At 63.7% G+C, this 85,474-nt stretch carries 83 protein-coding genes and 2 pseudogenes (1 of these 85 only partly in view); 39 read left to right on the top strand and 46 right to left on the bottom strand.

What is annotated here, in order from left to right:
• Positions 1–258 (top strand): annotated as a pseudogene (locus SNE35_RS31710) (type II toxin-antitoxin system HipA family toxin); the annotation flags it as partial.
• 101 nt (positions 259–359) lie between these two features.
• Here SNE35_RS31710 and SNE35_RS31705 read toward each other — a convergent pair.
• From SNE35_RS31705 to SNE35_RS31695, 3 genes are read right to left on the bottom strand one after another with little or no spacing between them, the layout of a single operon-like run.
• Complete coding sequence (locus SNE35_RS31705; protein ID WP_320427073.1) at positions 360–1,124, bottom strand: PP2C family serine/threonine-protein phosphatase; 765 nt, start codon at positions 1,122–1,124, stop codon at positions 360–362.
• Between the two features lie 10 nt (positions 1,125–1,134).
• On the bottom strand, positions 1,135–1,809 hold the full coding sequence (locus SNE35_RS31700) for a VWA domain-containing protein (RefSeq protein ID WP_320427072.1): 675 nt from the start codon (positions 1,807–1,809) through the stop codon (positions 1,135–1,137).
• Between the two features lie 42 nt (positions 1,810–1,851).
• The gene (locus SNE35_RS31695) at positions 1,852–3,762 is read right to left on the bottom strand and encodes a hypothetical protein (protein WP_320427071.1); all 1,911 of its coding nucleotides are present in this window, start codon (positions 3,760–3,762) and stop codon (positions 1,852–1,854) included.
• Positions 3,763–4,113: 351 nt separating this feature from the next.
• Here SNE35_RS31695 and SNE35_RS31690 point away from each other — a divergent pair, with 351 nt between their 5' ends.
• Positions 4,114–4,527 (top strand): hypothetical protein, encoded by a 414-nt coding sequence (locus SNE35_RS31690; protein ID WP_320427070.1) that lies wholly within the window; start codon positions 4,114–4,116, stop codon positions 4,525–4,527.
• 151 nt (positions 4,528–4,678) lie between these two features.
• A complete protein-coding gene (locus SNE35_RS31685) occupies positions 4,679–4,900 on the top strand; it encodes a helix-turn-helix transcriptional regulator (RefSeq protein WP_320427069.1) in 222 nt (73 codons plus the stop codon).
• Between the two features lie 50 nt (positions 4,901–4,950).
• On the opposite strand, the gene SNE35_RS31680 is transcribed toward SNE35_RS31685, so the two are convergent.
• A complete protein-coding gene (locus SNE35_RS31680; protein ID WP_320427068.1) occupies positions 4,951–5,976 on the bottom strand; it encodes a hypothetical protein in 1,026 nt (341 codons plus the stop codon).
• Between the two features lie 310 nt (positions 5,977–6,286).
• Between SNE35_RS31680 and SNE35_RS31675 the strand changes: the two genes are divergently transcribed.
• The 4 genes from SNE35_RS31675 to SNE35_RS31660 all read left to right on the top strand — a co-directional run bounded on the left by SNE35_RS31675 (position 6,287) and on the right by SNE35_RS31660 (position 11,063).
• Positions 6,287–6,418, top strand: a complete 132-nt coding sequence (locus tag SNE35_RS31675) for a rubrivinodin family lasso peptide (protein WP_320427067.1) — start codon at positions 6,287–6,289, stop codon at positions 6,416–6,418.
• A gap of 136 nt (positions 6,419–6,554) precedes the next feature.
• On the top strand, positions 6,555–7,322 hold the full coding sequence (locus SNE35_RS31670; protein WP_320427066.1) for a lasso peptide biosynthesis B2 protein: 768 nt from the start codon (positions 6,555–6,557) through the stop codon (positions 7,320–7,322).
• A gap of 38 nt (positions 7,323–7,360) precedes the next feature.
• The gene (locus tag SNE35_RS31665; protein ID WP_320427065.1) at positions 7,361–9,172 is read left to right on the top strand and encodes an asparagine synthase C-terminal domain-containing protein; all 1,812 of its coding nucleotides are present in this window, start codon (positions 7,361–7,363) and stop codon (positions 9,170–9,172) included.
• A gap of 34 nt (positions 9,173–9,206) precedes the next feature.
• The gene (locus SNE35_RS31660; RefSeq protein WP_320427064.1) at positions 9,207–11,063 is read left to right on the top strand and encodes an ABC transporter ATP-binding protein; all 1,857 of its coding nucleotides are present in this window, start codon (positions 9,207–9,209) and stop codon (positions 11,061–11,063) included.
• Between the two features lie 105 nt (positions 11,064–11,168).
• Here SNE35_RS31660 and SNE35_RS31655 read toward each other — a convergent pair whose 3' ends face one another.
• From SNE35_RS31655 to SNE35_RS31630, 7 genes are all read right to left on the bottom strand, one after another.
• The gene (locus tag SNE35_RS31655; protein ID WP_320427063.1) at positions 11,169–11,348 is read right to left on the bottom strand and encodes a hypothetical protein; all 180 of its coding nucleotides are present in this window, start codon (positions 11,346–11,348) and stop codon (positions 11,169–11,171) included.
• A 667-nt stretch (positions 11,349–12,015) separates the two neighbouring features.
• Positions 12,016–12,402, bottom strand: coding sequence for a DUF6283 family protein (locus tag SNE35_RS31650; RefSeq protein WP_320427062.1), 387 nt, complete (start codon positions 12,400–12,402; stop codon positions 12,016–12,018).
• A gap of 42 nt (positions 12,403–12,444) precedes the next feature.
• Positions 12,445–12,750: an HNH endonuclease gene (locus SNE35_RS32175; protein ID WP_431312814.1), complete on the bottom strand. Its 306-nt coding sequence runs from the start codon at positions 12,748–12,750 to the stop codon at positions 12,445–12,447.
• 627 nt (positions 12,751–13,377) lie between these two features.
• Complete coding sequence (locus SNE35_RS31645; protein ID WP_320427061.1) at positions 13,378–13,902, bottom strand: hypothetical protein; 525 nt, start codon at positions 13,900–13,902, stop codon at positions 13,378–13,380.
• 435 nt (positions 13,903–14,337) lie between these two features.
• A complete protein-coding gene (locus SNE35_RS31640; RefSeq protein WP_320427060.1) occupies positions 14,338–14,643 on the bottom strand; it encodes a hypothetical protein in 306 nt (101 codons plus the stop codon).
• Positions 14,644–14,653: 10 nt separating this feature from the next.
• A complete protein-coding gene (locus tag SNE35_RS31635) occupies positions 14,654–15,439 on the bottom strand; it encodes a DNA methyltransferase (protein ID WP_320427059.1) in 786 nt (261 codons plus the stop codon).
• Positions 15,440–16,041: 602 nt separating this feature from the next.
• Positions 16,042–18,063, bottom strand: coding sequence for a ParB/RepB/Spo0J family partition protein (locus SNE35_RS31630; protein WP_320427058.1), 2,022 nt, complete (start codon positions 18,061–18,063; stop codon positions 16,042–16,044).
• Between the two features lie 656 nt (positions 18,064–18,719).
• Here SNE35_RS31630 and SNE35_RS31625 point away from each other — a divergent pair.
• The 3 genes from SNE35_RS31625 to SNE35_RS31615 all read left to right on the top strand — a co-directional run bounded on the left by SNE35_RS31625 (position 18,720) and on the right by SNE35_RS31615 (position 20,382).
• Entirely contained in the window at positions 18,720–18,929 is a 210-nt protein-coding gene (locus SNE35_RS31625; protein WP_320427057.1) for a hypothetical protein, read from the top strand.
• Positions 18,930–19,087: 158 nt separating this feature from the next.
• Positions 19,088–19,897: a S1/P1 nuclease gene (locus SNE35_RS31620; protein ID WP_320427056.1), complete on the top strand. Its 810-nt coding sequence runs from the start codon at positions 19,088–19,090 to the stop codon at positions 19,895–19,897.
• Positions 19,898–20,022: 125 nt separating this feature from the next.
• Entirely contained in the window at positions 20,023–20,382 is a 360-nt protein-coding gene (locus SNE35_RS31615; RefSeq protein ID WP_320427055.1) for a hypothetical protein, read from the top strand.
• A gap of 415 nt (positions 20,383–20,797) precedes the next feature.
• On the opposite strand, the gene SNE35_RS32050 is transcribed toward SNE35_RS31615, so the two are convergent.
• Positions 20,798–21,088: a hypothetical protein gene (locus tag SNE35_RS32050; protein WP_348539334.1), complete on the bottom strand. Its 291-nt coding sequence runs from the start codon at positions 21,086–21,088 to the stop codon at positions 20,798–20,800.
• Between the two features lie 281 nt (positions 21,089–21,369).
• On the opposite strand from SNE35_RS32050, the gene SNE35_RS31605 reads away from it, so the two are divergent.
• From SNE35_RS31605 to SNE35_RS31595, 3 genes are all read left to right on the top strand, one after another.
• Entirely contained in the window at positions 21,370–22,764 is a 1,395-nt protein-coding gene (locus SNE35_RS31605; RefSeq protein ID WP_320427054.1) for a nitrilase-related carbon-nitrogen hydrolase, read from the top strand.
• Positions 22,765–23,391: 627 nt separating this feature from the next.
• Positions 23,392–23,979 (top strand): MliC family protein, encoded by a 588-nt coding sequence (locus SNE35_RS31600; protein WP_320427053.1) that lies wholly within the window; start codon positions 23,392–23,394, stop codon positions 23,977–23,979.
• 325 nt (positions 23,980–24,304) lie between these two features.
• Positions 24,305–24,745, top strand: coding sequence for a carboxymuconolactone decarboxylase family protein (locus SNE35_RS31595; RefSeq protein WP_320427052.1), 441 nt, complete (start codon positions 24,305–24,307; stop codon positions 24,743–24,745).
• Positions 24,746–25,360: 615 nt separating this feature from the next.
• Here the strand turns inward: SNE35_RS31595 and SNE35_RS31590 are convergent.
• From SNE35_RS31590 to SNE35_RS31570, 5 genes are all read right to left on the bottom strand, one after another.
• Entirely contained in the window at positions 25,361–27,424 is a 2,064-nt protein-coding gene (locus SNE35_RS31590; RefSeq protein ID WP_320427051.1) for a putative bifunctional diguanylate cyclase/phosphodiesterase, read from the bottom strand.
• Positions 27,425–27,426: 2 nt separating this feature from the next.
• Positions 27,427–29,004 carry a methyl-accepting chemotaxis protein gene (locus SNE35_RS31585; protein ID WP_320427050.1) on the bottom strand — a complete coding sequence of 526 codons (1,578 nt, stop codon included), beginning with the start codon at positions 29,002–29,004 and terminating at the stop codon, positions 27,427–27,429.
• 134 nt (positions 29,005–29,138) lie between these two features.
• A complete protein-coding gene (locus tag SNE35_RS31580) occupies positions 29,139–29,525 on the bottom strand; it encodes a SirB2 family protein (RefSeq protein WP_320427049.1) in 387 nt (128 codons plus the stop codon).
• A 35-nt stretch (positions 29,526–29,560) separates the two neighbouring features.
• Complete coding sequence (locus tag SNE35_RS31575; protein ID WP_320427048.1) at positions 29,561–29,821, bottom strand: cupin; 261 nt, start codon at positions 29,819–29,821, stop codon at positions 29,561–29,563.
• A 181-nt stretch (positions 29,822–30,002) separates the two neighbouring features.
• The gene (locus SNE35_RS31570) at positions 30,003–30,503 is read right to left on the bottom strand and encodes a hypothetical protein (protein WP_320427047.1); all 501 of its coding nucleotides are present in this window, start codon (positions 30,501–30,503) and stop codon (positions 30,003–30,005) included.
• Between the two features lie 278 nt (positions 30,504–30,781).
• Between SNE35_RS31570 and SNE35_RS31565 the strand changes: the two genes are divergently transcribed.
• On the top strand, positions 30,782–31,312 hold the full coding sequence (locus SNE35_RS31565) for an acyloxyacyl hydrolase (RefSeq protein ID WP_320427046.1): 531 nt from the start codon (positions 30,782–30,784) through the stop codon (positions 31,310–31,312).
• Positions 31,313–31,325: 13 nt separating this feature from the next.
• On the opposite strand, the gene SNE35_RS31560 is transcribed toward SNE35_RS31565, so the two are convergent.
• A complete protein-coding gene (locus tag SNE35_RS31560) occupies positions 31,326–32,315 on the bottom strand; it encodes an SLAC1 family transporter (protein WP_320427076.1) in 990 nt (329 codons plus the stop codon).
• A gap of 1,102 nt (positions 32,316–33,417) precedes the next feature.
• Here SNE35_RS31560 and SNE35_RS31555 point away from each other — a divergent pair.
• On the top strand, positions 33,418–34,389 hold the full coding sequence (locus tag SNE35_RS31555) for a LysR family transcriptional regulator (RefSeq protein WP_320427045.1): 972 nt from the start codon (positions 33,418–33,420) through the stop codon (positions 34,387–34,389).
• 200 nt (positions 34,390–34,589) lie between these two features.
• Positions 34,590–34,823 carry a hypothetical protein gene (locus SNE35_RS31550; protein ID WP_320427044.1) on the top strand — a complete coding sequence of 78 codons (234 nt, stop codon included), beginning with the start codon at positions 34,590–34,592 and terminating at the stop codon, positions 34,821–34,823.
• A 1,183-nt stretch (positions 34,824–36,006) separates the two neighbouring features.
• Here SNE35_RS31550 and SNE35_RS31545 read toward each other — a convergent pair.
• Positions 36,007–37,437, bottom strand: a complete 1,431-nt coding sequence (locus tag SNE35_RS31545; protein ID WP_320427043.1) for a tetratricopeptide repeat protein — start codon at positions 37,435–37,437, stop codon at positions 36,007–36,009.
• A gap of 110 nt (positions 37,438–37,547) precedes the next feature.
• Here SNE35_RS31545 and SNE35_RS31540 point away from each other — a divergent pair, with 110 nt between their 5' ends.
• The 3 genes from SNE35_RS31540 (at position 37,548) to SNE35_RS31530 (ending at position 40,259) form a co-directional block, all read left to right on the top strand.
• Positions 37,548–38,321 (top strand): PEP-CTERM sorting domain-containing protein, encoded by a 774-nt coding sequence (locus tag SNE35_RS31540; RefSeq protein WP_320427042.1) that lies wholly within the window; start codon positions 37,548–37,550, stop codon positions 38,319–38,321.
• Positions 38,322–38,512: 191 nt separating this feature from the next.
• Complete coding sequence (locus tag SNE35_RS31535) at positions 38,513–39,376, top strand: PEP-CTERM sorting domain-containing protein (protein ID WP_320427041.1); 864 nt, start codon at positions 38,513–38,515, stop codon at positions 39,374–39,376.
• A 13-nt stretch (positions 39,377–39,389) separates the two neighbouring features.
• Positions 39,390–40,259 carry a PEP-CTERM sorting domain-containing protein gene (locus SNE35_RS31530; protein WP_320427040.1) on the top strand — a complete coding sequence of 290 codons (870 nt, stop codon included), beginning with the start codon at positions 39,390–39,392 and terminating at the stop codon, positions 40,257–40,259.
• 118 nt (positions 40,260–40,377) lie between these two features.
• On the opposite strand, the gene pdxR is transcribed toward SNE35_RS31530, so the two are convergent.
• Both pdxR and SNE35_RS31520 read right to left on the bottom strand, forming a co-directional pair.
• Positions 40,378–41,823 carry a MocR-like pyridoxine biosynthesis transcription factor PdxR gene (gene pdxR, locus SNE35_RS31525; RefSeq protein WP_320427039.1) on the bottom strand — a complete coding sequence of 482 codons (1,446 nt, stop codon included), beginning with the start codon at positions 41,821–41,823 and terminating at the stop codon, positions 40,378–40,380.
• A 286-nt stretch (positions 41,824–42,109) separates the two neighbouring features.
• Complete coding sequence (locus tag SNE35_RS31520; RefSeq protein WP_320427038.1) at positions 42,110–43,012, bottom strand: LysR family transcriptional regulator; 903 nt, start codon at positions 43,010–43,012, stop codon at positions 42,110–42,112.
• 128 nt (positions 43,013–43,140) lie between these two features.
• Between SNE35_RS31520 and SNE35_RS31515 the strand changes: the two genes are divergently transcribed.
• The 8 genes from SNE35_RS31515 (at position 43,141) to SNE35_RS31485 (ending at position 51,048) form a co-directional block, all read left to right on the top strand.
• On the top strand, positions 43,141–43,578 hold the full coding sequence (locus SNE35_RS31515; protein WP_320427037.1) for a carboxymuconolactone decarboxylase family protein: 438 nt from the start codon (positions 43,141–43,143) through the stop codon (positions 43,576–43,578).
• A gap of 26 nt (positions 43,579–43,604) precedes the next feature.
• Entirely contained in the window at positions 43,605–45,029 is a 1,425-nt protein-coding gene (locus SNE35_RS31510; protein WP_320427036.1) for an efflux transporter outer membrane subunit, read from the top strand.
• 25 nt (positions 45,030–45,054) lie between these two features.
• Positions 45,055–46,179: an HlyD family secretion protein gene (locus SNE35_RS31505; RefSeq protein WP_320427035.1), complete on the top strand. Its 1,125-nt coding sequence runs from the start codon at positions 45,055–45,057 to the stop codon at positions 46,177–46,179.
• Positions 46,180–46,202: 23 nt separating this feature from the next.
• Positions 46,203–47,750: an MFS transporter gene (locus SNE35_RS31500; RefSeq protein ID WP_320427034.1), complete on the top strand. Its 1,548-nt coding sequence runs from the start codon at positions 46,203–46,205 to the stop codon at positions 47,748–47,750.
• A 50-nt stretch (positions 47,751–47,800) separates the two neighbouring features.
• Entirely contained in the window at positions 47,801–48,202 is a 402-nt protein-coding gene (locus SNE35_RS31495; RefSeq protein ID WP_320427033.1) for a MarR family transcriptional regulator, read from the top strand.
• A gap of 112 nt (positions 48,203–48,314) precedes the next feature.
• A complete protein-coding gene (ubiA, locus tag SNE35_RS31490; RefSeq protein WP_320427032.1) occupies positions 48,315–49,217 on the top strand; it encodes a 4-hydroxybenzoate octaprenyltransferase in 903 nt (300 codons plus the stop codon).
• 188 nt (positions 49,218–49,405) lie between these two features.
• Entirely contained in the window at positions 49,406–50,596 is a 1,191-nt protein-coding gene (locus SNE35_RS32170; protein ID WP_431312812.1) for a serine/threonine protein kinase, read from the top strand.
• Positions 50,527–51,048 carry a MarR family winged helix-turn-helix transcriptional regulator gene (locus tag SNE35_RS31485; RefSeq protein WP_320427031.1) on the top strand — a complete coding sequence of 174 codons (522 nt, stop codon included), beginning with the start codon at positions 50,527–50,529 and terminating at the stop codon, positions 51,046–51,048. The genes SNE35_RS32170 and SNE35_RS31485 overlap by 70 nt, the downstream gene beginning before the upstream one ends.
• 103 nt (positions 51,049–51,151) lie before the next feature.
• Here SNE35_RS31485 and SNE35_RS31480 read toward each other — a convergent pair whose 3' ends face one another.
• Positions 51,152–51,484, bottom strand: a complete 333-nt coding sequence (locus SNE35_RS31480; RefSeq protein ID WP_320427030.1) for a cupin domain-containing protein — start codon at positions 51,482–51,484, stop codon at positions 51,152–51,154.
• Between the two features lie 133 nt (positions 51,485–51,617).
• Positions 51,618–52,802: an NO-inducible flavohemoprotein gene (gene hmpA / locus SNE35_RS31475; protein WP_320427029.1), complete on the bottom strand. Its 1,185-nt coding sequence runs from the start codon at positions 52,800–52,802 to the stop codon at positions 51,618–51,620.
• Between the two features lie 168 nt (positions 52,803–52,970).
• On the opposite strand from hmpA, the gene norR reads away from it, so the two are divergent.
• Positions 52,971–54,521 (top strand): nitric oxide reductase transcriptional regulator NorR, encoded by a 1,551-nt coding sequence (gene norR, locus SNE35_RS31470; protein WP_320427028.1) that lies wholly within the window; start codon positions 52,971–52,973, stop codon positions 54,519–54,521.
• Positions 54,522–54,539: 18 nt separating this feature from the next.
• On the opposite strand, the gene SNE35_RS31465 is transcribed toward norR, so the two are convergent.
• From SNE35_RS31465 to SNE35_RS31445, 5 genes are all read right to left on the bottom strand, one after another.
• The gene (locus SNE35_RS31465; protein WP_320427027.1) at positions 54,540–54,950 is read right to left on the bottom strand and encodes a hemerythrin domain-containing protein; all 411 of its coding nucleotides are present in this window, start codon (positions 54,948–54,950) and stop codon (positions 54,540–54,542) included.
• 90 nt (positions 54,951–55,040) lie between these two features.
• Complete coding sequence (locus SNE35_RS31460; RefSeq protein ID WP_320427026.1) at positions 55,041–55,595, bottom strand: hypothetical protein; 555 nt, start codon at positions 55,593–55,595, stop codon at positions 55,041–55,043.
• A complete protein-coding gene (locus tag SNE35_RS31455) occupies positions 55,580–55,840 on the bottom strand; it encodes a hypothetical protein (protein ID WP_320427025.1) in 261 nt (86 codons plus the stop codon). Before SNE35_RS31455 ends, SNE35_RS31460 begins: the two co-directional genes overlap by 16 nt.
• A 66-nt stretch (positions 55,841–55,906) precedes the next feature.
• On the bottom strand, positions 55,907–56,395 hold the full coding sequence (locus tag SNE35_RS31450) for a hypothetical protein (RefSeq protein WP_320427024.1): 489 nt from the start codon (positions 56,393–56,395) through the stop codon (positions 55,907–55,909).
• A 211-nt stretch (positions 56,396–56,606) separates the two neighbouring features.
• A complete protein-coding gene (locus SNE35_RS31445) occupies positions 56,607–56,861 on the bottom strand; it encodes a hexameric tyrosine-coordinated heme protein (RefSeq protein ID WP_320427023.1) in 255 nt (84 codons plus the stop codon).
• Positions 56,862–57,052: 191 nt separating this feature from the next.
• Here SNE35_RS31445 and SNE35_RS31440 point away from each other — a divergent pair, with 191 nt between their 5' ends.
• Entirely contained in the window at positions 57,053–58,153 is a 1,101-nt protein-coding gene (locus SNE35_RS31440) for a catalase family peroxidase (RefSeq protein ID WP_320427022.1), read from the top strand.
• Positions 58,154–58,248: 95 nt separating this feature from the next.
• Here the strand turns inward: SNE35_RS31440 and SNE35_RS31435 are convergent, their stop codons facing one another.
• The 12 genes from SNE35_RS31435 to SNE35_RS31380 form a co-directional block, all read right to left on the bottom strand.
• Positions 58,249–58,722, bottom strand: coding sequence for a putative quinol monooxygenase (locus tag SNE35_RS31435; protein ID WP_320427021.1), 474 nt, complete (start codon positions 58,720–58,722; stop codon positions 58,249–58,251).
• A gap of 130 nt (positions 58,723–58,852) precedes the next feature.
• On the bottom strand, positions 58,853–59,332 hold the full coding sequence (locus SNE35_RS31430) for a hypothetical protein (RefSeq protein ID WP_320427020.1): 480 nt from the start codon (positions 59,330–59,332) through the stop codon (positions 58,853–58,855).
• An 89-nt stretch (positions 59,333–59,421) separates the two neighbouring features.
• Entirely contained in the window at positions 59,422–60,087 is a 666-nt protein-coding gene (locus tag SNE35_RS31425) for an SCO family protein (RefSeq protein WP_320427019.1), read from the bottom strand.
• Positions 60,080–60,673 carry a c-type cytochrome gene (locus SNE35_RS31420; protein WP_320427018.1) on the bottom strand — a complete coding sequence of 198 codons (594 nt, stop codon included), beginning with the start codon at positions 60,671–60,673 and terminating at the stop codon, positions 60,080–60,082. Before SNE35_RS31420 ends, SNE35_RS31425 begins: the two co-directional genes overlap by 8 nt.
• A complete protein-coding gene (locus SNE35_RS31415; protein ID WP_320427017.1) occupies positions 60,670–61,260 on the bottom strand; it encodes a cbb3-type cytochrome c oxidase subunit II in 591 nt (196 codons plus the stop codon). The genes SNE35_RS31420 and SNE35_RS31415 overlap by 4 nt, the downstream gene beginning before the upstream one ends.
• The gene (locus SNE35_RS31410; protein ID WP_320427016.1) at positions 61,260–62,879 is read right to left on the bottom strand and encodes a cbb3-type cytochrome c oxidase subunit I; all 1,620 of its coding nucleotides are present in this window, start codon (positions 62,877–62,879) and stop codon (positions 61,260–61,262) included. Before SNE35_RS31410 ends, SNE35_RS31415 begins: the two co-directional genes overlap by 1 nt.
• 12 nt (positions 62,880–62,891) lie before the next feature.
• Complete coding sequence (locus SNE35_RS31405; RefSeq protein ID WP_320427015.1) at positions 62,892–64,091, bottom strand: NnrS family protein; 1,200 nt, start codon at positions 64,089–64,091, stop codon at positions 62,892–62,894.
• A complete protein-coding gene (locus tag SNE35_RS31400) occupies positions 64,088–65,764 on the bottom strand; it encodes an FAD-dependent oxidoreductase (RefSeq protein WP_320427014.1) in 1,677 nt (558 codons plus the stop codon). The genes SNE35_RS31405 and SNE35_RS31400 overlap by 4 nt, the downstream gene beginning before the upstream one ends.
• 7 nt (positions 65,765–65,771) lie before the next feature.
• Positions 65,772–65,969 (bottom strand): hypothetical protein, encoded by a 198-nt coding sequence (locus SNE35_RS31395; protein WP_320427013.1) that lies wholly within the window; start codon positions 65,967–65,969, stop codon positions 65,772–65,774.
• On the bottom strand, positions 65,945–66,184 hold the full coding sequence (locus SNE35_RS31390) for a hypothetical protein (protein WP_320427012.1): 240 nt from the start codon (positions 66,182–66,184) through the stop codon (positions 65,945–65,947). The genes SNE35_RS31395 and SNE35_RS31390 overlap by 25 nt, the downstream gene beginning before the upstream one ends.
• Before the next feature lie 2 nt (positions 66,185–66,186).
• A complete protein-coding gene (nuoF, locus tag SNE35_RS31385) occupies positions 66,187–67,524 on the bottom strand; it encodes an NADH-quinone oxidoreductase subunit NuoF (RefSeq protein WP_320427011.1) in 1,338 nt (445 codons plus the stop codon).
• Between the two features lie 45 nt (positions 67,525–67,569).
• A complete protein-coding gene (locus SNE35_RS31380; protein ID WP_320427010.1) occupies positions 67,570–68,295 on the bottom strand; it encodes a response regulator transcription factor in 726 nt (241 codons plus the stop codon).
• A gap of 238 nt (positions 68,296–68,533) precedes the next feature.
• Here SNE35_RS31380 and SNE35_RS31375 point away from each other — a divergent pair, with 238 nt between their 5' ends.
• The 6 genes from SNE35_RS31375 (at position 68,534) to SNE35_RS31350 (ending at position 74,969) form a co-directional block, all read left to right on the top strand.
• Positions 68,534–69,967 (top strand): efflux transporter outer membrane subunit, encoded by a 1,434-nt coding sequence (locus SNE35_RS31375; RefSeq protein WP_320427009.1) that lies wholly within the window; start codon positions 68,534–68,536, stop codon positions 69,965–69,967.
• A gap of 164 nt (positions 69,968–70,131) precedes the next feature.
• Complete coding sequence (locus SNE35_RS31370; protein WP_431312811.1) at positions 70,132–71,421, top strand: HlyD family efflux transporter periplasmic adaptor subunit; 1,290 nt, start codon at positions 70,132–70,134, stop codon at positions 71,419–71,421.
• 88 nt (positions 71,422–71,509) lie between these two features.
• Positions 71,510–71,932 (top strand): cupin domain-containing protein, encoded by a 423-nt coding sequence (locus tag SNE35_RS31365; protein ID WP_320427007.1) that lies wholly within the window; start codon positions 71,510–71,512, stop codon positions 71,930–71,932.
• 10 nt (positions 71,933–71,942) lie between these two features.
• A complete protein-coding gene (locus SNE35_RS31360; protein ID WP_320427006.1) occupies positions 71,943–73,526 on the top strand; it encodes an MFS transporter in 1,584 nt (527 codons plus the stop codon).
• A gap of 105 nt (positions 73,527–73,631) precedes the next feature.
• Positions 73,632–74,450 (top strand): hypothetical protein, encoded by an 819-nt coding sequence (locus tag SNE35_RS31355; RefSeq protein ID WP_320427005.1) that lies wholly within the window; start codon positions 73,632–73,634, stop codon positions 74,448–74,450.
• A gap of 33 nt (positions 74,451–74,483) precedes the next feature.
• Positions 74,484–74,969, top strand: a complete 486-nt coding sequence (locus tag SNE35_RS31350) for a hypothetical protein (protein WP_320427004.1) — start codon at positions 74,484–74,486, stop codon at positions 74,967–74,969.
• A 36-nt stretch (positions 74,970–75,005) separates the two neighbouring features.
• On the opposite strand, the gene wrbA is transcribed toward SNE35_RS31350, so the two are convergent.
• Together wrbA and SNE35_RS31340 are read right to left on the bottom strand one after the other, a co-directional pair.
• Positions 75,006–75,608 (bottom strand): NAD(P)H:quinone oxidoreductase, encoded by a 603-nt coding sequence (gene wrbA, locus SNE35_RS31345; RefSeq protein WP_320427003.1) that lies wholly within the window; start codon positions 75,606–75,608, stop codon positions 75,006–75,008.
• 161 nt (positions 75,609–75,769) lie between these two features.
• Positions 75,770–77,224 (bottom strand): catalase, encoded by a 1,455-nt coding sequence (locus SNE35_RS31340; RefSeq protein WP_320427002.1) that lies wholly within the window; start codon positions 77,222–77,224, stop codon positions 75,770–75,772.
• A 60-nt stretch (positions 77,225–77,284) separates the two neighbouring features.
• On the opposite strand from SNE35_RS31340, the gene SNE35_RS31335 reads away from it, so the two are divergent.
• Positions 77,285–78,163, top strand: coding sequence for an energy transducer TonB family protein (locus tag SNE35_RS31335; RefSeq protein ID WP_320427001.1), 879 nt, complete (start codon positions 77,285–77,287; stop codon positions 78,161–78,163).
• A gap of 408 nt (positions 78,164–78,571) precedes the next feature.
• Here SNE35_RS31335 and SNE35_RS31330 read toward each other — a convergent pair.
• Both SNE35_RS31330 and SNE35_RS31325 read right to left on the bottom strand, forming a co-directional pair.
• Positions 78,572–78,691 (bottom strand): annotated as a pseudogene (locus tag SNE35_RS31330) (AAA family ATPase); the annotation flags it as partial.
• Between the two features lie 17 nt (positions 78,692–78,708).
• The gene (locus SNE35_RS31325; protein WP_320426999.1) at positions 78,709–79,275 is read right to left on the bottom strand and encodes a sterol desaturase family protein; all 567 of its coding nucleotides are present in this window, start codon (positions 79,273–79,275) and stop codon (positions 78,709–78,711) included.
• A gap of 336 nt (positions 79,276–79,611) precedes the next feature.
• On the opposite strand from SNE35_RS31325, the gene SNE35_RS31320 reads away from it, so the two are divergent.
• Complete coding sequence (locus SNE35_RS31320; RefSeq protein WP_320426998.1) at positions 79,612–80,586, top strand: helix-turn-helix transcriptional regulator; 975 nt, start codon at positions 79,612–79,614, stop codon at positions 80,584–80,586.
• Here the strand turns inward: SNE35_RS31320 and SNE35_RS31315 are convergent.
• A complete protein-coding gene (locus SNE35_RS31315; RefSeq protein WP_320426997.1) occupies positions 80,504–81,517 on the bottom strand; it encodes an AraC-like ligand-binding domain-containing protein in 1,014 nt (337 codons plus the stop codon). The two genes, SNE35_RS31320 and SNE35_RS31315, sit on opposite strands and share 83 nt — an antisense overlap.
• Before the next feature lie 211 nt (positions 81,518–81,728).
• Here SNE35_RS31315 and SNE35_RS31310 point away from each other — a divergent pair, with 211 nt between their 5' ends.
• On the top strand, positions 81,729–82,712 hold the full coding sequence (locus SNE35_RS31310) for an AraC family transcriptional regulator (RefSeq protein WP_320426996.1): 984 nt from the start codon (positions 81,729–81,731) through the stop codon (positions 82,710–82,712).
• A gap of 232 nt (positions 82,713–82,944) precedes the next feature.
• Here SNE35_RS31310 and SNE35_RS31305 read toward each other — a convergent pair whose 3' ends face one another.
• Complete coding sequence (locus tag SNE35_RS31305) at positions 82,945–83,235, bottom strand: cupin domain-containing protein (protein ID WP_320426995.1); 291 nt, start codon at positions 83,233–83,235, stop codon at positions 82,945–82,947.
• Positions 83,236–83,627: 392 nt separating this feature from the next.
• Between SNE35_RS31305 and SNE35_RS31300 the strand changes: the two genes are divergently transcribed.
• On the top strand, positions 83,628–85,474 hold the 5' portion of the coding sequence (locus SNE35_RS31300; RefSeq protein WP_320426994.1) for a PAS domain-containing protein. Its footprint extends 1,195 nt past the window's final position; only the first 1,847 of its 3,042 coding nucleotides appear in the window; it begins with the start codon at positions 83,628–83,630; its stop codon lies off the right edge, out of view.

Raw genomic sequence — 85,474 nt, 5'->3', positions numbered from 1 at the left:
AGCGTGAGAGGAAAGTCCGCGCACTCGCAACTGGACTACGTGAAACCACGCCACTGGGCCCTAGAAGCGCGACGCAGCGGAGTGCCGGATATGTTGCGCGCGATGGTCTGGCTTGCAACCACGGTACCGGACGCAATCCAACAGGTGGAAAGGGAGCTTCCAGAAGACTTCCCGATGCATATCTGGGACTCGATCACCACCGGCTTTCACAAGGCCGCGGAGGCCTTCCTCAACGGCATCCAGAACGAAGAGGACTAGAACCCCAGGCGGGACGAGGAAAAACACAGATCCTCGATGCCCGCGAGTCACTTCAATGCACTTTCGGTCGGTCGAGCCAGCCGATCTCTCGGACCTGCCCGTCAGCCGGCATGCGGCGTGCTGAGCAGCGCCAACGCGCAGTCATCGGCCGACCTCTTGGTGAAGTTCTGGGCCATGTTGTCCGCCAAAATGCTCGCAATCACCGATCGCCTCTTGTCGCGGGTCCATCCCAGCAACTTGCTCACAGCAGCGCCCGGTGTACCGGCACGCTTGTCGTAGAGACTTTCGGCGCAGCCGTCGCTCATCAGCGCAAAACCCGCCAGACGCGGCGGCTCGGTCCCGTGGTACAGCCGGATCTTGCTTTGGGCAGTCGAGTCGGTGACGAAGTACGTCGTGTTCGCGTACTCGCCGTTGTCAGGGTGGGACAGGATGTGCGCGACGCCATCGTTTTCGACGCGAACTATGACCCCGTCCCCAAGATGGACTGCCACATAACTGTCGCCCTTGTGCGCCACGCACAGCAGCGTCGACGCCAGTGCGTCCAGCCCGCATTCGAGGCGGTTGGCCTGTCGCTTGAGGGCTCGCATGAGCTTCTCGTGAATGAATGCGCGCGCGGCCTCGGGGTCCCTCGCACAGAGTTCATACAGTTCGTCGAAATCACCAGTCAACATGCGCAGCGCCGCCCGAACCACTGCTTCGGCCCCGAACTGGGACTGCGCACGCGACCCAGCACCGTCAGCCACGGCAACGGCCGCCATGTCCCGCTTGCGGACGAAACCCACGGCATCCTGACAGGGAATCTGTGCAGCGATGTGGGACCGGCCGGTCGCACAGGCTCCGGCGACCTTGTAGGTAAACAGACTCATCGGCGGGGATTTAGACTTGCCCCCAAGCGGCGATTCCTGCCGTGTCGAGCGCCACGTTTTCACCTGGCGTGGACTGCGAGACGCGGGACACGCTGCGGCTCAGCCACTCGAAGAATTGCTTGAAGTTCAGGCCGCGCAAACGCAGCGGTGGGCGCGTGGGCGAGAGTTCAGCCAGCTTACTCATGTTGGCGCTGTCACCAATGCCGATCGGGAAGACCGTGAGCTTCTTGGCCGCTACCAGATCTCGGATGCGCGCGGCCGCCCCCGAGATGCTGTCCGTCGGCTCGCCATCGGTCATAACCACCAGCCAGGGCTGGAAGTAGTCGACCCCGGCGCGTTGGTAGTCCTGCTTGCGCGTCTCGAGCAGGTCCAGTCCCATGATGACGCCTTCGCCCATCGGCGTCGTGCCGTTGGCCTGTAAATTCGGCACGTTCTGTCGGTCGATGGCCATGAAGTCGACCACCTTCTCCACGTTCGCGCCAAAAGTGACGACAGCGATCTCAGCCGCGAACTGCGCAACGTCGTCCGCGCGGATGGCGTTAAAGAACATCTGGACGCCCTCGTTGAGCTCAGAGATCGGTGAGCCGTTCATCGAAGAGCTCACGTCAAGCACCAAGCAGATCGGCACGCGGGCGGTCGGGTTTTCGACCAGGTCTTCTTGTCGCAGGATGTATTGTTCGTCCATGGTGGTTCTCCTCGATTGAGCGATAGATGAGCGCCGAAGCGCCTACTTGAACAGTTGGCTGAGCAGCCGGCCGACGACATCGATGAATGTCGGCCCAGGGGTGGGCGCCGGGCGGTACGACCCGGAGCGCGTTGGCGGTGACGGGGGCGGTAGTGCGGCCGGCCGGTGAGGAACCGGCTGCGGCGCTGTGGACCGCCAGGCAGGAGCCGTTGAGGCCGGCTTGGCACGGGGCGCCGGTGCGCCGACGGCCTCCTGAGCGGCCTTGTGGCTATCCCGTGCCAGCCGCACCAGGCGCATCCGGTGCTGGCAATCCGGGCACCAGGGCGATTTTCCTGCGGCCGAGAGTTTGTCGACGTAGCGCTTCGAGTTCGTGAACGGCTGCTCGCACTTCCCGCAGGGCACCTCCACCGGATCGTGAATCGGGAAATGCAGCGGGAACATCTCGTTCGAGATGGACTGACGCTGCAAGCGATCGCGATAGTTCAGCAGCAGGTCAGTCCATTGGCCCACGCTAGTCCGCCGGTTCTCCCTGAAGGTTGCGTAGAAGGCTTGACGCAGCGGATTCGGCAAATGAGCCCAGATGTACTGCCACGATCCCTGGGGAGCGTCTTCACCGGACACGTCGGCCGCCGTCGAGCCTCCTTGCGTGAAATAGCGGTAGGGGAAGTTCCTGGACTTGATGTTCTCGCCCGGCGAGCCGCCCCCCTGCTGCGAGTAGGGCGCTTTGCCAGGAAACAGGATCATGAAGATCATGGTGGCCACGGCGAACAGCTCGTGGTCGAGGGTACGTAGGAATTCGGGGTAGTTCCTCCCCTGGATTTCCGGCGCAGTGAAGTTCACGGTGCCCACTGGGCAGGGGAAGGACTCGATCTGGAAACTGTCGGTGTCGACCATCCATACAGCCGTGCTGTCGGCGGTGACCAGCAGGTTCATCGGATTGATGTCACCGATGAGGACGTTGTGCCGGTGCAGGAACTCGACGTGGTCAATGAACGTGCCGGCGACATTGACCAGATCCAACCGCGTCCAGTCGGGAAAGACCTTCGAAAGGCGGGGCGGGACGCACACTGTTGACTGCATGGTCTGCCCCGTGGCGCGCGGCATCACATAACCGACGAACTCGCCGGCTGCATTGCTCACGGTATGCGTCGGCCAGCAGACGCCGGGACGCTCGATGCGCCGGCTCACCATCAGCTCGATCTTGCGCTGCTTAAGGTGGGTCAGCTTCTCGCGGTGGTAGACCTTGCAGACTTGCGTACCGCCAAGCACCTCATAGATGATGCCCTCGCCTCCGGCGCTGATCTGTCGGCCCAGGGCTACCGCGGTGCCACTCGCGAACCGGACCACATCGCCAGCGACGGGCAACTGCGAGACCTTAACCTGTGTCTCGACTTCGCGGATCGGCTCGCGGCAGACGGCGAAAGGCTTGACGGCCGCCGCCGTGGCAAGCCGCGGTCCAGGCGGTACCGCCGGCGCGCCCTGCGCTGATGTTCTAGGCGGCCCGGTCCACATGACGGCCTGGGCACCGGCGGCCCGGGCGGATTTCCACAGTTGATCGTCGCGAGTCAGCAGGACCATGTCGTAGTCCCGAGCCACTTCGATCAGATCAGCGCCACCCCCAGGGGGCGAGCGGAACATGGGTCGCTCCAGCACGTGGATCGGCACATCGCCACAAGAGCGACGCACCAGCACGTCCTGCCCCTGCAGCAGCCCCCCAGCCGGGAAGCTCTGCAGCCGCACCGCCGGCGCGCTGCGCAACTGCTGCGTCAATGCCTGGGCTGAGGCCTGAAGGGCCCCACCTCTCTTGGCGATTCCGTCGATCTGCGCCAGCACTGCGCTGGTGACAATCACCAGACCCGGCCGCTTATGGATGCGCCGCATCACGTCCGGATCGGTCAAGAGCACAGTGCCATCGACCAGCACCCGCTCGGCCGGTTTTCCTCTCTGATCCATCACTGTCGTTGTTCTGCGTCCCTGTTATTCCAGAATTTTTAACACCTCTATAAGTGTCGAACTCCGACATGAACGGCTGCGAAGCGCCAAACCCGGTAACAGGTCACAAATTGCGGGAACTGGCGTGGTAGGTGCAGCACCGCAATATCGATCGCGTATCGCCGCGTTGTTGCTCGGCTATGCCTGCAAGGCGCATGCGGACCTGCCCTGGATCTGAAGTCGGCGAGGATGCGGTCCAAGTCGAGTCGCCCTTCTTCGCAGATGAGCTGCCTTTCTGATCACGGAACCGTTCGCCGGGTGCGACATCTGCAGCTGAACTATCCTCTGGACGTCCGTCACTAAAGAGATTCGATGAAGACCGTTTCTCGCCAGCCGCATTGGCTGTTCTTGGCCGCTTTTGCCTTGTGCCTCAGCGCCGTCGTCGGCGGATCGGCCCTCGGGGCTTACCTGAAAGACGGCGGGGTGATCGTCCTGACGTGCTTCGCTGCCGGCGGCGTCGTCGCCCTATCGCTCTGGTGGTGGACGATGGACGAAGCCGGGAAAGGCGCGGTACACACGCTGGTGCGCCTATCATTGGCCATCATCGGCGGCCTGGCCTTCTACGCCAATCTGACCTACGGGCTCTGGGCTGCGAAGGTGCCGCTCAAGCTGCGCATCATCGACGAGGGTCGGATGGCCGAACACTTCTGGCTCGGGCCGGCAACGCTCGTGTACGCCGTGTTCTGCTGGCTCGTCCTTCGATACAGAGCGCGCGACGGCAAGTAGACGAGGCTCGTCGCCGCGCGATCCCCAGCGACCATCCGCACGCCCGCATCGACGAACCACGGCGACGGTGCGCCGTGCAAGATTTGAGTCGAATTTCATCGCGATCTCAACGCGTTCGCTGGATAGAGTGGACCCACAGGAGGATCCTCCCATGCAAGCCCAGCCGTACCCCAGCACAGACGTGGAGCCAGCACCCGACGACATCCTGCGCTTGCCCGCCGTCCGCCGCACGACGAGTCTGGGCAGATCGACCATCTACCGCCTGATCGCGCTGAAGATGTTCCCTGGCCAGGTTCGTCTCGGCCCGCGAGCTGTTGGATGGAGGCGCTCCGACGTCGACTTCTGGAAAGCCTCTCGGCCCAAGGCTCATTGATCGGCACAGGACATCGCCGTCACGATGACGCCAATGCAACCGCCAACGGTTCAACGACGCTCGGCCGCACCGGACGGAGTCGCAGCACTGCGTCGAAGCGCCGCGACTTCCTCCGCGATGCGCTGCGGTGCGGCACGCAGGATCAGGCGATCGGCAGGGTGGGCTTTGCAGCGCGTCATCCGCTCGCTGAGCGTCGCCTTGGCCTTGCCGAAGTAGCGCGCCACCGTCGCAGCCGAACAAAGACGATGCGCGACCGCAAGACCTGCCACCAATGCGCGCCCTCTTGCGGCCAGGGCGTCGTTGCCGACATGAAGGTCGATCTCTTCGGACGGACTGATCTTCGTCGATACCCACTTCGCGAGCAGCGCGAGAGCGCCCTCGACTCCATAGCCACCTCCGGCCGCAATGAGCAGCGCTGCGGCCGCCTCGACCTTTCTCGCCGCTGCCTGCCCCGAGCCGTCATCGCCGATCGCAAGCTTCAGGCCCTTGGCCATTTCCCAAGCGCGCCATGTCTCCACCGAGGGTGGCTTCGCGAGCCACTTGGTCAGCGATTTGCGGCCGGCCTTCGTTGCATCGCCGAAGTAGCTCAACATTGGCTCTGTCTCGAAATCCCTGGACGGCTTCAGCCCCAACACGTAGCGCAGGGCGGCGTTCGGGTAGTAATTCCGCTTCGGGCTGGCACCAGTGAAGACGGGCCGCCAGGCGAACATTCGTATCTCCTGGCGCACCGCATCGTCGGAGTCCAATCGCTGCGCGCTGTAGGGTCCGGCAAGCACAGGACTACGCAGAGGCTGGACACGCCTCACCCAGCGGGACACCACGGTGCCGAACGACCGGGCAACTCCCGCGACAGAGTCGCCAACGCGCAACTGGGAAATGGCGTGAATCTCCGCGGGCAGCACGATGAAGTCAATCAGCACCCGCCCCCGTCGCTCATGCGCGGCGATCAGACGCGTCTGTATTCGCTGGACGATTGCCGGATGGCAAAACAGATCGCGGCCCACCGCTGCTTGCCAGCATAGGCTCCACGTCTCCGTCTCTTTCGCATCCCTGGTGACGGCAATTTGATTGCTCATTCAATTAAGACGCTCCAGCCGCAGAAAACCTCAGCCGGTGGCATGTAACAGCGCCGCGACTGTTCGACCCTCGCACAAACGCAGATATCGGCGGTCACAAGGGGCATCGGCCGAACGAAGCAAGCCGCTCTCGAAATTTCTGCAGTCCGGCGGAGGCAAGACGCTCTCTCTGCCGCGGCCGCGCTGTCGACCGAACGCCTTCACATCGCTCTCCAAAAGCCTCGACGTCAGGTAGAAGTCGGCAGTACCGTGGCCGAGCCCGAAAGCAATTCCGCTCAGGGCAATCCAACGTCAACTGAAGGAGATCGTGATGAACGAGACCACTCGTACCGACCTGGAACAGGATGTCGTCGACCTGGGCGACGCCAAGGAGATGACCCTGGGCGTGCCGGGCACGCCCAACCTCGAAGAGCACGCCGGCATTCCGTGGAACTACGAATGACGACGTGATCGTGGCGCGCACCCCGCTGGCGTCGTGCGCGCCATTCAAGCCGTCTCGCTGCAATACCAAGCCACCATGATGCATCGACGCCCAGAAGCTGACGTGCCGTAGATCAAGACATTGCGCCGGAGAAGTCATGCAGCCCGCCATCACGTCATCACCCCTCTATCTCGCATCGCACGTTCGAGCTCGGGAATGCGGAAGGCAGGTTGTTCTGCTGGACCTGCGGAAGAATCGATATGTCGGCGTTGGCCCGGCAGTTTCCTCAGCGTTGTCCCGATGCGTCCACGGCTGGCCATCAGTTACCGCGCTCGCAGGCGTGAATGTGTCGTCGACGGTGCCGATGGATATCAGGTCGACGATCCGCCGATTCGAGTCCGAAGGCTTGCTCAGCCCCACATCGCCTCAGTGTGCCCTCATTGATTCGACCGCGATCGCCATCGGGGACGCGCAAGCGTCACTGGACTTCGAGGACCTTTCTACCGAGGTCGAGGCAAGCGCGCGCCGCGTCATGCATTTCTTGCGGGGTTCCGCATTGACCGCATGGAAGCTACGTTATCAGTCGCTGGAGACCATCGCCCGCGCAGTGTCCGAACGTCGGCGGCGGATCGGTGCTCACGACAGCTCACCGCTCCCCAAATCTGCAGCCCCGACCGCTGCGATTCGCTCCGGCGCCATCGCCTACGAGCGGCTGCGCCCCTACCTGCTCACCGCTCGCGAGCGATGCCTGTTCGACTCCATGTCCATGCTTGAGTTCCTCGCCGCCGAAGGCCTGTTCCCGCACCTGATCATCGGCGTCAAAACGGCACCATTTGGTGCGCACGCGTGGGTGCAATGCGGCCCGATGGTCCTCAACGACCAACACGCACGCGTTCGCCAGTTCAGACCGATTCTGGTCGCATAGCGCCAGCGTGTGCGCGATCTCAACCCGCTGGCCAGACCATGTTCAGATACGTCGCCTTCGCCTGGGACGCCTCGAGACCCGAAGTCTCGGCGTTCGCCGAGCAACTCGGCCGCACCTTGCAACAGCAGGCCGGCTGGAGCGCCACGTTACAACGCGCCGGCCTTCTGGTTCTCGTCCACGGTGAGACGCCTGGCGTCAACCAAGCCTATGCGCTGCAGGGCGGCCAAGGCGTCGTGCTGGGCAAAGTATTCAGGCGACGAGACCTGGTCGCTTCACCATCGGCCGACCAGCAAAGCGACTCCATCACGAGCAGGGAGGCGAACCGCATTCTCGCCGCCGGTGGGCAGGTCCTCGTGGACGAATTCTGGGGACGATATGTCGCGTTCCTCCAAGCAGCCGACGGATCTACGGACGTGGTCCGCGATCCCAGCGGAACCCTCCCATGCCACTTGCTCCGACACGAAGGCCTGGCGATCGTCTTCTCGTGGCTCGAGGACGTCCTTCAGCTCCTCAACGACAGAGCGCCATGGAGGTGGACCCCGAGGGTAGACCAGGATGCAATTGCCAATCAGCTTCGGGAGGGCGCGATCACTGGCAGGCAGGCGTGCCTGGAAGGCCTTACCCATCTGATCGCCGGCGAACGCCTCAACCTGCACTCGGGAGCAAGGGCAACCCTTTGGGACGGCACGGCCTTCGCCCGCTCTCCGCTGAAATGCGACATCCAGGAGGCCGCAGACCGATTGCGAGACTTGGTGCGGGCCTGCACTGCTACGTGGGCAAGATGTTGCGCAACGATACTGATGCGGCTCTCGGGCGGTGTCGATTCTTCGATCCTGCTAACCTGCCTCGCGCCGACGCGAGTCGCTGCAGACGTGATCGGACTCAACTACTTCTCGGAAGGGTCCAACAGCGACGAGCGCCACTATGCCCGTCTGGTCGCCATGAAGGTGGGGCGGGACCTGCTGGAGCAGCAACGCGACCCAGGCTTTCGAATCGAACGTGTGCTTCAGGTGGCGCGCATGCCGGATCCCATGCCTTACATCGGTTCGATGAACGCAGGAACCGATGCAAGGCTCGCCGCCAGCTACGGCGCCCGCAGCATGTTCACCGGCGGCGGCGGCGACTCGCTGTTCTATGAGTTCCCCGCGTGGTGGCCGGCCGCGGACTATTTCCACAATGAAGGCCTGAATGCAGGATTCGTCTCAGCGGCGACGGATGCCGCGCGCCTCGGGAGACTGTCAGTATGGCGAACCATTGCTTTGGCGTTGACCCGGACCCGGGGGCCCAACATCGGCGAGAAGACCACCACGGCCCACACGGCGCTGCTCGCGCCCGATCTTCGCAACAAAGCCGCTGTACCTCAGCGCCTGCTCCATCCCGCCGTGCAGCAGGCCGCAGGGCTGCCGCTGGGCAAGTACATGCAGACGATCGCGCTCCTACACCCGATCGGCTACTACGATCCCTTCGAACAGGCCAACGCGCCCGAGACCGTCAACCCCCTGCTGTCGCAACCGCTGGTCGAGTATTGCCTTCAGCTGCCGACCTATCAATTGATCCAAGGCGGTCGCGGACGAGCGCTTGCTCGCCGCGCATTTGCTAAGGATCTGCCACAACAGATCGTCAATCGGCGTTCCAAAGGCGGCATGGAAGACCACGCCAAGGCCGTGCTTGAGTCCAATCTCGACCTCATTCGCGAACTGCTACTGGATGGACAGCTTGCCGCCCGCGGTCTGATCGATCGCCCCAAAGTTGGAGAACTACTGTCGGGTCGGCCCACAACGCTCCCCAGTGCGACCAGCCAGATTCACTCCCTGGTGGCCATCGAGGCATGGCTGACCCGTTGGGTTTGACGCCAAGACTTCCCTCAACCCCCTTCGATGGGCCATGCAGCAGCAGTCGAGCCACCCACGCGCAGCCCAGCTGATGCTCGATTGCATCGATGGACCGATCGCCAGGCGACTGATCGCCACGAACCTGTTGGCCATTGCCGGGGGTCTGATCGCCGGCGTTGCCCCCGTTGGCCTCAAGGGACTGATCGACGCGGCCAAAGACGAAGCCAATACGTCAAGGACCACCTCGATGGCGGTATACGCGGTGGCCTATCTGGCCAGCCTCGCACTTGGCCGCTTCCTGGGCGAGGTTCGCCCGATGCTCGCAAGTGCGACGGAACAACGCTTGTATGGACGTCTGCGACAGCGCTTCTTCCATCACACCTTGCACTTGCCGTTCGGATTCCATTTGAACGAACGTGCTGGGGCCACCGTTCACGCCCTCAACCAAGGCATCACCGGCTGCCAGATCATTGTCTACAGTGTCCTCAACAGCATCGTTCCAGTCGTGATCGAGGTTGTGACGGTGACGGCCGTGCTTCTGTCGCTCGATCAGCCGCTGCTCACGTCGATTTTTGCTGCGACGGCCGTCGCCTACGTGGCTGTCGCGACTACCCGAACTCGGGCCTTGACCCAGGCAGCACAGCGTGTGTCCGCCGCCAGCGCCGACGTCAGCAGCGCGATCGCCGAAGGCCTGACCAACATTGAGCCCGTCAAATGTTTCGGCGTTGAATCACGTCTTGTCGACGAACTCGCCGGGTCCACATCCTTGCTTGAGCAGCGTTGGTCGACGCTATATCGGCGACGTCTGCGCAGCGGCTTCGCGCTCCTCACCGTCTTCGTGGCTTCGATGTGCGCTTCTCTCGTCACGGCGATCTACGGCTTGCGAGAGGGGTCGCTCACGATCGGCGGCTTTGTCCTCGCGAACATGTATATGGTGCAGCTGCTGCGCCCGCTTGACATGCTCGCAGCTGCGACACGTGACGTGTCACAAGCCTTGGCGTTCATCGGCCCGATGCTGGCGATCCTACAGACCCCGCAGGAAGTGTTCTGTGTGAAGTCTGCGGATGCGATCAAGAGCGGCGACGAGGCCGTACCGACGCGAGCGCCGGCCGCTAGTGATTTCGCGAGCTCCGCGGATTCGTCCCTTCCGCCGTCGCCGCAGAGGTCCAAGGCGCCGCGGATCCAGTTCTGCGACGTCCGGATCGCGCTCGGCAACAGCGACGCCGTACTCTCCGAGCTGAACCTGGACATCCCCGCGGGACGAACCGTCGCCATCGTCGGCGCCAGCGGCTGCGGAAAGTCGACGATGGCGCGACTGCTGCTGCGGCTGTGGAAGCCAGAGCGCGGCACCATCTTCTGGAACGATCAGCCGATCGAGGACTTGCCACTGGCAACGCTCCGAGAGATGGTCGCCATCGTGCCGCAGGACACGGTGCTCTTCAACGCCACGATCGCGATGAACATTGCTATTGGCCGGCCGGGGGCAACGTCCCAGCAAATTGAGCGCGCAGCGCGACTGGCACAACTGCACGACCTCGTGAGCACGCTCCCCCGCGGGTACGCCACGGTCGTCGGGGAACGCGGCATGAAGCTCTCAGGCGGCCAGCGACAACGCATCGCCATCGCCAGGGCGGTCCTCCGAGATCCCTTGGTCTTCGTGTTCGACGAGGCCACATCCATGCTTGACAGTCCGACCGAGCAGGAAATCCTGCACGACCTCCGCAAAATCGCGACGGGGCGAACCACGATCATGATTGCGCATCGGCTGTCGACGTTACGGCACGCTGACAAGATCGTCGTGCTGGCAGGCGGGGGAGTTGCTGAACAGGGCGACCATGACACACTGCTGACTCGCGACGGCCTGTATGCCTCGATGTGGCGGGCACAGCGGCTGGAGACGATCACATGACGACGGAGAAGGACCTGGCCCGCTACCTCACGTCCTGCAAGAGCCATTGCCCTGCCCTGTCTTGCCCAAGCTCGCCCGGCCGACTGCCTGCCCACCGCCGTCAGATCAGGGGTGGCCAGCGGCGACAGCGCAGCGCGGCTTGGCATCGTCCACACGCTTCATTTCCTTCATTTCTTCCCAACGGACGTACTGTTCCTTCAGACTCGCTTCTGTTTCTGCGGGGATCACCACCTCGCTGCGCTTTTCGCCCTTCAGCCAGAATCGGTGCCAGTCCGTCCCGCCCAAGGTCGGCGGCTTAGTGAGGGGGTCGCGGTGGGACGACCGGCGCACGGGCTGCATCCTCTTCGGCGCCCAGCGTCGCAGCCGATGTGCCAGCTCGCCTGGCGCAGCTGCTGCAGCGACAAGCGCCGCAGGGCCACTCGCGGCGGCGGCTCCGCGATCGGCGTGCCAGGCAAGCGCAGCGGCTGGCGCGATGGTCGAGCCGCCACGAGCACGACACGGGGCCGGCTGTTGGCCTGCAGGCCCGGTGTTCAGCGGCCCGGCTCCGGGCATGGCGGGCGAGTGGGATGGCGATCTGGCCAGCACCGCGCGCAGCGCAGCGATCCAGCTGGGCAGTTCGCCAAGCGGCCCCGCATGCGCAGCATGGAGAACGAGGGCCGCGCTTCCCGGAAGCGGGAGGGCCGCCACCGCGAAAGGGATCGACAGGGCGGAGGGGTACTCCCCGCCAAGTCCCCTTCAGGGGAGGAGCGCACAGCGACCCCGCAAGAGCCCGGTCGGGCCCTCAGGGCCCGATTCGCCCGCACTCGTCCGCACTCGTCCGCATCGACCCGCAGCGTGCGTCGCGCAGGCAGCGACGCGCCGGTCAGCCCCCCGCCCCTTCCCGGAAGCCAGCCGGAAAGCTCAGTTCAGTGTGGGAGCGACCTCACAGGAACGCCAGGCTCGATGGCCCCGCTCAGTCCACACCCAGGTCCACGGGCGCCGCTCCATCCCGCATCGCCGCGACCAGGGTGTCCTCGAAACACGCATGCTGCTCGCCACGAAGCCGCAGATTCATCGAGTTCTCACAGGACATCATCCGAAGGCGCAAGGGAATGTTGTTGCCACGCCCGAGCTGGTGGCTCAACCATCCGACGCAGTGGGCGTCGTCGGTCTCATGGCAGGCCATAGCCTGCAAGGGCTGCCCGACCTGGCTCAGATCACCGGGCTTGGCGATCGTGCGCGCCAGCTCCTGATGCTTCGCAACGTTGTAGCCGTTCGGGATGTCGTGCGGATCGACATCGACCCGCCAGGGGCACTTCTTGCATTGCGCCGTGCGCTTCAGCTTCCAGGTTGAGGACAAGGGAACTCCAGACCAGTCGAAATCGCCCCGACGAAACCGCGATCAAGCGACCGGCTCTCCCGTGGGGACGCAGGGCCGGCAATCATAAAGTTCGGCCGCGCTCACCCAGCGGTCGTGCCACCCGCCGCGAGCCACCCGGCGCCGAACCTCGGCACGATAGGTGTCGGCAGACGGCGGCCATCGGCGCGCATGCCGCGTCCGGTTGCAACGCCAGCACGCGGCGACCACGTTGCTGGCGACGTCCGTGCCGCCATCGCACCTGGCGATGAGGTGCTCGGCGGTGCACTGCAAGAAGGCCGCGGCGCGGCGGGATGGAACGGGCAGCTCGTGGGGCGACGTCCGCCACATGCGGACACGGCAGTACCAGCAGCAGCCGCCCTGCTGGACAAAGGCGCGATGGCGCTTCGATCGAAGAGAAGACATGAGAACCTCCAAGGTGTTGGAAGTCCTCGCACTGCATCAAGATCAACCGCACAAGGACTTCCGGTGATGGAAAGTCCCCGCTTCTGAGAGCCAGCGATTGCGGGCGCCGTCCTTTATCGGTATCGGCGGTGCCGGCCTAGAGCGGACACGGCGGGCATGGACTCCCGCCCATGCGCGAGACGATTCTGCGACAGCCTGGACGATCGATCAAGCTGGCAACGCGAGTCGACGAAGGCCTGCGGCTCGCCTGCTGTGGCAGGCGCTTGACGGATTGCTAATCGGCGCGTCACTCAACGCGGCGTCCAGCAGCGCCATGGCGCCGCATCGCCACTGAGCGCGTAAGCCGTGCATCGTCCGAACCGGAGCCTTCGGTTTCTTCTTTCGCTGAACTTGTAACCCAGCCGTCGCCCTGGCACTCTAGACTGCGGCCTCTTCCTGCGCGCTTCTCCTTCGTGCCCTGAAGCGCATGCACATCGTCCGCAGGCCAGATCGACTTGGCCGCGCGATTGCCACTGCGGTCGTGTTACCGCTTAGAGAAAGCCGAGCCCGTGCCTAGATCGGCGGCGGCCGCCGCCGTGCCGGCACCGACGCGCTGGTCGGCCAGGCCCGCGCCGTGTCCGTCCGCCCCGACCAGTACGCATCGAACTCGGGCGTGCCAGGCGACAGTTGCTTCTTGAAATCCTGGCGCGCCACGAAGCCCGGATCGGCCAGGGCCAGATCCCTCCACGCCCACAAGGAGCGCTTCGCCAATTCGTCGGCATCCAAGGCGCCACCCGCCTTCAGCGCCGCGCGGGCATACGCCGCGCGCCACGCAAGCTCCGTCCGGTGCTCGGAGCCCGCCGGTGGCATCACCTCCACGTAGACCGCGCTCCAGTGCTCGCTGTCCGCCTTCACCGGCACCTGATCATGAGCGGCCCAGAAGGCAGCGCTCATCGCCTCGTACCAATGGTTCTCCGCATCGCTGAACACCGCGCCGGGCGGCACCCAGTGATGATGCCCGCCGGCTGCCTCGAAGGCCAGGCGCGCCTCCAGCACCTTGGCCGGGCCACCGAAGAACTCGTCGAACGTGTGTTTCACGACCTCGATCGCGAGGGCTAGTTTGCGACCCCGCCAGGGCGACGCATGAATGGTGACGAAGTAATCCTCCAACATGGCGATCACTGTAAAGCTCGCAGCCAACCTCCGCATCGACAGACGAGATACCCCCTCGCGGGCGCTCCGACCGCCCCTGCCCGGCGCACCCAACGCCAACAGATTCTGCGGCCCGGCATCGGGCGTGGCGTAGGTCGGAGAGGCGGTATGGGCATGCGAACGCACGCCCGCCGCAGCTGGCGCAAGCGCAGCGACGCGGCCGGCGATCTCCGGCCAGGGAACGGGCCGTCACATGCACAGGCGCCCGCACGGGCACGTGCCCTCGCGCATCAATGTGCCATTTCAGCGGCTCAGCTGGCAGGCGACTGCGCCGCCGGCGCGAAGCGCGAGCCGACCCGCCTCAGCAGGCCGGCCCGGACATCACGGCTTCGCCACCGGATCCTGCTTCTCCTCCAACTCGTCCGCGATCCGCGCGGCAGAGGCGCCCAGGTTCAGCGTCCCGCGGGCCAGCTGCATCAACGTGGCGTCGTCCAGCACGCCCAGCAGTCGCGCCTGCCGGCGACGCAGCGCGCCCAGCGCCGCCGCCCGCCAGTCGTAGCCCCGCAGCGCCCTCAGCGCGGCCGGATTGCCCCGGCTGTAGCCCTCCAGATAGGGCCGCAGCGCGCCCTCGCGGCAGGCCCCAGCCCCAGCTCCAACTCCCGCCTCGCACGAATGTTCGTTGTTCATCGCCATCTCCTCAGCGTGCGGTGGCGACCGACATGCCGCGCGGCTCGCGCGCCGCGGAGCGGCCAAGCGAAGCGCGAGGAGCAGGTACGGCGGAAGACCGCGGGCCCTGCACTCGCGGATCGAACTCTTCTCCCAGCAGGGACCACAGCATCGCGTCCCGGTACCCCTGCAGGCGGCGCTCGGCCACCGCGTGCATCGCCGGGTCGATCTCCATGCCAACGAAGTACCGGCCGACCGACTGCGCGGCGACCAACGAGGACCCGGAGCCGGTGAACGGATCCAACACCAGCCCGCCCAAGCGGCAGAAGGTCTGGATCAACGGCGTCAGCACGCTCAGCGGCTTCTGCGTCGGGTGCAGCTTGTTGCCCGAGTAGGTCCAGTCGATCACGTCCCCGATCGGCTCGGCCGGTGCGGGCGGCTCACCCTTGGCTAGCAGGTAGGCGCTCTCATGCTGATAACGCATCAGCCGCGTCGTGCTGGTGTAGCGCTTCGGAAAGGTGATGTGCCCGGCCACCCGCAGACCCACGCGCCGCCAGGCGCGAAAGAACAGGTCCGTGCGCGACCAGCCGTAGAAGGAAACGCACAACGTGTCCGGCCGCATCACGCGGAACACCTCGGCGAAGGCCGGCTCCAGCCAGTCCGCCTCGCGATCGCCCGCGAGGCTGCGCCCCGACCGGTCCCGGTAGTTCACCAGATAGGGCGGATCGGTCAACACGAAGTCCACGCAGTCCGGCGGAAGCTCCGCCAGCAGACGGCAGCAATCGCCCAGCAACACACGATTCAAGGGAAGGGACATGACAGTCTCCCAGTAGCGCCGCAAGCGGCGCTCACCCCCGTGGCGAGCGGCCGGCGCTCCCCCAGCGGCGGGAGAAGAGCGCACGGCGGAGCGGGCGTCGCAAGGGCGGCGATGGCGGGGACCGTGGAATAAATAGCGCAGCGGCTTTATGCCGCGAAAGCCCCGGCCAAGGACGGGCAAGGCTGACCAGCCGGGACGCCCGGGGCAAGCTCACCAGCGCCCCAGGGCGGCACGGCGCAGGCAACCGGCTCAAGACCAGAGACAGGCCGCAGGCCCCAACCACCCGTTCGCCGCACTGCGGCGCAAGATGCGCCGTGGGCTCTTCCGGTGGCGCAAGACCTGACCCCTAACCTCCAAGGACTCGCGACGTCCAACGTCGCGCCGGCCGGTAGCCTGCGCGCCAGCGCACTGGCGACGCGCCCAGAAAATCACGCCGCCGTGCCGCAGCCGAAGAGATCGTGCCAGCAGCGCCCTGCCCCCCGCGCTTTCTGGAGACCAGGGACGGGCCGCTGCCGGATGTTGATCAGGTGCCGCAGCGCATCGGCGAGTCACCGGATGCAAGGCCCGCCAGACGGCGCGTCCTCGCACCCGGAATCACTGGATCAGCGCTGCAGGATGGCCGGCAGCCAGCCCTTGTCCTGCAGCAGGCTCTCGGCCTTGCCGACGGCCTCGACCTTCTTCAGCTTCGCCAGGGCCTGGGCTTCGCCCGCCATGCCAGCCTGGGCCACCGCGTCAGCGATCTGCTGCTTCGAAACCTTGGACAGGAAGCCCGCACCGGTTGGCGTCCACCATTGCCGCATGTCCAGCTCCACGGCCTGGGCCAGGACGTCCGAGCAGTGCGGCTTGCCGTTGCTGCTGATGGCGTCGAGCGACAACACCGCGCACAGCGTGAGCAGCCCTTGCAAGGTGTCGCCGTCCATTGCCAATAGGCAGGGCAGCAGGTCAGCGGCCTCGGCGGGCAGCAGCTTGCGCGCCTGCTCCAGCGCCTGGGTCACCACGCCTTCGGCGCGGCTGCCCTCCAGGTCAGGAGCCCAGGTGTGCAGAGGCCCCTCGCAGTCGTCCGCCCGCAGGTGCAGCGGGCTGCGGCTCTCGTAGTAGGAGCCATGCCCATACACCAGGGCCGCCAGCAGCGGATGCAGGAGCGCCGCCGTGGCCTCGTGAGGACGGCCGAGCAGCACGGCCTGCAGCGCACGGGTCCGGTGCGAGGTCAGTTGCCTGCACAGGCGCTCGGACAAGCCCGAGGCCTTCGATTCGCCCGTGCCATCCTGCGCCGCCTCGCCGCCCTCGCCGCCATCATCTCCATGTGCAGCCTGCGCCTTGCTCGCTGCTCGACGTGCGGCGGCGAGATCGTCCTTGCGCAGTTTCCGCACCTGGACCGGCTTGCCCCGCTCGTCCACGTAGATCACAACACCGACCAGTGACCGGATCTCTGCCGGAACCTCCCGGCGGCTGTCGAGCAACTCGTTGCGTTGCGCGGTCAGCGCGGAACAGCGGGCCTCCAGCACCTGGATCTCGCCACCTCCGTCTGACTCGCGGTCCTCGCCGTCGTCCTCAGCTTCCTCGACGTCGGAGTCGTAGCACGCGTCCAACTGTTCCTGCGCCGACGACAGTTCCACATCGAGCTGCCGAAGCGCCTCGGCCTCGTCCACGGTCGGAACACGCAGCGCCGTCGGGGCCTCGGCGAAGCGTTCGCGCTCCAGGTAGCCGAAGACCGTGAATGTCTCGACCCAAGGCGCGCCCTTGCTCCTGGCCTTGGCGGCCAGCGCTTCCAGCTTCTCGCCGGCCAGCCGCATCATCAGCGTGGGATCCTGGACGTACTCCGGCTGGTTGCCAACTTCGGCGAACAGGTCCTGCAGCACCACGCCGCCCGCCGCCTGGTACGCCTTCATCCCGACGAACTTGACGACGGCGACGGAGATGCCCGCGCCGCCGATCAACGCGCGGAGGGCCCGGGGCGATCGGTTGTGCGCGGGCGTGCCTTTCCATGCGGCCTCCTGCACGGCGTGGTCATCCGTCAGCGCCAGCGCCATCAGCTGATCGAGCGTGATCCCCTCCTGGCGGAACAGGTCGAAGAGAACCGGCGACACACCGGCCAGCTTCAGGCGCCGCTGGACCGTCAGCGGAGACAGATGGAAGCAGACCGCCAACTCCTCGACGCCTGCACCGTCCCGCACCATGTCCGCGAACGCCTGGATCGTGTCGGCCGCACTCATCGCCCGGCGTCCCGAGTTCTCGGCCGCACTGACCGCCGTCGCCCGTTCGGCAGGGAAGACTGAGCAGAGGATTTCCTCGTCCAGCGAGATGCGCCCGCGCACGACCAGCCGCAACAGCGCGCGAAGCCTGCGCCCGCCAGCGATCACGCCGTGGGTGTACACCTGACCCTTGTCGCGGCTCCGGCTCTTGCCCTTGCCGCGCGTTTTCGGCTGAGCCTCGTAGATCAGCTTGTCGTAGGCGACGACCGACAGGTTCTGCAGCAGGCCCTGGGCATCGATCAGATCGGCCAGTTCCTCGATCTCTTCCTCGCTCGGCGGATCGTGCCGCACATTGCGCTCGTCGAGCCGCAGCGCGCCCAGCCGGATGTACTGCGGCACGCCCTCGCCTTCCTGCGCCCGCAGGGCAACCATTGCTCTTTGGTGAGGCTCGGGGGGGGGCGGGGGGAACGCCCGCCTTGCGGCTGCTGGCTTGTGAATGAAGTGTCCTTGCGCTCATGATGACCCCTTTCGTGGGTGGTGGTGGAAATTGCTCTCTGGAGCCGGCTCGGCGCCGGAAGAGCGCAAGGACGAAGCAGCGCAAGGGATCGCGCACAGGCCGCAGCCCGGCGCGCAGCGCAGGGACCGGGCGCGCACGAAGGCATCGCCGGCCCTTGCGCTGGGGCGGCCATGCGCTAGGTGTCGAAGAGAGCCGGAACCAGCGAGCGGTTTCCACCCCCGAAAGAGGGGCGCAAGGACGGGGTTTTCAGGAACGGGCCAGCAGCGGGCGGCCCCGCCCCACGGGCCGCCGCTCACGCCGCGCAGCGGCGCCGATCGGGTGTTGGGCCGGCAGGCCTGCCGGCCGCGGTCAGGATGCGGAGGGCTGCACCGCAGTCCTCGCGCAGCGAGGATGAGCGCTCCCGCGCGAACCCGCAGAACCCTGGTGCGAATGCGGAGCAGGAGCCGCCGCACAAAGGGAATTTGGATACTTGGTGAATCGCGGGTGAGCAAGAGCGAACAACCGAGTGCACCAGCGCACAGCTCTGTCGCCACCGTTCGATCGACCGCACCAGGCTCCGCGACAATGCCCCATGACCGAGATCATCTTGACTACCGCAGAGAGGGCCAGCCTCTACTTCATCCCACCCACAGTCGGCGGAAAAATCGTTCCCGAGGAGGTCCAGCAACGCCTGCAGGACAACGGCCTGATCACAGCCCCGCATGCCGACGGCCGGCGCCGACTAACGCAGTTGGGCGACAAGGTCCGGCTCGGATCCATCGAGGTGACCATCACGGACTGATCGAGAAGCGACGGACAGCACAACAGCCGCCAGCGTCAGTCGCGCACGAACGCAAGATGCCGCGACCCGATCCCCACGGCCCCAGAGCGCACCGCCGCGCCGCGGGCAGTGGCGGCCGCGCCTAGGATGGCGCGATGACCTACCCACAAGCACTCTTGATGAAAGCTTTCCGCCGCAAGCCATCCGGCCTCCCACATCGGGCGGCCGTCGCCGCCATGACCGCACTGGGTCTCCTGGCCAGCGCTTCGAACGCCCTGGCCTGGGGAGCAGACGGCCACCGACTGGTCGCCGAGATCGCCGAGTCGCTCCTGACCCCGCAGGCGCGCGCCGAAATCGATCGCCTGCTGAAGCTCGAAGAAGGCGCAACGCTCGTTTCGATCTCCACGTGGCCAGACGAAGTCCGTTCGCCGACGACGGCATCGTGGCACTACGTGAACTTCCCCCGAGATGGCAACTGCAGCTACGACGCATCCCGCGATTGCGCGAACGGCGCTTGCGTCGTGGGCGCCATCGAACGCCAGACCGCCATCCTCAAGTCGGACGCGGCCGACGAAAAGAGGCTTCTCGCGCTGAAGTACGTGACCCACTTCGTGGGCGACGTGCATCAACCCCTGCACGCAGGGTATGCCGACGACAAGGGCGGCAACACCTACCAGGTGCAATTCGCCGGGCGCGGCACGAACCTGCATTCGGTCTGGGACTCCGGCCTGATCCGGAACTGGCCGGGCGGACTCGAGGCGCTGCGGGCGGCGGTGCGAGCCAAAACAGGCGACCCGAAGGACGCGTTCGCACCGGACCGATGGGCAGAACAGTCCTGCCGCGTCGTCGCGGCGCCGGAGTTCTATCCCGAAGGGCACGTGCTCGACGGGGCCTATGCGACCCGTTGGGACCCGCTGGTCGTGGATCAGCTCGCCGCGGCCTCGCGCCGCTTGGCGACCGTCCTCAACACGCTGCCCGGCAGAAACTAGCGGTCAAGCCTCAACATTCACGGCGCCCCGGATCGACGCATCATTGAGCACCTGGATCGCGTCAGCGACATCGACCGATGCGATTGACCTTGCTGCGGCGGGTCGCTGATCAGGGAGAAAAGTCCATGGGCCATGCGATCGACCAACAGGTGGACGTGCCCGCGCCGGGCACAAGCGACACGGGTTGGTCCCGTCACCCCGTGAGGCTGGTAGCTGTCGCTGCGATCGCGACCCTTACCCTCCTCGTCGTCGGCGAGTCCGAGTGGTGGAACAAGGCACCGAAGAGCAGCTCTCCGGCCTTCCTCGTGTCGGCTGCGCCGAGCGGTGCCAAGAACCTGGTGGACCTGCGAGACGCGTGCGGCAATTCGATCCAAGTGGCCCCGGCGACCAACAGCGAAGCGCTCGTCCGGTGCGGCGCCTGGTGGCCGGCACGCACCGTCTGGCGCGTGCCGAGTTACTACGTGACGCCGACGCTTCCGGGCTAGGCGTCTGCCTTGATCGCCACCAACACGACTACTTCGACGCTGGCGTCGGGAAACTCGTTGAACAGGATCGGCCTGTTCGCCAGGCGAATCGTCGCGCGCAGCGCGGCGAAGTGAGCGAGCCTTCCGCGGGCACCAGAACGGACGTCTTGACGATTCGAGAAGGGCAAGACCACCCGAAACGAGGGGAGCCGATGCGCCTGAACAGCTCATTCCCCCTAGACTGCAAGTGCCCTGAGGGGCCCTGCTTTTCCTCCCTGAGCAGGAGTCTCAACGTGATGACAGCGTCGAGACTTTGTGCGGCTCAGCCTCTCGGCTGGGCCGCTTTTTTAATGAAGCTCCGGCTGTTCAGACCGCCTCCGCGCTACGGGATTCGTCAACCGCACGAAGGCATACCGCAGCTCGTTCGAGCTCCGATTCAGGATTTGGAGCGCGCCGCCAACGAATCCATCGGACTGCGCAAGCCGTCGCCGCCTACCTTTGGCACATGGGTGTGGGTCATGATCGTGGCGACATCGGCATAGACGAGCAAGTCCTGCGCCGTACGGATGCGCGACCGACGCAATGGATACCTTGTGATCTTGTAGGCGTTGAGGCCACCGCCGCAACTTACGGCCTGTCGACGTTCTATGCAGTTCGTCGGATTGCCTGCGCGACCGATCGCAAGCTGCTGGCGCATCGGGGGTGTCAGGCCCGAAAGTGCCGCCACCGTCAGACCTCTGCCACGAAAGTGCCCCGTGACAAAAGCAACCACCTTCCGCCTCGCCTCCTGCGCCGCCACCACGGCAGTCACCGCAAGCCTGCCGGTAGGTGTGGCCGCCCTCTCCCACGCCAGCGCCCGTTCCGCCACCATACCCGCACCGGCCGGGGTTGCTGCTCAGGCGTGAAGCGGCCGTCAACCGCGCACGCCGCTTTGGGTGCCGTTCGAGCTCGACCTCGCCCATTCGCCACTGCACTACATACCAAGTTGATTGACCTGGAGGAGAAGACATGCGCGAGTGGGTCTGCGCGGCTCTGAGTGCCGTCCTGTTCTATTTCTCGCAAGGCTTAGCCGACGCCTGGCTGCTCACCTGGATTGCACCCGCTCCTCTGTTGTGGCTGGCCTTCGGCAACACGCCGGCTTGGCGTTTGGCCCTGGCGAGTTTCGTCGCCTATCTCGCGGGCCAGATCTACATCCCGCAGTGCTACGGCGATGCACCACCCTTGGCGATTGCGATCATTTTTGGTCTGCGCCCGATCCTGTTCCCTTTCGCCATCCTGTTCGCCCGTCTCGTGCAGCGAGGCTGCGGCTCCTTCGCCGCCCTCCTCGCGTTCCCTGCCTGCTGGACCGCCGCGGACTACGTCGTGAGCCTGCTGTCGCGGCACGGTACCTATGGATCGATCGCCTACAGCGAGATGTCAGCGCCCCTGGTCCTCCAGAGCGCGTCCCTGTTCGGGATGTACAGCGTCACCTTCATCCTCTGCTTGTTTGCCAGCGCGCTGGCGCTTGCTGCACGGGGCGGCCGGACCGCATTCGCGGCGGCGGGCGCAGGGGTTGCGCTGTGCGCCGTTGATATTACGTTCGGAGCCGCAAGGCTGCTCGAACCGCAGTCGAGCGTCGTTCGCGTCGCCGCCCTGGCCGAGACGCGTTTCGCCGACCAGGATGATGTCTTGGGTCTGAACGTGGATGCATCCACTGCGTTGGCTTCGGCTGCCCGGGAGCTCGGCGGGCGCGGCGCCAAGCTGTTGGTGGCGCCGGAGGAGAGCTTGGCGACCAGACGCGCATGGCGCCAGGAGGTCTTCGCACCCCTGCAGACGACATCGGCACAGACGGGGGCCAAGATCGTGGCAGGATTCCACGAGCGTGCACCGTTCGGCGATATCGCCACGGCTTTCTCGCCCGATGGAAGCTGGCGCGTTTACGCCAAGCGTCACCTGCTGCAGCCGATAGAGTCTCAATTCACTCCGGGGGACGCACCCGGCGTCCTGGGTGGAGGTATGGCCATGGAGATCTGCAAAGACATGGATTTCCCGGAGACGATCCGTCAGGACGCGCGGACCGGACTAACGCTGGTGGCGGTTCCCGCCTGGGATTTCGGCACGGACGCCTGGCTGCACGCCCGGCCTGCGATCATGCGCGGCGTCGAGAACGGCTTCGCCGTGGTGCGCGCGGCCAATAATGGCCTCTTGACCGCTAGCGATGCTCAGGGGCGGCTGATCGCGAGGAAGGCCGTAGACACTGATCAATTGGTCTGGATCCAAGCCGATCTTTCCCTCGGACCGGGTCCCACGCTCTACACCCGGATAGGCGATGTCTTTCCCTGGACGTGCCTAGCCCTGACGTTCGTGCTGGCCGCGGCCTGTCGCGTCGGACTGAAGTCTCGGTCCGCGAAGGCGAAGATATGAAACTGGCAAACTCAGCTGCGTTCGTCCCGGGTCTGATCGCTTGCACGTTAAACGCATGGGACTGTGCAACGGACATTGCAGCGGTCCGGCACCGAGATTGCATTGCATCGTATGCGGCTGGCCAGCCTCGTCGGAACGAGGGTCCGCTACTTCTGTCTGGGATTCAGGTCTGATACGGGCCTGCCTCAGCCGCCTCGTTGTGCTGCGGGCCGCGGTTCGCGCCAATGCCTGCGATTCGAACCACACTTCCTATCGGGAAGCTTGGGCAGAAGCTTCCTGTCGGATCGTCTCGGTGCCGTGCATTCATCCCGAGGATCACGTGCTCGGCGAGGTCAACGCCACGCGCATGGATTCTCCGGTCGTGGTCCAACTGACAGTCACGGCGCGCGATTTGTCCACCGTGCTCAACACGTCGCTTCGTGGCAACTAGCCAGCGGCGCATGTGAGGCGTCGGTCGCGACAGCAACGCGGCGACCGGTGACGCGTTTACCGCGCCTTCGGCGCCGATTCGGCAGCGCGGAAGGAACATTCTTCCCTTGCGAGCGAACTCTCCCTCGCAATCTAGCCGTCCGCCCTCTACATTGCCGACTACGCTCCACGCCCTCGGTGAGGATGATGAAGGCCCCCATGCAGCTGCTTGTTCTATCCCTCGGCATCGTCCTGATGTTCTCATCGAGAACCGCTCTCGCGGGCGACACGGCGGCGGACTGTTCCGCGACACAGGGCTTGCAAGCCCTCGTGTGCGGCGATCCGGAGCTCGCAGACGACGAACGCATGCTTGTCGACGCCTTCGCCAGCGCCCAGCGGAAGGCAGGCGAGGGATTGGCTGCCCTGAAAAGCGAACAGCGTACCTGGAGCGCCACACGCGAGCGCTGCCTATCCGATGCCCTGCCGTGGGAATGCGTACGCGACCACACCGTCAGGCGCACCGCGGCACTGCAGGCACGCTTTCGGCTCGTCGATGCATCCGGCCAGGCGACATTCGTCTGCGATTCAGCGACCCGTGATCTGCTAAAACTGGAGTTCTTCCCCACGGGGTCCTTCACCGAAACCGCAATCGCAAGGCGCGGTGGCATGGACGTCGTGTTGTGGCTCGCGCCCAGTGCAAGCGGCTCGCGCTACGTCGCCCCCGGGATCCAGGTCTGGCTGGCGCATGGCGAGGCGCTGGTTCGCTGGGGAAAGGGTTCGGCCCAGCGCGTTTGTCGGACCCCATAAGCCGCCAGCGGACGGAACTCTGCGTTGGCTGGCCTTTCAGCCTCTTGGCCGCATGAGCTGAGCACCGTATGCCACCGATGACGCGCGTGTCGCGTCGAACGATCATGACCTTGCAGAGCGATCCACCCACGCTACAGCCCAAGTCACTCCAAGTTCCCACGCTGCCTTCACCTACTCGATGAGAGTCCTTGACACAACAGCGGCGAGGCAAGTGGCTCCACGAAGCTTCGTCAAATTGGCATCCCAGCTCGCCTGAGCGCGGACTAAATTATTGGCACCGGCTGCGTCGCAGCAGCGATTCATAACCAACGCCGTAGATTTCAATTTGCAAACCCGTCTCGACTTTCGCGAAGCCTCACCCGAAGCCGTCAAGGCGCTCATCGCGCTTGAGGTGGCCAGTTCCAGCCTGGGCCTCGACGCTGACCTACTGAATCTCATCAAGCTGCGGGCATCGCAGGTGAATGGCTGTGCATTCTGTATCGATCTTCACAGCGCCGACCTGCGCAAGAGTAGCGAAGGCGAACGCCGCATCGCCGGCACGGTTGCATGGCGGGAGACGCCATTCTTCAGCGACCGCGAGCGCGCCGCACTGGCGTGGACGGAAGCCGTGACGCTGGTCGCCAGCACGCACGTCCCTGACGACGTCTATCTCGAGGTCTCCAAGCACTTCGAACCGGCCGAATTGGTGGAACTCACTTTGGCGATTTCAACCATCAATGCGTGGAATCGGATGGCCGTGAGCTTCCGCAAGATGCCCGCGGCGTGACCCCTCGCCGGCGGCAAGGCTCGCAGACACAATGCAGGCGCAGACCTGAACCGTTGCCCGACGGAAAGATCGGGATGAGAGCTCCCCCGATCCGGCCATCGGCTCGCGCGACTGGCGAAAGTCCCTGAGCGGCCCATCACCCGATAGCGGTACCGCACGGAGAGGTCTTTGGCCCAGGCTTCTTTCGATGCGGAGCGGCGCACCGGCATGGACGGGCAAACAAGGAAGGACAAAAGACGGTGGAGGAGACAAACACCGACCGTCACTATTTGTCTCGCCGCAGGAGCCGCGGCAGTACGTCGGAACAGCTACTTGCGACCTTCGGCTCCCACTCTATGTTCCCTCCTTCATGGGAGTCGAATTCGCCCGGCCCTACGCTGGGCATTTTTTTTATCGGTCTTGCGGCTCCAGGAGCGGCCAGTAAATTGCTGCATCGCGGCATTCCGACGGATCAGGATCTGTCCTCGCAACCCGACAAGGCAACTCCCGTCATGAAGGACGCCTCCTGGATCAGAAGCTGTGGCGGACGCCAGCGACGAACTCTGCCAAACTGCGGTTGCCCGTATCGGTCAGGTCCTTTGAGACGGCGCCCGCTGCGCGGTCCAGGGGGCTAGCTCAATGCGGCGGGCCGCTCAGCAATGTCGCGTCGTGTCGGGCCAAATGGGAAAGGCGCTCGCGCAGCAGGAACTCCTGTGCCATCACAGCAGGAACGGGGCGACCGTAAAGGTAGCCCTGGATGGCGTCACATCCGAGTTGCACAAGCTGATGCATCTGCTCTTCGGTCTCGACACCCTCGGCGATGACACGCAAGTTCAACTGATGGCCAAGCGTGATCATCGCTCGTACGATGTTTTCGGCATTGCGTTTGGCCGCCGCATCGTCGCCACGCGACAGTTCGCGAACGAATGACTGGTCGATCTTGAGCTTGTCTAGCGGAAAGCGCTGCAGATAGGCCAGGCTGGAATAGCCGGTGCCGAAGTCGTCGATCGCCAGTGCCAGGCCCATGCCACGCAGGCGCTGCAAGAGCTGCAGCACCTGGTCGGGGTTGTGCATGGCTGCACTTTCGGTGAGTTCGAGCTCGATGTGCGTGGGGTTAACCTCAGATCTGCGCAGGGACTGCTCGATGGACTCGATGAACTGAGTCTTGCGGAACTGCCGCATCGACAGATTCACGGCCACCGTCACGGGCAGTCCCTGGTGCATGTTCGGCTCGTTCCATCGCCGGGCCTGGCGACAAGCCTCTTCCAAGATCCAATCGCCGATCGGGATGATCAGTCCGCTTTCCTCGGCAATAGGGATGAAGTCGGCCGGCGAGACCAGCCGGCCCGACCGCCGCCAGCGAACGAGCGCCTCGAAGCCCGAAAGTCGCCCGGTCGGAAGATCGAGCTGAGGCTGGTAGAACAGCTCGAGTTCCTCCCGCTCGAGGGCGTGCCGGAGATCGGTTTCCATATCCAGCCGCGCAAGCGACAGCGTCTGCAGCATCGACGAATACCCGACCACACTGCCGCCGCCGATGCGCATCGCCGACTGCAACGCCGCTCCGGCACGTCGTAGCAAGGGCTCGCCTTGCGCCTCGCCGCTGTCCTCGCAGGCATAGCCCAGGGTCAGGTCGATGAAAACCTCATGGCCATCGAGTATGAACGCCTCGGCCATCTGCCGCCGGAGCTGCTCGACCGCATAGTCGGCGCAACTCTCCAGCGAATCCCGCTCGAAGAGCAAGGCCACCGTCGGACCATCCAGGCTAAAGGCCTGACCCTCGAAATCCGCAGCGACCTTGATCAGTCGCTGAGCCAGTGCCTGCAATAGTTCGTCGCCGCGCGCATGCCCCAGCCCGCCGACGATGCGATCAAAGCGGTCGACCAGTCCGAGCACCAGTACCTTGCCGCTGCTGCCGCGGGCGCCGAGCCGGTGCTCCAGAGCGCGTCGGTGAGCAAGGCCGGTCAGCGGATCGTGCGCGGCCTGGAACGCGAGTCGCCCCTCGGAATTGAAGCGGGCGCGAGCGTGGTAAAGCATGAAACCCGAGGTGAGCACGGTCAGGCCAGCGAAGCCGAAGATGAGCAGAGTTATCTTGTCGATAGCGGCAACGGTGCGGTCACTTCCCCTGTACAGGTTGGTCTCGAGCTCGCGCCTTGTGACGGACAACTCCTCCTGCAGCGCCTTCACCACGGCGTTGAGTTGCATCAGGATCTCGCGCGGGTGCGCCGTCCGCCGCAAGGCCTCACGGTCCACCCGCTTGAACTCATCGGCGAGCTGCGCCAGCTCGACGACGTTGCCATTAACAGGTGCCAGTTGGCCGGTGGCATTCAGCGGCACCACCAGTTGCTCGAAGAGGCGGATGAGCTGTAGGCGTGCCTGCATCTCTCCAACGAGAAAGTCATCGCGGTCGATGGATCCGGCAAAGTAGTTGTTGAGAATGAGCTGATGCCTCAGCAAAGCGGCTTCCAGGTCGGCGAGTTGGCGCAGCTCCGGCACCTGTTCTCGCAGCAGCGGTGTCGCGCTGCGCCGGATGTCTGCGCTGGACCAAGCCATCACCAAGGAAAGGATGATGCCGATCGTGATCAGCGAGCCGAGCAGCGAGTACACCAGCCGCCGATAGCGGCGACTTACCACCGGCAGCGTGCCGTGGGAGCCAATCGGATCCGCTGCGTGCGGGATCGCGACAGACCGAATCGGTTGCACGTTCAGCCCTTCATGCGGGAACCTGCCGGCGTCGTCCGGAAAACCGACACGGCCTGGCTGAGACTTCGGGCCTGACCGAGCAATTCAACAGCTGTCGTGGAACCTTGCACCACAAGCGACGCATTCTGCTGGGTCGCATCGTCCAACTGCGCAACGACCTCACCGACCTGCTGGATGCTATCGGACTGCAAGGCACTCGCCGTGCTGATCTCCCTGAGCAAATGATGCACATGCCGAACTTCGGCAACGATGCGGTCCATGGTCTGGCCCGCTTGTAGCACGGCGGATTCGCCGGACTCGACAACGGCGGCCTCATGCGCGACCAGGCGGCGGATCTGCCCCGCAGCGTCGGCACTGCGCTTGGCGAGGACGCGGACCTCCGCCGCTACGACGGCGAAGCCACGTCCGAGCTGTCCCGCTCGCGCCGCCTCTACCGAGGCGTTGAGCGCCAGCAGATTGGTCTGAAAGGCCAGCGCATCGATGGAGCCCAGGATGTCGTTGATGCGGCTGGCTCCGGTGGAGATCTCACCCATCTCAACGACCACGCGCTGCATGGCAGAACCACCAGCCTCCGCCACCGATGAGGCAGAGGCGGCCAGTTGAGCGGCCTGACCTGCGGCGAGCGCATTGCGCTGGACCATCGACGTCAGTTGCTCCATCGTAGCGGCCGTCTCCTGAAGGTTGACGGCCTGACGCTCAGTGCGTTCGCTGAGGTGTGCATTCCCGTCTGCCAGTTGCTCGGATTGCGTCGCGATGGCCTCCGAGCTGCTGCGCACGGCCTGCACCAGATCCTGCAGCTCGTCCGTCATCGTCTGGAGCGCGAGCAACAGACGGCCGGTCTCGTCCGATTGGGTCTCGATCTCGAGCCGCCTGAGATCTCCACGTGCGACCTGCTCGGCAATGCCCACCGCGCGCTCGATCGGTCGGGTAATCGACAGGCTGATCAGCGATGCAAGCACCAGCGATGCCACGACCGCGACAAGCAGCAGCACATAGAACAGCCACCGGGTTGCGCTGTGGATTCGCTCGCCCTCCTCGACCACCTCATGCAGATACTTGAACTGAGTGACCTTCAGTGCTTCCAGCGAGGTCATGTAGCGCAGTTGGGCATCCCGCACCGGACCGATCAGGTACTCCGTCGCGGCAACACGGCGGTCCTTGTCCCGCACCATTTCTGCAAGGCGCGCATGCAGGGGCAGATAGGCGTCAAAGCCCTGTCGCAGCGCTACGAGGCTGCGCTTGGCTTCAGCGGAGTTGTCCTTGGCGGACTCCAGCTGCGCCAGCGTGCCCTCGAACTCGCGGCGCTGTTGATCGGCCTCTCCGAGCACCTCGCCCACTTTGGCTTCGTCCGTAAACAGTAGCGCGTTGCGCAGATCCCGTGCCACGAGGTTGGCGCGCTCGTCCAGAACGGAGATCCGTGTGAGGGTCGGCAAGACCGAGGCGTCTACCCGACTCAGACTTGTGTTGATTGCCTCCAGTCGCTGTAGGGCGATCACGATGCAACAGGCCGTAATCCCTGTCAGTATGAAGAACGCGGAGTTCAGACGAGATCGGATGGACATTCGGCCGAGCATGGTCATGGCAGATGCACCGAGGTGAATTGCGAGTGGGTCGAAGTATGGAAAGCGGCTTCGTGGACGACTTGAAGGAAGGAACCGCGAATGGACGGAATGTGGCGCGATCTCGCATTTGACCCACGAGGTCGTAGCTCGCGTCACCAGGCCAGAAATCCCTGCGGATTCTTGGTGATAGCCACCGAGGCCATCCACGCGACCGTGACCAGGGCACCTGCGAAGGCTCCTTTGCGCAGCATTCTGGGCAATCCCCGCCGCAAGGTGATGCCGCCCAGTCCGATGTATGCCAGCAGAGCCAGCAACTTCACCAGCAGCCAAGTCTCGCGCAGCTGCTCGCCATCACGCAGCCCTATCAGCACCAGGGCGGATGCGAAAAGAACGGTGTCGATGAGGTGGGGCAAGGAGCGCGCGATGCGACCATGTACCCAGGCCGCCCCGCTCAGCGACGCTGCGCCACGGACCGCGAACCCCGCCACCGACACCAGGACCGCGCTCTGATGGACCAGCCTGACGGTCTCGTAGTCCATTCATCGGCCCCTGTTCACACGGTCGAACAATTGCATCACGCGTCTCTTCGCCAGGGCTGACACATTGTCCGCAGCGCCGATGCATCGGCGATTGCGTCAATCGCATGCGCATCGTCCCGCACCAGATGAATGAGCCCGCCCGGTCCGATCAGGTGAGTACCGTCGTGAGTGTGAACCACTAGGATTTCCTCGATACGCAGGCTCGTCATCTCGCCATCCACCCGGCGCTCAGGGAGCCGTTGTTCCGCGCACGCCACCAAGCGGATCAGCCCCAGCTGCTTTGCCTGAAGAATCACGTACGTCTTCGTTATGGCGATCCGGTCGCCACGCCGGTTGACTAGGATCGGATTTCAAGTGGGTGTGGGAGCAATGGCACAAACAGCCTCTGTGCAATGTCTAGGCGAGAGCTGTTGATGACGGCGTCCGCGTGGACACGCCTCTACCTCGGAATTGCGGAGAACGCGGCACATGCTTCGCTCATTCGCCGAGATGCTTGCCCCTTGCCGCCTGCACGACAGCATTCGAATCGTGCGATATGCGACGCGCCGGAGAGTCATATTCCAGCACCGCATTCGGCATCACGAACCATTCCAGGATTGCCCAATCGTCGAGCGTCCCCTCGAACTGGGCACGAACTTCCCTCATCGCTGAAATGGGCTCAAGGCTGGGCCGCTCGAACTGGAACAGCGGCACCATGATCTCGGTGCACCAGTTCACGCTCAGCACGCGCCGATGGACGATCCAATGTGCCAGAAGCGGCACGGGCTGCCCGAACCGGGTCAGAAGCAGCTTGCTGAATGCCTCTGCACGCAGCAGCCCGCCGACGGGCACCGTGGCGTCCACCACAGCCTGTCGGCGCTCGGCCAGTTCCCGTCGCGACGCCACGCCAGCTGGTGGACTCGAGTAAGCGTGTAGGACCGAGGTGGACAAGCCAGCAAAGCCGGCGCCCTGCTCTTGATCGACGGAAGAGAGCTTCATGGCGACTCAGCGTACCAAGGTAGCCTTCCCGGCGCTTGCAACGAATCGCCTCGACTGGCTCGGTCTTGATACTGAATGATGATCTCAGGTAGTAAAAATAGCTCTCATTGCCATCACTTCCACCTTCATCTATCCCATGACTGCCCGCAAGTCAGCCGCAGTGGGAACGCGAAAGTCTCACTACAGACAGATGCCAGCGATCCCGACGAATCGCATCCTGACGTGCCAACTGCTCGCACGTCCAGATGAAAGTCCGATACATATCCCAACTCCTGCACATGACCATCTGCGCGGCGTTCGGCCTCACGTCGCCTCTGGCTTGCGCCGAACAACCCTCACAACGGATTGAGGGCGCATTTCTGCAGGTCGGCGAAGCCTCTCACACCCTGTCGGTCACCGCAGGGATCTACTGGAAGTTATCGTGGCATACCGACTGGCATGGAACGTCTCTTGAAACCTATGTGGAGACATCGCTCGGACGATGGCATATTCGCGAGGACGGCGCGACGCACAGCCCCTGGATCAGCCAGGTAGGCGTCACGCCGGTGCTGCGCGTCAACTTCGGTGGCGAGAGCCAAGCATGGTTTTCCGAGTTGGGCATAGGCGCCAATGTCCTCGCCCCGCTATTCAGAGAAAACGATCGACGCTTCAGCACGACTTTCAACTTCGGTGATCACGTTGCCATAGGACGACATCTCGACGAGGAGAACGATCTGGTCCTCAGGCTACAGCACTATTCAAACGGCGGCATCAAGCATCCGAATCCTGGAGTGAACTTCCTCCAGCTCCGCTGGATGCGCCGCTTTTAGCAAACTGGCAAGATCAGTCTACCGGTCGGCGCTGGCGCAGCAAGGCGACTGCTCGCACCACCATGTCGAAAGCGGAGCGCAGTAGCAGTGAGCCGACCACCAGATTGGCAAAGCCAAAAGTCAGAAGGCCCACGGTACGTGCCGGATCGCTCCCGAGCAATATCAGTTTGCAGCCGCAGACGGCAGATGACGCCACGCCGAATGTGTAGGACCAATAGGCAGATGAATAGCTCTCGGCGAGTAGCCAGCGATACAGCCGCAGGCCGACCATCATCTGGAACAGCGAATAGCCCCACAGCATCAGAATGATGGCCGGAGGGATGTCGGGCTTCAGGAGCAGGAGAGCAGTCCCGCCCACCACGGGTGGGGCGAACTGAATCCCTACGGTTGGCATTGCGGACCGTGAATGAGCTGCGTGCCAAATGCGCTGTAGAACCAAAGACTCCATGCTCAGCCAGGCGAATACCCCCGCACCAAAGAACAGCCAGCCCCAGTCCGGGAGGCCATAGCTACCCAGGAAGCCGGCACCGGTGAAATTCCCAGCCACGGACGGCAGGTACAAGGTCGGCGCGATGTCGCCGGACTGGAGGCCACCGCGCCACATGGTGCCCGTGTGCCAGAGCGAGAAACAAAGATGCCAAGCCAAGCCCGCAACTCCGATCCAGGCGCCGACATGCGGCGCGTCGGCACGAGCTGAGATTGCAATCAGGAGCGTCGAGATACCTACCAATGCCGGTGTCCCGCCAGTGATCGGATGCCTCAGTTCCTCGAGCACGGCTGGCCAATCCCGGAGTGCCTGAAACCCATACTGTAGAAGCAGGCCAACCCATGTGGTCACCGCCAGCACCAGCAGGGCCGTGCCGATCTCGAATGGCAACAGCCAGATCCTTGCGGCGAGCCTCCATGCCATTCCCAGGCCGCAGATGCCCAGTACGCTCCCGAACAGAGAGGCCGCAGCATATCGACCAGTTGCGCGTCTGCCGGCGTCAGATATTTTGTTCATAGGATTTCGACGATGCCCTTCGACACGCCGCACAGTCCGGTGAGCAACAGAGGTCTTGCCGCGCCAGCGAGTCTCATCACGCGCAGCAATCACGGCTCTCTGGTGAGGCTAGCGGTCCAAGGACTCGCAACCATCCGCACCAAGTCGCAGCTTCAGCTGGCACCTTTGACAGAGGCACATCCGTGAGGGCGCGGCTCCCTCAGTCCACTGGCCACACTGCACACTACTTTGGATAGAGGTCGCCAGTTCAAGAGCCAGGCACCATGACGGAACCTCCGCATCCCGTCCTGTAGTTCCAGATGTGCCCTTCGGCCTCGAGCGAAATCTGTCAAGAACGAAAACCCAGGACTTCCCCACGCGGGAATTTGCGCTGCTAGTTCTTGCCGGGTCAGCCACAGAGGACAAGGTTCGCGCATAGCAGTTCACCAAGCATGAGTCCCAAATCTGCAAAGCCAGGGCTGCGCAAGGTCTATCTCGGACCCGCAGCGGTCCGCTGTGAAGTCTGTGGCACCAGCCTGAGCAGGGAGTCGGCCATCGCACCGGAGGCTACGAGCGATAGGGTCTTTCTCTGTGGTACTAGCTGTTATGAGACTTGGCGGACCACAACCTCGGTGTCCCGTCGCCTGGCAGCGGATGGCGACGACCTTGAGTTCAAGGAATGCTAGCGCCGCTCTCTGCTCAGCTCGCTCGACTCCGCGCGATTCATACCCGATGCGCAGCAAATTCCCGAGCAAGACTTATGCGGTCTGCTCATCGTCAACCCTCGCTGTGCTCGGTGGAATCGCCAACTACATGCCTGCGGAACATACCTCCTAAGAGATAGAAATCCTGCGTCATCAGGCGCACGCATCGAAAGTCGCTCCTGCCTATAGTCTCTCCGTCGGCGCCCTCTCCCCGCCTGTCCCGCCCTCCCTCGGGCGCCGAATTGACCCGGCCGCGTGCCGGGTCCTTTTTCTCGGCGGCGTGGCGCCGAATCGTGTCGCACGTGCACGGCAGGCTACCTGCGGGAATTGCGCAGATGCGTCGTGCAATGGAAAGCACGGGCACAACGTTGACTCCGCAGGGCTCGAACTCGAGCACGCCGGCGTAGAAGGGCAGATTCATGGACAAACTGGGAGCGATGGAGGCATTCGTGCGAGTCGTGAAGGCAGGCAACTTCAGTCGGGCCGCGGACTCGATGGGCATCGCCAAGGCATCGCTGACCCGACAGGTCCAGATGCTTGAGGCAGAGGTACGCACCCCTCTCCTGAATCGCACGTCGCGCCGCATGTCGATGACCGAAGCCGGGGTCGCCTACTACGAGCGGGCGGTCCAGATCCTCGCGGACGTCGAGGAACTGGAGGGCAACATCCTCGACGATGTCAAGGCGTCGTCCAGAGGACGGCTGCGTGTCGATGTCGGAGCCACGGTGGGGCACTTCATGATCATCCCGGCACTGCCCAAGTTCCATCGCAGGTACCCTGATATCGTTATCGACCTGGGTGTTTCCGATCGACCGATCGATCTGATTGGCGACAACGTCGACTGCGTCATCCGCGGCGGCGAAGTCACCGACCAATCTGCCGTCGCCCGTGCACTTGGCCAGCTCAGCATGATGGTCGCCGTGTCACCCGACTACGCCAGGGATCACGGTCTGCCGACCGACCCTGGTGATCTCGAACAGAACCATCGAGTGGTCAACTATTTCTCCCATCGCACCGGCAGAACGAGCGCATGGCGGCTCATTCGTGACGGCGTCACCACAGAACTGAGCGCGAAGCACGTTCTGGCCGTCAACGACTCGACATCGAACATCCTTGCCGGGCTGAACGGCCTAGGAGTGATCAGGACAACGACGGTCGCTGCAAGGAACTACCTCCGCGCGGGGCGGTTGCTACGAATCATGCCTGAGTGGACCGTCCCACCGCTGCCGCTGCACATCATGTACCCGCCGAACCGACGGCACGGCGCGCGGCTGAGAGTCTTCATCGACTGGGTGATCGACTTGTTCCACCGGAACGAAGAAGCGCTCATACCGTCTGCAATGTCTTCGGCAGACGGCAGAGACGCGGTGGACGCCAAGACGTTGGGCTGACATCGATCGAAGCAGTCTCCGTCGTCAATCATCTGAAGCGAATGTGTCCTGCTCTATTTCAGAATCAGGAACGATGCTTCCCATACGGGCCAGTGTTTTCCCGGAGATTGAACCTCTACAGTACGACTAACGGACATGGCAACCAACAAGACCTGATGACACGAACCAATCGGCCCAGGTCCTATCGGAAGGATGTCATCATGAACAAGACGTCTATCGTTTTCGCTGTAGCCCTTCTTTCCGCCGGCATCATGATCGGCTGCACTGCACTTGCTGCCGACCGCGGCGCCAAGACCGGTCCGCAAATGCAAGTGAGACCTGTCCAGGCGCAAGAGAGCGGCGAAATGGCGGTGCTGAACAGCGAGGCCCCCCAAGCCTTCCAGCGCTTCGCAGCTAGTCGTGCCGGTCACAAGACGGAGGCTATGGGGGAGTAGGCCTAAACCGAACCGACGTCGAAACGCCAGCCAAGCGTTACGGCGGCAATGCCGAGAAGGCATTGCCTCGACCGCTGCGTCGCAATTCTCTGCACTAGTTCATTTCACTCGTCCTCATGCCGTCTCGGGCAAGAAACCGGTTGACAGCCTGCCGTACTAGCGAGACGCGCAATCGGCGAGTGACTCATCAGCGCAAGCACCCAGGCTCCCTGCATGCCCGCCCAGAAGGTCACTCAAAGCGGCGCAAGGCATCGGACGGCTCCCAGCAAACGCCCACTTTGACGCCGCGCCAGCTTCGTTTTCGCGTTCATGGTTAAGGTCATGAGCCCCACCGATCGGCGAGGAGCGAGCATTGCCTTCGTCGGGCTAGGATCAGACTGACGCAGGCATGCTGCCTTATCCACGCGCGATGCCAATGCCGAAACCGCGACGCCCTCTCAAGCTAGACGCGGCTGTCATGGATCTGTCGGGGGCCTCTTCTTCGTCAGGCTCAAAGTAGTGGCCGGAGCGGGGGCTGTAGCCCTCTCACTCCGGCCATCTCCCCGAGCAAACGACCTGCGCCATCTGTTGCCTCCCAGTGCAGTTCTCTCAGGCCTGCACGGGGTGCGGTACTCAACGGGATGAACAAGCGCAGAGAATTCCGTCCTCAATAGCCTGGCTCGTCGATTCCTAATTCAAGAATCAGGCTTGGTCGGGGTACACGCGACTACCCCTGCTGATATCGCTCAATACGAACATCCGATAAATTCAGCTCCGCCAAGGTTCATTTCGTGACATGACTGCGAACCGGCCATTGAGGAGCGCCTCACAACGTACGATATTGCCAAGTAAGGTTATGCGCGAGCAACTCGCGAAAGCCCCAATCGATATGAATTAGGAACGACGTTAAACCGCTTTCCGTCAACGCCGGACAGAAATACCAAGGAAAGCATAAATCGCTATAAATTTCAGATGACAACGAGCCATCCGTCAATCAATATTTCAATGAAAGCCGCGGACAGGCTTAAGCCTTCACCACCTTGATAGGTAAACCGGATTTGCTCGCACAATGCAATCAGTACCGACAATCTAGATGGTCAATGGTCACTCAAGGTTGCCAATTGAGGAAAATTTTGTGGAGCCACTTTGCTCGAACGAGGCCTTGCAAGCAGATGGGCCAAGCGCTGAATGCACATAACGGGTATCACTTCCCTTTTGAAGCATCAGATGCAACGCTCGTAAAGGGCATTGGTTCAGCTCCCCTGACTTCCGAAAAAGGGGGCCTGTCCGATCGAACGGCTACCAATTGACAGCGAGGATGAGCACGATGCCGGGGTGCCCCTTGTTCGCCCAACCGTCTCTCGCGAGGTCCGGTCTCAAAGTCAGACTCGCCGAAGACGAGCGTGATGAGGCGGCGGCCTGCTGGATGTTCGTACAGCCAATGGGCATGCGCTGGATCGCGCAGGACAATACCCAGGATCCCGCAGCGCTCTTCCGCGGCGGCCTCGAGCAACGCGGCAGCGCGGTCGTATTCACCGATGGCAGCAAGTGGAGCCGCATACAGGGCTCGCTGGCCCGTATCCATCGATGAACAGAGCAGAACGGTTTCGACGATGTCCAGAGTCGCCTCTCTTCTGCCGAGCCGCGACTGTACGAAGGCCAGCACGGACCAAGCGAACGGCGGCGCATCCGTCCCCTCGGTCATTCGCCTCGCGATGGTCTCAAGTTCGGGTCTCGGCTCTGCCATTGCCTCGATTGCCAAGGCGAAGGCCTGCAAGACCGGAGTAGAAGGATGATCTGACTGCGCCGCGCGGACCTCGGCGACCGCGTCACCAGGGCGCCCGCCCTGAATCAGAGCCCTCGCGAGGTTCATACGAGCGTGTAGGGTGTGCGGCGATAGGTTTAGCACCCTGCGCAGCACCTGCACGGCCTCTTCGCACCGATCCATGCACAGCAAGTGCCGGCCGAATGCCAGGAGGACATCGACGCTCTCGGGCTCGCGAGCCAATGCACGATTGAAGTGCACCTCAGCCTCGCGAAACCTCCATGCCAGGTCGAGCAAAACACCTCGGCATGCATGGGCACCTGGAAAGTCGCTCAGCCCGTCAACGCACATGTCCAGGATCTGCATGCCTTCGGCAACGGCTGGCCTCGTCTGGACCTGGCCCCAGAGAATGGCCACCGCCAAGGCCTCAACCAGCACCACCCTCGCGTCCAGGAGACGCGGCGACTGCGCGCATAGCGTCCGGGTCAATTCAATGCAGCGAGAGATCGTGGCCGGCGTGCGCTGAATCAGGAGTTGACGGGCGTGTGCCAGCGCATCCGTGTCTTGGCGCGACGGCCGCCTCGCTTGCGCTGCGGCTCCGGACATAACGAGGCGATAGCCTGTCCCGTACTCGGAGGCTACCTTGGCCCCATGCGGCGATAACACCTTTCGAATGCGGCTAATACTGCGAGCCAAGCCCTCGTCAGTCATCTCGCCGCCACTCCATGCCGTCGCGGCGAAGTCGGACTTGCTGACGACCTTTTCTCCGCTTTGTAAAAGCTGCGCCAAAACCGCTCTCTCTTTCGGGGCAAGTTTTAAATAGCGCCCATCCTGCAACCTGGGAAAACCCGACTCATCCAGCTCCAACATTTGGGACACGACTTTCTAGTTTCTTTTGACAGTCAAGATTCGATCAAGATTCGTTTCGATCGACAACCTAGCATCGACCCTCCTCATATTCGATCTCACATGGAGTATTGATGCGCGCCCGGTCTTCGACAGTTCTCGCCATAGGTCTGCTATTCGCACTTGGTTCACAAGCCTCCGATCACAACTCGATCGTTGATTTCTCTTCCGGCACCCAGGGTTGGGAGGGGTCATGGGATGGCATCTACTCCAATATCGATGCCTCAATGGGCAATGCCGCCCCGGCTTACCACACTCATTTTTCGACGTATGGCCTCACCTACGTCAACAGCAGCAATCCCGACTTCATCGGCGACTTCACGAGGTCCAATTCAATAACCTTCAGCCTCGACATCAACGTCCTGTCGATGGCTCAATCCGACTCGGAATTCGGCGGAAACGCCGACCGCGATCTGGTCATTGAGCTCCGCGACCACAACGCGGCCTTGCCAGGCTGGTCCTTTTCATCGGTCTGGATCGATCTGGGCAAGCTCAATGCTGGCAGCGGATGGCAGCACATGCAGGCCACGATCTCCGACACGCATTCCAAGACCTACATCGACGGATGGTCTGGCAACGGCAGCGTGGACGCCTCCGGCAATCCGACTCTCCCTCCCGGAGTCACCTTTGCAGACATTCTGAAAAGCGTGGATCAGATCGCCATCACTACGTTCGTGCCTGGCTACGGCTACACCCCGGTCGACTTTGACGCTGCTATCGACAACGTCGCTGTTTCCGCCTCGGCCGTGCCCGAGCCGGACAGCGTTCTTCTCCACGTTTGTGGACTTGCTGTGCTGGCAGGTGCTGCAGTGCGGCCGCGCAAGGCTCCGCCAAACGCGACAGCCTAGTCTGCCGGACACCGCGCGCTATGTCCGGCAACAAGCGCGCCCGATTCAGACGCGATTCAGCCGAACGCCAAGGCGAGGCGCTCCAGGGGCCGCCTCGTCCATCTCACTTACGCCCCAACTCCCATCTCAATCGCTGCCGCGGGCGCCAATCCGTCGTCGTTGCTGCAGCTCTTCATGAAAGGAAACGAGCCGTGCCTCTCCCATTCTCGAACTTCACAATTGGACTTGCGCTGGCATTCGCAAGCAGCCTGGCGCTGGCCACCTCTACTGGGGCCGGTGCCGTCACCGCCGTCAGCTACACGCTGATCGATCTGGACCCCAACGACGGCGTCGCGCCATCGATCAGCTTTGCCGCTTCCACCAGCGCCTATGCCGGTCCCTACGTCTACGGCTACGTACGCGCCGCGACAGCCGAAGAGGACACCTATCGCGAATTCACCCACGTGGGCGCCACGCCCTCCGGGAACGTCAGCGGCAGCGTCACGACTGACGTGTCGAGCGCGAGCAGCTCAGCGACCGGAGCCACCGGCATCGGCTTCTCCGCGCTGGCTGTCAGCGGTTCGGCGATGAGCGGCATCGACTTCAGCGGCGTGTACTACGCCACGACCAATGCGCCCACCGCGCTGTTCACCTTGTCCGCGAACACCGAGGTGATCTTCACCGTCACCGGCTGGCTGACCGGCAAGACGACACAAGGCGGTGACCCCGACATCGGCAACGTCGAGAACGGTGGCGCCGTACTGCAGCTGGAGACCAGCGGCCCGACATCGACAGGCAGCACGGCCTTTGACCGTGAGTCCGCCGCGGCTGTTGCCTGGTACTCCATAGGTGCTGACGGGAGCGCGAGCGGCGAATCGCAGTCGTGGCAGGGCCAATTGGTGAGCAGTTACAGCAACAGCAGCACTCTCGAAGCTGACGGCCGCTTCACCGCCGTCCTGTCCGTCGGCGGCACCTCGATCCCCGTGGCCGCCGTTCCGGAGCCTGCCAGCGGTGCGCTGATCCTGACCGGCCTTGCCGCCGTCGGCGGAGCCGTACGCCGCCGTCGCCTCCTCTAAATCAAGGAACCTCATGAAGACACTCCGCTACACAGCAGCGCTTGCCCTGAGCCTGACCGTAGTCGCTGGCCCTTGCCGCGCTGATAGCTCGGCCTCGGGTACTCTCGGCAACGTCCATATCACGCTGACCGACCTCGACCCCAATGACGGCATCAACCCCTCTCTCACGATCAACTTCGGCAGCCAGCCCTTCCTCAACAGCGCCATTGGCAGCTACGGTCCCGACTTCGAGCAGGATGCCTTCTCGCACCTGGGAAAGAACGCATCGAGCACTGTTAATGACAGCCTCCAAGCCCCTCTCTCCACGTCGAGCGCCACGATGGTCGGCGCCAATACAGTAGCTGGGATCACCTCGATGCTCGTGTCAGGTTCGGCCAGCAGCAACAGTCTCGGCTACGGCGAGTTTGGGGCGCTGGCCGCCAACTACACGTCCACGAACTTCACGCTGTCGCCGCACACAGCAATCACCATTACCGTGGACGCTACACTGAATGTGCAGACCACAATCGGGTACGACCCGGTGAGCGGCACTGGCGAATTCGCATCGAGCCACGCCCTTCTGGTGCTCGACGGTCATGACATCGACGGCATCTTGATTCGCTCCCAGGCCTACCAGCCCCTATACGTGGATGCGGCGATGGACGCCTACGGCAATTTCACTGGTGCGCAACAGAGCTGGGCCGGTACCTTGAGCGTCACCTACAGCAACACGTCTTCGCAGGATTTGCTTGGCGCGTTCTACGGCGAACTGGACGCCGGTGGCAGTTCCATCGCAACGCCGGTGCCGGAACCGGACAGCTATGCGTTGCTAGCCGCTGGACTGGGCGTCATGGTCTGGATGACCCGCCGGCGGAAGGCTCAATCCTTGAAGCGGAACGCCTGAGCGTCGCGCGGCTTCATCGCCTGCTCGCCCTCTACATCAGCATCCGCCTGCGCTGGCATAGCGGGGCGGGTGCGCCGAAACATTGATCAGGGCGCAGCCGCACTCGCACAGAGCAGCCTCAGGCCGACGTGCCGTCCAACTGTCGGAGCACTTGTCCGACTCGCGAGAGAGCCGGGGCAATATCGGCAGTTGCGATGGCGCCGAAGCCGAACATCAGACCTTGTCTCGGCCGTCCTGCCATGTAGAAGACATCCAATGGGTAGATGCCAACTTCAACGCGCCGGGCCCAGTGAATAAGCTTGGCGACGTCGAGGGCGCGCTTGGCCAAGGCTGCCATATGAAAGCCCGCCTGAATGGGGATCAATTCAAAGGCGGATGAAAGTTCCCGGTTGACGCTCGCGATGAGTTCCTGGCGCCGCTGAGCGTAGACATTGTGAGCGCGCCGAAGATGCCGCTGAAGGTCCCCGTCGTTCATGAATTTTGCGAGAGCCCATTGAACAGACGGCGCCGTATGCCAGTCAGTCAAGTGCTTGGCGTTTCCCAGCGCCTCGACGATCCGCCCAGGAGCAACGACGAAACCGAGGCGAAGCTCCGGACTCAACGCCTTCGAAAAAGTCCCCACAAAGGCAACGAGTCCGCTGCCGTCCATGCCTTGAAGCGAATCGGTAGGACTGCCCTCGAATCGGAACTCGCTGTCGTAGTCGTCTTCAATGATGATGGCGCCGAGTTCAGTGGCCCGCGAGATCAGCGCTTTGCGTCTGGCAACGCTCATTGGCATGCCGAGGGGAAACTGATGCGATGGCGTGGTGTAAATGAGTCGGGTCTGCTCTGGAATCAGGTCGACACGAATTCCCTCGCTATCCACTTCGATGCCAACGACATTCGCGCCTTGCGCTTCGAACAGATGCCGGGCCGGCGGGTACCCGGGCTCCTCGACGGCAATGACATCCCCTGGGCGAACAAGCACGCGAGCAATCAAGTCAAGCGCCTGCTGCGCTCCATTTGTGATGATGACATCGCTCGCTGAACAACGGACGCCCCGTGCAACCGCAACGTGGCGGGCCACAGCTTCACGCAGTTCCGGCAATCCTTCGGCCTGGCCATACAGCGCCCTGCCCCTGGCGCCCTGACGGCAGGCGTGCATGACGCAGCGCCGCCAGACCTCATGTGGAAAAAGGGAGTTGTCAGGTGCACCGCCGATGAACTCGTATCGCGAACCACCGGCGGGAAGTGGATGACGTAGAGGGAGAAGCAGATTTCGCCAACGATCTGCGACCGGCGCACCCGCTAGCTTGGGAGCGATCGGCCTGGCGATAGGCTGAACCGGCTGCTGGCGAACGTATGAGCCGGAGCCGTGTCGTGCTTCTACCAGGTCATCGTGCGACAGACGTTGATAGGCCTCGCTGACGGTCTTGCGTGAGACGCCCAGACTTTCCGCGAGCACTCTCGAAGGCGGCAATTGGGTTCCAGCGGTGAGGTCTCCCTGGCGGATGAGCTTGCGCAGGCACCTCTCTATCTGTCCGGTGAGATCCTTTCTTCCTTCGAGAACGATGTTTATTTCCATTGATTGGGGCTGTGTGCTTGTTGCGAGAGATTTTGATTCGAGCTCTGGCTTGTCTATGAACGCCAGAGTCACGCATTCCAAACTGCGATCAGCATCGAGGGGCCAGTCTGAACCCCTCGTGGTCACAGGTCGGCAAGTGCGACGTACCGCGATGTCCGATGTTGGCTGGATCCAGGCTCCCACTCAGCGTCTCGGTCCACTCTTCCCCGGGGACCTTGAATCGCTGAGCCAGAGAATACTTTGCCTCGCCACAGCGCAGCAAGCTCGCGCAGATCTCGTGGCGCCCTCACGCCATGGCTGTCGGCACGTGCACAGCGAGATGGTCTATCAGCGCCCGCACCGACGGCAGCATCCCGCGGCGACTGACAAAGACCAGATGGATGGCCTGATCAGGCGTAGCCCATTCCTTCGCAACACGCAACAACGCCCCGTTTTCCAGCCCTCGCCATGCGATTCGCAATGGCAACAGTGCGATGCCGACGCCGCCGACTGCAGCTTCGTACTGGACGGTGAAATCGGAGCAAAGCAGGCGCGGACGGTGCGCCTGCTTGACGCTGTGGCCATTAGACGAATTGCCCAGGGTCCAGATCTGCTCGCGGCCATCCTCCTCTGCACCGATCGTGTCGTGCCCTGCAAGATCTGCCGGCGTACGGATCGGCGGCCGGGCGGCGACATAGCTCGGACTGGCAACCAGAACCATATGCCCGGAGGCAATACGTCGGGCAACAAGGGCTGGATCTTCAAGACCGCTGTCGAACACGCGAAGCGCCACGTCGATGCGCTCCTCGATCAGGTTCACGACGCGGTCGGTCGATTGGATCTCGACCCGCACCTTCGGATGCTGGCGCATGAAATCAGCCACGACGCGTGCGAGATAGAACTGAGCGATGGCCACCGGGCAGGTCATGCGCACGGTGCCGGCGGGCGAAGCACGCAATTGCTCCAATGCCTGCGTGGCGGCCTCCGCCTCGACCATCATCGCGGCACAGTGCTCATAGAAGGCCTGCCCAGCCTCAGTTAGCGAGAGCCGGCGCGTGCTCCGCTGGAACAGCCGCACGCCCATCCGCTCCTCCAGCAAGGAGATGCGGCGGCTGAGCTTCGATTTGGTGATGTGGGTGATGCGCTCGGCGGCACTGAAACCGCCATGCTCGACGATCAGGGCGAAATAGCGCAGGTCGTTCAGGTCCATGTTCATTGTCCTAAATTTAGAACAATTCATCGCAACATTGGAGGCTTATCAATGATTGGCGACGAAATTATCGTTACTCCTGTCCGAAACAAGCTCCGAATCCGGAGCGCCTCACAGGAGTCAACGTCATGGAACCTCGTCTCAATTTCTACAAGGCCAGCCCCGATGCGATGAAGGCGCTGGGCACGCTGGAGCAGCACATCGCCAAATGCGGTCTGGAGAAGCAACTGGTCGAACTGGTCCGGCTGCGCGCATCACAGATCAACGGTTGTGCGTACTGCGTGGACCTGCACGCCGCCGACGCGCTGAAGGCTGACGAAGCGCCGCGCCGACTGGCGACCCTGTCGGTCTGGCAAGAGACCCCCTTCTTCAACGACCGAGAGCGCGCCGCCCTTGCATGGACCGAGGCCGTGACCCTGGTCTCGGAAACCCATGTGCCAGACGCCGTGTGGGAACAGATCCGCCCGCACTTCACGCCCGAAGAGATCGTCGACCTGACCTTGCTGGTCTCGACCATCAACGCCTGGAACCGTTTCGCCATCGCCTTCCGCAAGCTGCCGGCTTGATGGGCCATCGCCGGAGACCGCCAATCATGAAGCTCAATGCATTGATTCTTGCCTTCGGTACCGGCCTGCTGACGGCCTGTGCGAGCACCGGCGGTCTCTCGACCCACGGCAAGCTGATGGACGTCCAGCAATTGGCCTCGGCACAAAGCCTCTCGGTCGTGGCACTATCCCCCGCAGCGTGGCCCACCGAGCAGTGGTGGGAGGTGTTCGGCGATCCTCAGCTCGACCAGCTGATCCGTCAGGCGCTGAAGGAACAGCCCAGCCTGCGCATTGCCGCGGCGCGCGTGCGCCAAGCGCATGCGGTCACCGGCATCATCGGCGCTTCGCTGTCACCGCAGGCCAATGCCAGCCTCAAGAGCACCGAACAGCACTTCAGCGCAACCAGCATCTATCCGAAGACGCTGGCGGGCCAGGTCAACTCAATCAACGACGCCTCGCTGGGCGTCAGTTACGAACTGGACTTCTGGGGTCGTAATCATGCTGCCCTCGATGCAGCTCTGGACCGGGCTCATGCCACCGAAGTCGACGCCCAGGCAGCCCGCCTGGTGCTGACCACGAGCCTCGCCCGTGCGTATCTGCGCCTGGACACCGCCTACGCACAGCGCGACCTGGCTGAACGGACCTTGCACCAGCGTGAACAGATCCTGGACCTGGTACGCAAACGCGTAGCCGCCAAGCTGGATTCAAGTCTCGAACTGACCCAGGCCGAGGGCGCGCTACCGGTTGCGCGCGAACAGATCGCAGCGATCGCCGAAAGCATTGCCCTGACCAACAACCAGATCGCCGCACTGGCGGGCCAAGGGCCCGATGCTGGCCTCTCGATCACCCGCCCCCACCTGTCGCCCAGTCCTGCACTGGCCCTGCCCACGAATGTACCGGCCGAGTTGCTAGGCCGCCGCCCCGATCTGGTGGCCGAACGCTGGCGGGTCGAGGCGACGACCCAGGACATCAAGGTCGCCCGCGCTGGTTTCTATCCGAACATCACCCTCAGCGCCTTTGCCGGCGTCCAGAGCATCGGCCTCGGCGACTTCCTCACGGCTGGCAGCCGCATGCTAGGCGTCGGCCCGGCGATCTCGCTGCCGGTTTTCGACGGCGGCCGCCTTCGCGCCAACCTGGACCTCCGGCAAGGCGACTATGACGTCGCAGTCGAGACCTACAACGCCACGCTGATCGCTGCCTTGCACGACGTTGTGACCCAACTCGTCTCGATGAAATGGCTGGCCGACGAACGCAGGGAACAAGACCAGGGCCTGGCCCTGGCCGAGCAGTCCTATCAGCTTGCGCGCAACCGCTTCCAGAACGGCCTCGCCAACTATCTGCAGGTCCTGTCGGCCGAGGCCATGGTGCTGAACCAGCAGCACCAGCAGATCGAGTCGGAAGGCCGCCAGCGAGAGCTGCAACTCAACCTGATCCGCGCGCTCGGTGGCGGTTACGCACCGTCCGCATCCTGAACCCTGAAAGCCCAAGGAGACCGACATGACCCCATCCATGATTTCCCGGAATGTGATGTTGGCTACCGGCGTGCTGGCCCTCGCCGGCGCCGCGTATACCTGCATCAACTATGACGTAGCTGGCAGCGAATCGACCGAGGACGCGTTTGTCAACGGCAACGTCGTCGCCGTAACCGCGCAGGTCGGCGGCGTCGTCACCTCGCTCGCGGCCGACACAACCGACCATGTGTCGGCCGGCATGCCACTCGTCGTACTAGACGACGTCGACGCCAGGCTGGCGCTCGATCGTGCAAAGGCGCAACTGGCCAAGAGCGTTCGACTGGCGCGCGCCCAGGTGGCAGCAGCCGGTCAGAACGGCGCCAACGTCGATCTTCGACGCGTCGATCTGAGTCGCGCCAAGGCAGACCTCTCGCGCCGACGCGAGTTGCTCGCCAGCGGCGCCATCTCGGGCGAAGAGGTGCAGCACGCCGAAGAAGCAGCACGCGTGGCCGAGGCCGCCCTCGACGCTGCACGCCAGCAGTGGGCCGGCAGTCAGGCGCTGGTCGACCGCATCTCGCTCGACAAGAACCCCGAGGTGATGACCGCCGCCGCCCAGGTGCGCGACGCCTATATCGCGGCCTATCGCACCTCGGTACCCGCACCCGTGAGCGGTGTGGTCACCAAGCGCAATGTGCAACTCGGCCAGAAGATCACCCCGGGCGCGGCTCTGATGTCGGTCGTGCCGCTCGATCACTTGTGGGTCGACGCGAACTTCAAGGAATCGCAGCTGGCCCATATTCGCCCCGGTCAGCCGGTCAAGCTCAGCGCCGATCTTTATGGCCGCAGCGTCAGTTACTCGGGCATCGTGGTGGGACAAGACGCCGGCACGGGCAGCGCCTTCGCCTTGCTGCCAGCGCAGAACGCGACCGGCAACTGGATCAAGGTCGTGCAGCGCGTGCCGATCCGTGTTGCGCTGGATCCCAAGCAGCTCGCCGAACATCCGCTGCAACTGGGGCTCTCGATGCGGGTCAGCGTCGATACGCGCCGACAAGAGGCGCCCCGCCTCGCCTCGCACCAATCGGAGCATCACGGCGACCAGACCGATGTGCTCGCCACACCGCTCGCCGGCGCCGATGCAATCGTCAACGACGTCATTGCAGCGAACCGTTGAATCTCGGGATCGGGAGTCAAGCCATGAACAGCAGCAGCACACCGTCGACCCCGCAGCCGAATCCCTTGCTCTACGGCATCATCTTCCTGTTGTCGCTGGTCGAGTTCCTGCAGTCCGGCATGACCGCCTTCGCTGCCGCGCCCATCATGGGCGAGGTGAGCATCGGCCCAGAGGAGTTCAGCCTCATCGCGGCCGTGTACGCCAGCTTCGCGGTGTTCTCAATTTCGATGCAGCGCTGGTTCGTCGAGCGCATCGGCGGGCGCAGCTTCATTCAGCTCTCGGCGCTCGTGTCGGTAGCCGGTTCGCTGACCAGTGCGTGCAGTCATGACTTCGTCGGCTTGCTGATCGGGCGCGCACTCATGGCCTTGGGTGGCGGCTCCTTCTTCACAGCCTCCCGCATGATCATCCATCACACACTCGCGGGGCCGAAGCGGTTTGTCGGCATCCGCAGCCTGGCCATGGGTGTGGCACTGGGTGTCGCGGCGGCGCCATGGCTAGCGTCGGTTGCCGTGTCGAACGACAGCTGGGCGGCGATGTACGTCCTGACGGCAACGCTCTCTGGCGCGATTTTCCTGATGGCCAGCTTCTGCCTCCCCAAAGCGCCCATCAACAGATCGCCGAGCAATTCCGATCTGAGTCCCTGGCATCAAGTGCTACTGCTGGCATCCATCTTCATGGTGCTCTATGCCTTGCAGCGCTTCTACTATGACTTCTATGGAAACGTGATCCTGTGCGGCCTCGTGTTCATCGGCGGACTCACCGGCGTGTGGATCTATCTCCATCGCCAGCATGTCCACGCGAAGCCACTGCTGCGTATCCGCGGCACACTGCGGCCGCGCTTTCTCTTCGGACTCGGCCTGTTCCTCTTCGCCTACCTGATGCTCGGCGCCAACAACTATGAGATTCCCTCGATGCTGCAAGGCACTCTGGGCTATGGCTGGGCCACCGTCGGCCGAATCGAAGCGCTGGGCTTTTTCGTGACAATGCTGACCTGGTGGGTGATGGAGCGCGTGCTGCCACGACATCCGGCACCTCGCAAATTCCTCGTCGTCGGATTCGCTGCGCTGGCAGCTTTTGGCGGCCTGCTGATGCGGATCACGCCGAATGCAAACCTGTGGATCGACGTCCTGCCGGCATTGGCCTGCAACAGCATTTTTCTGCTGACCGTGCTGCCCGTCAACGCCATGCAAGCCTTTCGCGAGATGGAGCATGACGAAGCTGTGCTCTCGAACGCCCAGCAACTGAAGAACATGATGGCTCAGGTCGGCATCGCGCTCGGAGTCGCGCTGGCCACCATCGGCCAACAGTGGCGGGTGGCCGTGCACTACTCGGTCTTGTCCCAACAGCTCGCGGTCCACAACCCCGCCTATGTCGAGACGATTCAACGCCTGCAGGACTACCTGTCCTCGATGCTGGCGCCCAGCGAAGCCGGCAAGCTCGCCGTCGCCCAGGCATCGCAAATGCTTGCTCAACAGTCAGCGATGCTGGCCAACCTTGACCATTTCAGCGTGATTGCTGGCCTGGGCCTGCTGGGCATCGCGGTGGTCATGACACAGCGTGTCTTTCGCTGAAACCTGAGATGCCTATCGTGAACTCTGACCTCTCAACTCCAGATGCTGTCATGTCCAAGCGTCATTGCCCCGACGACGACGCCAGCGTCCAGGCCGGCGCGGGCCGCCCCCATCTTGCATACGCCGTTCTGTTGCAGAAGGCGCTGCATGAGGTATCCGTCACATACAACCAGTTTCTGGTCATGGCGAGCCTCTACGAGCGCGCGGGTTACCGGGGAACACCGTCGGAACTGTCGCTCGATGTCGGCCGGACGCGAAGCAATGTCACCTTGATCTGCAATCAACTCGAAGATTGCGGTTGGGTCGTTCGCCGACACGGCTTAGTGAATCGTCGCCGTGTGGACATCACGCTGACGGAAGCGGGCAGCAGCATCATCCGGGATCTATTGTTCAAGCTAAGGCCGGACGCGGTACCCGCCACCGACTCCGCGCTGGAAAACGGCAACGCCTAAGGCACAGGATGGGTACAACAGGATCCGATGAAGTGCGTCGCGTAGATTCTGCGCAGGCGAACTCGCCCGACTGGCTTGTCGACACACGACCTCCGCAGACACAATTCGAGCCATGAATGGAAGCACCCGCCGCAAGCTTTCCCTGTACCTCAATCTCATCCGCCTCGATCGTCCGATTGGGTGGTTGCTGCTGATCTGGCCGACCCTTGCCTCACTCTGGATGGCGGCCGAAGGTTGGCCGGGCTGGCACCTGCTGACCGTGTTCGCCTTGGGTACCGTGCTCATGCGCAGTGCCGGCTGCTGCATCAATGATGTTGCCGATCGTAATTTCGACCGATACGTGAAGCGAACGGCCGGCCGGCCAGTCACCACGGGCGCGCTCGCGGTAAGGGAGGCATTGCTCGTCGGTGCCTTGCTCGCACTGATGGCATTCCTTCTGGTCCTGACCACAAACGAGTTGACCGTACAACTCGCCATCGCTGCCCTAGCCATCGCGCTGGTCTATCCGTTCTCCAAGCGCTTCATCTCGGTTCCGCAAGCCGTATTGGGCATTGCGTTCAGCTTCGGAATTCCAATGGCCTTTGCTGCAACGCTCGATCGCGAGACACAACATGTGCGCATGACCTTGGCAGCGATCCCGGACGTCGCATGGGTGCTGATGGCCTCGAATCTGTTCTACGTTCTCGCCTATGACACCGTCTATGCGATGGTCGATCGCGATGATGACATCCATGTCGGCATCCAGACGTCCGCGCTCACACTGGGTCGCTTCGACGTGCAGAGCGTGATGGCCTTCTACGGAATCTATCTGCTGGGCTGGACCTTGATCGGCCTGCACCTGGGTATGGGCAACTACTTTCGCCTGGGAGCCGCCATCGCCGCGTTGCAGATCGCGTGGCAAAACCTCCTGGTGAGAACGCGCACGCGGGAGGACTGTTTCAAGGCGTTCCGGATGAGCCACTGGATCGGCTTCTCGGTATTTCTCGGCACCGCCGTGGATCTAGCATTGCGATAGATCGCAGCGACGTTCTGGAATCGCACGGCTGCGGCGCGGGTAAGTGTGTCAGTTGACATCCGGAGCTGTCACGACGCCCAACCCGGATGCCAAGCGCTTTGCTTCAATTGAGGGCTGTCGAGATCGGAGATCCGTGACCCAAGCCCAGTTCACCGCGACCGGCCATCTCTTGAGCGAAGATAGCCAGCTTGCCGTCTGGCGCAAACCGCCTAGCCGGGATCGGAAGGCCCACTTGCTCGTCGTCGCCGCCGCTCCGTCGGGCCGCGGAGATTCGACGCCTGCTGCTGGCCGAATACCAGCAGCGAGAGCGGATCGATCCGGCCTGGGGCTGCCAAGCTCTGGCCATCGACCTCGGCGCCGATCGAGCCACGCTGACACTGCAAGATCCGGGAGGTGATCTGCTTAAGCAAGCTCTGAGCAAGCGGCTAGGCATCGAGGAAGGCCTGCGCCTGGCAATCGGACTGGCCGTCGCCCTGCGCGGACTGCACTCCAAAGGCCTGATTCACCAGTGGCTTCGCCCGGATCGGATACTCATCGATTCGTTGAGCGGTCAAGCCTGGTTCATCACTTGCGCCCTCGTAGCGCCGTCGTCCGAATCAACATGCGACCTGCCGGGCGCGGCCCATACGACATGGTCCTACCTCGCGCCCGAGCAATGTGGCGGCGCCGGAACGGTAGATGGGCGCAGCGATCTCTACGGTCTTGGGGTCATCCTTTATCGCCTATTGACCGGCAAGCTGCCCTTCCCTGCCGACAGCCTGCAGCAACCGCTCCACGCCCAATGGGCTCGCCTGCCGCCTGCTCCCGCGGACATGCGGCCCCAGCTGCCGCGAGTGCTCTCGCGCCTTGTGATGACGATGCTGGCGAAGGCGCCCGGCGATCGCTACCAGAGCGCTGCCGCGGTCGAAGGCGATCTACGCCGGTGCCTGGCGGCATGGCAGGATAGCGGAGAAATCGTAGATTTCGAGCTGTGTGTCGAAGACGCGGGTAGCAGGCTTCGGCCTGTCCAAGCCTTTCATGGCCGAGAGAGCGAATTGAGTGCCCTGCGCAGCGCGCATCGGCGGGTGGCGCAAGGGGGCGGCTGCGAACTGGTCCTGCTCCGCGGTAGGCGATGTGCGCTCCCCGCAATTCATCGTCACCGAGCGCGGTGTCGGGTACGCATTCAAGGCCGCGGTCGAGGCGGTGTACACCTGACTGGGTACTGCCGAACAGGAAGGAACGCTCTTTCCTTCGATGGAGGCGCTGTCTGCAAACACGGCCTACATTGCACGCATGGTCACCGGCATGACTCGAAGTGGATCCGACGTCGATGGACAGACGGGCTAAGGAACAGCAGCAGGGCTCACATGAGCACGGCGCAGGATCACAAGCCTCGGTAGACGCGATTCTTGCCGTTGCACGCGGCTTGCGCGTGTGTCAGATCCAGATGGTGGCGGTCTTGAATGCCGTTCTTCGGCATTCGGACATCACCATCATGCAGTTCTTGGTCCTCAGCAGCCTCAAGGACAGACCGCTCTGCCAAGCTACCCCTTCCGAGCTGGCGCGGGAAAATGGCGAGACGGCCAGCAACATGACTCGCATCTGCAACACCCTGGTCGCGAAAGATTGGGCGAAACGTGTTCGCAGCTCCGCGGACCGCCGGGAGGTGAATGTTTCATTGACCGACGCTGGGATACACGCTGTCGAGGAGCTCGCGGTCCGCGCTTGCTCGAGGGGCTTGTGCCTACCCACAACGATTGACATCAAAGAAGTTGCCGAGATCTCCCAGGCCCTGGTGCGCCTGGAGGTCGTGTTGACTCAGGACAGCGCGAAGCTCGTTGCCACCGGCTGACTACCGCCCGCTCGGGCCCGAGGCACCTGCAAACGCAGGCACCATGCTAGCCGCAGTCAACACACCCGGCGCGGCGCGGACATCTCACTGATATCGGCATCGGTCATAGCTTCGGCAAGCAGATCGTCAGCAACGCAGAAGCGTCTTCGACCGCCGACAAGGCATGCGGCTCGTTACAGGCGAGATGCACAATATCCCCGGCTTCGAGGCTCAGATGGGTGGTGGACGTCTCGAAGTCGATGCGGCCCTCCAGGCAGAGGACTGTGATTTCACCGGCGACCTGGTGCATCGGCAGGCCCTTGCCAGCGTGCAGCACGATGCGCACAAGCTCAAGCTGCTCGGCCTTGATCAAGGCTGTCGTTCTCGCGTCGCCGAGCCCTTTTCCCAACGGCTTGACGACGAAACGTTCGCCGGACTTGTGGTGGGCTTGCGCCATTGAAACTCCTTCACAGGGCCTCGAACAGGCCGGCCCTTCTGGCCTTGAGCGTATGTCTGCGGATGGGCCAGTCGCTTACACCTGCTTCCGCGGGCTTGCCCGTACCTGCAGACGCATGAGCGGGCTCGCGCGGTCAGGTCGTCTTGAGCGGCTCCATCGGTCCGAAGAACTCGTAGCGGAGTTGATGGGTGGGGATTCCCAGCGCCAAGCCGCTGGCATAGACCGATTGCATGAATGGCTTGGGGCCAAGAAAATAGAGGTCGACGTCCCGATCCTCCGGCAAATGCTGAGCCAGCAGGGCTTCAGTGACAAAGCCTGTCGTGTGTGGCTCGTCATCGGTGCGCGGCGTGTCGTAGACAAAGATGGGCTGCACATTGGAATGTGTGGCTGCAAGTCGCTGAACACGTTCGCGGAAAGCATGCACCCCCCCGTGTCGCGCCGCGTGGATGAAGTGCACCGGCCGGCCGGTAGGCGCGGCAACCTCCAGCATGCTCATCGCCGGCGTGATCCCGACACCGCCTGTGACCAGCACCAGTGGCCGCGGCGCCTCTTGGTCCAGCACGAAGTCGCCACTGGGCGCATTGGCCTTCAGCGCAGTACCGACGACCGCTTGGTCGTGCAGCCAGTTCGATGCCCGGCCGCCCGTCTCTCGCTTGACGCTGATGCGGTACCAGGGCTTGCCCGGCGCGTCGGAGAGCGAATAGTGGCGCCGCATTTCCCGCCCCTCGATCTCAAGCACGAGGGTCAGATACTGCCCCGGGCTGAAACGTTGCAGCGGCAGCCCATCGATCGGCTCCAGGTAGAAAGACGTGATCAGTTCGCTCTCGCGGTCCTTGCGCGCGACACGCAGTGGCCGCGAGCCGCGCCAGCCACCGTCCGATGCCGCATTCGCTGACTGAACCTGTTCCTCGGCATCGATCAGCAGCTTCGCAAGTCCTGCGTAGGCTTCGCCCCATGCCGCGATGATCTCGTCGGTGGCGGCAGTGCCCAGCACTTCACGGATCGCCTGCAGCAAGCAACGGCCCACCACCGGATAGTGCTCGGGCTGTACGCCCAGGGCCACGTGCTTCTGCACGATACGCGGCAGAGCTGGCGCCAAGGCGTCGAGTTGGTCGATATGGCTGGCATAGGCCAGCACCGCGCCCGCTAGCGCCCGGGCCTGATTTCCACTGGCCTGGTGGGCTTCGTTGAAAAATGCCTTTAGCTCAGGGTAGTCGCACAGCATCAGCGCGTAGAAGTGCGACGTGATCGTTTCGCCCCGCTCTTTGAGCACGGGAACGGTGGCCTTGACGAGGGCGATGGTTGTGGCTGAAAACACGTAGGGTCCTTTGGTCGAGTGAAGTGTTTGTGCTTTGCACCTTCTGTTTTCAACATCCGTGCCAGCACCCAGCTCGGCGCAAGTGCTTGATTCCTAACGGCCCCATTCGAAGCGTTGTCTTGTTGAGGACAGAGAACACGCTGTCGTCACGACAACTAAAGTGTCCAAATGACTACCGCGGCGCTTGAATCCTCCATCGATCACCTTCCCATCGCCGAGGACCACTTTCACGCGATGCTCGCTGCCGTGCGCAAACTGCTGGCGTGCGACGCCGCGGTGCTGCTGCGGCTGGATGACACCGCACTGGTGCCGGTTGCGGTCGATGGCCTGAGCGATGAAGCGATGGGCCGACGCTTTGTGATCGAGGCTCATCCTCGTCTTGCTCGCTTGATGGCCAGCCCGCAGGGCCTGCGCTTCGAAGCCGACTGCGGCTTGCCCGACCCGTACGATGGGCTGGTGGCTGACCAGCGCGAACTGCTCGCCGTCCATGACTGCATGGGCGCGCCTCTGCATCATCACGGGCGCATATGGGGTCTTATCACCTTCGATGCCCTGAGCCCGCATGCCTTCGATATCGTGACCGAGTCTCAGAAGCACGCGGTCGTCGGCCTGCTCGAAGCGAGCATTGCCGCAGCCGAGGCGATGCGCGCCATGGAAGAACGCGCGAGCCGCGAGCAGGTTTTGGCCCGCGAGCTGCGTGAGGGTCATCGCCCGCGAGAATTGCTGAGCAAGAGCGTGGCGATGCAGGCAATGATCCAGGACATCGACACCGTCGCCCCGTCCGACCTTACCGTGCTGATCCTCGGAGAGACGGGCGTCGGCAAGGAACTCGTCGCGCAGCGCGTGCATGCGAGTTCGGCCAGGCGCGACGCAGCCCTCGTGCAGATCAACTGCGCGGCGCTCCCGGAGACGCTGGCGGACAGTGAGCTCTTCGGGCACCGGCGCGGCGCCTTCACCGGAGCGGTGCAGGACCGCGTTGGAAAATTCGAACTGGCGGACGGCGGCACCCTCTTCCTCGACGAGGTCGGCGAGTTGCCCTTGTCGGTACAAGCCAAGCTGCTGCGGGTACTTCAAAGCGGCGAACTGCAGCGGCCAGGCAGCGACCGCCTGTTGCATGTGGACGTGCGAGTGCTCGCCGCGACCAATCGTGACCTGCGGCGCGAAGTCGCCGAAGGTCGCTTTCGGGCCGACCTTTATCACCGCCTGTCCGTCTTCCCCTTGCATGTGCCGCCGTTGCGCGAACGCGAACGGGACGTGTTGGTGCTCGCCGGCGGCTTTCTGGAGAAAAACCAGCATCGACTCGGCGTGCGCAATCTTCGTCTGTCGCCAGCCGCAAGCGCAGCGCTGCTCGCGCACGACTGGCCCGGCAATGTGCGCGAGCTCGAGCACCTCGTCAGTCGCGCGGCCCTGCGCGCCATACAGGGTCCCGGTCGCTCCGCGCGCTGGGTCGCCATCGAACCCATGCACCTGGGGCTCGAGGGCCCCACTGCAGTCGCTGCAACAGTCACAGGCATGCCCGATGCGACGCAGGCCGAGTTTCGGGCGCAGAGCGGCCTCAATCTCCGCGACGCCACCGCGGCGTTCCAGCGCGACTGGATAGCCGCAGCCTTGGTGCGCCACCAGGGCTCGATGCCGCAGACAGCGAAAGCGGCAGGAATGGATCGCAGCAATTTCCACAGATTGGCGCGCAGGCTCGGAGTGGGTACGCCGTCGAAGTAGCGGACCGGTTCGCAATACTCAGAGGCGTTCGGCTAGCGGATAGAGTTCGCGGTTCTCCTGCTGCATGCGCCGATGGATCCGATCGAGGATTGCGACCGCTTCCATGCGCATCGTGATGACATCGGCACTGACGCGCTGTTCGGTGTTCCACCGGCGAGCGAAGGTCGCGAAGTCCGCTGCGATCGGACCCATCTCCTGCTGGAAGCGGGTCGCCGTCTGCGCTACCTGGACCGATGAACTCCTCTTCAATGCGGGATAGAGCACCTGATCCTCGATGGCTAGGTGGAGCTTGATCGTCGAGCTGATCGCAACGATCTTCTGCGCAATGGCGCCGGGCTGCGTCTTGACGTCGCCCAGCACCATCTGCTTGAGATCCGTGACGAGACGCATGATCTCGACGTGGTCGGTCTTGTACTTGTCGATGTTCATGTCAAGGGGCGCAGGCAGGGGCATCCGAATCGCCTCGGACGGGGGGCCGGGCGCCAGGCCCGGGGGCGAACTCGCTGATTTGCAGGCCAGTCATTCCAGTTGCCGTTGATTGATCACCGTGCGGTGTTCGCGTAGCCCGGATGGCTGCGCATGGACGCGAACCACGTCGATCGAGTAGCGGCCGATCCGTGCGTCGCGCTCGACAGACCGGCCCAGTTTGCGCAGCAGATCGCGCCATTCCACGTCGTGCCCGTGGCCCGCTTTCGTCGCGATCGACGAATTTCGCGTGCGAGCGACCTGCGTCCTGATGCAACTCGTGCCAAGACACGGGACAGGGTCGGGCACCTTGACTTCAGCCCAGATCGTCGTACGGCCCTTGGCACACTCCGCCACCCAGCGCCCCTCGAAGTCGAGCCGTGCAGCGTCCGAGTCTTCGCAGGTAGCTAAGTCTTCACGCAGCAGAAACGAAAACCGCGCCTCAATCCGGCCTTCATCAGCATCGAAGCGCTTCAGCATCCGGGTCAAGGCGACGTTGAGCGCCGCGGCGTTGTGCAGGCCCGGCAGTTCGTCGAGCCAGTCGATGAACCGCAACATGGCGCGGACTTCGTCTGGAGCGGGCATGGCGGAGTTCACAGTGGCTTGCATTGACGATTCGTCGGCGACAGAACGCAGGACATAACGCGTGGCGCCCCGTAGGCCCAACCCATCAGGGTGCGTGCAAGGAAGTAGTTGTTGCGCGCCGGTTCGCTGAGCGAGTCCAGCGCGACGCACCCTTTGGCGTCGCATGGGAAGGAAAGAGAACGCCCCGCAGCTCGCAAGGTGGGAAAGAAGAGCTCGAAGAACAACTGGTCGGCCACGGACGATGTGTCGTGCATGATGATCCGCTCCATTCGTGATAACTCGCCTCGCTTCGGCCCGGTTCGCGGTCCGCCGCACCCGGCTTCGGACAGCGTGGTTTAGTCACCGCCAGCGATGAACGAGTCGGCACGTGCCGCGTCGTGAACTCCGCGCGCGTCCAGGCTGACGCAAGCTGCCGGGCTTTTGCCACGCAGCCAAACATTCGGCTCGCCGAACCAGCGGGCAATCTCCCAATCGTCATAGACAGGTGCCAGCGTTGCCAGCACGCTCTGCATGCCCTCACGCAGGGCCATGTCCTCCGGCCGAAACTGGAACATCGGTACCATCACCTGCGACCGCCACATGATGTGGACGATCTCTCGTCTGACGATCGCCCGGGCAAGCCAGGAGAGTGGCTGGTCCCGGTAGTCGCGCAGCAGCAGGACGACACCATCCCCTGTGAGCACGCCGCCACTGGCACGCAGACTCATCAGCAGTACTGTGAAGCTGGCCTCGCTCACGTAGGGTCGCGGACCGCGGAACAGCTGTGGCACGGACCGGACCTCCCTGGCTGCGGCATTGGTCATCGACGCTGCTGAGGCCTGCATCTCAGAACCCTCCAAACAGCCAGAGCAGGCGTCGCAGATGGCGTGACATGGTCGTCGTCGGGATCACCGTCGGCCTGCCGTGATCTCGCTTCTGGCGTGACGCTGTAGCCTTGCTTGACGGGGTCGCCAGGCGCGGCCGAGCATTTTTCGAGGTAGCTTCGAGCAGCCGCATGGCGGCCTCCTTGGTCGATGGTGCTTCGATGAACAGCGCTCAGTCTTGCGCCGTCGCGGGCCCGCCGCGCCAGTAGTTGTTGGCCGCAGCGATGGTGGCGAACTCGGTCGCAGTGACCAGGCTGATCTGGATCAGCAGGCTCGCGTCTTTCGCATACACCGCGCGCAGCTGCTCGCGGACTTCCGCGTCCGGCTGCGTGGCCTTGACCACCAGTCGAGCCATCTTCATCGCCAGCTGGCGGCCTTCTTCAACAGTCGCGGTGATGAGGGTGTTGTCGGGAACCAAGATGGACACGGGGTTCTCCTTGAAGTGGGCTGATTCAAGCTTAGGAAAACGCACGCATAACGACTTGGAGGGAATTGCCGCGAATCGCCCGTACCGCGCATTTGCCGCGATCGCCAAACGCATGGTGCCGGCGCCGAGGGGCCATCGCGCCAATATGGCAAATCGCAGGCGCAAACCATTCGGCGCAGATTGATGCAAGCGTGTCTCGGGCGCTGCGCAGAGGATGGATCTGCGTCATTCCAGATGCCATGTCTATCTATCCAGGAGCCTCCATGAATCCAGCAACGCTCACGCGTCGATCGAAGATCTTTCGCCTTGGCCTGAGTTCGGTCCTGCTGCTCGGCCTGGCCGCCTCCCCGCCTGCGCGTGCGCAGGACGCAGCGGCCCCGCAGACCACGCCGACCGAACTCGTCGATGCGATGAACCAACTGTTCGGCAAGCAGACCTACGGGCGTGCAATCCATGCCAAGGGCATCGTCCTGTCCGGCAGCTTCACGCCCAGCAGCGACGCCCGCAAGCTCAGCAAGGCCACGCACCTGCAGGGCGGCAAAGTTCCCGTGCTGGTCCGCTTCTCGAGCTTCGCAGGCATCCCGATGATCTCTGACGTGGACAAGCTCGCGTCGCCGCGCGGCATGGCCATCAAATTCCAACTGCTCGACGGTTCGGAGACGGACATCGTGAGCCATTCGTTCAACGGATTCCCGAGCCCAACCGCTGCGGAGTTCACCCAGTTGCTGCAGGCGCTGGGCACCAGTCCTCCGGGCGCTCCGTCGCCCACGCCGGCCGAGAAGTTTCTCTCCACCCATCCTGTGGCCGTGGCCTTCCTCACCACGCAGGCGCCGCCTCCGGTCAGCTTCGCGACGATGCGCTATTTCGGCGTCAATAGCTTCAAGTTCACGAACGCGGCTGGCAAGACCCGCTTCGGCCGCTACCAGATCGTGCCGGCGGCCGGCGAGCAAGCCTTGTCCAATGACGCGCTTGCCAAGGCTGACAAAGACTATCTGGAACAGGAGATCGTCCCCCGCGTCGCCTCGGCACCGGTTCGGTTTACGCTTCAGGTCCAGCTCGCCGAGGGTGAGGACAAGATCGACGATCCGTCCATTGCCTGGCCGCCGACGCGCGAAGTGATCAAGCTCGGCGAGATCACGATTTCCAAGGCCGTGGCCGACAGCGATGCGGACTCCCGTCGTCTGATGTTCACGCCATCGGCTCTGCTCCCCGGCATCGAGGCCGCCGACCCGATGATCGCGATGCGGGGCGCCTCCTATGGCGTCTCCTACGGGCGGCGCCACACCCCCTGAGCCTTTTCGGCGGCGTGGGCCGCAGATCGGATAAAAGAGGCCGGCCATCGAGGCTGGCCTCTCTTTTTTCAGCCTGCCAGGCGGCGGGCATCAGCTCAGGCGGTCTGCCGTTCCAGCTTCGCCAAGGCATGCGCCGGATAGCGCCGCACCGGGTAGGCGCTGAGTGTCTTCAGCAGGATGACCCGGCGCTCGGCCGACAACAGTTCGGGCAAGGCCGCTTCAAGCGGCTGGCGGTAGGCACGCGTCAAGCGATGCTCGACGAAATCCTCGTGACTGCACTCCCAGGTCTCGTAGTTGACGATCATGTTGGGGTCATTCAGATCCTCATGAATCCAGGCATGCACGAAGTCCGGTTCCACCGTCATCGCGCGGTACAGCTCGAACATCATTTGCCGCGTACGCTCGCGCTGCTCCGGCCGGATGGGCAGGTAGACGATGAAGGACACGCCGCTGCGGGGCGAGGCATCGGCCGTTGCAGCAAGGGCCTCTGGAAGCGAAGGCGCGGCAAGGGCGGCGCCGATGGCGACGCGGGCAAGTCCGCGGCGCGACAGATGTTGGGACAGGGTCATGGCGGGAATCCTCGGAGTGGGTGGAAGCGTGCCTGGCTGTCGATTGGCGTTCTGCGCAGGGACGGAAGTGATGGTCCGTTCTGCGAGCCTGGCGGTCTTTCACGAAACCCTCGCCGCTGGGCCGAAGCACTCATCGCTGCTGCAGGACTTCCCGTGGCGATGCTCGCCGAGCTGTCAGCGCTACAGTCCCGAGAGCCACGGCCCAGAACATCAAGCCGGCCCCGGTCCAGCTCTGCTCGTCGTAGCGGTAGCTCACGCACAGCCGCACTTCAGTCTCACGATAAAGCAGCCCCGCAGTCGCCAACATCCAGGCCGTGTTGCCGAGAAAGAAGGCTCTCAGCTCGACCGTCAACCGGGGCCAACTGCGCGCGAGCGCCAGGCCAGCACTCCACCAGCTGGAATATTTCAGCGCCGCCATCAAGGGATCCAGCAATGCCAGGTCCAGCGCGATCGGCAACATCCAAAAAATCGTCACGGCGCCTACCCACGCAGCGCCCGTCAAGCCCATTTCGTCGACGAGAGCCTGGGTGCGCTCGCCCGGCAGCCACAGGCTGGCCGCCCAGCCGGCCGCCAGCAGCAGAGGGAACTGCAAGAGCATGTGCAGGCTCATGCGGCTCTCCACCAGCGCACGCGGCCATGGCAGCAGGAACAGCAGGGGCGCGGCTGCCACCCAAACGCGCATGGCGTCTGCAGCCCGCCTCATCCCGGCTCCTTCTTCGCCAGCGCCTGGGCCGCGGCAAGAGCTCGCGGCCACTGCGAATAATCGAACACGCGCCGCAACCGGCCGCGGCGGTCGATCAGCTGGATCGCGCCGTTGTGCAGTACACCGCCCAGTCCGTCATCGATGGCCACGATGCCCAGCCGCTCCTGCAGCCACTGACCAGCCGCTGGATCGACCGGCGCGGCAATGGTCCAGAGGGACGCATCGGCTCGGTGAAGCCGACCATACGCCTTGAGCTCGTCTGTGCCATCGTGGACGGGATCGATGGAGATCGACAACAGGCGCACCGAAGACGAAGTGGCTCGGAGAGCCTCCTGCATCTGCGTGTATTCGGAGCCCAATGCTGTGCAGACAGACGGACAACTGGTGTAGATGAAGTCGACCAGGTACACCGAGCTGCGCGGCGACGCCGCGGCTGGATCGAACATCGCCCATTGCCGACCCTGCCCATCGCGCAGCGACAGGGCTGGTGCGGTGATCAAGCCTTCGGCGGCACGCAAACGCCGGAGATCCTCGTAGGTCCAGACCTCGAGGCCGCGCGTAAGGCGCGCGATCGCCCACGATAGGCCACCCAGGATCAGCATGCACAGTGCCAGTGTCGGCCAGAAGGCGTGGCCACGTCGCATGGACTGCGCTTCAGTCATGAGGCGGAAGATCCTTGTCGCCAGCAAACGGCGTCGTGCGCGCCTTGTTCGTCTCGCGAGCCTGCCCCACCGTCTGCTCGGTCACCGGGGGCGCGTCATTGCCCCACTGCGATCGAATGTGGCTCAGCACCGCCGCAATTTGTGCGTCGCTCAGTTGGTCCTTGAAGGTAGGCATCGAGCCGTTGTAGACCGTGCCCTTAACGGTGATACTGCCCGTGATGCCATGGAGGACGATGGCGGCCACGGTGCTGTCCTTTCCCTTGACCCACTCCGAGCCCGCGAGCGGCGGAAACACGCCGGGCAGGCCCTGCCCGCTGGCCTGATGACAGGCGACGCATAGCGAGGCGAACAGGGCTCCGCCATCGACCTTGGCTGCACCCGATTTCTTCGGGCCGCTCAGTTCGGACTGCTGGCGGCCATCGCCCCAGCGCGCCGGCGTCTCGATGTCCGCATCGACGATGTAGACGATGCCGATGGACATCATCAGCACGACCAGGGCCAGCACCCACCAGGGCACGGGATTCGATTGCTCGACCGGCTCCGGATTCTCCCGGCCCTGCTGCGGCAGGATGTCGATAGGGGTCATGGCTGCTCCTGCGGGGTCAAGACGGGGTAGTCGCGCTTCAGGGACTTGAGGTAAGCCACCAGATCAAGCACCTCATGGCTGGCGATCACGACCTTCCCCAGCGGCGCACGCCCAGGTGGCAGGGCCACTTCGACATCTTCGGTCTCCGCCTTCTCCTTCACTTCGAACAGGAAGGGGTAGCTCGGCATGATGCTGCCCGGCACGTACGCGCGCGGCTGATAGAGGTGTCCCAGGTGCCAGGCCTCACTGGGCTGGCGGACGCCGATATTCAGGAGATCAGGCCCTGTGCGCATCGTTCCCAGCAGGTGCGGCGCATCGTAGGCATAGTCGCCTGCCACGCTGGCGCGGCCCCAGCCGCGCTGGCTGTCGGGTGCGAAGCCCTTGGCACGCGGCTGCTGCGAATGACAGTAGACGCAGCCGTTCTCGATGTAGTGCTGGCGCCCTCGCAGTTCCTGCGTCGTATAGGGCTTGAGCCCTTCGATCGGCTGGACGTCGCGCACCGTCATATAGGGCACCACCACCAGCGCGCTGGTCGCGATGCTCAGCATCACCATGCCGCCGGCAAGCAACTTTGCTTCGTCGTGCATCAGATGGCCCTCAGCAAGGTAGCAGAATCGCGGCCCTGCGATTTCCCGGCCAGCAGCAGCAGGAAGTGCCACACGAAGACCAGATGGCCGAGAGCCATCAGCCCACCGCCGATGCTGCGTGCCTTCAGGTAGGGCGCAGTGAGGGCGACCGATTCCATGAAGGGCCGCGAGGCATCGAGCATCGCTTCGCCCTGCAGCCAACCGCCGATGCTCAGCGCGGTGAAGTAAGTTGTTATGCCGATGGCAGCCAGCCAGAAGTGCGTGCTGATCAGCCGAGGCGACGGCCACTCGCGTCCCGAGACGCGCGGCACGATGAAGTAGATCCCGCCGAAGAACACCATCGTGACGAAGCCGTAGAGCCCCAGGTGCGCATGCGCCACCGTGTAGTGCGTGAAGTGGGTGACGACGTTGATGCTGCGCAGCGCCTCGAAGGAGCCCTGGACCGAACTGGCCGTGTACATCAGACCACCGAAGCCGATGAAGCGAAGGGTCGGCGAAAAGATCAGTGCCTTCAGGTGTCCTTGCAGTGTCTGGTACTGGTTCACCGTGAAGGCCACCACGGGAATCACCATCATCATGCTCTGCACGATCGACAGCGTTACGACCCAGCCTGGCACCGGCCCACCGATCAGGTGGTGCCCCCCGACCTGCCCGTAGAAGAAGGCTAGCCCCCAGAAGCCGAGCAACGACAGGTTGTAGCTCTTCACCGGTCGGCCGATGATCTTGGGCAGGAAGTAGTAGACCGTGCCCAGTGCCAACGGCGTGTAGAAGAGGCCCAGCACGTTGTGACCGAACCACCAGTTCATCGCGGCCTGCTGCACACCTTTGTGCAGGCCCGGAAACTTGGCTACGAAGAACAGCACCGGGAACCAGAAGAGAGCGCAACCCATATACCAGACCGACACGTAGAGGTGGTGCACGCGCCGCGACAGCAACGTCAGCACCAGGGGAACGCCGATCAGTGCGCCACCGGCGATCAACAGGATGTCGACCTGCCAGGGAATCTCCAGCCACTCCAGGCCGTCGCTTGCTCCGAGTGCGATGGCGCCCAGTCCGGCGATCAATCCAGCGTTCCAGAGAGCCGCGCCAATGAAGGCATAGCGCGCACCGACCAACTCGGTCTTCAGGAGCCGCGGGATCACGAACAGCGCGATGCCGAGGCCCGCCATGGGCGCCCAGCCATAGGCCACGGCGTTCAGATGGATGGTGCGGATGCGGCCGAAGGTGAGCCAGGCCTGCTGCGTCATCCAATCGGGCTCATGCAGCTTGATCGAGGCTGTCAGGCCAGCGGCCGAAGCCACCAGTAGCCAAGTGAACGCACAGCAGAGGAAGAAGAACACGAGCGGCGCCGTCGAGGCGTCGGCGCGAGCTCGACGCTGCAGTTCATCGCGCGCAGCCGCGTCGTCACGGGCGCCGTTGCCCAGCTCGGCCTGCAGCCGCTGCCGCGCTTGGAGCGTACTGGCCGGATCCTCGATACGGCCGATCTCTCCCGGCGCAAAGATCACCTCCGCGCCACGCGCGCCGCCGTCAAGCAGCCCGCGCCGCTGGGTCCAGATGAACACCAGCAGTGCGATTACGGAAAGGACGAAGGCGGACAGGAGAGTGGCGACAGTGCTCACGGTGGGGTGCCCTCAGTCATTGCGGCCATCGGCGCGGGGCGCCATCAGCCATTTCGAATAGGTGAAAAGGAAGACGCAGAACGCCGCCGCCCACAGCAGGCCCGCGGTGACCAGCCCACCAGCGTAGAAGCGGGCCGGCAGAAGCAGAGGCGTTCCGACCCGCAGCACCGCCGCCAGCAGCACCAGGCTGTAGGCCAGCACGTCGCTGTGGCCCGCGACCAGCGGACGCCCGGTGTGGCCGCGGGCGGTTCGGGTCATGATGGCCATGACGAGGCCACCGCTCGCGCCCACCGTCAACGCATGCAGAGCGGGCGATGCCGGCGTGCCTGCGGCCGTATCCCATGCCAGTAGCGCCAGGCCAAGCGGGATCCACGCATATGCCACATGCAGCACCCAGAGCATGGGCAGTCGTCTGGCGGCCCACGGCTGCCAGAGCCACAGGCGCCACGCCTGCAGCAGGGCGGCCAGGATCAGCAGTCCCGCAGCGAGTCCTGCCGCCGGCTCACCGAGCAGCCATAGCGAGAGGCCGAGCGCCGTGGCCGTAACGACGCCCGCATCGAGCCCCGGCGGCAATTGGATGCGCGCGCCCGTGGCATTCCCCGTGAACAGCGGGATCACACGGCCACCGATCATCGTCTCCATCATGACGATCAGCGTCAGGCCCGCGTGCAGCATGCGTCTTGGATCGACCGAGATCACGCCGCGCTGCGCCAGATGAAAGCCCAGGTTCGCACAGGCCAGCAGCCCCAGCACAGCAGCAATGCCGGCATTGCGCTGGCTGCGGGCGCGCCACAGCAGATCGGCGAACAAGGCGGCCGTCCAGGGCAGGAACATGATGTCCAGCACGAAGAACCAGCTGTAGGGCAGCAGCACCGCGGCCAATCGCCCGGCCAACCATAGCAGCGCTAGGAAGGCCAATTGACCGCCAGCCGGCGGTGGCAGCCCGGTCCAGTTACGTCCGGCGGTCAGCAGGAATCCGACGATGGCCGCCGCCAGCATGCCGAATAGCATCTCGTGTGCATGCCATAGCACGGGCGCGAGGCCGGTGCGCGGCACCAGACGGCCCTCGAAGACCCATGGCCACAGGCCGATCAGCAGCACGGCGGCGAGCGCGCAAGCGAGATAGAAAGGTCGGAAGCCGAGGCTCAGGAACGGTCGCCCGCGCAGTACGGCTTGCGACGCAGATTGCGAATGCGGGCCGGGCTTCTTCATGCCAGTTCCAGGCAAGCAGCCAGATAGGCGTGGATCTGTGCCACGACAGCCGCACCCTCGCCGATGGCGCCACCCACACGTTTGACCGAGCCGGCTCGGACGTCGCCGATCGCGAACACGCCACGCCGGCTGGTTTCAAGACCCGCGCGAGACGGCGAAGCCGCCCCGGCCGCAGCACCTGTCAGCACGAAACCGTGTCCGTCCATCTCGATCTGGCAGGACTTCAGCCATGCCGTCTCCGGGTCCGCGCCAATGAACAGGAACACGTGGCCCAGCTCATGGCGCTGGTCCGTCTGGCTTCGGCTGTCGCGCCAGCAAACGGCGCGAAGGCCATCGGCCGGGTCACCTTCCAGAGCGCTCAGTTCGGAGAAGGGGTGGAGCTCGATGTTGTCGGCTGCGCCGATGCGCTCGATCAGGTAGCTGGACATGGATGTACCGAGCCCGGCGCCGCGGACCAGCATATGGACCCGCCGGGCATGCTGTGACAGGAAGACGGCAGCCTGACCGGCGGAGTTGCCGCCACCCACGATGACCACATCGCCGCCCCTGCACAACTGCGCCTCTAGCGCCGAGGCCCAGAACCAGACGCCACGACCCTCGAAGCGCTCCAGATCCGCGATGGTGGGGCGGCGATACCGGGCGCCACTGGCGACGATCACCGCGCGCGCGCAAAGCTGGCGCCCGTCGCGTAGATGGAGTCCGAAAAGCCCCTCTGCTCCAAGCGATTCGCAGTCGAGCGAGACGACTTCCGATGGAATCATGACGCGTGCGCCGAACTTACGCGCCTGGGCGCAAGCCTGCTCCACGAGCGCCTGGCCGGTGATACCCGCCGGGAAGCCGAAGTAGTTCTCGATGCGCATGCTCGCACCTGCCTGACCGCCAAAAGCCCGACATTCGGCGACGACGACGCGCAAGCCTTCGGAGGCCGCATAGACCGCGCATGAAAGCCCAGCGGGCCCGGCGCCGACAATAGCGATGTCGAACACCTCGCTGCAATCGGCGTCACCCGCCATACCCAGTGCCTGGGCTAGTTCTTCGTTGCCCGGATTCACCTGGACGAAGCCGTTCGGGCACACAGCCAGCACATCGCCGCTGCCGACCAGGTGTCTTTCAACCAGATCGGAAGCGCGTTCGTTCTGTGCCACATCGACCTGGTGATAGGGCTGCGCATTGCGGCGCAGGAAGTTCTGTAGCCTGTGCATCGCGGCCGACGCGCCACCGATCAGCACAACGCCGCTCTGCCCGCTGTCGATCAGACCGGCCCGGCGCAGCACGAGCGCGCGCATCAATCGCTCGCCCAGCTCCGCCTCGGCCACGATCAGGGCACGCAGGCGCGGCGCATCGAGAACAAGAGTCTGCACAGGTCCATCCGCCCGAGCGTCAACCATCGCGGGACCGCCTGATAGCTGCCCCACCTCGCCAAGGAAGTTCCCGACCTCCATGGTGACGATCGGTGTGACCAGGCCCAGGCCGTCGCGCTGTTCGACCACGACGCGACCGCTCCTAATGACATGAACTCCGCGAGTCGGATGACCTGCCCTCACGACCAATTCGTCAGCGCGGTGCCACAGCGGCGTACCGTAGTGGGCCACACGGCTCATCTCGCGCACGGTCAGCACCGGGAACATCTGCCGGTAGCGGACGATCTCTTCCGCGGAATCGGGCTCGTTCATCGGCCGCTCAAGCCTCGGCCATGACCAGATAGGCCATCGCAAACAGCGAAAGGGCGAGCGTCATGCCGAAGAGCACCTCGGCAGTTTCCCGTGTGATGAGCGAAGCGACCCGCATATCGATCTCCGTCGAAGCGGCCCACCAGAGCTGGCGGCCGTGATCCAGTGTGTGAGTGGAGGACTTCAGCGGCTTGGATGAATCCGGCATGGCTGGGCGGATCCAGTCACTGATAAACGGCCGGAGATCCCATGCAGCGCCAGCAGGGCAAGCTGCATCTCGATCAGTTGCAGCGCCCGCGCCCCACCCTCGTTCTCGATCACGCTTGTCAGCGCCTGCAGCCATTCGTTTCCCTGCAGAGGATCAGGTACGCCGAAGGAATGGTCATCGGGCCATAGCGCCAGCACTTGCTTGATCCTGTCCATCGTCAAGTCCCAGGATTGATTGGCTGCGGTGCCGAATCGGATGCGATCAGCGCGTCGAACTCCGGGCGGAAGTGCCGCAACATCGCTCGCACCGGAATGGCCGCCGAATCCCCGAGCGCGCAGATCGTGCGCCCCTGGATGTTCTCGGCCACGGACTTCAGCAGTTCGAGGTCCGAGGCGCGGCCTCGGCCGCCCTGTAGCCGTTCCAGCTGGCGCCAGAGCCAGCCCGTGCCCTCACGGCAGGGTGTGCACTGGCCACACGATTCGTGCATGTAGAAGTAGGACAGGCGCTTGAGCGAACTGACCATGCAGCGGCTGTCGTCCAGCACGATCACCGCAGCCGAGCCCAGCATCGAGCCGGCCTTGGCGATCGCGTCATAGTCCATCGTCAAGGCCATCGCCTGCTCGGCAGGCAGCACCGGCGACGACGCACCACCAGGGATCACGGCCTTCAGTTTCCGGCCGGCCCGCACGCCGCCGGCCAGCGCCAGCAGTTCGACAAAGGACGTGCCCAACGGTACCTCGTAGTTGCCCGGCAGTTCAACATCACCGCTGATCGAGAAGATCTTTGTACCGCCGTTGTTGGGCTTGCCGCATTCCAGATAGGCTTGGCCGCCCTCGCGGATGATCCAGGGCACGGCGGCGAAGGTCTCGGTGTTATTGACCGTGGTCGGCCGGCCGTACAAGCCATAGCTGGCGGGGAACGGCGGCTTGAAGCGTGGTTGGCCCTTCTTGCCTTCCAGCGATTCGAGCAGGCCTGTTTCCTCTCCGCAGATATAGGCGCCGAAGCCATGATGTGCATGCAACTCGAAGCCGAAGCTGCTGCCCATGATCTGCGGGCCGATAAAGCCGGCGGCGCGTGCCTCGTCCAGCGCCTCCTCGAAGCGCTGGTAGGCGTGGAATATTTCTCCGTGGATGTAGTTGTAGCCCGTGCCGATGCCCATGGCGTAAGCGGCGATGGCCATGCCTTCGATGACGATGTGCGGGTTGTAGAGCAGGATGTCGCGGTCCTTAAACGTACCCGGCTCGCCTTCGTCCGAGTTGCAGACGAGGTACTTCGGCCCGGGCAGCTGGCGCGGCAGGAAACTCCACTTGAGGCCGGTGGGAAAGCCGGCACCACCGCGACCGCGTAAGGCTGAGACCTTCACTTCTGCGATCACCTGCTCCGGCGTCATGCCCTGTGTCAGGATCTTGCGCAAGGCTTGGTAGCCGCCGCGTTGCACGTAGTCGGCCAGGCGCCAGTTGCGGCCGTCAAGGCCGGCCAGGATCTGAGGTTCGACGTGGCGGCCGTGAAAGCAGGTTTCTGCGCCCGTGGCCTTGAAGCGCGCGAGCTCCGGCATTGCCGGGTCGTACCTGTTCATCAACGGGCGCATCCGCGCTTCGCATCAGACATGGATCAAGCCCAGGTTGCCCGCCTTCAGCAAAGTGTCCATGCGAGAGCTGGCGGCGAGCTTGCACATGATCGCCCGCAGGTGGGTCTTGACCGTTCCGACGGTCACGTCGAGTTCGCGCGCCAGCGTCTTGTTGCAGCAGCCCTTGGAGAGCATGCGCAGCACTTCCATTTCGCGCTGGGTCAAGGTGTCGTAGGTCATGGCCAGCGAAAGCTGCTCGGCCATAGAGCGGGACAGATAGCGTCGGCCGCGGGACACCGCTATCAGCGCGTCGCGGATCTCGAACAGGTCGTCCCTGCTGCACAGAACGCCCAGTGCGCCCCCCTCGACACCGGCCCGAACGACGGCTGGCAGGGCCAGGTCTGTCACTAACACCACCCGCAGTCGCGGTGCCGCATTCCTAATGGCCGCCATGAAGGCCGAGACGCCGAGCTGGCCCAGCATCGGATCGACCAGCGCGACGCCATCGCCGCAGGCCTCGCAACCTGCGATGAGGTCCTCCAGCGAGCGCGTCAGGCCGGCAACGCGAAAGGCGCTGTGACCGGCAACGATAGCTTCCATACCGTGCAGCGACAGCGCCGATACCTGACCGATCAGGACGCCGGTCGGGGCAGTCGCCGCGACGCGGTTAGACAGGCCCGACTGCCCGGGCGCCGACTGCCACGCAGCGGCCTCCACGACAAGACCAGACGATTCCAACGAGCTGAGACATTCCGCCATGTCGATACCTCCGCGACGATGGATCAACCTTATCGGCGCACCTGGCCCTTCGGCTTGCGCAAGCCTGCTGCCGCTGGCCCAAAACAGGCGCAATCCTTTCGACGCCCGACTGCCTCCATCGAAAGTAAGGCGCGACCCTCGCGCGCAGGGAACTTGGCCCCTGGCAGGTGCCGGCGGAGACTGGCTGCCGCTTCCATGGAGGTGGGCGCAGATGAATCGGAGATCGCTCTGCGGGGCAATGACACAGCAGCGGGTAGCAGGCCTGCTTGCGGCCGTCTTGCTGAGCGCCTGCGCCACGCCAGGGCACCTTTCTCCGCCGCAGGAAACCCTGAAAGGCGCCGCAATCGGCCTGTCTGCGGATAACGCTGCGAAGGAGCCCGCCCTTGCCGAACGCTGGTGGGAGGTCTTCGGCGATGCCGCGCTGGATCAACTGATCGACAAGGCCTTGCAGGACAACCCCTCGCTGGCCGCGGCGGGCGCGCGCCTGCGCCGGGCCGCCGCCGCGGTCGCTCGCGTGGAGAGTAACGACACAGCCCAAGTCGCTGCCCGCTTCGACGCCACCAGCCAACGCTTTCCCGAGCACGCCCTCTATCCGCCGAACATCGCGGGCACTCACCAAGAGATCGGCAGCCTGCAGGCTGGCCTGAGCTGGGAGCTGGATTTCTTCGGCCGCAACAAGGCTGCGCTGGAAGCCGCGCTGGGCAGCGTGCACGCAGCCCAGGCCGATGCCCAGGGTGCGCGGCTGCTGCTGGCCTCATCGGTCACGCGCAACTACCTGCAGTTGGCGCGCCTGCTGGAACAACGCCGCATCGCGCTGCGGACGTTTGAGCAGCGCAGCGAGGTGCTGGCACTAACCCGTCGGCGCGTGCAGGCGGGCCTGGACACCGCCATTGAACTCAGGCAGGGCGAAGGCGCCTTGCCCGACACGCGCCAAGCCATCGAGGCGCTGGACGAGCAGATCGTGTTGCGCCGCCATGCCCTTGCGGCATTGGCCGTCCAGCCGCCGACGGCAATGGACGGGCTGGCACCACAACTGCTTGCTTTGCACGGCGCCCAACTGCCCGAGCGGCTGCCGGCCGACCTGTTGGGGCGCCGTGCCGACATCGACGCCGCCCGGCTACGTGTGGAGGCCGCGACCCAGGAACTGAAGGCGGCACGAGCCGACTTCTATCCCAGCATCAATCTGATCGCCTTCGCCGGCTACAACGCGATCGGCTTGAATCGCCTACTCGAAGCCGGCAGCGAGCAGTACGGAGCCGGCCCGGCGCTGCGCCTCCCGCTGTTCGACGGGGGGCGGTTGCGTTCGGCCTTGCAGGGCCGCGCCGCCGAACTGGACCTGGCCATCGCGGCCTACAACGGCGCGCTGCTGGAAGCCGTGCGCGAGACCTCGGACCAGATCGCGTCGCTTCAGTCCATCGCGCGCCAGCAAGAGCAGCAAGACCTGGCGCAGCTGTCGGCCGAAAGCGCCTATGCACTGGCGGTCCGCCGCTACGAAGCCGGGCTGGGCAGCTATCTGATCGTGCTGAGCACCGAATCGGCGGTCTTGATACAGCGACGAAGCCACGCCGACCTGCTAGCCCGGGCGTTGGACAGCCAGGTCGAACTGATGCGTGCACTGGGCGGTGGCTACGTCGCCGATGCACTAGCCGATCCGCTGCATGCTCGCCGCTGATCAACCTCGCCCTCATTCAATGGAACCCGTCAATGAGCACTGCTGCGCCGTCAGCAAGACCAGCCACAAGTTCGGCACTGGACTCGTCGCGGCGCAGCAATCTATGGACGATGGCCGCGCTAGTGCTGATTGCCGTTACGCCGCTTGTTCTGCCGGAGCCTTCGATGAATAGCGCCATGCCTCCCGGGCCATCCGCCCCTGCCCCTGCCCCTGCCCCTCCACCGACACGGGGAGGGTCGCGGCGATTCTGGTGGTGGGCCTTGGTCCTGATAGCGCTGGGCTGTTTGGCCGTCGGCGTATATCAGATGCCCGGGCACGGCGACGACGTCGAGACCGACAATGCTTACGTCCAAGGCAATGCAGTCCAGATCACTCCCCAGATCGCGGGCACCGTGCTGATGATTGGTGCCGACGACACCGATTTCGTCCGCGCCGGCCAGACCCTGCTGCGTCTCGATCCTGCCGACACACAAGTCGCACTGGAACAGGCCGAGGCACAGCTGGCACAGACCGTGCGCGAGGTGCGCCAACTGTTTGCCAACAACGGGACCCTGTCCGCCCAACTGTCACTCCGCCAGGCCGAGTTGACGCGACTGCAAAGCGAGGCCGCGCGTGCGCGAGATGACGTGCGACGTCGCTCAGCGCTGATCGCGGACGGCGCCATCGGACGCGAGGAGTTCGAGCATGCGAAAACGCAGCTGGCCACGGCCGAAAGCGCGATCACCGCAGCCCGCGCCGCCGTGGAGGCCGCCCGTGCGCAACTCGGCAGCAATCGCTCCCTGACCGACCGCACGCGCGTCGAGACGCATCCCAATGTGCTGCGCGCCGCGCTTCGCGTCCATGAAGCCTGGTTGGCACGGCACCGGGTTGATCTGCCAGCGCCCGTCGATGGCTACGTCGCTCGGCGTAGCGCACAACTGGGTCAGCGGGTGCAGGCTGGAGCGCCTTTGATGTCGGTAATCCCGCTGAACACCTTGTGGGTCGATGCGAACTTCAAAGAAAGCCAACTCGGTCGGCTACGGATCGGGCAGCGGGCAAGCCTGAGCGCCGACGTCTACGGCACGCGAGTCCGCTACCATGGACGCGTGCTCGGGCTAGGCGCGGGCACGGGCGCAGCATTCGCCCTGCTGCCTCAGCAGAACGCCACCGGCAATTGGATCAAGATCGTCCAGCGGGTGCCGGTGCGTATCGCGCTCTTGCCTGACGAACTGGCGGCCCACCCCCTGAGGCTTGGCTTGTCCATGGTCGTCAGCGTTGATGTCGGCGACAGCAGCGGGAGCGCGCTGGCCGAGGCCCCGCGTCCGCTCGCCAGCACGGCCGTGTTCGATACCGGCGAACGCGAGGCCGAGGCAACCGTGCGCCAGATCATTGCGGACAACAGCAGCAGCGCGCCGGGCGAGATGGCCACAGGGCGCCACGCGACCGGGCCGGCACAAGGTCACCCACATCAATAGCAAGTTCGAGCCAGGCTCGTCAGCCCTGTTCTAGCTGACGCAACAGGCAGCGCCGAAGCTGCATATCTTCCAAGCACAGGAGAGCCCGATGAATAAGCCCTTTCGACTCACCGCCGTCACCGTGACGATGATGGCCGCCGCCGCCCTGCTGTCGCCGCGCGCGGGCGCCCATGACGCGGGGGAAGAGACCGTGACGCCAGTTCAGCGCAAGCCGCTGCCGGACATGCCCGGCAAGCAATTGATACTGGCCGTCGTGGCCTACGCGCCGGGTCAGGCCTCGGCTGCGCACTTCCATCCGGGTTCAGTGTTCGCCTATGTGCTGGAAGGCGAGGTCGTCAGCCAGCTGGAGGGAGAGCCCGAGCGCGTATACAAGACGGGCGAATCTTGGTACGAGCCCCCGCGCAAGCCGCACCTGGTCTCTCGCAATGCCAGCACCACGAAGCCGGCGCGCCTGCTGGCCGTTCTGCTGGGCGACGAAGGCGGGCCCGTGAAGGTGCCCCTGGAGAAATGAGCGGCGCGCAATGGCCCCCAGCCCGAGGCTCCGGCATGCGCTGCGCTACGCGCTGATTGCAGCCCTGCCCTTCAGTGACTTCCTCCAGAGTGGCGTGGTGGCCTTCAATGGCGCCCCGATCATGGGCGACATCTCAGCCGGCCCGGAGGAATACAGCCTGGTAGCAACGCTCTATGCCCTGGTGGCCATCGCGGTCATCGCCAGCCATCGGTGGCTGCTCGAACGGATGGGCTGGCGCATCTTGATCCATTGCTCGGCCGCGCTCTTCGCTGCGGGTGCCGTGGGCTGCGCCCGCAGCGAATCCCTGGTGACCTTCGCGCTCAGCCGGATGATGATGGCCGGCGGCTGCGCGAACTTCCTGACTGCTGGGCGACTGCTAGTGAACCAGTCCCCGCCTTCGCCGCAGCGCTTCACAGGCATCCGCCTGCTGGCTTCGGGCATTGCCTGGGGCGGTGTGGCTGGGCCCCTGCTCGCCTCCATGTCCTTGGTCGCTGGGGACTGGCGAAACGCCTTCTATGCGATGTTGTTGCCCGCCGGGCTGCTCTCGCTGTTAGGCGAACTGGCGCTGCCTCGTGAGCGGCTCGAGCAACTGACCGACTTCGACCCGCGCTGGACACTGTTGCTCCTGGGGGGCAGCCTGTTGCTGCTGCTGGCCTCGCAACGCTCAGGCTTCGACTTCTTCGCTGATCCATGGCCCTTGCTGCTGTATGTCGCAGCGGGTGTGGCGGTACTGGCAGGCATTGCCTTGACCGGAGCCCGGCGTTCTCGGCCACTGTTGCGGCTGCGCCAGATGACGCAGCCGCGCCTGCTGTTCGGCCTCGCTATTTTCGGTCTCTGCTACACCGTCCTGGGAGCGGACAACGCCATGCTCCCGCTGCTGATGCTGCGCGGCATGAACCTACCCCAGCAGGTGGTCGGTGTCTACATGGCCATCGGCGCGCTAGGCGGGGTCCTGGGCTGGATCGCGCTCGCCCGCCTCCTGCCACGCCATCCGGGCCCCTCTCGCTACTATCTGCTGTCCCTCGGACTGCTGCTGGCCTGCGCGCTTCAACTGGGCACTCTCAGCGAAACGGCCCACCCGACACGAAGCGTCCTACCCGCCCTGCTATGTCACGGCGCCTTTGTGATCACGGTGCTTTCGATCACGGCGATGCAGGCCTTCCAAACCTTCCAGCAGGACGAGACCAACTTCTCGAACGCCAACCAGGTGAAGAACATCCTGTCGCAGTTGGGTGTTGCCGCCGGCGTGGCAATCGCCACGCTTGGCCTGCAGTGGCGCAGCACCCTTCACTATGTGCGGCTTGGAGAATCGCTGCCAGCGTCGAGCCAGCAGTTGACTGACGTGCTGGACCCGCTGAGCCGATTCCTCGGCAGTACGCACGACCCGACTACGGCGGCGCACCTGGCGCTTGCCGAAGTAGGCACGATGATGGCGCAGGAAGCAACGCTGCTGGGCGCGTTGGACTATTTCGTGGCACTCGGCTGGTTCGCTGGGGGCTGCATCTGCGTTGTGCTTGCCGAGCGCCTGATTCGCGGACTCAGGCAGGTTGCATCGGACCGCCGGCCCCGGGTAGCCCTCACTCCAAAGTCGTAGTTGCGACTGCACCCCCTGCAGCGCCCTTCGCTTGCGCTTTCGCGAGATGACCTCGAGCTTCACATGGCTTGCAATGATCGGCATCACCATCTGCTAGAGCCTGCGATGAATGTCTCTTTCCTTCAAGGTGCGGATTGCATGCCACTGATTGCAGAGCCCACGGGTCAAGTCCTCGAACTGACCGGAAGGCTCCTTCGCCCGGGCCGCCTGCTGATGCTCGACGAATGCAGCACCGAGAGCACAACCGAATCCTGTCGCAGGCCGTTCCTTGAACTACCAGTCGGGCTGCAGAGCCTGGAATGCCTGGTGATCCTTGGACCGACGCATTCAATCGCCAACGGGGGCAGCGGCCTCTCGCTGACCTATGTGCATCGTCACTCACCGGCCGGCCTCCATTGGCGCAATAGCGATGGCGTGGCGGTCGACCTCCAGCCAGGTGCGCTCTTCATCAGCCAGACGCGTCGCGACGTCTTGCTGGAGCTGAGTCCGTCCGAATTCGGAGAGTCTTGCGACTACGTGCAGTGGCTGCTGAACACGACGACCTCTGCAGAAATCGCGGCGTGCGTGAGAGACGAAGACGTTGCCTTCTGGAACAGCCCGGAAGCCTGCGTGCGCGTTCTTGTCGGCGAGCATGAGCTGCAGGGAGGTGCGCATGTATCGCTGCCACCGATGAACCTGTTCGACATCGACCTGGCCCCGCTCGCGGAATTCGATCTCCTGCTTGAGGAGGATCGCGAGGTCATTGCCTTGGTGTCGACCGGTTCCCTGCAGCTGCACGGCGTCCAGATCGACGCACCATGCGCCCTGGCATTTCTCGGGAACGGACCGCTAGTGCGACTGAGCACTCGCACCGGCGCCTCCGTGCTCTGGCTGGAATGGTCGAGGTCGGACGACAAGGCCGAAACGCCTGTTCAGCCGAGTTGACCTCTATCGATCCATGCCTCGCAAGGAATGGTCATGTTCGGATTGGCGAATCTCGGCGTGATACACACCATCTTCAGCATGATCGCCTTGATGGCGGGGACCGTCTGCGTGCTGCTGGACAGGGAGATCGATCCCGGCACGCCGGCGGGCCGCACCTTCATCCGAACAACAGCGCTCACCTGCGTCACGGCCCTGGGCGCTTTCCGGCACGGCAGTTTCGGCAAGTCGCACGTGCTGGCCTTGGCGACTTTGTGCGTGCTCGGTATCGCGAGCCTGGCAGGGAACAAGCGAATGTTCGGCAAGGCAGCGCCATATGTGGCGGCCGTCAGCTATTCGCTGAGCTTCTTCCTGCATCTCGTCCCCAGACTTGCGGAGACGTTCACGTGCATTCCGATCGGGGCCCCGCTTTTTGCCAGCGCCGAGGATCCACTGCTCCGGAAGACCGTCGGCGCCCTCTTCGTGCTGTTTCTTGTCTGCGTTGCCATGCAGTTGCGTCGCCTGCACTTCGAGTTGCACTAGAAGGCCGAATGCTGATGAGGCCCTGGCCCGCACAGACTACCTGGCCAGCCGCGCCGCGATCGTGGCGACATACTTCCCCTGCGCACGCGCCATGCCAAGCTCCTGCTCACTGGGTTGGCGCTCGCCCTGGCCGCCGGCGATCGTGGAGGCACCATAAGGGCTGCCGCCCTTGATCTCGTCCAGGCCCATCTGGCGCTGCTCGCTGTAAGGGAGGCCCACGACGACCATTCCCAGGTGAAACAGGGTGGGATGGAAGGTCAGGATCGTGCTCTCCTGCCCGCCGTGCTGAGTCGCGCTGCTGGTGAAGACACTGGCGACCTTGCCGATCAGTGCCCCGCTCATCCACAGGGTCCCGGTCTGGTCCAGGAAGGTGCGCATCTGCCCGCTCATATTGCCGTAGCGTGTGGGCGTACCGAAGATGATCGCATCGTAGTCGCCCAACTCGGCAGGCGTTGCCACCGCGGCGCCTTGGCCGAGCTTGCCACCAGCTCTCTGGACTGCGTCGTCGGGCATCGTCTCCGGCACCCGCTTGATGACCACGTCGGTGCCGCCGTCTTCCGCGGCGCCTTCCGCTTCGGCCTGCGCCATCCGCTCGATATGACCGTAGAAGCTGTGATACAGGACCAATATTTTCGTCATGGAGAACCTCGTGAATGAGAAGGAAGATTGAAAGTGCCGGTAGGGCTGTCGATGCGAATCGACTCGGGCGCATGAACCTGGAGTGAGGATCACGCATGGAAGGACCGCTGCCTGACCCGTACGCCCATCGACGGCGCGCGTCATTCCGCGGCGAATGCCTGTTACGCGCTGGAGGCCGCGCCCAGCTCGATCTCCAAGGCCTTGGCTACACCCGCCCCATAGGCAGGGTCGGCAAGGCCGCAATTCCGGATGTGACGTCGGTGGATCTCCGGCGGCGCACCGGAAATGGATCGCGCCGTGTTGTCGAACAGCCTCTGTTGCTGATCGAGCGTCATCAAACGGAACAAGGCACCGGGCTGCGAGAAGTAGTCGGTGTCTTCGCGATGATCCCAGTGATCCGCGACACCGATCTCGCCCAGCCCGGGCTCGCGGAACTCCGGCTGCTCCGCCCATTCGCCCTGGATGTTGGGCTGGTAGCCCACCGTGCCGCCGTGGTTGTTGTCCACCCGCATGGCTCCGTCCCGGTGGTAGCTGTTTACCGGGCAGAGCGCCGCATTGACGGGGATCAGATGGTGGTTGACGCCCAGCCTGTAGCGCTGGGCGTCGCCATAGGAAAACAGGCGGCCCTGCAGCATCTTGTCCGGCGAGAAGCCGACGCCGGGGACGACATTGGCCGGATTGAAGGCAGCCTGCTCAACCTCGGCAAAGAAGTTCTGTGGATTGAAGCTCAGCGTCATGACGCCCACCTCGATCAGCGGGTAGTCGCGGTGCAGCCACACCTTGGTCAGGTCGAAGGGATTGAATGCGACCTTGGTCGCCTCGCGCTCAGGCATCAACTGCACCTTGAGCGTCCAGCTCGGAAACTCGCGCCGCTCGATCGCCTCGAACAGGTCTCGCTGGTGGCTCTCACGATCCTGCCCGATCAGCGCCGCGGCTTGGGCATCGTCCAGGTTCCGAATACCTTGATTGCAGATCCAATGGAACTTGACCCAGTGCCGTTCGCCACGTCCATTGATTAGGCTAAATGTGTGGCTACCGAATCCGTGCATGTGCCGGTAGGAGGCCGGGATTCCGCGATCACTCATGACGATCGTCACCTGGTGCAGAGCTTCAGGCAACGAGGTCCAAAAGTCCCAACTGTTGCGAGCGCTGCGCAGGTTGCTGCGCGGATCCCGCTTGACCGCGTGATTGAGGTCCGGAAACTTCAGCGGATCCCGCAGAAAGAAGACCGGAGTGTTGTTGCCGACGAGGTCCCAGTTGCCCTCTTCGGTGTAGAACTTGACGGCAAAGCCACGAATGTCTCGCTCGGCATCGGCAGCACCGCGCTCGCCAGCGACCGTCGTGAAGCGCGCAAACAGCGGCGTATCCTTTCCGACGGCGGAGAAAAGCTTCGCGCGGGTGTACGCCGTGATGTCGTTGGTGACCGTGAAGATGCCAAATGCGCCGCTGCCCTTGGCGTGCATGCGCCGTTCAGGAATCACCTCCCGGTCGAAATGCGCCAGCTTCTCCAGAAACCAGACGTCTTGCAGGAGCTGTGGTCCTCGTGGGCCAGCGGTCAACACGTTCTGGTTGTCAACGACGGGACAGCCCGCGTTGGTGGTGAGCTTCTTCGTCATCTCGGGCTCCGATGGGATGGGACGCTACGCTCCAGCTTAGGCATCTGCCGAGTTCAGCTCTTGGACGAACCGCGCGTCGATGGACTGATCCGGTCCTTCTTCGAGCTACAGCGATCAAATGGCCAGGCCGTCGCGCACGCCGATGAGGCTCGGCGTTATGCTCCCTGCTTCCGAAGCGTCGGCTTCGCCATGGCAACTTGGACCATGACTGCATGTTCCGCTCGGCCGTCCTTGCGTCGCCTGCTCGCTGGAGCGAGCATTTCGGCGTTCCTGCACCTGGCGGTTCTCGCGGTGCTTGCCTACCCGGGCATGCTGGGCCGTCGGTCGATCGCCGCATCTGCCCGACCAATCCTGGTCGAACTCAAGATGCTTGCTGAGAAGGGCGTTACCGAAACGGGCGAGCCATCGGCTCCCCGCCCGGCGCTGCCTGGCCGGGAAAAGGCGAGGGACATCCGCGCGTCGGGGACCCATCGCCCATTGCCGTTTGAGCTTAGGGTCGCAAACGTCGATTCAAGCGCGTCAGATGCGCCCGCCCCCCTTGAACAATCCATCGACCGAGCGCCGCCAGCAGAGTCCGTTGCGGCGGCAGTTGCCGACACTGCGCGACCCAGCTCCGACGGCGCCTCCGATCCGCCAAGCATGACGGACGAATCGTCGTGGGAAGCCCGGCTGATCGGGCACCTCGGCAGGTTCAAGCACTACCCCTACTTGGCGCAGCGGACCGGACAGCAGGACGTCGTGTATGCCACCGTCGTCATGGATCGCCTCGGACGCGTATTGGCCTGCGAAATAGCCCGCAGTCGGGGCTTCGAGGCCCTGGATCGCGAGGTTCATTCATTGTTCGCACGCGCCTTCCCGCTGCCGGCTCCGCCCAGCGAGGTGCCGGGCGACAAGATCGCCCGGACCATTCCCATCAAGTTCCTCGTGCGGCCGTCCTGACTCGGCAGGATGTGCACCCCGCACAGACGCACTCGCACTTTTCAGCCCTTCTTCATGGACGCTTGCCATGGTAATTGCCCGCGCCCGTGAGTTATTGTTCCGACAATCAAAGCGGGGAGCCCGTCTCGCCGGCACGAGTGGCGGTCTTGCACGGGCGATTGCCTTCATCGCTCATGCGAGCGTATTGATGCTCACTGGGCTCGCCAGCCCGAACGTGCGGGCGCCGAGGTAGAACTGAGCCACCGTGCCGATTGAACTTTGAGCCAGGGTGGAAACCAGTGCGGGAAGCACGGGCTGTGGATGAGTCTAGGGTTTTCTCGGGTAATTGAACTCCTGGTCGTTGTCCTGGGCGTGCGTGGCAAGGTGCGAAGGGCGTAGCTCGCAGCGTCTTGCTACGCACGCTGGCCCTCATTCGGCGGCGGTAGCCGAGTCGGGCTTATCTCCTGCCTTGCGAGCCTGCTCCCGGGCCTTGATGCGCTTCTTGGCCGTGGCGCTGCTGTGCAGGAAGCGATGGCTCTCATTGCCGGTCGGCGCCGACACACCAGTCAGCTTGACTTGGATTGACGCCCGGACTTGGGTGGCGCTGTCCCGAACACGCGATCCCAAAGCGTGAAGGTGACGCCATAGCAAAGTCCATTCGAGGCACGATGATGGATGGCGTGCCAGCGCTTGCGCTCCTTGAGCCACTCGCCCCGCGAACGCCAATGGTGGGTCGAATGATGGCAAACCGCATAGCCGAAGTAGCCAATCACAACGCCGAGCGTCAGGGCCGAGGCCCTCCAGAATGTCGTCGTAGCCGCCGCCGGTGCGAATACCAGCACGGCAATCAAAGTGGCACTCAGCGCCGTCGGTGAACTGATCAGTGCGGTCGGCCGATCATGATGGTGCAGGTGCCAGGTCCTGAACGGTTCCATGCCGTGCAGGATGAAGCGATGCACCAGATATTCGATGAGTGGCCAGGCAGCCAGGCCCAGCGCCGCGGAACCGGCCATTTGCATCCACTGCGCGCGTGGCCCGAGCATGGGCAGGCTTATTGCCGTGCCACCAATGGCCAGCGCATAGATGGCGAAGTCGGCCCAATACGCGGCCTTGCTGTGTTCCAGCGCGAACATGTTCTCTCCTTCGACGAGCGGGGCTCATCAGCTTCAGTTGATTTTGGGCGCCGTAGGCAATCGCGCGAATCTGCCGGTGGTGCCCGTCATTCCTAGTCTTTTGTCATGGTGGACCCATGGCACTTTGGTCATAGAGCGTCGTCCCCAACGCCACGGGAACGGCCTACACTCGACCTAGGCGAGATGCATGAGCAAGCGCCACCGAGTCGCATCGTTCACCTCAAGATTCGGCAAGAGAAATAGCCCAAACCATCGCCTACCATCTTCGTATGACCTCGTTCGATCGGCCATCTTCAGAGGACATCGCTATGCAAACACGGTTGGCGGAGACTACCCGTGACGACGGACACGCCTGAGCTGGCGACCTGGTCGACCGACGAGGTGGATGATGTACAGCGGGTGGCGTACTACGCTGCTGCGCTCGAATCGTCCATCGATCCGATGCGAATTTCGGCCATTGGCACCGGGCCGTTCTCGGCCCACATCAGCTCTGCGGCGCTGGATAGGATCTCTTCCATTCGCATCGTCGGGGATGCTCATTCACTCAAGCGCGGCCGACAGGAACTGGCCCGCAGCGGCGAGCCGCATTTCCGACTCATCGTCAATTTGAAGTCGTCCTGGCACCTGGAGCAGCACGGCTCATTCGCCTTGCGCCCCCGCGATGTTGTACTGATCGACTCGCGATATGGCCACGCCACCGAATTACCGAGTTCCTTCGAAGTTCTCCACCTGAAACTCTCCGCGTCTTGGGTCGAGCAGTGGCTCCCCAATGCAGAGCATCTGGCGGGAAAGCCCATTCGTCACGACAGTGGATGGGGCGGCGCCCTGAGCAGCTTCGTCGCGCAGTTGTCTCCAGACTTCGCGGCCAAGTCCCCGCTGCCCTTGCGCCTGGTCAACGATCACCTGGGCGTATTGCTTTCGCTGGCCTCGAACCCCATCTCCGATCAGACGGTAGCGGCGCCCCTCAGCACGCTCGCCGCGCGCATTCGCGAGCGCACGACAGAGCGCAGCCCGGAACTCTTCCTTACCGCGGCAGAAGTGGCTCGCTCGTTGGACATTTCGGTGCGTACGCTGCACCGCAGCCTCGCCGCTTGCGGCCAGAGCTTTGGCTCGCTATTGATCGATGCACGATCGACACAGGCCTTGCGCATGCTCGAATCTCCCATTTTTTCGACCGAGAACATCGCGGAGATCGGCCGCCGTTGCGGCTTCGCGGACGCCTCTCACTTCACCCGGGTGATACGCCGTCGGACCGGCCGTTCTCCATTGCAAATCCAGAGAGATTGCGTGCCTGGTACTCGGAATCACTGAAGCCCGAATGGTTTCGAAATGCGCTGGCCATACGCCTGCCGTCCCTGAATCCGGCGCGTTGCGCAAGATCGTCCGCACCCAGCCGCCAGCCTTTGCAAGACTGACCCAGTAGCTTGACCCGGTCGAGTCGCAGCCGGGTCAGCAAAGCGGCGAAAGTCCGGCCGTGTGCGGCCAGGGCAAGATGGACCGTGCGCTCCGGGAGATTCAAGGACTCGGCGATCCGGGATGCGGTCAGGTCCGCTTCGCCAAGTCTTTCTCTCATTTGTTTGACGATCGGAACATTCAGGACGGCCTCTGAAGCGGTCGCTGTCGAGCTTTGCGACCCCAGCGCGCCTGCGGCCAACATCAGCAGGACTCCAAGCTGTTGCGTCATGACTTCAGTCGGCAAAGGGCAATGGCTTGTTGCGAACTGCGGTGTCAGCTGTGATGCGAATGCAGCGAGCGTGGAACTCCACCGGCCGTCGTGAGCCAGGCGCCGAGACGTAAATAGCCTTGGGTCGGGCACCCATTGCTCGACGAAACTTGCAGACATCGTGATGTTGATCAACTCGTAGGTCCCGACAGCGAGTTCGTGCGGCAGGTTCGAATCCATCAGGATTGCATCGCCGGGTCGCAATTGAATGCGCCCCTGCTGAACCACGCGCCAAGGCGCCAGACGGTTGACCACGAGATGGAACAGCCGCCTCTCGCTACGGGCAAGCTCGGTTTCACCTCGACTGACGCGATGGGCGCTTCCGAACAGGCGAAACAGCTCGAGCGGCCCCAGCGAAGCCATCTCCATCGAGGCATGAAAGTTGGATCTTGAGCCGCAACCCACGCTCATCGGCACCAGGGCATCGCCGACGGCCGAGGCATAGTAGTCAAGTGAATCGACGGCGTCCACATCGGCTGTCGACCAGCGACGGACAGCCAGGAGTTGCTGATCTTGCATTCAAGTCATCCGTTTGTTCGTATCGCAATCCGACCGAAGGGCTGGCGCAACTAGTCTAGGCTTCCACGCGCTGGACAACCGTTCCCTGCGCGACGCCGACCCGCGCGTTTTGGCCTCTGCGTGCCAGCACTTTTTGAGCTTTGAATTCGGGCCAAATGACTTGATACTGTTCCGTCGCGGCACAACTCCGCGGAGTCGGTTGGAGGGCCACGTGTCTGCTTCTGTCAGCGACTGTAGCGAGATCAGATCTTGGTCGACCGCCGATGTGCCCGAGCCTAAGCGGCTCGACTACTTCGCGGCCGCTGTCAGCGAGGCCATCCTGCCGTTGGCCATAGATCGAGCCAATCCGAGGGAGTTCTACGCCGAACTCAAAATGGCTCGCCTGGCCGATGTCGGCGTAACAAGCGTCAGCGGCAATGCGCATTCTGTATTTCGAGGGCGCGCTGAGATCGCAAGAAACGGCGAACCTTGTTTCAACCTGATGATGTCCCTGCATACGGCTTGGACTGCCGAACATCGGGGGCAGATGGTCCTGGCGCCGCGTGACATCCTCGTGATGGATTCTCGATACCCCATCCGCGCAACTGTCAGCAAAGAATTTCGAGCAGTCAATATCTCGGTGCGCGAGGCCTGGCTTCGGCGCTGGCTACCCGATCCCAATGTTCTTGCCACGCGACACATACCGGGAGGCTCTCTATGGGGTCTCGCCCTCTCCTCTTATCTGAGTTCTATGACACCGGAACTCGCTGCGAACCCTCCTCTGCCTCTGGCTCTGATGGCGGACCAAATCGGGTCACTCCTGGCATTGACGGCATCGGGCATCCCGGGAGCCTGGCCGCAGCGCAGCAAGGCGGCGATATCCATCAGGGAGCGGATCGTCAGTCAAATCCACCAGAGATGCCGCGAGCAGGGACTGACTGCTGCCGATGTCGCGCTCGGCCTGGGCATATCGCTGCGAACGCTTCACCGGGCACTGGCCAGCGAGCAACAGACCTTCGGCGGCCTGCTCCTGGATGCACGCGCCGGGCACGGCATGCGCATGCTTCAATCCACGCTCTTCAAGCTCTTGACGATCGAGGAGATCGGCTACCGCGCCGGCTTCCAGAACCCGTCCCATTTCTCGAGGATCATTCGTTCCCGATCTGGCCGGACACCGAAGCAGCTACGGGTATCCAGCGGGCACAAGACGGACTGAGGAACTCTGTATCCACCGCCAGCGTCGATCTGGCGGAGAACACCTCGACCCGGCTCGGCGCCGGCATCTGGCTTGTGGCGCGTCAGGAATTTTCAGCGGCGAGCCCGTCGGCGAGACGAAGATCACGAGCAGAGAGGCGGGCTCGCTCGCACTGATGTTCTCCGTCAGTCGATGGTGAGCGCCTGGCTTCTCGAACCAGGCATCCCCCACGTGATAGACCTTGGCCGGTTCGTCATCGAGCTAGGACATAGGCATAGACGAATGCCTTCCCGTGCGTGTGCGGCGCGGCGCGCACGCCAGGGCCGAAGTCGACAATCGCCGACGTGAACGTGTTGCCAGGGAGGTACTGCAGGTTCTCTTGCAGGAGCGGCCTGATGGTTTCGCTCGCATCATCGCCATAAGCCCAGGCGCCACTCATTATCGCGATGAGGGCGCAGCCGGCGAGACCGCGCGCAACGGTGCCAATGATCGGAAGAGGATGACGCCAGCGCTTCGCACGGTGAAGACGCAAAGGGAACGCCAACTCAGGCAGCACTTGAGGTCGAGCGCGGAGCGCCCCCGCCCCCCCCCCTGGTGCTCAAGAAAATCCTAACTTGGCACTCTCAGGCCAGCATTTGTGCATGTCCTGGCACAGCGTCGCAGAATGAAACAGGCAGCAATAGGGACACTGAAGCATCAAACCCGACCAGATCCGGAGTACCACGTGCCTCAAGCCAGAGCAGACTTGTTCGAGTGCTCGAGCGTGAGCAGTTCCGTTTGCAATGAATCTCTGTCCATGGGTTCGGAAGCCTCGGCGGCGCTTTTCCGGATGCCCGCTCCATCGGACTACGGAATCCCGTTCGAGCCGGGCACGTTCTCCTCCTCCCCTGCCGCCGATCCAGAATTCGAGGCAGGTCCAGTTGCATCCTCCCGCGCTTGAAGCTGCGCGAAATGCAAATCGCCTGTTCGGCCATGCACTGCCCATCCCTCCAAATCACCGCTACCGCATTGAAAATCCCAGAAGCGCTCAAGAGCCCCGTGAGGGCGAATAAAAGGGAAGCGTCGGAATGTGGATCGCATTCCGGGTCGCATTCCGGGGAAATGCTGGACCTGGCCACGATCGTCCAGGTATCCGAAGCGATCTCCCGCGAGATCAATCTCGAGCGATTGATCGAAGTCCTGCTGACCCTCTCGCTTGAACAGACGGGTGCCGAGCGAGCCTCACTTTTCCTGAACGGCGATAAAGGCTTGCAGCTCGTCGCCAGTGCCGAGCTTTCAGCGAAGAGAGCCATCTTGTCGAGAGCAGAAAGGACATGTCTGGATGCGGCACTGCCAGCGCCTGTGATTGAACTCCTTGAACGAAGCCAGCACGCTGAATTGGCTGCAGAAGGCACCGAAGGCCGAACGGGTTCGACTCTCTGTGTGCCCCTGATCAGGCAGGCACGCCTGGCTGGGATCATCTATCTTGAGACTGAAAGTATCGCTGGCGTGTTCACAGGCCAGAGCGCGGCGGTTCTCAAGTTCATCGCCTCCCAGGCGTCCATTGCACTGGAAAATTCGCGGCTCTATCTCGACCTCGTTCGAGAAAAAAATGAGCGCAAGACGGCGGAGGAAACAATCCAGTGCACCGCTCAAACGCTCGCTGAGAGCGAGGAGAGATTTCGGGCGATGGCAAACTCCACATCGGATGTCATCTGGATCTCCGAGGCAAATCCGGAGCGATTGCTGTACGTGAATCCGAGTTTCGAAAAGGTCTGGGGAATCAGCGTCGCTGCACTCCACGAGAACGTCCACTTACGGATCGAAGGCATACACCCCGAGGACCGGCAGCGAGTCTTGCAGGCCTTCATCAAATGGACGAGTTCGGATGAATCCGACGCCTGGGAGATGGAGTTCAGAGTGCTCCAGCCGAGTGGCGCCGTCCGATGGATGCATGAACGGGGCGTGTTCCTCAGTGGCAAGAACGAGAACCCTCGCCGCATCGGCGGCATTGCAACCGACATCACCGAGCAGCGCGAAGCGATATGGGCTTTGCGGCAGTCAGAACAGAGATACACACTGGCGATGGAAGCTGCTCGCGATGGCCACTGGGATTGGATCGCCGCGACCGACACCTTCTATGCCTCGCCGCGATTGCTGGAGATCTACGGCTTCCCTCCCGAGACCCGCTTTAAGGGCAGGCAAGACTTTCTTGATCGCTTTCCATTCCACCCGGACGACAAGGCGCACTGGCTTTCCGAAATCAAGAGGTTCTTTGACAGCCAGGAGACGCGAATCGAGATCGGTCTGAGATTGATCAGGCAGGGCGAAGTCAGAAGCATTCACACGAACGGCCTGCTGAGTCGCGACAGCCAAGGAAGGCCGATTCGCTACACCGGCTCGGTGAGTGACATCACAGAACGCAGGGCGGCCGAGGACGCACTGCGCGAGTCAGAGCAACGCTTCTCCCTGGCCACGGAAGGCTCCAGCGACGGGATCTATGACTGGGACCTGATCTCCAATGCGATGTTCATTTCGCACCGATGCCAGGAGCTGTTTGGTCTCACGCCTTGCGGGGAAATTCGGCAGCGGCAGGACTGGATTTCCGAGGTCTCCCTCCACCCCGATGACGTAGCACCACAGCGGAAGATGTTCAGGGATCTACTCGACGGCAAGATTCCCACCTACGACAAGGAATGGCGCGTACTGCACCCCGACGGCACCTACCGCTGGGTTCGCGTCCGGGGCGTGTGCAAACGCGATCTTACCAATCGCGCCATACGATTCGCTGGCTCGGTGACCGA

The sequence above is a fragment of the Roseateles agri genome, from assembly GCF_034043675.1.
Classification (GTDB): Bacteria; Pseudomonadota; Gammaproteobacteria; order Burkholderiales; family Burkholderiaceae_C; genus KK5.
This window is presented reverse-complemented; position numbering and strand designations above follow the sequence as displayed.

What these genes read in the sequence shown, in the direction of transcription:
- SNE35_RS31665 (WP_320427065.1), top strand. Translation starts at nt 7,361, where the DNA reads ATGTTCAGATACGTCGCCTTCGCCTGGGACGCCTCGAGACCCGAAGTC.
- SNE35_RS31615 (WP_320427055.1), top strand. Translation starts at nt 20,023, where the DNA reads ATGGGCCATGCGATCGACCAACAGGTGGACGTGCCCGCGCCGGGCACA.
- SNE35_RS31630 (WP_320427058.1), bottom strand. Translation starts at nt 18,063, where the DNA reads ATGGTTGCCCTGCGGGCGCAGGAAGGCGAGGGCGTGCCGCAGTACATC.
- SNE35_RS31365 (WP_320427007.1), top strand. Translation starts at nt 71,510, where the DNA reads ATGAATAAGCCCTTTCGACTCACCGCCGTCACCGTGACGATGATGGCC.
- SNE35_RS31620 (WP_320427056.1), top strand. Translation starts at nt 19,088, where the DNA reads ATGAAAGCTTTCCGCCGCAAGCCATCCGGCCTCCCACATCGGGCGGCC.
- SNE35_RS31520 (WP_320427038.1), bottom strand. Translation starts at nt 43,012, where the DNA reads ATGGACCTGAACGACCTGCGCTATTTCGCCCTGATCGTCGAGCATGGC.
- SNE35_RS31675 (WP_320427067.1), top strand. Translation starts at nt 6,287, where the DNA reads ATGAACGAGACCACTCGTACCGACCTGGAACAGGATGTCGTCGACCTG.
- SNE35_RS31680 (WP_320427068.1), bottom strand. Translation starts at nt 5,976, where the DNA reads ATGAGCAATCAAATTGCCGTCACCAGGGATGCGAAAGAGACGGAGACG.
- SNE35_RS31325 (WP_320426999.1), bottom strand. Translation starts at nt 79,275, where the DNA reads ATGTTCGCGCTGGAACACAGCAAGGCCGCGTATTGGGCCGACTTCGCC.
- nuoF (WP_320427011.1), bottom strand. Translation starts at nt 67,524, where the DNA reads ATGCCGGAGCTCGCGCGCTTCAAGGCCACGGGCGCAGAAACCTGCTTT.
- SNE35_RS31690 (WP_320427070.1), top strand. Translation starts at nt 4,114, where the DNA reads ATGAAGACCGTTTCTCGCCAGCCGCATTGGCTGTTCTTGGCCGCTTTT.
- SNE35_RS31380 (WP_320427010.1), bottom strand. Translation starts at nt 68,295, where the DNA reads ATGGCGGAATGTCTCAGCTCGTTGGAATCGTCTGGTCTTGTCGTGGAG.
- SNE35_RS31640 (WP_320427060.1), bottom strand. Translation starts at nt 14,643, where the DNA reads ATGAACAACGAACATTCGTGCGAGGCGGGAGTTGGAGCTGGGGCTGGG.
- SNE35_RS31625 (WP_320427057.1), top strand. Translation starts at nt 18,720, where the DNA reads ATGACCGAGATCATCTTGACTACCGCAGAGAGGGCCAGCCTCTACTTC.
- SNE35_RS31540 (WP_320427042.1), top strand. Translation starts at nt 37,548, where the DNA reads ATGCGCGCCCGGTCTTCGACAGTTCTCGCCATAGGTCTGCTATTCGCA.
- SNE35_RS31370 (WP_431312811.1), top strand. Translation starts at nt 70,132, where the DNA reads ATGAATAGCGCCATGCCTCCCGGGCCATCCGCCCCTGCCCCTGCCCCT.
- SNE35_RS31510 (WP_320427036.1), top strand. Translation starts at nt 43,605, where the DNA reads ATGAAGCTCAATGCATTGATTCTTGCCTTCGGTACCGGCCTGCTGACG.
- SNE35_RS31545 (WP_320427043.1), bottom strand. Translation starts at nt 37,437, where the DNA reads ATGTTGGAGCTGGATGAGTCGGGTTTTCCCAGGTTGCAGGATGGGCGC.
- SNE35_RS31450 (WP_320427024.1), bottom strand. Translation starts at nt 56,395, where the DNA reads ATGCAGGCCTCAGCAGCGTCGATGACCAATGCCGCAGCCAGGGAGGTC.
- norR (WP_320427028.1), top strand. Translation starts at nt 52,971, where the DNA reads ATGACTACCGCGGCGCTTGAATCCTCCATCGATCACCTTCCCATCGCC.
- SNE35_RS31415 (WP_320427017.1), bottom strand. Translation starts at nt 61,260, where the DNA reads ATGCACGACGAAGCAAAGTTGCTTGCCGGCGGCATGGTGATGCTGAGC.
- SNE35_RS31420 (WP_320427018.1), bottom strand. Translation starts at nt 60,673, where the DNA reads ATGACCCCTATCGACATCCTGCCGCAGCAGGGCCGGGAGAATCCGGAG.
- SNE35_RS31700 (WP_320427072.1), bottom strand. Translation starts at nt 1,809, where the DNA reads ATGGACGAACAATACATCCTGCGACAAGAAGACCTGGTCGAAAACCCG.
- SNE35_RS31395 (WP_320427013.1), bottom strand. Translation starts at nt 65,969, where the DNA reads ATGCCGGATTCATCCAAGCCGCTGAAGTCCTCCACTCACACACTGGAT.
- SNE35_RS31635 (WP_320427059.1), bottom strand. Translation starts at nt 15,439, where the DNA reads ATGTCCCTTCCCTTGAATCGTGTGTTGCTGGGCGATTGCTGCCGTCTG.
- SNE35_RS31495 (WP_320427033.1), top strand. Translation starts at nt 47,801, where the DNA reads ATGTCCAAGCGTCATTGCCCCGACGACGACGCCAGCGTCCAGGCCGGC.
- SNE35_RS31460 (WP_320427026.1), bottom strand. Translation starts at nt 55,595, where the DNA reads ATGCAAGCCACTGTGAACTCCGCCATGCCCGCTCCAGACGAAGTCCGC.
- SNE35_RS31405 (WP_320427015.1), bottom strand. Translation starts at nt 64,091, where the DNA reads ATGAAGAAGCCCGGCCCGCATTCGCAATCTGCGTCGCAAGCCGTACTG.
- SNE35_RS31505 (WP_320427035.1), top strand. Translation starts at nt 45,055, where the DNA reads ATGACCCCATCCATGATTTCCCGGAATGTGATGTTGGCTACCGGCGTG.
- SNE35_RS31560 (WP_320427076.1), bottom strand. Translation starts at nt 32,315, where the DNA reads ATGAACAAAATATCTGACGCCGGCAGACGCGCAACTGGTCGATATGCT.
- SNE35_RS31455 (WP_320427025.1), bottom strand. Translation starts at nt 55,840, where the DNA reads ATGGAGCGGATCATCATGCACGACACATCGTCCGTGGCCGACCAGTTG.
- SNE35_RS31350 (WP_320427004.1), top strand. Translation starts at nt 74,484, where the DNA reads ATGTTCGGATTGGCGAATCTCGGCGTGATACACACCATCTTCAGCATG.
- SNE35_RS31670 (WP_320427066.1), top strand. Translation starts at nt 6,555, where the DNA reads ATGCAGCCCGCCATCACGTCATCACCCCTCTATCTCGCATCGCACGTT.
- SNE35_RS31685 (WP_320427069.1), top strand. Translation starts at nt 4,679, where the DNA reads ATGCAAGCCCAGCCGTACCCCAGCACAGACGTGGAGCCAGCACCCGAC.
- SNE35_RS31570 (WP_320427047.1), bottom strand. Translation starts at nt 30,503, where the DNA reads ATGAAGCTCTCTTCCGTCGATCAAGAGCAGGGCGCCGGCTTTGCTGGC.
- SNE35_RS31565 (WP_320427046.1), top strand. Translation starts at nt 30,782, where the DNA reads ATGACCATCTGCGCGGCGTTCGGCCTCACGTCGCCTCTGGCTTGCGCC.
- SNE35_RS31375 (WP_320427009.1), top strand. Translation starts at nt 68,534, where the DNA reads ATGACACAGCAGCGGGTAGCAGGCCTGCTTGCGGCCGTCTTGCTGAGC.
- SNE35_RS31555 (WP_320427045.1), top strand. Translation starts at nt 33,418, where the DNA reads ATGGACAAACTGGGAGCGATGGAGGCATTCGTGCGAGTCGTGAAGGCA.
- SNE35_RS31550 (WP_320427044.1), top strand. Translation starts at nt 34,590, where the DNA reads ATGAACAAGACGTCTATCGTTTTCGCTGTAGCCCTTCTTTCCGCCGGC.
- SNE35_RS31705 (WP_320427073.1), bottom strand. Translation starts at nt 1,124, where the DNA reads ATGAGTCTGTTTACCTACAAGGTCGCCGGAGCCTGTGCGACCGGCCGG.
- SNE35_RS31485 (WP_320427031.1), top strand. Translation starts at nt 50,527, where the DNA reads ATGGACAGACGGGCTAAGGAACAGCAGCAGGGCTCACATGAGCACGGC.
- SNE35_RS31500 (WP_320427034.1), top strand. Translation starts at nt 46,203, where the DNA reads ATGAACAGCAGCAGCACACCGTCGACCCCGCAGCCGAATCCCTTGCTC.
- SNE35_RS31660 (WP_320427064.1), top strand. Translation starts at nt 9,207, where the DNA reads ATGCAGCAGCAGTCGAGCCACCCACGCGCAGCCCAGCTGATGCTCGAT.
- SNE35_RS31315 (WP_320426997.1), bottom strand. Translation starts at nt 81,517, where the DNA reads ATGCAAGATCAGCAACTCCTGGCTGTCCGTCGCTGGTCGACAGCCGAT.
- SNE35_RS31515 (WP_320427037.1), top strand. Translation starts at nt 43,141, where the DNA reads ATGGAACCTCGTCTCAATTTCTACAAGGCCAGCCCCGATGCGATGAAG.
- wrbA (WP_320427003.1), bottom strand. Translation starts at nt 75,608, where the DNA reads ATGACGAAAATATTGGTCCTGTATCACAGCTTCTACGGTCATATCGAG.
- SNE35_RS31355 (WP_320427005.1), top strand. Translation starts at nt 73,632, where the DNA reads ATGAATGTCTCTTTCCTTCAAGGTGCGGATTGCATGCCACTGATTGCA.
- SNE35_RS31600 (WP_320427053.1), top strand. Translation starts at nt 23,392, where the DNA reads ATGCAGCTGCTTGTTCTATCCCTCGGCATCGTCCTGATGTTCTCATCG.
- SNE35_RS31530 (WP_320427040.1), top strand. Translation starts at nt 39,390, where the DNA reads ATGAAGACACTCCGCTACACAGCAGCGCTTGCCCTGAGCCTGACCGTA.
- SNE35_RS31400 (WP_320427014.1), bottom strand. Translation starts at nt 65,764, where the DNA reads ATGAACGAGCCCGATTCCGCGGAAGAGATCGTCCGCTACCGGCAGATG.
- SNE35_RS31585 (WP_320427050.1), bottom strand. Translation starts at nt 29,004, where the DNA reads ATGACCATGCTCGGCCGAATGTCCATCCGATCTCGTCTGAACTCCGCG.
- SNE35_RS31430 (WP_320427020.1), bottom strand. Translation starts at nt 59,332, where the DNA reads ATGAGCCTGCACATGCTCTTGCAGTTCCCTCTGCTGCTGGCGGCCGGC.
- SNE35_RS31425 (WP_320427019.1), bottom strand. Translation starts at nt 60,087, where the DNA reads ATGACTGAAGCGCAGTCCATGCGACGTGGCCACGCCTTCTGGCCGACA.
- SNE35_RS31605 (WP_320427054.1), top strand. Translation starts at nt 21,370, where the DNA reads ATGCGCGAGTGGGTCTGCGCGGCTCTGAGTGCCGTCCTGTTCTATTTC.
- SNE35_RS31435 (WP_320427021.1), bottom strand. Translation starts at nt 58,722, where the DNA reads ATGACCCTGTCCCAACATCTGTCGCGCCGCGGACTTGCCCGCGTCGCC.
- SNE35_RS31340 (WP_320427002.1), bottom strand. Translation starts at nt 77,224, where the DNA reads ATGACGAAGAAGCTCACCACCAACGCGGGCTGTCCCGTCGTTGACAAC.
- SNE35_RS31695 (WP_320427071.1), bottom strand. Translation starts at nt 3,762, where the DNA reads ATGGATCAGAGAGGAAAACCGGCCGAGCGGGTGCTGGTCGATGGCACT.
- SNE35_RS31580 (WP_320427049.1), bottom strand. Translation starts at nt 29,525, where the DNA reads ATGGACTACGAGACCGTCAGGCTGGTCCATCAGAGCGCGGTCCTGGTG.
- pdxR (WP_320427039.1), bottom strand. Translation starts at nt 41,823, where the DNA reads ATGGAAATAAACATCGTTCTCGAAGGAAGAAAGGATCTCACCGGACAG.
- SNE35_RS31390 (WP_320427012.1), bottom strand. Translation starts at nt 66,184, where the DNA reads ATGGACAGGATCAAGCAAGTGCTGGCGCTATGGCCCGATGACCATTCC.
- SNE35_RS31360 (WP_320427006.1), top strand. Translation starts at nt 71,943, where the DNA reads ATGGCCCCCAGCCCGAGGCTCCGGCATGCGCTGCGCTACGCGCTGATT.
- SNE35_RS32175 (WP_431312814.1), bottom strand. Translation starts at nt 12,750, where the DNA reads ATGTGGCGGACGTCGCCCCACGAGCTGCCCGTTCCATCCCGCCGCGCC.
- ubiA (WP_320427032.1), top strand. Translation starts at nt 48,315, where the DNA reads ATGAATGGAAGCACCCGCCGCAAGCTTTCCCTGTACCTCAATCTCATC.
- SNE35_RS31480 (WP_320427030.1), bottom strand. Translation starts at nt 51,484, where the DNA reads ATGGCGCAAGCCCACCACAAGTCCGGCGAACGTTTCGTCGTCAAGCCG.
- SNE35_RS31465 (WP_320427027.1), bottom strand. Translation starts at nt 54,950, where the DNA reads ATGAACATCGACAAGTACAAGACCGACCACGTCGAGATCATGCGTCTC.